Consider the following 88,088-nt stretch of genomic DNA (forward strand, 5'->3'; position numbering starts at 1 on the left):
AGATCATACGAACGACAGGGGGCACACGATCATGCCGAGCCCAGCAGGCCACCCACCAGAACCACTTCCCAGCGGGCATGAACAAAGTAACGGGGCTTCTGCGCTCCCCTCCGTCGCAGGACGACGTCGCATCCGCACGTCGCATCCGCACACTCACTGGGAAGGACACCCTCGTGAACGCCACAACCGGAGCGACCGCGCTCCCCCGCCCGCGCCTCATGCGGCACGTCGACAGCCTCGCGCTGAGCCTCGGCATGGCACTGGTGCGGTGGAGTCGTCGGCACCACCGCCGCCCCCTCACTGCCGCGGAAGTGACGGCGCTGCGACGCGAGCGCACGGAGCTTCGCGACCGCGAGCAGCACCGACGTCTGCAGGGTCTGCGGCGCTGAGGGTGAGTGGAGGGGCGTGCGGATGCCCGCAGAACGAAGCCGATCCACAGTGGCCCCCGGTGAGCGGTTAGGTTAGGGTAACCTTCGTTACTCCTGACGCTCCTGCCCCGACAACCCTGTGAAGGATCGCCGTGCCCGCCACCCGCACTCCCCTCCGCCTGACCGCCATCGCCTCGCTCGGGCTCGCCGCGCTGCTGCTCAGCGGCTGCTCGGCCGACGCCGGCGCCGCGGGCACCTCCGAGAGCACCGCCGCCTCCGCGAGCGAAGGCTTTCCCGTCACCGTCGACCACGCGTTCGGCAGCACCACCGTCCAGTCGGCGGAGCGTGTCGTCGCGACGAGCTGGACGAACCAGGACGTCGCGCTCGCGCTGGGCGTCACTCCCGTCGGCTTCACCCGCGCCTCTTACGGCGACGAGGACGGCGACGGCCTGCTGGCCTGGACCAAGAAGGCCCTCGACGCGGCCGGAGCCGAGACTCCGAGCCTCTTCGACGAGACCGACGGCGTGCCCTTCGAGTCGATCTCGGACCTCACCCCCGACGTGATCCTCTCGGCCTACTCCGGCATCACCCGGCAGGACTACGACACGCTCAGCCAGATCGCACCCACCGTCGCGTACCCGGGCCTGCCCTGGGCCACCACCTGGCAGGACTCGGCGAAGCTCGACGGAGCCGCGCTCGGGCTCGAGAAGGAGGCTGTCGCCAAGGTCGGCGAGGTCGAGAGCACGATCACCCAGACCCTCGCCTCCTACCCGCAACTCGCGGGCACGACCTTCATGTACGGCTGGTACGACCCGACCAACGCGAGCACCTTCACCTACTACACCCCGAACGACGCGCGAGTGAAGTTCGTCGAGGACCTCGGCCTCGACGTCGCCCCCAGCATCACCACGCTCTCGGGCGACTCCGAAGCGTTCAGCGGCACCGTCAGCGCCGAGAACGCCGACCAGCTCGACGCCGCCGTGCTCATCGTCTACGGCGACGACACAACCCTCGCCGCCCTGCAAGCCGACCCGCTGCTCTCCAAGATCCCGGCCGTCGCGCGCGGTTCGGTCTACGTGCTGAAGGACGGTTCCTCCGCCGCGATGGCCACCTCGTCGCCGAACCTGCTGAGCATCCCGTGGGTCCTCGACGAGTACACCGCGGGTCTGGCCGCGGCCGCCGACAAGGTGTCGTGAGCACCGGCTCCGCCTCTTCCCTCGGGCGCCCCGGACACGACAGTTCTCGCGGCCGGGGTGCTTCCGGGCGTGCCCGGCTCCGGATGCTCGCGCTGGCCGCGGCGCTCCTCGCCGTCGCGTCCGTGCTCTCCCTCGTCTACGGCTCCCGCGAAATCCCACTCGCCGAGATCTGGCCAGCGCCGACCGCCCCCGACTCCGCCTCGATCGTCGACGCGGCCGTGCAGGGCCGAGTGCCGCGGACGATCCTCGCCATTCTTGTCGGCGCCGCACTCGGGCTCGCGGGCGCCGTGATGCAGGGGCTGACCCGCAATCCGCTGGCCGACCCGGGCATTCTGGGCCTCAACTCCGGAGCCTCGCTCGCCGTGGTGCTTGGCATTGCGGGCGTCGGAGCGACGAACCTGCCGCAGTTCATCTGGCTCGCGTTCCTTGGCGCGGCAGCTGCGGGAGCCTTCGTCTACGCCGTGGCCTCGCTCGGGCGCGAGGGCGCGACTCCGCTCGCCCTCGCCCTGGCCGGAGCCGCCACCGCCGCGGCGCTCACCTCGCTCATCAGCGCCGTCCTCCTCACCCAGGACACGACGCTCAACCGCTTTCGGTTCTGGCAGGTCGGCGGAGTGGGCGGGGCCGAGACGGCGAGCATCATGCAGGTCCTCCCCTTTCTCGCGGTCGGCGCGGTGCTCGCGCTCTCGAGCGCCCGCGGACTCGACGCCCTGGCACTCGGCGACGATCTGGCGACGGGGCTCGGTCGCCGCGTGGGGCGCATCCGCCTGATCGGGGGCGTCGCCGCGGTGCTGCTCTGCGGAGCCGCGACCGCGATCGCCGGGCCGATCGGGTTCATCGGGCTGGTGGTGCCGCACCTCGCTCGCCGCGTCACCGGGCCCGCGCACGCCTGGCTGCTCCCCTCCTCCGCTCTGCTCGGCGCGCTGCTGCTGCTCGTTGCCGACGTGGTCGGGCGCGTCATTGCCCGGCCGAGTGACGTGGAGGTCGGGATCATTACGGCGCTGATCGGCGCGCCCGTGCTGATCGCGATCGTGCGGCGCTCGAAGGTTCGAGCGCTGTGAGCGTGGGCGTCGCGGCGGGAGTCGTCAGCGCGGGCATCGGGACGGGGCGCCGTCGCCGCCGACGCCGAACGCTGATCGGCTGCGGCGTGCTCGCCGCCCTGGCGCTCGCACTCGTCGTCGTGTCGCTCACGGTCGGCAGCACGGTGTATTCGGTGCCGCAGGTCGTCCGCGTGATCCTCGGCGAGACGGTTCCGGGCGCCTCCTTCACTGTCGGCACACTGCGGTTGCCGCGCACGATCACTGCCGTGCTGGTCGGCGCGGCGTTCGGGATGGGTGGGGTGATCTTCCAGACGATGCTGCGCAATGCTCTCGCCAGCCCCGACATCATCGGCGTCACGTCGGGGGCGAGCGCGGCGGCCGTCGTCGCCATCGCCTTCTTCGGGCTCTCGGGGGGCGCTGTCTCGGTGATCGCCGTCGCGGCCGGCCTTGCCACAGCGCTGCTCATCGCGGCTCTCGCCGAGGGCTCGGGAGTGATGGGGGCGCGACTCATTCTGATCGGCATCGGTGTCGCGGCGATGTTCCAAAGCGTCATCGCGTATGTGCAGACCCGCGCCGATTTTGAAGACGTGCAGGAGTCGCTGCGTTGGCTCACCGGCAGCCTCAATTCCGCCGCCTGGCCGGCCGTGCCTCCGCTCGCGCTGGCGATGCTCGTGCTGGTGCCGCTCGCGCTGCTGCTCGCGGGCCGACTCTCGGTGCTGCAACTAGGCGATGAATCGGCGACGGCACTCGGGCTCGACGTGCGCCGCAGCCGCCTGACGCTGCTCGCGGTCGGAGTGGGGCTCGTCGCCGTCGCGACCGCCGCCACGGGCCCGATTGCCTTCGTCGCCTTCGTCTCCGGGCCGATCGCGCGGCGTCTCCTGCCGAGCGCGCGCACCCTCCTCCTCCCCTCCGCCCTCGTCGGCGTGGTCGTCGTGCTCGCCGCCGACCTGCTCGCGCAGTACGTGGTGGGCGCGCTGTTCTCGGGCGCCCGCTTCCCGGTCGGAGTCGTCACCGGCGTGCTCGGCGCCCCCTTCTTGCTCTGGCTCCTCGCTCGCCGCACCCGCACCGGAGGCTCCCTGTGACCGCACCGCACACCCTCAGCGCCGACGCGGTGACCCTCGCGTACGACGAGCGCGTGGTCATCGACGGGCTCTCGCTCACCGTGCCCACCGGCGCGATCAGCGTCATCGTCGGTGCGAATGCGTGCGGCAAGTCGACGCTCCTGCGGGCGATGGCCCGGCTCATCACTCCGCGCTCCGGGAGCGTACTGCTCGACGGGCAGGCGATCCACCGGCTCCCGACGCGGCAGGTCGCGCAGCGGGTGGGGCTGCTGCCGCAGACGCCGATCGCACCGGAGGGGATCGCCGTCTCGGACCTCGTCGCGCGTGGCCGCTATCCGCACCGGGGGCTATTCAGGCGCGGCTCCGGCACCGATGACGATGCGATTGTTGTTGAGGAGGCGCTGCGCGACACAGGCACGCTCGAGCTCGCCGATCGCGCCGTGGACGAACTCTCGGGTGGGCAGCGGCAGCGGGTGTGGATCGCGATGGCGCTCGCACAGCGCACCGACGTGCTCCTGCTGGACGAGCCGACGACCTACCTCGACGTGTCACACCAGGTCGAGGTGCTGGATCTGCTCACCGACCTCAACCGCTCGCGGGGCACCACGATCGTGATCGTCCTGCACGACCTGAACCTGGCGGCTCGCTACGCCGACCATCTCTTCGCCATCCGCTCGGGCGCCCTGTTTGCCTCCGGAACCCCTGCCGAGGTAGTCACCGCGGACACCGTGCGTGCCGTCTTCGGGATGGAGTCGCGCGTGATCGAGGACCCGGTGTCTCGGACGCCGCTGGTGCTGCCGATCGGCCGGCACCACTCGGGGTGAGCCTCCCCCGCTGAGGGAACCCGGACAATGAAGACGCACAATGAAGAGTTGTGCACACGACGTGCACGCGCTGCGCAGGTCCTCGTGTCACGATCAACAACCGCACGGCATCGTGGGTTCAACTGATAGTGGCGACCCGTCCGGCACGGGCTGCTTGGGTTAGGTCTTAACTGGCCCAAACAACTACGGCGAGGATTTGCTCAAAATGACGCGAATCCCATCCCTTTGATGACCGTGAACCCATTTCGGGAGTCCAGTGCAGAGTTTGTCTAGTGGCGGTTGATATTTCATTGTTCGAGGACAACACTCACTGCACATAGCACCGCGTTATCCTGATGGTCTTGTTCTCACTTTATGTGTCAGAGTCCATCCTCGCCACACGACGCTCTGACTCTCCCAGGAGTTCGCAGGATTCAGTCATCTGACAATCGTGACCGAGGTGCTAGTTTCATCAACGTCGTCCATTGAGGGGATCCGAATGGCGGGTCCGATCGGCGAAAATATGGAGAAATAAAATGAGTAAAAACCTTGACGCTCTACTATCGTCCTACAGCACCTTCGTATCCCCCGAGGAATTCGCGGCTTCCGCTAGTTCGGAGGCGCCCGGCACCGTCTGGACCACCACGTTCCTGAGCCCGGCGACCCCGTCAGTCGCGACCACAGGTCTCTTCCTTTGTTGAGTCCTCGCCGGTGAAAAAGAGGCCGGGGGCATGAACAACATGCTCCCGGCCTCTTTCTAAATTTATCAGATCGAGGTGAGAAGAATGGTGGCACACTTGTGGCTGGATTCCGAGAAATCGACATCAATAGCGGCGGCCAGCATCACCTACACGGCCGGTTTCGACTCCGACCCAGAGCCCTTTGCGGGTTTTGTTCACCTGTGTGAACACCTTCTTGGCGAGAGGCTCCACATTCCCGGGCGACACGGAGGCCAGTATGACGCGGGCGCATCTGGCGTCTTCCTCTCTGCGAAGACCTACGCCGATTCGACACAGTTCACGGTGATGTCGACTCCCGACCGGATCGACGAATCCCTCGCTGCGATTCTGGACGTTCACGCCGCCGATCCATCCAACACGGCCCTCGAACATGCATTGAGGATCGTTGAGCTGGAGGCGGAGGAATCTCGATTTCGACGAGCGGGACAACGGGAGCAATGGGTAGAGGTGCGCCACGCTCGTTCTTCGAGTTGGTCCCGCCGCCACGACGGATTCGGATACGACCTCGACGCCATCCGAACGCTAGAACTGTGGGAGATCACGATGTTGATGAGGCAGCGCTTCACGCCGGATAACCGATTCGTCGCGAAGAGCGACGGGGAGTTCCGGCCTTGGCGACCACCGACCCCGTCTGTTCGTGGTGCGCCGATGCGCTGGCCATTTCCCATGGCGACGATGTTCAGTGCAGCGGGTTCAGCAGTGGTCGAGGTTGATGTGCCAGGTCTGTCCTGCGGGCTACCGAGCTACGTCGCTTGTCTCGTCGTCGCCGAATTGCTCCGGCGCACCCCGGAGCTGTCAGCTGTCGGTCGAAAGCATGACGTCGGAATCGGACATTTTGGCCCTTGGAATTCGAGAACGATCGACCAGCTTGTTCTCGCAATAGTAGGCATAGGTAACGAATCCGAGGCTATCGACACCCTCACCTTCGCGATTCACGCCGTCGCGGGTCGACTAACTGCCGCCGGCATTCGAGAGGCTCTCGAGCGTGTCCGGGCCGACTACCTCGAGCGCGTGGAGACGCCCGTGCAACGCGTCGCTCTAGCGGGCCAACTGCTCGCGGCAGGCATACTCGAAGAAGGGGACTCGTTGAGCGGCGTGATGAAGCGTGTTCCCGCTCGTGCTTTGTCGACGGACGAAGTATTGACCGTCCTGGATCGGATTGCAGGCGCGATCGAGCTGAACCTGACCGACGCACGGTCCGCCTCATGATCGCGGGAATCGCGGCGGGCGGATATGTGGCACTCGTGAAAACGACCGGTACCCTGCCAGAAGCCCGCATTTTCCTTCGCGCCGGACCGGCTGTCACGAATTTTCGACGCGAGTGGGGAGCCCTCCTTGAGGCTCGTATCGGTGCGGTCGCTCCCGCGGCGACTCTTCGTCAGCAGACCGACCATCTCGTGGTCGGTATCCGAGAGCGGAGTCCATCAGAATGTGTTCTGGCTCTGGGGGCGATTCTCGCGACCCTTGTCGAGGTGCGAGCGCTTCCCATCGGATGCCTGCTCGACCTTGAAGCGGCACCTGCGGCCGGGCCGTTCGAGTTTCTCGCCGATCAGATCTGGGCAGAGAGGCCCGACTGGGCGGAGACAGCGTTTCCTCAGTTCTCGGCGGAAGACATCGATGTAGCCTCACCGATTGGCCTCAACGACCAGATTGTCGTGCTGACAAGCGGCCTCGCCGCAGCCACCCTCACGGCGGTGCTCGAATCGATACCGGTCGAGGGCATGGCGGACCGACAGGTCCCGCCGCATCGTCAGGACACACGCCCGTCGTCGCATCGGACAATGGCCGGTGGCAACGCCCGACGGAGCGTCATGTTTGTGGCGTCCTGGACTCCCGCCCTCGGTGGGGAAACCGGCGTCGCTTACCTCGCGGCGAGCCAATATTTACTTGGCGGTGAGGGATCCCAGATATTCGATCAGCTTCGCGACCGTCATCGCCTTGTCTACTCGCTCTCGACTCAGCCATATCGTTCGCTTTCGGGCAATCTCAGCGTAGCGGATTTCTCGATCGAACTCGGCAGGGAGTCGGAAGCGCGAGACGTGGTCGCCTCTGTCTTGGCGGGAGCTTACGGGACCAACTATGCCGACGAAGCTACTGCTGCTCTGGCGGGATTCAGTCGCTGGGTGCATTTCGGTCAAGGGCGAGGCTTCCTGCTCGACATGCTGACTCAGGTGATCACCAACGTTGACCGTCCTGTGGATCTCCTCGAAGACCCCTCGACCATACTTCGGCCCTCGTCGTCGGCGATCAGCGAGGCCATCGAACACCTTCGCGATGCGCCGAATTACATCCTGAGCGTCACTCCCGAATCCGTCCATACCCCCGAGCCCGTCCATACCGTCGAAAGAGCCTCCTGATGAAGAAGATCCTCCTGGTGGTCAGCGGAGCCGCGTCTGCGATGTTCGCTCCGTTCCACATCAACTGGGCAACAGAGACAAGCCCTGGGATGGACGTGAAGGTTCTGCTCTCCCGGGCTGCTACGCGATTCGTGCAACCAGCGGCGCTCGCTTTGGTAAGTCGTTCGGAAGTCCTCCTGGATGACTGGGAAGAATGGGATGCGAGCAGATCGACCCACGTCGAGCTCTCTCGGTGGGCAGATGCGGTCGTCGTTTGCCCCGCGTCTTTCAATTACGTCAACAGCTATACCTCTGGGCTGGCCGATCGACCCTCCCTGCTGATCCTCCAAATGACACACGTACCGAAGGTGTTCGCGCCGTCGTTCCCTCCCGGGATCGAACCGGATCGCTGGCTAAATAAGCTAGCTCAGCTGCCGTCGACTCATTTCCTGAAGTTCGCCGATGCGCGGAGCGCGGGAACGGGACGGCACGAGGGCACCGCAAACCGCTCTTTTCTGGACGCGCTCCGCCTACTCAGCGACATCGAAGAAGAAAGGATCAGTGATGCGGCCTGATAATGTCTTCGCCAATCGGCGTAAGGTCACGCACATCATTCCCGTTGAGGACGCCTACGTCTGGATCCGCACGTTCTCTACGAACGCCGGTTTCCGGGCGGTGACGCCAGCCACGCAGGTCGTGAGCTTGCTGGGGCGGAGTTCTGTTTCCTTTGACGCGGGCACGCCGTTCCGCAACGGCTTTGCCTATGAGACCGCGGTAAACTCGCCGGTCGTCAAGTACGTCAACAAGCCGAACGATTGGCCCCCGGCCGGTATCGAAGTCATGGTAGACAGACTTGCGGATGGGCTCGCCTCCTTTCACGACGCGGCACGAGTGACTGGTATTACCGGGGTGACGTCGTCGATGGATACTGCTCGCTTCCTCGCAGGCCAGCCAAATTACCTCTGTAAGCAGAGTGCCGCATCCATTCACACGGCTCTCACGCGCCATCTGAGCGACATTGCCCTCGACAAATTAGCGGCGTGGTATGACGGCGCGCCTGGTCTCGTCGGACACGGCGAGTATTCCCTGGCAAATGTTCTCTCCTTCTCTGGTCGGCCCGATGAATTTACAGTGCTGACGGATCCCTACCTTCCACTCGTTCCCGAAGGATTCGACGTCGGCTGGTTCCTTGGCGATCTTTTCGAGACTTCGATGTCACCCGTTGGTGCGTTTGGCGCCCGGGCAGCCGCCTCCTTGGGCCGCCGGTTTATGGCGCGTTACGAACAATCGCGAGGTGGCGCCGTGCTCGATAACGGAGAGCTGTGGCGTTCTTTTGTGCTGCGACTACTGCACCACTACATTGAGTTTCGAGCGGGTCGGCCAGGGGCGAGCGACGAGGCGTACTACCTGGATGCGATCAGGCGGGAGTACGCCCGAGAGTCCGGTACCTTCTCCTCCGCCGTCTTCGCGTGCATCAGCGCATGAGCGCCGATTCTCTCCTCACACCCGCGATCGCACGCCAACTAGGCGTTGGTTCGTGGGCACGATCCGAGGCGCTCATCGCAGGACGCAATGAGAATTTTCTAGTTACGACGCCGTCCGGCGAATCTCTCTTCGTCAAGAGGCTCACGGATTCGATCGGCGAGACGGAACGTGTTGCTGCGCTATTAAGCGCGGATCGTCATCGATGTGCGGCCGGCTGGGCCTCTTTCACACCGCTCCTTCGCGCGGTCGATCCGGATCTCGGTATCGTCGTCTACGACGCTATTTCCGGCTTGGGGCTCGCCGCGCCCGGCGTCGCGCAAACCCTCGAGGGGGGTTCCTGGGCTGCCCTCGGGACCTTGTTGGCGCGCATCCATACGGCACGACTGGATGACGTACCGGCCGGCTCCGCGCTGGCCGATCAATTCGCGGTCTACTCGGGCTATGTCGATGCAATATCATTCGATGTCTTCTGGCATTTTACCGGTGCGGAGCTTGCTCTGTGGTCGGTCATTCAGTCGAGGTCAGATTCGCTGCTCCGTACTCGGGCAGAGATCAAGGAACCGCCCGAACGAGTGCCGACCCACGGTGACATCCGTCTCGATCAGTTCATCAAGACTGCGCAGGGTCCTCAACTCATCGACTGGGAGCGGTATTGCCGCGGTGATCCCGCGCAGGATCTCGGTATGCTTCTTGGTGACATCTTCGCGACGTTCCTCTACCAGGACTTCGATCAGAACACCGCGGCCCATTCAACCGAGTCCGAAGAGTTTGCTCAGCGATGGATCCATTCCGTCGGCGTTCGCGCCACGTCCGCCTACGCCCAGATCTGGCGAGCGTACGGACAAGTGGCCACGAACCTCGTCACGCCCGCATTCATTCAGCGGACTGGATGGATTCTCGCTTGGCATCTCATCGAACGCATCTCCAGTCGGGCGCAATATCAGTCGACACTTTCCGGTCGCGACAAGGGCGTCCTGGGAATCGCAATTTTTATTGCGTCAGCGCCCACTCAGGCCATGGCGGCGTTTGGGATCGAGGGAGACGACTCTGATGCTTGATCCGATTGCATGTTCGGTCCGAAGCTGGGCCATATCCCGCGCGCCACGAACGGCGGAGGAGTGGGCTAGCGACGTTTACCGAGAGTTTCACTCCGGCGCAACAACGCAACTCGTCTTCCCCGCCAAGGCCGAAATGCACGATGCGCGTTTCAGCCGGCTCGTCATGGAAGCAACGCCCGCCCCAGAGTCGTGGGTGAACTCGGTGTCGCCCGCACCGACGGGGACCGGTGCACTGGTCCAGCTCAACGGCCTGCGCATTTCTCTTGATGCACGTCGAGTTCGGACCATCCACGGCAGGGCGGAGTTGAGGCTTCCCCGCTTGCGACCCTTCGTGAGCCCGGGGTACATCTACTACGCGAACCCGGCGATCGCCGATCTTCGAGCCTTCTGGCGAGTGTATGTGAGCGTCGAACGGATCGGTGACGCGCTTAACTTTTGGTCGCGCGGGCTCCGCGCGGCGAAGCGACTGGTCGGTGATCGTTTCCATGCGAAGATCGCGTCGATGCCGATACTCTATCCGCGTCGTGATGCCATCGTTTTCTATCTCGAAGATCTAGACGAGGATGCTGTTGCGGCCTTTGGTCGGGTGTTATCAGGTGACCGGGCGCCGGTTTCGCGCTTCACTCGTCACATTGCGCCGGGGGTGGGTATCGCGCACGAGCCGAACGCGGCTCAGGCCGCCGGGAGCCCCGTGAGTTTTGGACAGCATCGCGCTTCGGTGCTGGCCCAGCTTCTGAGCGATGAGATTCTCTATGCCGCCGACTTCGATATTGTGGCGGCGGAAAACCTCGTGAGAAACGGCATAAATCCGAGAGCGATCTATCGAAACGTGGAGAGCATGGAAGGCGGATCATGAGAGGTCTGCGCTCGATGAAGAGAGGTGGCGTGGAGGCCGTGATGCGAGGTGAGGTCGGTATGAGGGAGCGTTCGCAGGCGATCGTGGCAGACGGGGCAGGCTGTTTCGTCGACGATCAGCCATTGCTTGCGCCGGTGGATATCGAGATTGCCTTCGGCGAGCGGGTCGCAGTCCGCGGGGTCAACGGTGCGGGCAAGACGACGCTGCTACGGATGCTGTCGGGGCGGATGCGGCCGACTGTGGGCGAGGTGTTGTTCGAGAACGCGCCAATCGACGATCGGCGGCCAGAGGTGCGGTCGGCGGTCGCGTCGTTGGTCGGCGTGCCGTCGTTCTACCCGGACCTCACGGTTCGGGAGCAGTTGCGGCTGATCGCGGCAACGTGGCGGATGGGGCGCGCTGAATCCGAGGAGCGGGTTGATGCTGTGCTTGAGGAGTTTGCGATCACAGCGTTGTCTCGCCGGTTCGCGCACGAGTTGTCGTCGGGCCAGACGCAGATGTTCTATTTGGCCTCGACATTCCTGCGTCCGTTCCGGGTGCTGCTATTAGACGAACCGGAGCAGCGATTGGACCCAGACAGGAAGGCGCAACTCGCTCGAGCGATGAAGCGCGTGTCAGAGGCAGGGGCCGCGATCGTGTTCGCAAGTCATGACAGCTGGCTGGTCGACACGGTAGCGGACCGAACGTGTCTGCTGGGGGTTGCGAATGTCGAGGCCGGAAGTGAATGACGCCGACGCGCTGCGCCTCGCGCGGTCGATCATCCGAACCCGGGCCGGACGCCCGAGCACCGGCGACACGGTGTACGGGATTTATGTCACCGTGTTCGTCGCGGGTGTCGTGGTGTTCCCGATCGTACGCGCGGCGATGATCGGTCTCGCCATGCCCCGCATCGTGGTCTTCGCCACCGAGAATCTGACGACGGAGCGGATCTCGATCGCACTCGCCGTCATCACCGGACTTGTATTCCTGCTCGGTCGGGTACGGGGGCCAGTGGTGCCGTCGGAGCCATATATCGAAACCATTGTCGTGAGCCCGCTGCCGCGGAGCCTCACCCTTCGTCGTCCGTATACGGCGGGGCGGATGACGTTGCTCGCGATCCTACTGCTGCTCGCAGTTGTCCTGGTCGGCGGTGCGGCGATCGCGGCACCCGCCGACCCGCTCGGCATTCTGCTGTTCTTCGTCGGCTTCGCTGCCTGGGCGTGGCTGCTGTCCCTGGCCTGGCTGGCCGGGCAGTGGTCGGGTCCTCGTCGTCGTGCCGTCGCCGTCGGCCTGGCTATCGCTATCGTCATCCAGGCAGGCATCGCGCTCCTGCCGGCCGCCGCGGGATCCGTCTCCTGGATCAGCCCCTGGGGATGGGCGGCATCCCTGTGGAGCGCGCTTGACGGTGTGACGATGGCGCATGGGATTGCCGTAGCCCTCCTGGTTCTCGCGCTCGGAAGTCAGTTGCTGCTACCTGCGATGCTGGACCAACTCGGCAGAGAAGATCTCGCGGACCAGGCCCGACGGTGGAACGCCGTGTTCTCGCTCGCGCTCACTGGTGACGTGAAGTCGGCGGCTAACCGACTCAAGGCGCCTCCTCGACTCGGGCGGCACTGGCACTGGCCGGCTCCGAGCGGCGCCGCCGGTGCGATCGTCCTGCGCGATCTGCTCGGAATCGCCCGCTTTCCCGCTCGTGGTTTCGTAGGGCTGGTGACCACCGTCGGATTGGGTGCGACCACCACACTCGGCCTCCGCGAGGGAGAGGGAGCGCAGCTAGTCACCGCGACGGCCGCACTTTCCCTGTATTTTGCGATCGGTGTCTGGTGCGAAGGGCTGCGCCTTTTCGGATCGACGGTTGGCGGCTCATCACCATATGGAATCTCTTCGACGATGCAAGCTGGCCTGCATCTGGTCGTTCCGATCCTGATCGGAGTCCCGCTGGCTTCGGCGGGGGCGGTCGTCGTCGCGAGCGGCACGGTCTTACCAGTCATCTGGACGACCCTTCTGGCGGTATTCGCCGTTGCGGTTCAGGCTTTCTCCGCGCTCAAGGGAGCACTTCCGGTCTCGTTGCTCACGCCCGTTCCATCACCGATTGGTGATCTCTCCGTCGTCAACGTGGCCGTGTGGCTGGCCGATGCCGTCACAGTTATGGCTCTTGTTGGCGGTGGTCTTTCCGTCGCCGTCACTGTCGCAAACAGGGCAATCGGCGCCTATTTTGCACTCGCTATTCTTTGTATTCTCATGACGTGGTGGGCATACGGGCGGCTTCGACGACTCGCTCGACCCTGAGTCTGACCAGGATTACCCCGCTTACCACCTGGAGGAGGTGCGCCGCGTGATCGCAAACGGTGTCGAGTGGGCCAGGTCTTTGCGTCCCGAGCGTCGGCTGCCGAGGATCGCCGACGCCGTCCTCGGGGCGATCAACGCGAAGCACTTGGGGGAGAGCAGCCACATCGACAAGCTTCGATCCACCCTGATTGTCGAGACCCGCACTCCGGACTCTCTCAACCCCGAGGGCGGGCAGACCGAAGAAGACGAAAGACCCTAGATCCAGTCGTCCGGCTGGGGTTCTAAGGTCTTCTTCCCGCTCCGTCGTAACGGTGGGCGATTGTGACGCTACGGGATCCGCGGTGACCCTGCAACCAATGGACGCCTTCACTCGGGGCGAAGCGGCGGCGGGCACGATGTCACAGTGGAGATTAAGGGCTGACGACGAAGGACCTCGTGACGCCGGAGGCGGTGCGCTCGTGGCCGAGGTCCGGCGCCAGCATCCCGGCGCCTCCCTAGCCGGATCGGGCCCGGTGCGAGTGCAGGCTGCCCGGCGCGTGAGGTGTGCTGCCGGAGCCGGATGTCAGGGCTCGGTGGCATGCTCGGTCCCAAGCGCGGCCGGCGGGCGGCGGCGCGGAGCGGAGCGGCAATGATCGGGTTGGATCTCACGGGGCGGACGGCCCTCGTCACGGGGTCGGGGCAGGGCATCGGGCTGGCGATCGCGACGACGCTCGCCGAGGCGGGGGCAGAGGTGATCGTCAACGCTCGCTCGGAGCGGTCGATCCGCCGGGCGATCGAGGCCGTCACGGCAGCGGTCCCGGAGGCGCGGGTGCGCGGAGTCGCGGCCGATGTGTCGACCGAGAGGGGCACGGCCGCCCTCCTCCGCTCGGCCGCCGAGGTGGACGTCCTCGTCAACAACCTCGGGATCTTTGGTTCCGCCGATCCGCTCGCCATCGACGACGACGAGTGGCGCCGCTACTTCGAGGTCAACGTGCTCACCGGCGTCCGCCTCACCCGCGCCTACCTGCCGGGGATGACCGAGCGCGGCTGGGGCCGCGTACTCTACATCGGCAGTGACTCGGCCGTCGTCACTCCCGCCGAGATGATCCACTACGGGGTGTCGAAGACGGCGCTTCTCGGCGTCTCGCGCGGCTTCGCCAAGGCGGCGGCCGGCTCGGGTGTGACAGTGAACAGCGTGCTCGCAGGCCCGACGCACACCGGCGGCGTGGAGGACTTCGTCTACGAACTGGTCGACCGCGAGCTGCCGTGGGAGGAGGCGCAGCGCGAGTTCATGCGCCTGCACCGGCCGCAGTCACTCCTCAAGCGCCTGATCGAGCCGGAGGAGATCGCCCACATGGTCGCGTACCTCGCCTCGCCGCTCGCGTCTGCCACCACGGGCGCCGCGGTGCGCGTCGACGGCGGATACATCGACTCGATAGTTCCGTGACCCGGCCGGAACAGCGCGATCAGCGGATCGACCAGCTCGGGCGGTTCCGTCCGTCGTACTGCACCAGGTTGCCGTCGTCCTGGAGCACCACGCGCTACGGTCCCACCGACGACGGCTGGTTCCCTGCGGTAGGGAAATGTGGTTCCGGCAAGCGGGCCGACACCGGCCATCAGCGCGGCGGCGCCACGGAGCCGCCCGCGCGCCAGGGGCCGCCGATGCGCTCCTGGAGAAGTGGCGCGGCGGGGTCCCCCAGACGGGCGAGCAGCGCTTCCACCCCGCGGCGGCCGAGCTCGCAGCCGGGCGCGACGAGCAGGTCGAGGGCCGGGTCGGCGAGGTCGGCGACGTCGGGGTCCGACGCGAGCAGCACGATCGAGAGGTCCGCGGGGACGCGCACACCGCGGTGCCGCAGCTCGTGCGCGAAGCCAATGGCCGCGCCCCCGTTGATGATGACGGCGGCCGTCACGGAGTCGGGGTCGAACGAGCGGGCCAACGCGCGGCCGCCGGCAGGCGACTCCTCGCAACGCAGCAGCACGCCCTCGATCCCGCGCGCCGCGCAGGCCAGCGCGAACGCCTCCTGCGTGCGGGCGTAAGGGCCGAAGTCAGCCGCTCTCTCCCGGTCGGGGCCGAGCACCAGGGCCACCCGCTCATGCCCAAGCCCCGCGAGCCGCCCGAGCGCGTCTTCGACCATCCCCTCGAAGTCGATATCGACCCAGTCGAGTGCCGACGGGTCGCGGGTGCGGCCGATCAGGGCGAAGGGCGTTCCGGAGTCGCGCAGGACTGGCACGCGCTCGTCCTCGCTGGTCACCTGCATCAGCACGACGCCGTCGATCAGCCCGTCGGCGCGCAGGTCGGCGAGCCGTTCGGATCCGCCAAGCGTCGGCCAGAGGACGATCGAGTGGCCCTGCTCAGCGGCGGCCTCCGCAGCCCCGAGGAGGAAGGAGGTCGCGGTGGTGAGCGGCCGGCTCGACACGAGCGGATAGACGACCGCGATGATCCCGGAGCGACGACGCGCAAGGGCGCGGGCCAGAGCATGCGGGCGGAAGCCGAGTTCGCGCATCGCCGCCTGCACTCGCTCGCGGGTCTCGGGCGAGACGGGTTTGGAGTCGTTCACGACGAACGAGACCGTGGCGATCGAGACTCCCGCACGGCGCGCGACATCCCTCATTGTGGCCACGCAGCCTCCTCCTGCTCAGTGCCGGCCCTCGGTTGACGCGGGGCGGACGTCTCCCGCATCCTAAGAGACGCAGGTGGTAAAGCGGTTAACCGCTCTCCCGCTCCGCGCCGTCTCCACCGTCGAAGAAGGACCCCGATGACCAGACCCTCCTCCCCCGCCCGCGTCCTCGTTTGGGGCGAGAACCGCCACGAACAGATCGAGGAGAAGGTCCGCGCGATCTATCCCGACGGCATGCACACGACCATCGCGGAGGGCATCCGCACCAACCTCGGCGAGCACGCCACCGTCTCGACCACCACGCTCGACGAACCCGAGCACGGCCTCACCGAGGAAGTCCTCGACGCCACCGACGTCCTCGTCTGGTGGGGCCACATGGCGCACGGCGACGTCACCGACGAGATCGTGGAGCGCGTGCAGCGCCACGTCCTCTCGGGCATGGGCCTCGTCGTCCTGCACTCCGGCCACTGGTCGAAGATCTTCGGGAAGCTCATGGGCACCACCTGCACGCTGCGCTGGCGCTCGGAGCAGGACCGCGAGCTGGTCTGGACCGTCGATCCGACGCATCCGATCGCACAGGGTGTGCCACATCCGTTCGTCATCCCGCAGCAGGAGATGTACGGCGAGTTCTTCGACGTGCCCGCCCCCGACGAACTCGTCTTCCTCTCGACCTTCTCGGGCGGCGAGGTGTTCCGCTCTGGGATGACGTGGAAGCGCGGTCACGGACGTATCTTCTTCTTCTCGCCCGGCGACCAGGACTATCCCGTGTACCACCAGGAGGAGGTGCGCCGGGTCATCGCGAACGGTGTCGAGTGGGCGCGCTCCTCGCGGCCCGACCGCCGCCTCCCGGTGCTCCGGCGCTACCGCACCGAGGATTTCCACAACGGCGAGGACTACGAGGGGGCGTTGGTCCGATGACGGTCCGCATCGTCCAGGTCGGCGCCGGCGCGATGGGGCGCGCGTGGATCCGCACGCTGCGCGACTCCCCCGACGTCGAGCTGGTCGGGCTCGTCGATCTCGACGTCGATCTCGCTGCGCGCGCCGCGGAGGAGGAGGGGGTCGCGCCAGTCGCAGTCGGCACCTCCGTCGCCGAGGTCGCCGCGCGCTGCGGCGCCGAGGCTGTGGTCAACGTGACCGTGCCGCGCGCGCATCTGCCGGTGAGCACGGAGGCACTGTTCGCCGGCCTGCCCGTCCTCTCGGAGAAGCCGATTGCGCCGACCATCGCCGAAGCGCTCGTACTCGCGGCGACGGCCGAAGCCTCCGGCCAGCTGCTGATGACGAGCCAGTCGCGCCGCTACTCCGCCGCGATCGCTGCGTTCCGCGAGCAGATCGCCGGACTCGGGCAGCTCGGCGGCGCCTCCGTGTACTTCGCGAAGGCGCCGCACTTTGGCGGTTTTCGCGAGGAGATGGCACACGTGCTGCTGGTGGACATGGCGATCCACGCGTTCGACGCGGCCCGGTACCTGCTCGACAGCGACCCCGTTGCGGTCTATTGCGAGGAGTACAACCCACTCTGGAGCTGGTATGCCGACGGAGCCGCGGCGAGCGCAGTCTTCGAGTTCGCCGACGGGGTGCGCTTCAGCTACTCCGGCAGCTGGTGCGCCGACGGGCTCGAGACGTCCTGGAATGGTGACTGGCGGGTGAACGGCGCCGGTGGCACGGCGCACTGGGACGGCGCCGGGGCCCCGGAGTGGCAGTCACGCGAGTCGGAGGCGGTGCAGGTCGCCTCGCTCACGCCGGTGCCGGAGGAGATCGCCGGCTCGCTCGCGGAGTTCGTGCGCGTGCTGAGCACGGGGGCGGTGCCCTCGGGCGAGGTGCACGCGAACGTGCGGAGCCTCGCGATGGTGGAGGCGGCGGTCCGCTCCTCCGAGACGCGGGCGCGAGTGCGGTTGGACGACGTGCTGGAGGAGGGTTATGCCCAGGCGCTGACCCTCGCGCGCGACCCTCGCGTTCAGGCGGCGCTCACCTCCTGGGGCTCAGCTTCGGCGGGCCTCACGCGCTGACGGCACCTCTCCTGCACCCCGGGGAGCCCTCAACCGTCCAGGGAGCCAGTTGGTCGTGGCGGTATCGACGGTCCAGGGCTCCCTCGATGGACGGGCTGCGCTAGGAGGGTGGAGTTAGCTGCCAGTGGGGCCGCACTCGCCGGGGACGGGCGGAGTGGGGGCGGTACCGGGGGCCGGGGGAGTTGGGGCGGCGGGCGCCGAGCCGTCGGTCGGGGCGGCGGGCGGTCTCGGGGCGTCAGCGGGAGGCGTCGGCCGGGTGCCGTCGGCGGGCGGGGTGGGAGCGGATCCGTCGGCGGGCGGCGCCGGAGGGGCAGGCGGCGTCGGCGGCGCGCCATCGGTGGGCGGGGCCGGAGCGTCCGCGGGCGGCGTCGGAGCGGACCCGTCCGCAGGCGGCGCGGGCGGCGCTGGCAGTGTGGCCGCGCCAGGTCCCGCAGGCCCGCACTGGCCGGGGCCTGGCGGGGTCGGTGCGCTGCCCTCGGCGGGAACGTCTGTAGCGGGAGCATCTGTAGCGGGAGCATCGCCGGAGGGGGCGCTCGGCGCCGTCGCGCCGACGGTCGGCGTGCCCAAGGGCGCGGCGAACGCAGCGGTCGAGCCCAACGCGACGATCCCGAAGGCGCCGATGGTGATGCCGAGGGTCAGGGCGCGCTTGGTCCAACGGCGCGGCCCGAAGCTCGAACCCTTCTCAAAGGGAGTGGTCGACTCGGTCATGGTGTCTCCTCGTTCCGGCCCGGTACCGACCCCGTTCGGGATCGGCTGCGACCGGTTCTCTTTTAGCCTTGAAGACGAATCTGAAGCCCGACTTAAGAACAGACCCTCCCCAGCCGACCGGGTGTGCACCCCGATCCGGTGCGCCTAGGGTCGACCCATGTCCCCCTCCGCACGCGTGCTCCTGATCGAGGACGACGACGCCATCCGCTCCTCCGTGGAGGCCGCCCTCCGCGGCGAGCGCTTCACCGTCCGCGGGCTCGCGAGCGGCGAGCACCTCGCCCGCGAACTGGCCGACTTCTCCCCCGACCTGGTGATTCTCGACTGGATGCTCCCCGGCCCCAGCGGCATCGTGCTCGCCGAGCGGATCCGTCGCAGCAGCGATGCCGCCGTCATCATGCTCACCGCGCGCGATGCCGTCGATGACCGCCTCCGCGGCTTCGACGAGGGCGTCGACGACTACGTGGTCAAGCCGTTCGTGCTCGCCGAGCTGGTCAAGCGTGTCACGGCTGTGCTGCGTCGGCGCGGGCGCGTCCCCTCCGTTGTCGAGATCGGCGACCTCGTTGTCGATCCGGAGTCAGGCAGCGCCCGCCGCGCAGGCGTCGCCCTCGATCTCACCGCGACCGAGTTCCGTCTGCTCGCCTTCCTCGCCGGCAACCGCGGCCGCACCCTCACCAAGACGCAGATCCTCACCCAGGTGTGGGGGTACGACCACGTCGACCCGAACCTCGTCGAAGTCCACCTCAGCTCGCTCCGAAAGAAGATGGAGGCGCACGGCGACCGGCTGGTGCATACGATTCGCGGGCTCGGCTACCGGGTGGAGGCATGAGCGCCGCCTCGACAGCCTTGCGGACCGGCTCTCTCCGCTTGCGCACCGTCCTCGCGGTGCTCGCCCTGCTCGCCGTGCTGCTGCTGGCTCTGTCGGCGACGGTGCAGGCTGCCCTCGGCGAACGCCTCCGCAGCCAGATCGAGGAGCGCCTACAAGACCGCGCCTCCGCCGCCGCCGCCCTCATCGGCACCATCAACGACGATGCCCTGGCCTCGCGACTCTCGGCCCAAGGCGTCTCGGTGCGGATCACGAGCCCCGACGGCGAGGACGTGGTTGCAGGCCCGAGCCCGGACGAGTTGCGCCGCGGTCCCGCAGCCAACCTGCTCGGCGCGCCACCCGCTCCGCCCGGCTCGCCCACCGACCTCGCCATCCCCCGCCCGAACGCTGCGACGGTGACCGTGGCCTCCCGCAGCATGACCGGCGACGACGAGCTGATGACCCTCGAGTCCACCCTCAGCGACGGCACCCGGCTCGAACTCACCAGCGAGGCCGGTTCGGTCGGCGGCACACTCGCGCAGCTGAACGGAATCCTCCTCGCGGGCTCCGCGGTGTTCCTCCTGCTCGCGGCGCTGGCGCTGATCGTGGTCGTGCGCGCGACCCTCCGCCCCCTCGAGCGGATGACCGACGTGGCCCGCGACATCGCGCACGGCGACCGTGGGCGGCGGCTCCGACCCTCCCACCCGCGCACTGAGCTGGGCCGCACAGCGACCGCTTTCGACGAGATGCTCGACGATCTGGAGCAGGCCGAGCGCAGCGCCCTCGCCGCCGAGGCCACCGCCGTCGCGGCAGAGCAGCGGATGCGCGCCTTCGTCTCGGACGCCGCGCACGAACTCCGCACGCCGGTCGCCGGCATCCAGGCCGCGGCGGACGCGCTGGTGCGGGCCGACGGTGGCGAGCAGGAGCGGGAGCGGCTCTCGGTGCACGTCGTGCGGGAGTCGCTGCGCGCAGGCCGGCTGATTCAGGACATGCTGCTGATGGCGCGGCTCGATGAGGGCCTGACCCTGGAGCCGCGGCCGCTGGATCCGGCGAGCTTCGCGGAGGCGGCGATCGAACGTCAGGAGCTGCGCCACCCTGGCCTCACGATCGAGCTGCACCGCCCTGCCGACGTGCCACTGGTGAGCGCCGACGCCGATCGGCTCGGCCAAGTGCTGGGGAATCTGCTCGACAACGGCGCCCGCTTCGCCCGCTCCCGGATCGACGTGTCCGTCGAGGCCGGAGCCGACTCCGTCTCGATCACGGTGGACGATGACGGCCCGGGCATCGCCGAAGGCGACCGCGAACGCGTGTTCGACCGGCTGGTCCGCCTTGATGACGCGCGCAATCGCGCCGACGGTGGCTCGGGGCTCGGCCTTCCGATCGCGCGCGGGCTGGCGCGGGCGCTGGGAGGGGACCTCGTGGCGCTGGCGGGGCCGGTAGGAGCGCGGTTCCGGGTGACGTTGCCGCGCCGAGTGAGCGGAGTCTCGTTTCGCTGAGGTACCGAGAGCTCGATCGCCACCCGGAAGAGACTTCCGTGACGTTGGCGCTCCCTCACTCAGACGCGTGAGTTCGGCTGGAGCCGTGTCGCCGCGGCGACCACCAACCCAGTTGGAGGGACAACCTTTGTCTCATTTCCAGTTACGTCATAAGATCGAAGGGACACGATGAGTGCCTCGCTCAGCGAAACCGTCACCCTGGGGGGTCTACATATGAAGTCACCCTGGGGGGTCTACATATGAAGAAGAGGTCCACAATTGCAGCATGTTTCGGGGGTCTTCTGTTGTGCGTTGGCGCAATTGCACCAACTTCCGCAGCAGCTTCGGCGGGAGAACAATGGGATGAGATGAGGGCGGGGTATACATCTCTTGGCACTCCCGAAGGAACTGTCGACACCCTCGTAGAGAAGCTGAACAGCGGGCAGCCCGTAGACGCTTTCCTCGGCGGCGCACCGGTCTCGACTTAAACATTCACGCAGATCGGAGATGGGCCGCTCGCCTCAGACGGGGAAGAAGTAACTGTCTCGACATTTCCAGATGGTTCGGCGAACACAGTAGCGGTTGAGGCCGCCACTGTCCGCGATTCTTCCACTGGCACGATAACTCCGATGGCGGAAATCGACGGATGCAGAGCCCAGACCGGATCTGGTTACTTCAACTCCTGCTCCATCACCGCCTCCTGGAGCGGAGGAGTCGTCCAGCTCGGCTTCGTCGCAAGCTACTCACTTATTCAAGGCGGTTACGACCAGATTATCGGAACAGGCATGACCTGGCAGAGATGCGCGGGCGTCCAGTGCACCAGCCCCACTTTCACCGTAAAAAAATGGTCCGAGGGCAGTAGTGGTCCGGCGGTAATCCGCGGCCAGAGCGACGTTTCCGCGCCATGGGGCAGCTGGAACGCTTGGGTTGCGCTGAACGTTGGCAGAGACCACGGATACGCAACTTCATCTTAGGAGAAAAATGTCGGACGTTACCGGCGAGATAGAACCAGACGCAGGACTCTTCGTCGCTAGCGCAGGCTGGTATGCAGCCTACACCCTTTTAACGACAATAGCCATTGTACTTATAATCCGATCCCAACGTGCTCGATCGGAAAAATTGCCGTGGCTCGCCCTTATCATTTTCGTGCCTTACTTTGGCGCACTCGCACTACTAGCATCGGTGATTATGAGAAAAATGAAAGAAAACTCGAAAAAACAGAGTTGACGCAACATATGTCATTATGTTCACCTGTCGCCCACGGCCCGCAAGATTTCGACGAGCTCCCCCACCTCCGCACTATCGATAGCGCTTTGCGGGGTTGTCGCAGAATCATGCTTACGTGATTCTGCACACTCGGGCGTCGTGGCCTTTTTCTAGGGCTTTGCCCCAGCGGCGACCGTGGAGGTGTGGTTTCCGTTGCCGTACGCGGCCACACCTGACGGCTACGTGTGGTCATCGTCATGCTTCTGCAAGAGGGGTGCTGGATCGGACACGGATACGCGGGTCCAGACGATGCGCACGAAGAAGGGACATGACAGCGCTGAGCACAACGACGATGAACCCGGCGACGCTGAGGGAGAACGCCACCATCAACGCGATGCCTAACGCTAGGGGCACGGGCTGGTTGGCGTCACGAAGATCGAACACTTGCCCCCACACGTCGATGGCAGAGACCGCGCCGGATACCCACACCACCGACGCACTGCCTGCCATCCAGGTCCACGCCCACCGATGGGTGCCACGACTGCTGAATACGGCTGCGATGACCGCGGTAGCAATGAAGGTCGCCGCGGCGAACACCAGCAAGGTGTACGAAGACGACTCCTGCTAGCAGGCCTGCCGCGGTCATTCCTGCCCCGATGTGGAGAGTCCTTTTTACCTGTTCATGTGACGTATCCATGTCTCCCACCCACATTTCACAAATGTCGATATAACTCTGGCCCACTCTGACTGTTCTTAGCGGGCAACGATCCGTTTTCGTCTCGTCCCGCAAGAGAGGGTTCAGCATCACTAAGATGCCGTATAGCCCGCGCGCACCACACGAGTGCCCGATTCATGTAACACTGGGGATATTACCCGCTCCTGAGACTTGACTGCTCACACGGTTCGAATATGCCTCCGCCCGGCTTGGCAAACACTCACCCGTCTCGTGAACGATCGTTTGGGAGCCGAGACCTACGCCGATGACGCCGACACGCCGCCTCAGGCCGGCCCGAAACGGGCGCCTGACAAATTTCTGATACTGGTCTCGCTCACATCAATCTGTATCGCGACTTCAGCGACCGTATAGCCGCCGTCACTTATGAGCGCGATCGCGTCGCGCCTGTATTCCTCGGTGAAGCTTCGGCAGGTGGAACCCCTGAAAGCAGTCTCCTATAGGTCGAGCAGCTCGGTGATGTGGCCCCACGGCAATAGTCCAACGGGTCGTTGGACAATCGCGTTCTCATCCGGCCACGCCGCCGCGAAGCGACGCATGTAGAAGATGTTCGCGCGCGAGAACCCCTTCATCGAAGGGAACTCCCCACGGACTTCTCGTTGGTGTAGTAGAACCGCGCCGCCAAACTCACGCACTTTCTTCACAAGCGAGCTAAATATTCGCATTTGCTGAGGAGCCTTCGTAGCTGTGTCGGGCCGGAATATGGTTTGCTTCTCGGCGTTGAAGACGGCGCCGAAGCGGCGGGCCGTGTCCGACGGGACGATGAAGCCGGCGTAACCTAACGCTGGACTGGTGTTGAACCGCGGGTGCGTGCAGCTCGACGTGACCCGCTCGACTGTCTACCGCGCCGTCGACCGGGCGGCAGTGACGGAAGCGCGTGCCGTCGGCGTCACCCTCCCGCTGCCCACCGCGGAGCCGAAGGGAAAGTGAAATGAGCGCGGGCGGCAATCGGCGCAAGAAGGAGCGGGCAATCGGTTCGACGTCGCCCTCCACGCCGTCGGTGGACTATCGGGCGACCCTCGCAGAGCTCATCGCGATATGGGACGCGCAAGCTGGCACACCGACCGTCCAGATCCGGCTTCTGCACAGCGGCCATGTGCCGGTTGCTGTTCGTGGTCTTGTTGCTCACGCTGTCGATTGCGGACGAGCGACGCTCACGCTCTACAACGCCAAGCAGCCTGCGCCGGCCGTTCCGGTCATCCGGACGCTGATGGATGACGCAATCACCGCGCATTGGCTTCTCACCAATCCGGAGGGGTGGAAGGGGCTGATGCTCGACGGGGCGAAGAACCGGAAGAAGGTCATGGAGGGGATCCTCAACCGAGACCCGAGCGACGACACCGTTGCCGACCTCCTCGCGAAGGCGTCGGCGCAAATGGATGAGTACTCCGCGCACGGATCGGGATGGCCGTTCGAGCAGCGCGCGAGGGCTGTCACCGGCTCCGACGAGATGTACCTCCTGTACCGACTTGCGTCACATCTCTCGCACGCTGGGGCCGGAGTGGTCGATCTGTCCACAGGAGAGCAACCCGACGCAGCGTTGCAGGTGGCGTTCATTCCGTACGCGTCGCACGGTTCTGCCGCGGGATGGTTGACGGTGGCGACAGCACTCCTTCTTCGAGCACCTCTCGCGTGGGATCATGTCGTCGTCGGGCGGCCCTTGGAGTCACAGCTGACACCGGTTGCCGAACGGCTCGGCGTGAGCAGCACCATCGTCCTCCCCGCGCCGCAGTGACAGCGCCTCGGGGCTGAGCATGCACCGAGGCCATTCATCCGATAAGCGGCGCCATGCCGGAGCGGGTGGCCGTCAGGAGTGCCCCGGAGAGGCATCCCGGAGGGCCATCCCGGAGAGGCGGAGCGTTCTTGACGGTCGGCCGGTGCAGGCAAGAGTGGAGCGTCGGATGGACGGCCGGACCGTATCCGACGTGGTCGTCGTTGGTACGGGGAGGCCCCCGCGAGCGGGGGCAGGATGCTCTAGCGGGGGCCTCGGTCGCGACGAGGGGCGTCGTCGCGCACGGTTACGCTACTTGGTCGGTCACGTTGCCCGGGCGTCGTGGCGCACGATCTTTGGCGTGCCGTCGTTCACCTCGATGGTCTTCTTCGGCACAGTGAAGCCGGTGGCGCGAGCGGACGTCGATAACGTCGTCGTCGCCATCTCCGGATATCCGGAGGCGTGCGCAGTGGCGAGTTCGCTTCAGTGAATCGTTGCCCAAAGAGAGAGCCGACCCGTTGCATTCCCGTCCCGCCGCTCGCGACCCGGCCGGATGAGCGAGTCGAGCGCGGTAAGCGTGTCTATGCCGCTAGACAGTTGCGTGTCTAGCGACATAGACTTACCATGTGGTGAACGGGACGCGGACGGCGATGCAGGTGTTGAAAGCGATCCGGACGAACGCGCGACAGCACGGTTGGTCCGTTGAGCAGTTGCCCAAGCGCGGTAAGGGGTCGCACACGATCTGGGTGGTCGTGGACGAGAACGGCAACCAGCTGGCTCGGGTGGCGTTGACCGGGTACTCCGGGCAGATGTCGCAGACGGTGACGCGGTCCAACGAAGCGGCGCTGGAAGAGATCTTCGGGAAGGGATGGCTAGACAAATGAACTATCACGTGACGGTGACCCGAGAGAAGCCGTTCTGGGTCGCGGAGGTTGAGGGGCTGCCGGGCGGTGCGACGGAGACGCGCGCCCTCGCTGATATCGACGGGGAGGTTCGGGACTTGATCTCCGGCCTCGCGGATGTCGACGAAGAAGAGATCTCGTTGACGTGGGACTACTCCCACGCGTTCCCCGAGGGCGTCGCGACTGCACTGACGGAGATGCTCCAGGCTCGTGAGGCTCTGGTGCAGACCCGCAGCGCGTACGAGCGGCTGCAGCACGACGCCGTCGTCGGGATCCGTGAGCAAGGGATCTCCGTTCGTGACGCGGCGGTCCTGGTGCAGCTCTCCCATCAGCGGGTCGCTCAGATCGCCTCCTGACACGGCCTGGGTCAGAGCTGCGGGTTTCGCGTCCCGTCGGGGAAGGGCGTCCACGAGGTGTGGTCGCGCAGCGGCAAGTATCACGTGGTCATCACGCAGACCCGGGACGTGTCGCCGGGGCTCGCGCGTAAGGCGTTGAACGCGATCGAGGCGGCAGCAGAAGACAAGCGATGAACATCACGGTCACCGCGCATCACTGGGAGCACGGCTGAGAGCTGTGGATCGATGGGGAGGCTGCGACCCAGGTGGCCACGCTCGACAAGGCCGTGCAGCAGGTACGCGACTATCTCGACACTGTCGATCCAAGCGTCGACCACGGCAAGTGGGACGTGACTGTCGTCCCGGAGATCGGTTCCCTCGGCGCTGAAATCATTGAGGCGCGACGAGCGACCGCGGAGGCTGTGCAGGCGTCCGTTGCCGCCGCCCGGGCGCATATCGCCGCCGCACACCGGCTGCGTGAAGCCGGGTACTCCGTCACCGACTCCTCGGCGATCCTCGGCGTCGCCCGGGGCCGCGTGGCGCAACTCACCGGCAGTTCGACGCGTTCGAGCGCCGTGATCGGGACATGAGGAGTGGAGGACCCACTCTCGGCACGAACGCCCCCATCGTCGTCACCGACACCGTGGCCGGTTCCTGGAGCGGCTTCCGCCCCGATAAGATCGACCAACTCAAGACCGCCGTGTTGACGGGCGTGAGATAACGTTCGAGCGGCCCTTCCCTGGCCCGAAGGCGTCGGGCCTGCCAAGGGCCGCGGTCGGTAGAATCGGAGCCGACCGAGCAGGGAGTCACCATGGGCATCAAGACCGAGCACGATACCGGCCGGAAGCTCGACGTCGAGCAGGAGATGGCGTTGATCGAGAAGGGCCAGCAGCTCGCCGGTCACTTCCCTGACGCGGAAGCTCTTGGCCGCGCTCGACGCCTCCTGGAGGGGACGCTGTCTTTGGAGGATGCACGCGCGGAGGTCGCCTCGAAGCACGGATTTCCGCTCCGCCAGCGCTGAGCTCCGGCGTCCTGCGAGTGAGTGGATGAGTGTCGACGACAAGTACACCTACCCAGATAGCGGCGGGGTGCTGATCAACGCTGCCGGGATCCGCGATCAGCGTCGGCTTGACGAGGCGATGAACGACGTCGTGTCGATCACGATGGCTGAGGTCCGCGCCGAGCGTGTCCCTGACCGGCCCGGCTACGAGTACCTGCGCAGCGTCCACGAGCGCATGTTTGGCGATCTGGTGCCTGACATAGCGGGACGCATCCGCGACGTCGATGTCCAGGCCACCGGGACCGGGATCCCGTACTGCCGCCCTGAGTACATCGTCGCGAACCTCTCGACGTTGTTTGGGAAGCTCGAGCGGGAGGACTTCCTCGCCGGACTGGACGCGGATGCGTTCGCGGATCGGCTGGCTGATCGGTGGGGGGAGCTGTCAGCGATCCACCCTTACCGCGACGGGAACACCAGATCGCAGAGCACCTAGGCGTCCGCGCTCGCTGAGCGTGCTGGGCACCCGATCGACTGGAAAAGCGTCGATGTCGACGAGCTCCGCACAACACGGCTGCAGGCCGTCGCTGGCAACGACCGCCCCCTCGCTGACTACCTCCGCGCGCACCTCGTCGAGTCTGAGCGCGACACCAGAGCCGGTAAGAGTGAATTCGACGGGTTCGAGCGCCGTGATCGGGACATGATGCGCGCCGCTGGCATGGACCCCGATGCCTGGCGCGGCGAACACTTCGGCGCACGTCCATCGCAGGCGGAGCAGTGGCTCTCTTTGCCGGAGCAGGCCCTCGGAAGCGACGGCCTGGAACGATGAGCGGCCCCGTGCCGGTCAGCGCGCACGAACGGTTCTACGTCGACTCCGGCGCTGCGCAGCCCCCAACCATCGACGTCAGAACTTCCGGACTGAGGCTCAGGGGACCGATACGGTCATAACGTGAAACAAAAGCGCTGGCAGAAGATAACAGAGTGGCCTTTGACAATGGCTGCGGTAATCTTCCTCATCGCGTACTCCTGGGAAGTCCTGGGCCGCCTCACCGGGACAGCCGCTGCACTAGCCGAGGCCGTAATCACCATCACGTGGGTGCTCTTCTTCCTGGACTACCTGATCACTGTGCTCCTCGCCGAACGACGAGGGCGCTGGTTTATTACGCACCTGTTCGACTTCATCGTGGTGGCGCTGCCCATACTCCGACCACTCCGACTCCTTCGCTTGGTGACCCTGGTGTCAATCCTGCAGCGCCGGGCGGGCGCCGCGTTCCGAGGCCGGGTCATTCTTTTCGCAGCATCAAGCACCGCGCTTCTCGTCTTCGTCGCTTCCTTGGCGATGCTCGACGCTGAGCGGGAGTCACCTGGGGCTCTCATCACGACTTTTCCCCAAGCCCTCTGGTGGGCGTTCGTCACGATCACCACGGTCGGGTATGGCGACCTCTACCCCGTCACCGGAACCGGAAGATTCATCGCAGCCGGCATCATGCTGGGTGGAATTGCGCTCATCGGTGTCGTCACCGCGACCCTCGCCACCTACATCGTGGAGCGAGTCACGCAACACGATGAGCACTCCGAATCGCGAACTCACGAACAAGTGCGAGCTCTTGCTGACGAGATCCGCCAGCTGCGCGCAGAGCTGCGCGAGCACGCTGAAACGACGCCTATCTGTGGGGAGACCGGAACAACGGTGCCAGACGAGGGGGCGCCCGGGTATCGGTAGGACTAATTGGAACCGGTCGGTGTCCCTTCGCGTCAGACTATGCACATGACAGCGCCAAACCGGTATGCACCCTCCCCCTTCATCGCAGCCGGTCTGCTCGCGACGTCGGTGCTCACCGTCCTTCACCTGATCGAGGTGTACGTCCTGACCGCTCACAGTCAGGATCGGGAAGGGACCGGGCAGGACCCAGCGGGAACGGTCGCCTTCTTTGCGCTCTACCTCATCCCGTCCGCCCTGGTCGAAGGAGTGCTTGTCGGTCTCGCCTCCTTCGCTGTCGCCCGGCTCCTCGGGCGTGTCGGCCGCGTCCCTCGGCGCTGGATCCCACCGCTGTCGGGGATCGCCGCGACAGTCACCGCCCTCGGTCTCATCGTCGTCCCACTCGTCGGATTGGCCACCGGCGGCCTCATCCAGGTGGGCGCAGGAATCGTCATCCTCGTCACCGGCGAGCCCGGGAGCGGGTCGGCGAACCTGATCGCAGCACTCGCCCTCGCCCTCCTCCTCTACGTCGGAGCTTTCACGGTCGGGGCCTCTCGGAGCAACGCCGTGACGAACTCCGACGCCCGGTAACGTGCGCACCCCTGGTCAGCGGGACGACAAGCCGGAGGCGCGTCGTCCGGCATCCTTCACCGGTGCCGCCGCCTGCCCATCCTCCAGACGATCGCGCCCGCGACGAGCACCGCGCCGAGGAGACCGAGAATGTGGAGGACCAGAGAGGCCGCCCCGTTCTCGGGGAGCAGGAAGCCGTACGGTACCCACCCATCGGTTGCCCCACGGAGAAGAACGACGTGCAGCAAGACGCTGACCCGGCGCGATGACGGTCAGCGTGCGAGACGTTCTCCGCATTGATGTCGAGACGCACGACGAGCTGCGCAGGATCGCATGACCCAGACGAAGCGAATCGGGATGACAGGCAGCGCTGCCGCACGACGATCCGCTCAGCCATTCGTCTCAGACCGTGCCGCCTCCAATTCGTTGCCCTCAACAACAAACCCGGCGCCGTACCCGACAGAATAGGCTCATGACCTCACGGAGCAACTGGGCAGGCACCTACGAATACCGCGCCGCCGACATCCTCGAGCCGGAGTCGATCGAGGAGGTGCAACGCCTCGTCCTCGAGAACGACCGCGTCCGCGCGCTCGGCAGCCGCCACTCCTTCAACTCGCTGCCCGACACCCCCGGAACCCTGCTGCACCTCGGCCGCCTCGCCTCCGACCCGGTGATCGACGCCGACGCGAACACCGTCACGGTCTCAGGCGCCACCCGCTACGGCGTCGTCGCCTCGCACCTGCACAGCAATGGCTACGCCCTGCACAACCTGGGCTCCCTCCCGCACATCTCGGTCGCCGGCGCGATCTCGACGGGCACCCACGGCTCGGGCGACCGCAACGCCAACCTCTCCTCCGCCGTTTCAGCCCTCGAACTCGTCACCGCCGACGGCTCCCTGCGCACCATCCGCCGCGGTGAGCCCGGCTTCGAGGGCGTGGTCGTCGGACTCGGCGCCTTCGGCATCGTCACCCGGGTAACCCTCGATATCCAGCCGACCTTCGACGTACGCCAGGACGCGTTCGTGGACCTGTCCTGGGAGCGCGTGCTCGATGACTTCGACGCGATCACCTCCTCCGCCTACAGCGTGAGCCTGATGACGCACTGGTCGAGCCCGACCGTCGAGCAGCTGTGGCTGAAGACCAAGGTCGCCGTCGGCTCCGTCGCCGAGGTCGACGCGACGCACCTGGGTGCTGTCGCCGCCTCCGCGAGCCTGTTCGCCGTGTCGGAGGGGGTCGATTCGAACCTCAACCCGTTCGGCGGCGTGGTCGGGCCGTGGTCCGAGCGCCTCCCGCACTTCCGCCTCGACCGCGAGCCGAGCGCGGGAGATGAGATCCAGAGCGAGTACATGGTGCCGCGGGCCAACATCCGCGAGGCCATCGTGGCGCTGCGTGCGATCGGCGAGCGGATCGACGACGTGCTGCTCATCACGGAGTTGCGCACGATGGCGGGCGACGACCAGTGGCTCTCGCCCGCGCAGGGCCGCGAGAGTGTCGGCGTGCACTTTACGTTTGCAAAGGACCGCGCCGGCGTCGACGCCGTACTGCCCGCGGTCGAGGGCGCGCTGCTCCCGCTCGGCGCTCGCCCGCACTGGGGCAAGCACTTCCTCGCCGGAGCCGGCGAGATCGCCCCGCTCTACCCGCACCTCGCCGACTGGCGCGCCCTCCGCTCCGAGTGGGACCCCTCGGGCCGCTTCGCGAGCGACTTCCTCCAAGCCCGCCTCCTCGGCTAAGCCTGCCCCCAACCCCGGTCCGTTGAGGGAACCAGTTAGTGGAGGCTCCCTGAACGGTCCGGGGTTCCCCCGGCGGGACGAGTCACGCGAGCGCGTCGCGGATCACGGCCATGCCGAGTTCCAGCTCGGCGAACGTGGTCGACAGGGGCGAGAGGCCCAGGCGGATGCCGTCTGGCCGGCGGAAGTCCGGCACGATCCCCTCGGCCTGCAATCGCGGAACGAGCGCCGCGAACGACTCGTGCGCGATGGTGACGTGGGAGCCTCGTTCGGCGGGGTCCCGCGGAGTCGCCACCCGCACTCCACGCGGCACCAACCACGCGTTGGCCAGCTCCAACGCGTACGCCGTCATCGCTTCGGACTTTGCGCGCACCGCAGGCATCCCCACCGACGCGATCAGCGCGATCATGTCCTGCATCGCGAGCATCCCGGTGATCGGCGGCGTGCCGCTGAGAAAGCGCCGGATTCCGTCCGCGGGCCGGTAGCCGGGACCCATCTCGAACATCTCGGCCGTCCCCATCCAGCCCTGGATCGGTTGCGCGAGCGAGCCCTGATGCCGGGAGGCGACATACGCCCACGCAGGCGCGCCCGGTCCCCCATTGAGGTATTTGATAGGAGCAGCCCACGGCGAGGTCCGCGCCCCACGCGTCGAGTTCGAGCGGCACCGAGCCCACCGAGTGGGAGGCGTCCCAGAGCACGAGCGCGCCCGCCGCGTGCGCCTGCTCGGTGAGCGCGGCGGCGTCGGCGAGGAACCCGGAGCGGTAGGCGACGTGGCTGAGCAGCACCAGCCCGCTGCGCTCACCGAGCACCGGAGCAAGGTCGTCACGGCCGACGCCGCGCTCGGGGTCGGCCGTGATCCAGCGCAGCCTGCTGCCGGTCTCGGCCGCGATGCCCTCGAGCACGTAGCGGTCGGTCGGGAAGTTGTCGGTGTCCACGACGATCTCGTCGCGCCCCTGCTCCGCCTGCCGGGCGACCGCGGCGCGGGCGAGCTTGTAGAGGAGGACCGTCGTGGAGTCGGCGACGATCGTCTGCCCGGGCGCCGCACCCAGGGCCGCCGCTCCGAGCGCGTCGCCAACGGTGAGGGGCAGGTCGAGCCAGCCCTCCTGCCAGCCGCGGATCAGGCGGCCGCCCCACTCCTCCTGAGCGAACCGCGCGAGCCGATCGACGCTCGCGCGGAGCGGTCGGCCGAGCGAGTTGCCGTCGAGGTAGGCGCGGACCTCTGGAGTGCGGACGAAGAGTTCGACGCAGTGCGCGAGGGAGTCCTGAGCGTCGAGCGGATGCATCTGCTCACCCTAGTTCGGGGCCGGCGCTGCCTCCCCGCCGCCACTGTCCAAAAGTTGTCGCACTCGGCGTCGAGTGCGACAACTTTTGGCCTCTCGCGGGGGCTGCCGGCCCGGGAGCCCGCGTTAGGGCAGAGGCGCCTCCAGCCAGCGGGTCGCGGCGCGGCCTCGCGTTCCGGGCCGGGCAGTCCACAGGCCGCCAGCGAACGGATGTTCCGCGCGCTGCTGTGCCGAAAGGTCGCGCGACGCCGACGTGACGACGGCCACATCCAGCTCATCCCCGGCGAAGGCAATGCTCGTGGCGTGCGGCGCGTCGATCCGAACGCCCTCCCCCTCCACCGCTCGGCCGGCGGCGTCGAAGACCTGCACGCGAGAGCCGCCCCAGATCGCGACCCAGACCCGACCGTCGGCGTCGACCGTTAGCCCGTCGGCGAAGACACCCTCCTCCAGCTCAATGAACGGCTCGCGCGCGCCGTGCACTCCACCCGCGTAGGAGCGGCGGTGGATCACGCCCGACTCAGTGTCCGCCGAGTACAGGACGGAACCGTCGGGCGACCAGCCGAGCCCATTCGAGAGCTGCAGGTCGTCGTCAAGCACGGTGACAGCCCCGTCGCGCTCGAGGCGCAGCAGGACGTCGTCACCGGCCGGCTCCCCCAGCGTCAGCGAGCCGATGACGAGGCGGCCCTGCGGATCGACGGCGCCGTCGTTGAAGCGGTGCCCCTCGGGCAGCAGCTCGGAGCCGCGGCTGAGCGAGCCGTCGACCTCGACGATCGCGAGCCGACGGGTCAGCGCCACCAGCACTCGTCCGTCGCCGAGCGGCAACGCGCAACCGACCTGCTCACCAACGTCCGTCCGCGAGACCGCGCCGATCCCCTCCGCGGTGAGGGGCGCCGACAGGACAGCACCCGCCTCGATATCGACCCAGGTGAGGCGGCCAGTATCCGGGTCCCAGACGGGGCCTTCGCTGAGGACGTAGGACGGAGTGGCAGCGGGCGTCGCGTCGATCATGCCTCCACGGTAGGCGGCTCCGACGCGGACGGTGTGCGTAACCGAGGTTGAGAGCGCCCGGCAGCCCCTCTCAGGCCCGAATCCGGCCCGCCAGCCTCGGTTACGAACACTCGACCGACGCGACCCGGGCGAGCGCCGACGTGACGGGCGTGGCACGTGACGACTCACCACGGAATTCACCCAGGATTTCGAGGACTCCGCGTTCACGATTGGCGTGCCTGGCACTATCCGGCCAGAACGCCGAAGCACTGGCTTTCAGTAAACTCGACGACAATTTCGGATGGAAGCACGCAGCTCATTCTGAACATCGTGATCTACCTGGTCGCGAGCAGCCTCGCCTGCCGAGAGCAACCAACCACATCTCCCGAGGCACTCGCGTGACCCCTCTCGACGGCCTCCCCACGACTGACATCGCGGGCCACACAACTTATCGGGCACGATTTCGCCGTCGACCCCACACCGAGATCAGGGCCAGAAGGTGAAGCGCCGGCCAGATGGCAAACATTTCCGCAAATCCCGGCACTCGCGCGAGATCTACTTTTTCACTGACAACAGCATCCAGCCACGTGTACGCGATCACTGAGACGACCCACGAGAGCATCGGCATCCAGGGTGAAAGTCGCGCGAGCAGTCGATGATCCCGGCGGCGAAGCGCCAACTGAACCAGCACAAGCATAATTCCGGCTATGAGGACATAGAAAAAATATCCGAAAGCGAGCACGCCTCCAATAAAAGGCGCAAGGATGAAGGCGACAATGACAGTCAGGGCACCGAGTCCGCAAAAGCGAAGATAGGCCTTCACCACTGCTCCTTCTGCCGATTCAGCTCATTATACTAATGTCGGTCATATTATGTTGGAAGATTGCCCATTGAGCAGTCGCCCCTACAAGGTATGGAGGCTTCCCCAAACCACCCGGGTTGTCATTGACGATGTGTCCGTGCACACTGCGAGTATACGTCCCCTCGCCCGGCTTCTTGAAGAAGGCGAACGTAATTCGCGAACCAATGCCGTCCACATGGCCCTCTGCCGCGTCGAACATGAAGGAGTAGGTTGGCTCATCAGGGAATGGCCCGGTCCGCTCCTGGTTGAAGGTGCAGTGCAAATTCATTGTTGCCAAATATAGAGGAAGGTCACCACCAGGCGCGGGAAAGTCCCTCGGCGCGCCGGGCACGGGGAAGTAGCAATTGAAGCACCCGTGCAGGACCTTCTTCGCCACTCCAGGTGTCGTTGTACCGATTCCATAGTCTCTCGTGTAGTTCCACGCAGGATCTGCGACCAGGGGGAACTGGACTCTGGATGGTTCGTCGATGATCTGTCGAATGCTGTCATCAGCGATCTCGAAGTGGGTCGCGAGATCCGCTCCCGACGAGTCCCTCGCCCACGGCTTCTCGACGAAGATGGTCTGGCCGTCTTCAAGGAAGAGATACACGCTCCCGTCCTCGTTCAGCAGATGGCTCTTCACATGGAAGGAGACATCCATGTCGTCGAGTTCTTCCACTCCCGCCGCCGAGAAGAAAATCTGAGCACCAGTTGCGGTGGGCCGTATGGCCGTCGAAAAGGCCTCATCTGGCGAGGAATAGGTGATATAGCCGTTCCGGTCGGTTTGTTTCTGCGTCGCGGTGGCACTCAGCGCCACATCGACGGAAGCGTCATACTCCGAAGACGTGACCACTATATTGCCGCCGGGCGCATCATCGACCGCTGAAGAGCCGGCCCCTTGACTCAGGGTCACATTCTCGGACGAAGGGAGCACAAGATCGCCCGCCAACGATTGAATGAGATCGACCGGATCGTTGGGAGCCGCGTTTGCTTGCGCAGAAGCCACTGGCGCTACACACCCAATAGTAATTACTAGCGCCGTGATGGCCAGTATTCGTTGTATCCGCATAGTTCTCCCGTAATCGAACGACGTTATGTGGCCGATTTTGGCACCTCGACCGAATGCGCACTCGGTCTTGTCGTCAAAAGCCGTTCGGCGGGCACGCCAGCGCAGTGGACCTGCCCGCGCAGCGCCCACGGCGTCATCCCACGTGTACGCCCGGGCGGCGGTCGCGGCGGGGCTCTGCGCGGCGCAAGACCTCGCGAGTGACGGGTGCAACCTCGCCGGTGCCGGTGATCAAAAACCGGAACATATTCGCCATCGGCCCGCCCTCGGTCCACTCGAAGTAGACGTCGGGGATAACGCCCGTCAGGTCACGGATCTCGAGAAGTACCGTCGCAATGGTGTTCGGGATATTCCCGCTGGTCACCGTGAGCACCCGGAAACCGTGGCAAATGCGACCCTGCACGACCAGATCCTCCTCGAAGTCGGAGGAGTCGGTGGTGTGCACCTCGAGGAACAGCACAGGCCCGCGCAGAGGCAGATTGCTGTCGCGCTGCTCCTCGGCGAGCTTGTCGCGGTACTCCGCCTCGGAGCCGTCATCGGGCTCATTCGCGAGGAGACGGATCACGCCGTAGTCGTCAGCATCGGTGGTGAGAAAGTCGAGCGCCGCGGCGTCGAAGGTCACCGAGGTGGCGCGCAGCTGGAACGAGCGGTGCACGCGCGAGGTGAGCGAGACAGCAAGGATGCCGACGATGAAGACCGCCGCGATCCGCACGCCATCGGGCCGCTCGACGACGTTGACGACCGTCGTGTAGACGAACACCAGCGCGATGGTCGCGAAGCCGATCGCACGCTTGCGCTGCTTCTTGCGCTTAGCCGAGAGGAACACCGCGACCGAGGCGGAGGTGATAAGCACCAACACACCGGTCGCATAGGCACCGCCCTGCGCGTCGACATCGGCCTGGAAGACGATGGTGATGACGAAGGCCACGAGGGTGAAGACGAGGACCAGCGGGCGAACGGCTCCGGCCCACTGCGGAGCCATCCCGTAGCGCGGCAGGTAGCGCGGCACGATGTTGAGCAGGCCCGCGAGAGCAGAGGCGCCCGCGAACCAGAGGATGCAGATCGTCGCGACGTCGTAGACGGTGCCGAAGCCCTCGCCGAGGTACTGATGCGCGAGGTAGGCGAGCGCGCGGCCGTTGGCCTCGCCTCCCGGCTGGAACTGCGCCTGCGGGATCAACAGCGTCGTCACGAAGCTCGACGTGATGAGGAACGCCGACATGGTCACGGCGGCGGTAATCAGCAGGCGCTTCGCCCCGCGGATGCGGCCGACGGGCGCGTCGTCGGTGTCGCCCGCGTCGCCGCGGATCTGCGGCATGACCGCAACTCCCGTCTCGAAGCCCGAGAGCCCGAGCGCCAACTTCGGAAACACGATCAGCGCAATACCCACCATGATCAGCGGATTGCCGTGCTGGGTCGTCAGCGCCGACCACCAGTCGCCGATCACGACCGGGTTCTCGGCGACGTGCGCGATGGCAACAGCGATCACGATCGCGTTGAGGAGGAGGAACACGGCAACGAGCACCACCGCGATCGAGATCGCCTCGCGGAAACCACGGAGGAACACGACGCCCAGCAGTGCAATGAGGCCCAGCGTGAGCGGCACCTCCGCACCGTGGAACCAGGCCGGAGCGAACGGGTTCTCGACGGCGTGCGCTGTCGCGTCGGCCGCAGACAGGGTGATCGTGATCATGAAATCGGTGGCCGCGAAGCCCAGCAGCACGAGGACGAAGAGCTTGCCGCCCCACCACGGCAGCAAACGCTCGAGCATCGCGATCGAGCCCTCCCCGCGGAAGCTCTCGCGCGCAACTCGCCTATAGACGGGCAAGGCGCCAAGGAGGGTCAGCACCACCAGCACGATCGTCGCGAGCGGCGAGACGAGGCCCGCGGCGAGCGCCGCGATCGCCGGCTGGTAGCCGAGGGTGGAGAAGTAGTCGACGCCCGTCAGGCACATCACGCGCCACCACGAGTGGGTCTTGGCCGTGGCCGCATGCGGCCCGGGGTGGGCTCCGGAGCCGTCGCGCAGCCCTTCAAGGAGCCAGGCTTTCAGCCCTTCCGCGCGCGCGGCGGAGAGGGGGGCGGGCTCAAGAGCGTCAGGGTCGCCGCGCAGGACGGAAGAGGTCACTGGACGTTTCTACTCGCCGTGACGGTCAGTCCAGCCGTGAAGGAGCGGATCCTCACGCTTTCCTCACGGGTATTTGCCTGTGGAGGGACGATCGACCGGCATCGAGCGGCGCCGTTCCGACTTCGAGAAGCGTGTGGCCGCGCGCCGACGTCCGGCGTAACAAACGAAGGAAGGATCGTCCCGCGGCAGCGTATTTCCGCGGATTCACGGCGCCCGGACTGGATCCATCCTTCGTTGGTGACGCGACACACCTGAGCTCGCCGGCTTCGGTCCCCCGACGACCGAGAGTCCTACCCTCGGCACATGGCTCAGCTGCACCGCGCGACGATCACTCCCGGCAAGCTCGAGATCGTAGAGGCATGGGCGCCGACCCAGCCGTGGTGCGCGGTCGGAGGCTTCAGCCAGCTCGGCGCTTACCGCTTCGACGATCCCGCAGGCAGGGTCGGTAGTGAGACCCTTCTTGTCCAGGCGCCCGGTCAACCGCCCCTCCAAGTGCCGCTGACCTATCGCGACACTCCACTCCCGGGCGGAGAGGAGTGGCTCCTCGCGACGGCCGAGCATTCCGTTCTCGGGCGGCGATGGGTCTACGACGGGATGCACGACCCGGTCGCCGTGGCGGCGTTCGTCGCGGCGATCCACTCCGGCGCAGGGGAGGCCGAGCAGTACGTCGAGGAGGACGGGCAGCGCGTCCGATGTCCGCCGACGGTGATGGTGCGGGGCAGCGGAACGAGTGCCGGATCGGTTCATCCGCCCGCCTCAATGAGCACCCGGAGCGACTCCCGCACGACCACGACCGAGACGGACGACGGGACGCTCGTCCTCGCGCGGGTCCTCGATGCTCCCTTCCTCCTGGGCGAGCGGATCCTGGTCGGCGCCTGGCGGGACGCCACTCCTCTCACCCTCGCGACCCTCCTTTGATCCCCCACGCGAGATGCACCTTCAGTACGCGGCACGAATACGAGCTCAAGTGGCATCGGGGCGGGCGGCGGTCAGCGGAGGGTGGCGAGGACCGCCTCCAGCGCGTCGACCGCGAAGTCGATCTCGGCGGCGGTAACGACCAGCGGCGGCGCCAGGCGGATGGTCGAGCCGTGCGTGTCCTTCGCGAGGATGCCGCGTGCCATCAGCGCGTCGCAGACCGCGCGGCCCGAGGCGAGCTCGGGGTCGATGTCGATGCCCGCCCAGAGCCCGGCTCCGCGGACGGCGACGACTCCACGGCCGATCAGCGTCTGGAGTCGAGCGCGCAGCTGGGCGCCGCGCTCGCGGGCGAGCGCCTGATACTCGCCGGTGGCGAGCAGCTCGACCACCGCGAGTCCGACGGCCGCAGCGAGCGGATTGCCGCCGAACGTCGACCCGTGCTCGCCCGGCCGCAGGACCCCGAGCACGTTGGAGTTCGCGACGACAGCCGACACCGGCACGATGCCTCCGCCGAGCGCCTTGCCGAGCAGGTAGATATCGGGCACCACGCCGACCAGGTCGCACGCGAAGGTCGCGCCGGTGCGGCCCAGGCCTGACTGGATCTCGTCGGCGATGAAGAGGACGTTGCGACGGCTCGTGATTTCGCGCACGGCCGGGAGGTAGTCGGCGGGCGGGACGACGATGCCCGCCTCGCCCTGGATCGGCTCGATCAGCACGGCCACCGTGTCGTCGTCGATCGCGGCCTCGAGAGCCTCGGCGTCGCCGAAGGGGACCGTGCGGAAGCCGGGCGTGAACGGAGCGAAGCCGTCTCTCGCCTGGTCGTCGTCGCTGAACGAGATGATCGTCGTGGTGCGGCCGTGGAAGTTGCCCGCCGCAACGACGATGTTCGCGCATCCCGGCATGACGCCCTTAACGCGGTATCCCCAGGCGCGGGCGACCTTGATGCCCGACTCGACCGCCTCCGCGCCGGTGTTCATCGGCAGGACCATGTCCTTGCCCGCGAGCTCGGCCAGCGCCGTGACGAACGGGCCGAGGCGGTCGTTGTGGAATGCGCGGCTGGTGAGGGTGACGCGGCCGAGCTGCGCGCGCGCCGCTTCCAGCAGCGCCGGGTGGGAGTGGCCGAAGTTCACCGCGGAGTAGGCGGCGAGGCAGTCGAGGTAGCGGCGACCCTCGACGTCGGTGATCCAGGCGCCTTCGCCCGTGGCGGCGACGACCGGCAGCGGGTGGTAGTTGTGGGCGGCGTGCTCCTCCTCCGCGGCGATGAAGGCTGCGGTCGCGGTGATGCTCATGTCGTTCCTCCTGTGGGGACGGTCGACTCTCCAAAAGTTGTCGCACTCGGCGCCGAACGCGACAACTTTTGGACAGTGGAGGGTGGGGTCAGCGCTAGATAGCGGCGGGTGGAATCAGCGCCGCAGCTCGAGCGTGCAGCACTTCACGCCGCCGCCGCCGAGCAGCAGCTCGGACAGGTCGACGCCGATCGGGTTGTAGCCACGCTCGCGCAGCTGGCGCTCGAAGCCGGTCGCGCGCGAGGCGATGACCACGTTCAGGCCGTCCGAGAAGGAATTGAGGCCGAGCACCGACGCGTCCTCCTCCGCCACCAGAATCGCGTCGGGGTACAGCTCGCGGAGGGTGCGGTTACCGTCCTCGTTGAATGCACTGGGCAGGTAGGCGATGGTCTCGTCGTCGAGGACCGCGATCGCGGTGTCGAGGTGGTAGAAGGACGGATTCACCAGCTCGAGCGTGACGACTTCGCGGCCGAAGATGCGGGCGACTTCGGCGTGCGAGTCGGAGGCGGAGCGGAAGCCGGTGCCGGCGAGGATCCGCTCGCCGACGAGCAGGAAGTCGCCCTCGCCCTCATTGACCTCCTCGGGGACTCGGACGTCGAAGCCGGCCGAGCGGAACCAGTCCATGTAGGCCGGGCCCTCAGGCTGGCGTTCGGGGTAGGTAAAGGCGGCGCCGTAGGCGATTCCATCGATCACGAATCCGCCGTTGGCGGCGTACACCATGTCCGGCAGGCCTGCCTCGGGCTCGATCAGCTCGATCGCGAAACCGAGGTCGACATACGTGTCGTAGAGCGTGTGCCACTGCCGGAGGGCAAGCGCGGTGTCGGTGGGGACCTGCGGATCCATCCACGGATTGATGCGGTAGACGACGGTGAAGTACTCGGGCGGGCACATCAGGATCGATGTGGCGACGGGCGTGCGGATCGGCGCCTGGGGGCGCACAGCGGTATCGGTCATTCGAGTCCTCCTGCGAAAGGATGCGGATGAGCGGACCGGGTCCAGTGGCTCCGTGCCCCGGCTGGGTGCGAGCACGCTCCCGCCCAGTCTGACACGCGACAATCCCGCAATCCCTACAGTGGGACGCACGAATCCTGCGCACGCACCCCTCCCCGCGCACATCCACGGCGTCCTGCCCGCCCAGCGGGGAACCCCGGACCGTAGTGGAAACCAGCCGGATAGGGCTCCCTTGATGGTTGGAGGGTCCCCCAGCGACACCCAGGCAGCATTCGGCGACAGTTACCCCAAAAAGGGGGACTACGGGCATCCGCCAGCCAGTGGGACGATCCTCGCAGCCCGACGTCCGTCGGTCTTCTCCCCGCGACGAAGCTGGAAACGCACTCATGCGCACGAAGACCCTCAGCGTCGGGCTCCTGCTCGCTCTCCTCCTCTCCTTTTTCGTCGCAACTCCGACACAGGCCGCGGGCGCTCCAGCCGCGCCGACAAATGTGGTCGCATCAGACAACAGCTGCACGGACGCGGTCACGGTCTCGTGGACACCGCCTGCGTCAGCGCCCGCCGGCTACCGGATCCATGTCTACGCAATCGCGTCCAACTACTGGGACGAAGAGGGCACCGAGGAGCGGTACACCGTGAGCCTCGTCGAGGTCACTGGGAAGACCAGCGTCACACTCGACCTCGGTCGTTCCTACGACCCGTATTTCTTCGAGGTCTCGAGCGTGACGAATTTCAGCGCGCCCTTCACCGGCGGCAGCGAAGGCATACGGCTTGCACCGTCCTCTTCTCAGAGCAGCCCAGCCGAAACCGCTTTCACCCATTTCTGGGATGTCCCGGCGCCGGGCAATCTCACCGTCGCGGTCGACACAGAAACGTCTCTCGCATCCGCCCGCTGGAGTCGACCCTCCGTCGACGCCAAGCTCTGCACCTTCGAGAGCTATCACTTCACGCTCGATGACCTCTCCTCGTCGGATGACGATAACGACTACGAGAACTTCGACGGCACCATTTCACAGGCCGACACCTCTTACGAGATGGAACTCGAACCGTTCCACCGCTATGAGTTCTGCATCTGGGCTTCTTCGCAAAGGGAGCGGTCCTACTCGGAATACATCAGCTACGCGGATTCTCCAGCTGCCTGCGTCAGCATCAGCACTAGCACCACCACACCGGGCGCTCCGAGCAACGTGTCCGCCTTCTCCTCAGGCAGCTCGATCACGGTTTCGTGGGATAACCCTTGGAGTGACGGCGGCACTGACATCACCGGCTACCGAGTCGGACGCAGCGGCACCGATGCTTCCGGCAGCGGTCCCTGGTCCACGGTCGTTGCCGCCGACAGGCGGTCGCAGACCTTCACCAACCTGCGCCCGAACACCCCGTACACGTTCACCGTGCAGTCGATCAACGCGGTCGGCAGCGGTGAAGTCAGCTCCGTCACTCAAGTCGCGAACCCGTACTCGCCGCCATCCGCACCCACCGCGGTCTCCGGATCCACCAACGACGCCGCCAGGACCGCGACGATCTCGTGGGCCCCGCCGACCTCGGCCGGCAATCCAGTGATCAGCGGCTATCGAGTCTCGCGCAACGGCGTCGACAACGCCGGCTCCGGGCCTTGGTCGACCACGGTCGGCTCCTCCACCCGCTCCTTTACCTTCACGAATCTCGCAGCCAACGGCACATACACGCTCACCGTCTCCGCAGTGAACGCCGGAGGCGAGAGCCCGACCGCAGCGACCGTCGTCGCCCTGCGCGGCGCCGCCCTCACTGCCGCGACGCCGACCATCGCCGGCACACCCGCCGTCGGATCAAGCCTCACGGCGAACGCTGGGACCTGGGGGCCCTCCCCAGTCACGCTCACCTACCAGTGGCACGCGGCAGGCACCGCGATCAGCGGGGCGACCGCCAGCACCTACCGGCCACTCGCGGCCGATGTCGGCAAGGTCATTACTGTCGCCGTCACCGGAGCAAAGTCGGGCTACGTCTCGACCACCCGCGTCTCCTCCGGCACGGCAGCGGTGATCGGAGGCACGCTCGCGGCCGTAACCCCGACAGTGTCCGGGACGGCGAAGGTCGGCTCCGTCCTCAGCGCTGCGCCGGGCACGTGGGGGCCGTCTCCGGTCATTCTGGCGTACCAGTGGAACGCTAACGGAGCGGCTTTGTCTGGAGCGACTTCGTCGACCTACAGGCCCTCCGCCGCCACCAGCGGGAAGCGAATCACGGTGACAGTCACCGGATCGAAGTCGGGCTACATCTCCGCGAACCGAACCTCAACCGCCACCAGCGTCGTCGCCGCCGGCGCCCTCAGCACTGCCACGCCCACCATCACGGGAACAGCCCGCGTCGGCTCTGCGCTCAGCGCGGTTCCGGGCGCTTGGGGACCTTCGCCCGTCACGTTCTCCTATCAGTGGAAGGCGAACGGCACCGCGCTGAGCGGCGCCACCTCCTCTACCTACAGACCGACGGGGGCGACGCTCGGGAAGCGGATCACGGTGACGGTCACCGGATCGAAGTCCGGATATACCGATGCTTCGACGTCATCGGCGACGACGAGCGCCGTCGTTGCCGGGACGCTCACGGCGGCGACTCCGACCGTCAGCGGCACTGCCAAGGTCGGCTCGACCCTCACCGCGAAGCCCGGCACCTGGGGTCCGTCGCCCGTCGCTCTGTCCTACCAGTGGAAGGCGAACGGCGTCACCGTCTCGGGCGCGACGGCGGCGACCTATAAGCCGACGACCGCCACGGTGGGCACAAAGATCACGGTCACCGTCACCGGCAAGAAGACCGGCTACACGACCACGACGCGCACCTCCGCCGCCACCGCCGCGGTGGTGAAGTAGCGGGGACTGTCGAGGGGGGAGCCCTCCGTTAACGGTTCGGGGTTCCCCCGATGGGGGCGAGCCGTGTGAAGATGCAGGGCAACCGCCTGCTGAGCAGGGACGGCCCAGCCACGCACCCCACGGAGAACCATGAGTGTCACCACCCTCCTCATCGGGATCGAGACCGGGGGCACCAAGGTGGTCGCCGCGGTGGCAGCGCGCGACGACCCCGAGCGAATCCTCGCCACGACCACGCTGCCCACTCGCGGACCCGCCGAAACCCTCGCGGACCTCGCCGCATTCGTGAACGGCCACGGAGTCGAGGGGAGCGTCGCCGCCGTGGGCGTCGCCTCCTTCGGGCCGCTCGATATCACTCCGAGCTCCCCCGGCTACGGCCGACTGACGTCGACACCGAAGCTCGGCTGGGAGGGCACGGACGTCCTCGGCCCGATCCGGGACGCCGCTCCCGGCGCTCGCACGGGACTGGTCACCGACGTCAATGGCGCTGCCCTCGGCGAGGCGCGGTGGGGTGCGGGAGTGGGGGTGGGCCATTTCGCCTACCTCACTGTCGGCACCGGAGTCGGCGGAGGCATCATCTCCGGCGGTCGCCTCCTCGCCGGCAGCGGCTGGCCCGAAGTCGCCCACCTGCTGCCCCGCCGCCACCCCGAGGACCGCTTCGAGGGCACCTGCCCGTTCCACGGCGACTGCGTCGAGGGCCTGGTGGCGGGCCCCGCGATCGCCGCCAGGTGGGGAATCGACGGATCGAGCCTTGGGGCGGAAGCGGCCGCGGCGAACCTCCGCTTCAGCTCCTACTACCTCGCGCAGCTCGTCATGACGCTGGCGTACGTCACCGGCGTACGCCTGGCCGTCGTGGGCGGCGGAGTATCGAAGACGCCGGGCCTCATCGACGCGGTCCAGGCGGAGGTGAGACGTCTGATGGGCGCTCCGGGAGCGACGGGGGCGGGAGGCGACCCGGTCCGTGTCGTCCGCCCGGCGCTGGGGGATGAGTCGGGTGTGCGCGGCGCGCTGTCGCTGGCGGACTCCCTCCTCGGCGACACGCAGCGCTGACCGTCGCGACACGCAGGGCCACGCCGCTCAGCCGGCGTCATTGCTCGTCCGATCTGCAAGTACCCGTCCGATCTGCAAGTACCCGTCCGATCTGCAGGTACCCGTGCGATCTGCAGGTACCCGTCCGATCTACAGGCTTTCCCGCACTAAACCCCCGTCCCCACGGCATGGACTCACTCACGGAACGCCGAATCCCCTGCAAATCGCACGGCACCAAGAAAGCCACCCGAACCCGAGCCGGTCAACGCCGCGTGTGCGCGCTGCGGCCCAGGCTCACGAAGGAGCCCCTCGGCGAGCGCGTCCAGCCGGTCCCGGGCCTCGCCGTTCAGGGCGAGCATCCGTCGCGCCGCATCGGCGAGCTGATCCGGAGTCGCGGAGTTCGGGTCAAGTACCGCCGCGACACCCGCGTCCTCGAGGGCGGCGGCACCCGCGAACTGGTCGGTCGAGAACGGCAAGACGACGAGCGGGACGCCCGCGTTCATGGCCTCCGTGACGCTGTTATTACCGCCGTGGCTCACCGCGAGATCGGCACGACGCAGCAGGGTGACCTGGGGCAGGAAGCCGCGCACGAGCCAGCCGTCGGGGATCCGGCCGAGCGCCGACGGGGCCGTCGCGCCGACCGCGAGTGCCACGCGGACCGGTCGTCCCTCGGCCTCCACCTCGGCGAGCGCGGCGACGACGCGCGCGAGCACATCCTCGCGCACCGAGAGGAAGCTGCCGAAGCTCACGTAGACGAGCGGGTCGCTCGACGCGGCGAGCCACGCCTGCACTTCAGCATCGTCTGGCTCCTCTCGGACCGCCGAGCCGAGGAACGCATACGGAGGTAGCTGCGCGCTGCGGGCGGGGTCGTGCAGCTCCCCTGGGTAGTTCAGCAGCAGCACGTCGCCGGTTTCCGCAAAGGCATCGGCGCTGGGGGGCGCGGATGGGTCGAGCGCGGCGAGCGCGGCGTTCCACTCGGCGGTGAAGGAGTCGCGCACCTCTTCGCAGAGAGCGCGCAACGCGTCGAGGTCGTCCGGTTCCGGCGCGAACGCGTCGGGCCACACGGGCGGGAAGCCGTAGACCTCGCCGGGCACCGTCAGCGCACTCGGGTGCCCGAGCACGACATCGCCGTACGGCACACGGAGCGCGCGCAGCGCGACGCGCGCCGTGAAGGCCAGGTGGTCGACCACGATCGTGTCCGGCTGCACCTCGTCGAGGATCTCGCGCAGTCGAGCGGAGACACCGGCCGGGTCCCAGAGCAGGTCGGTCAGCCGCTCACGCGCCTGGTAGGTGAGCGTGGGAACCATGCCGAGTCGCGTGGCGTCGAAGAAGCCGCGGAGCGAGGCTCCCTCGTCTGGCGCCTGGTCCTGGGCGCGGATCGTGCCCGGGTTCGACCCGCGCCCGAGTCGCAGCCGGACGTGCTCGAACCCGAAGCTGGCCACGATCGACCGGGTCGCCTCGCCCGTCGCGACGACCACGCGCTCATCCGCCTGTTGCCAAGCGGTGCCGAGCGTCGCCAGCGGGAGCAGGTGCGAGGCGTAGTCGGGACTGACGATCAGCAGGGTCACGAGGCTCCCAGGACGGAGCGAGAGCGGACGGGATGCTCCTGGTCCGCCGTCGCCTGCGTGTAGACCTCTGCCAGCGCGCGCGCCATTGCCTGCACCGTGTAGCGGTCGGCGACCATTGCCCGGCCGCGGGCCGCGGCGCGTTCGCTGAACGGTCCTGCCGCCACGTCGAGCGCGGCGGCGGCTGCTCCAGCGAGCGCCGCGGGGTCTGACGTCTCGACGAGGAATCCGGTCTCCCCCTCCTCGACGTAGGTCGCTGGTCCGCCGGTCGCGGGCGCGACGACGACCAAGCCTGCGGCAAGCGCTTCAAGCAGTGCGATGCCGAACTCCTCCTTCATGCTCGCGCAGACATACGCCCCGCCCGGCGCCGCCAGCCCTGGCCGACCGTGCCGGACCGCTCCCAGCCACCGCGAGACCGTGCCGTTCGGGCGGTGCCCGGCCACAAGGAGCCCGTCGCCCGCGACGGCGGCGATCCGATCGAGTTGCTCGCGCTCGTCCGGGCTCGGGTCGATCACGTCCCCGCCGACGAGGAGGAGGTTCGCCCGGGCGCGGAGCGCGAGATCGGCCGCCCACGCCTCCGCCAGTGTTGCCATCCCCTTGACCCGGTGCAACCGGCCGACGCTGAGCAGCAGCGGCAGGCTGCGGCGCGCCTCAGGGAGCGCGGCGAGCAGCCGATCGAGCAGCGCGAGGTCGTCGCCCTCGTCGGGGGCGACCGACTCGCCGGCCGCCGAAGCACGCGCAGCCTCCTCTCCGCGCTCGACCAGGCGCACGTCGATCCCCTCGGAGACGGTCGAGTGCCGCTCGGGATGTGCCGTGATGTCGATGCCGAGCAAATCCTGCATCGTCTCGGCGAGCTTCTCGCGCGGGAAGAGCACGGTGTGGGCGGCGTCGGCGGCAAGGCGCTGCACGAGGCGCACCCGGAACCAGAAGTGCTCGCTCACATCCCGCTCACCGAAGTCGGCGCGGGTCAACGCTCCGGAGGCGTCCAGCCCGGAGATCAGCGCGTGCGGATCCGGGGCGAGAGTGAACACGACGGGGATGTCGAGCTCGCGCGCGACCGCGGCGGCCGCCAGCGATCCGACGTCCGCCACCCGCAGGTGCAGCACGTCGACCCTCCCCGCCGCTCGAAGGATGCGGCGGATGCCGCGTTGGGCGGCGATTCGGCGGTTCCAGGCCTGGGGCATGGCCACGGCGGGACCTACGAACGGCACGGGAGCGAAGGCGTGTCCGGAGGAGGAGAGTTCACCGAGAGCGCGCTCAGCGTCGGCCGGGGTCCCCCGCGAGAGGGTGAGCACGCGTTCGATCCCGTCCTGCTCGACGAGCGCGTCGCCGAGCCGCACGAGCAGCGTCGCGATACCACCGTTGTCGCCCGCTCCCACACGGGTGAGCGTGCCGTCGATGTCGGCGTGTACGAAGAGTTGCGCGATCGTCGCCCCGGCGGTCGTGGCAGGAGCGGGGGCCAGATCCACGAGCGCCAGGCGGGCGAGTGGCCCGATCGGGGCGTCCTCCTCCGCCAGCCGGGTCAACAGCAGCTCTGCGTCATCGGATCGACGCTCGCCGAGGGCCTCGGTCGCCGCGGTTCGCGCGCTCAGACTCTCGCTGCGATCGGCGGCGATGTGCAGGAGTGTCCGCTCGGCGATCGCGCCGGGAACCAGCCCCAGGGTCTCCACGTAGCGGCCGCGTGCCTGGGCGTCACTTTCGCCGATTAGCGCGCTCTCCAGCGCCACGGCCAGCAGGTCGGGGGTCGAGGAGGCCCAGAGGAGGAGCGTGCGCTGAGCAAGCATGCCCGCGAAGTCGCCGTCACGGACCATCCGCAGCAGCGGACCTATCGCGGCGGGGCGCGGGAGTCGTCCGCCGAACGCCCAGGCGGCGTGCTCGCGGAGGAACGGGCGCTCGTGCTCGAGCAGCAGCAGCAGCGAGAGGTCCGCCTCCTCGTCGAACACCTGCGCGAGCGAGTGCACGGCGGCGATGGCCGTCAGCTGGTCGGAGGGGTCCACTGCGGCCCGGGTGAGCAGGCGCACGGCGCGGCCCCCGCCATCGCTCACCGCCGCGACGGTGAGTTCATCCGCCGCCCTGATCGCCTCAAGCAGGGTGGGTGCGCTGCGGACGGCGTCAAGAACGGTCTGCGTGGCCATGGTTCACCTGGTCTGTCGGAGTGGATCGTGCAGGGGCGCGCGGCCCCCGGGCGTTTCCGGGAGCGGCGGACCGGTATCGAGCATGCCGCGCCGTCGGCTGGGATTTCGCCACTTGCGTCGGAACTCCCGCCGCGATAGGCCCGACTGTCAAGGGGGTACTGCTGACGCCGATAGCGCCAAACGCCGTGGCCGACCTGCACGGGTGCTGAGAGCCGGCGCCCGGTCATTGCACGACGACGAGATCGAGATATATCGTGTATTTCATCCACTCGCGTTATATCGCGTTACGATCACGCGCCCCATCCGGTGCAGGAGGAGGAGTTCATGTCGCTCGAGAAATGGCTCGTGCAGGCGGGCGAATCGAAAGTCATCGACCTCGACATCGTCCGCTCGGTCTCGATTGCCCTGGTTGGCGGTCAGATCGACGTCATCGCCCACGACGAACCCACGGCTCGCGTCGAAGTGGCAGAGGTGAGCGGACGCGCTCTCAAGGTCTCGATGGACGGCGACCGTCTCGAGATCGACCACATTCAGCTGCGCTGGGACACCATCGTCGATGTCGTGAAGGGACTTGGCCGCCGTGGCGATCGCGCCGACATCAGCCTCCTCGTCCCCCGCGGTGTCGCCTTGAAGTTCGACACCGTCTCTGCCGACGGCCTGGTGTCCGGCCTGCACAGCGACGCGCGCATCTCGACGGTCGGCGGCGACATCGTCATCGACGGCCTGCATGGCGACATCGAGGTGAACACCGTCCACGGCGAGCTCTCGGTCCGCAACCACACCGGCCGCGTGAGCGCGCGCACCATCTCGGGCGACGTGGCCGCAGCCGGCGCACTCACCCGTTTCTCGGTCGATGGCGTATCGGGAGACGTCTTCGTCGATGCGGACGGCACTCCCGACCACATCCAGTCCAATACCGTCAGCGGAGACCTCACGGTCCGCGTCGACGAGGGCCTCGGCGCCCGGTACCGGATCAACACGGTCTCGGGGAACTTGCAGCTCGACGGCTCGATCGTGAAGGGCACCTTCGGGCGCGGCTTTACCTCGACCACCGGCTCCCTCGACTCGACGTGGGTCGATGTCGCCGCCAACTCCGTCTCGGGCGACGTCACTGTCGTTCGCCGCGCACCCGCCTCCGCCACGGCCTCTGTCGATGAAGGGAGCGGCTGGGGCTCCCCCGGCTCCGCTCCCTCCGATGAGCAGCGCCCAACCGACGGAGGTGTGCTGTGAGTCCCGTCTTCGGTCACGGTCGTCTCCGCCTCTACCTGCTCAGCCTCCTCGCCGAGGAGCCGCGCCACGGCTACGAACTGATCCAGGCCCTCAGCGAGCGCTTCGGCGGAACCTATGCCCCCAGTGCGGGCACCGTGTATCCGCGCCTGGCGAAGCTCGAGGAGGAGGGCCTCGTCACGAAAGAGGCCGACGGCCGCAAGACCGTCTACTCCATCACCGATGCCGGTCGTGCCGAGCTCGCGAATCGCGCGACCGACCTCGGCGACATCGAGGAGGAACTCACCGACTCCGTCCGTCGCCTGGCCGACGAGGTCCGCCTTGGAGTAGCGGAGGCAATGAAGAGCCTCCGCGCAGATCTCGCCAGCGCCGCCCGCGACGCCCGTGGCTCGAGCGGACGACGCGCCGAGCACGCTGACGAGTCACCATCGTCCCCGACGCAGGACACGAAGGACGTTCCGGGCACGCAGGACACGCATGACACGCATGAGCACGTCACGACCGACGCGCGCACCGCGTCGCGCCTCGCCCTTCGCGACGCCGAAGTGCTGCTCACCGAGTTCCGCGACGAAGTGCGGGCCGAGTTGCGCACGGCCGCTGCCACGGGAGCCGTCACCTCCGCCAGCGTCGACGCCCTCCACACGGCGCTCGCCCAGGCTCGCGCGGCGGTCCGCTCGACCCTGAGCTGACTCCCGCCCACCACCCACCCGCCCAGGGAAGCTTGAACCGTCGAGGGAGCCAGCGCTCGCTGGCCCCCCTCGACGGTTCGAAGTTCCCCCCGGCAGTGGAGTTACCGGCCGGCCTCGTGGATGTCGCGCGCCTTGGTGACGCGCGCGGGGTCGACCGGATTCATGCCGAGCACGATCTTGCCGCGCGAATGACGCTTCTCCAGGTCCTCGAATGCGTCCTGCACCTGATCGAACGGGTAGAAGCCCGAGACCAGCACGCGCAGCTTCTGGTCGCGCACGAGCCCCACCAGCTCGCCAAGGATCTCGGTATCGCGCCGGGCGGTTTCGGCGTCGGGCCAGACGGCCCGCAGTTCGATCTCCTTGCGGTCGTCGCTGGAGTGGAAGCGCCCATCGACGATGCCGAGCTCGTCGGCCAGCTCGGGATTCGTGCCGCCGAAGTTGTCGAGAAACACGCTGACTCCGTCTGGGGCCGCCGCGCGGATACGCTCCGCGATCCCGTCGCCGTAGACGATCGGCTTCACACCAATCTGGCGTAGGTAGTCGAAATTGCGCTCGCCGCAGGTGCCGATCACGGTGGCGCCGCGGAGCTTGGCGAGCTGGATCTCGAGGCTGCCCACTCCGCCAGCCGCCGCCGAGACGACGACGGTATCGCCGGCCCGCACTCGCGTGGCCTCCAGCGCGCGACAGGCCGTAACTCCGGCGAGGAACAGCGCTCCGCCGACCTCCCAGCTCACCGCAGCAGGCTTGGCAACCAGATTCTCCCGCGGCACGACGACGTGCGTGGCGTGCGAGCCGACGAGCGCGTGGCCGACCACATCGCTGCGCAGCTTGAGGTCGCTAACCCCCTCGCCAAGGCCGATAACGACGCCCGAGAAGTCGGTGCCCTGGCGCATCGGGAACGCGGCGGAGTGGTCGGAGTCGAACTCCCCCTGCCGAATGAACGCCTCCATGTGGTTGACCCCGGCGGCGAGAATCTCGACGAGCACCTCCCCGCGGCCTGGGCTGGGGCGCTCCACCTCGGCGATGTCAAGGACCTCCGCACCGCCGAAACGGGAGTATTGGACGACACGGCTGGAGGTGTGACTGAGGCGGGACATGCCTCATCATCGTCCCGCGCCGCCGAAAATCCCTACCCCCGAAGAGGGGAGTTCAGTGAGGAGGCGTCGTTCGGGCAGTACAGCTGTGTGCGCGGACCGGAGCGGTCGATGACATGCTCCGACATCGGATGTCCACAGAGCGGGCAGGCCTGGCCGGCGGGCGCTTCCTGCTCAGGCTGATCGTAGGGGCCCAGCGGCGGCGGGCCGATCCAGGGGAAAAGACGCGCGTTGAAGCGCTGATAGAGGGAGCCGCTCTTCTTTCGCGTCATATCCTTAGTGTACTAAGTATTGGCGGTGCACTCAGCATCAGCCCAGGTACTCAGCAGCATCAGCCCACAGGAGAGGAGCGCACCGTGGATCCCGCCACGCCCGCCGACCCCGACCTGCTCGCCCTGCACAACCAGGTGTGCTTCTCGCTCGCGGTCGCGGCACGCACCGTCATCGGCCTGTACCGCCCCGTGCTCGAGCCGCTCGGCCTCACGCATCCGCAGTACCTCGTGATGCTCGCGCTCTGGGAGCGCAGCCCGCGCTCGCTGACCGACCTCAGCACCGCCCTACGCCTCGAGCCGGCGACCCTCAGCCCTCTGGTCAAGCGCCTGGAAGCGGGTGGTCACGTGACCCGCGCTCGGAGCGCCGGAGACGAGCGCCGCCTCGACGTCGCCCTCACCGCCTCGGGAGCCGCACTGCGCGAACAGGCGCTGCAGGTTCCGCCACAGATTCTCGAGCGCCTCGATCTCCCGGTCGACGAACTGACGGCACTGCGCGAGAGTCTCATCCGCTTGATCCCCGCCGCCACGCAGCCGCCCACCGAACGCGGGGTCTGAGCGCGCCGCGGACCCGCCGGGAAAACTCCCGGTCACAGCGCGGGATCAGCCTCCGCTCGGCGCGCTCTCGGCCGTCTTGACTGCCCCACTGCACGGAGTAGTGTCGTCGCTCGTGACACACGAGGGTCCCCCGACTGGCGCCGACGGATCGCCGCCCGACGCGACCGAGCTGCGCACCGCCAAGCACTTCTTCATCGGGGAGCCGCTGCCCAGCGACAAGCTCGAGGGTCAGCTCCTGCAGAAGCGGCTTGCGCTCCCCATCTTCGCGAGCGACCCGCTCTCCTCCGTGGCCTATGCGCCGCAGGAGCTGCTGATGATCCTGCTGCTCGGTGGCCTCTCCTTCCTCACCTTCGCACCCTGGGTCGCGGCCTGCGTCGTCATCCTGCTCGTCGTGGTGGTGCTCAGCTACCGGCAGCTAATTCGGGCCTACCCCTCGGGAGGCGGCGACTACGAGGTCGCGCGCACCAACATCGGCGAGACGGCCGGCCTTACGGTCGCCTCCGCGCTGCTGGTCGACTACGTACTGACGGTTGCGGTCTCGGTCGCGTCGGGCGTCGACAACATCATCTCGGCGGTGCCCGAGCTGGCTCCGCTGCGCGTCGAGCTGGCGATTCTTTTCGTCGTGCTGCTCGCGGCGGTCAACCTCCGCGGCGTCTCAGAGTCGAGCCGCGCGTTCGCCGTGCCGACCTACCTCTTCGTCGCGAGCGTTTTCGTCATGGTTGTCGTCGGCCTGGTCCGCACGGCGATCGGCGATACCCCGGTCGCGGAGTCGGCCGGCTTCACCGTGCAGGGCGAGCAACTCACGCAAGCGGCCGTCGTGCTCCTCCTGTTGCGCTCCTTCGCCAGCGGCTGCGCGGCGCTCACCGGAGTCGAAGCCATCTCCAACGGCGTCCCCGCCTTCCGCGCACCCAAGGTCAAGAACGCGCAGCGCACCCTCGTCGCGATGGGCGCGATCGCGATCACCCTCTTCATCGGACTCACCGCGCTCGCCCTGCTCTCGAACGTGCACTACGCCGAGAATGCCTGCCACCTCGTCGGCTTTGCCGACTGCGCCACCACTCCGCAACGCTCCGTCATCGCTCAAGTCGCCGCCGCCACCTTCGGCAACGACACAATCCTCTTCTTCATCATCCAGGCGGCGACCGCCGCAGTCCTCCTCCTGGCCGCGAACACCGCGTTCAATGGGTTCCCGCTGCTGGGTTCGGTGTTGGCTCGCGACGGCTATGCACCCAAGTCGCTGAATACCCGCGGCGACCGTTTGATCTACTCCAACGGCGTGATCGTCCTGGCGCTCGTCGCCGCGATCATCCTGCTCGTCTACCAGGCCTCGCTGACGAACCTGGTGCAGCTGTACATCATCGGCGTCTTCGTCTCCTTCACCCTCGGGCAGTCGGGCATGGTGAAGCACTGGATGCGGATGATCCGCAACGGCGAGGGCTCGCGCACCGTCTACACGAGCCTGGGCATCAACCTGTTCGGAGCGACACTGACGTTCGCCGTGCTCGTAGTCGTCACGATCACCAAGTTCGCCCACGGCGCCTGGCTCGTCTACCTGGTGATGCCAGTCCTGGGCGTCCTGATGGCTGGCGTGTACCGCTACTACCGCGACGTCGAGAAGGAGATCGAGGTCGACCCCACCACGACCTTCGGCGCTAACGGCGACCACGCGATCGTGCTCGTGGGCCGGATGAACAAGCCCACCCTCAAGGCGCTCGACTACGCCATCGCGGCGCGGCACGAGACTCTGGAGGCGGTGCACTCCTCCATCGACGACGCCCAGACCGCGCAACTCAAGGCCGACTGGGAGCGGATGGACATCCAGGTGCCGCTGCGCTGCGTCGCCTCGCCGTACCGCGACATCTCCTATCCGCTGATCAAGTACATCAAGGCGCATCGACTCGAGCACGGCTCCGAAATCACCACGGTGTATATGCCGCAGTACATCGTCGGGCACTGGTGGGAGGCGTTCCTGCACAATCACAAGTCGCGCCGGATCCGCCAAAAGTTGCTGCTGTTGCACGGCGTGACCGTGGCGCTGGTGCCGTGGCTGCTCGACTCCTCCGAGCTGATCTACGGACGCCGCTCGCGCCCGATTCCGGGGCAGACCCGCCGCGGCGAGCCCGTGCGGCCGGTGACGCGTCGGCCGATCCCGCCCGCGTCGTCCCTCCCGCAGGGTGCTGCCGGCGAGGGCGCTCCGCGCATCGGCGTGCAGCGGCCGTCGTCGGCCGCCCGCGCTCGCTCCAAGCGCCGCTGAACGGCACGCTCCCGCGAGAAGCCAAAAGTTGTCGCACTCGGCGCCGAGTGCGACAACTTTTGGCTTCTCGGCAGCACACGGCACGGGGGGCAGGAGGCGCGCAGGCCCCGGAACGGGTAGAGGGCCCGCGGCATCCGCCGCGAGCCCCCGATTTCCCCTTGTGCCTTCCCCCGAAGGCGGCCCGCCCCAACGGGCCGTGTCCGACGCTATCGGCGGGCTATGCACCGGCACATCCTCCTCGCGACGGATGCGTATCCTCCCCCGAGTGGGGAGATGGCGCTCAGGCCCCACCGCGGCGACTCACGCCGAGAGCGGACGAACCGTCAGCCTCCACAGTGCGGCGACAACGACGACCGCGGCTCCCGCACCCGACAGGCTGAGGACCACGGCACGCGCGAGGACGACCCGGCACGCACTGCCGAACGGATCGACGTCGGCCCCCGCGAGCATGATCCCCGCTGGAACGACCGCAGCAGCGAGCACCACCGCCCCCGCCGCGATCCTCGCCGACTGACGCCCATCCGGCTCGAGCGGCCGGGGCCGGCGACCGACGTACCAGGCCGTTGCACCAATGCCGAGGCCGAGCAGTCCGATCATGCCGCTACCGCACTCCACCCACTTGTAGCCAACGAACGGCCCGAGCTGTTGCCGCAGCATCGGCACGGCCGAGACGAAGAGGCCGCCCCGATGGGTGAATCCGTCCCACAGCACGTGACTCGCTGCCCCGATCACGACGCCCACGGCAGCGAGCACGGCCAGCCGCATCCGGGCGAACATGCCGCTCGGCGGCGGACACCACGGATGGAACCGGGAGCGGACGCGGGCGGGCGCGAGGTCGCGCCAGGCCGGAGCGACGAATGAACTCCAGAGAACGAGGGCGAGCAGGCCCAGCAGAAGATCAACGGTGACGATGCCCAGGAGCGAGTGCGTCGACTCCTGAGCGGCCCCCAGGGGGAGAGAGAGCCCGACGTCCGGCACCATCGCGCCGATGGCGACTGCGGCGGCCGGAATCCGCTTGTTCGAGAACGCGAGCGCGACGACGGCATGGCTCGGCGTGAAGGGCATGACAGGCACGCTAGCTGGACCGCATCCTCACCCATCGCCCGGGCGCGTAGCGTCGGTCGCCCCTCACCGGCCTCAGTCGTCCGGCCCACTCGCCCTCGACCGTGCCGGGGACGGTGCCCGCCGTGACGAGGAGCACGATCCCCAGCCCGAAGAACCAGGCCGACTTCCCGGCAACGAGCAGACCGCCGATCAGGAGGAGCCCTCTCGTGGCCCACTCTGGCCCCCGCGCCGCTTCCGCAGCGGAAGTCCAGCCCGCCCCCTCGCCATCCCACGCTCGCATCACTCCTCGACGCTAGACCGAGCATCTGCCACACCGCTTCCACCGCAGGGGGGAGTCGGCCGCGCCATCTTCTCCGTCACCCAGAGCCAGCCGCGCCGCCTCCCCCGCCAAGGGGAGACCCACTCGGGGGACTTAGAGCGTGGCGACCGTAGAATCGCACGAAAGTCCGGCCCTCCGGGCCTAGCGGCGACGGAACGGAGCGGGTGTGCGGAAGGCGTTCGCGGTCCTCCGCATGGCCCTCGCCGGCCTCGGCGCGGTCGGGCTTGTCGGTGACTTCTTCTACACGCTCGGCTTTCGGGCGTTCCAGATCGACAACTTTTTTGCGTACTTCACGACCCAGTCGAACATGGCCGGAGTCATCGTGCTCGGCCTCTCGGGGTTGCTCTCTGTGGCGCGCGAGCGGGAGCCGCGGTGGCTCAGCGCCGCTCGGGCACTGGTGCTGACCTACATGGTCGTCTCGGGAATCGTCTTCGCGCTTATCGCGGCCGAATCGAATGCGCGCGGTATCCGCGTGGATGTGCCCTGGTCGAGCGCACTGCTGCACTTCATCATTCCCAGCCTTGCGCTCCTCGATTGGATCCTTGCGCCAGGTCGACATCCCGTCTCCTGGCGCGCAGCCCTCACTGTGCTGGGCTTCCCGATCGTCTGGGGTGTCATCACCCTGGTGCGGGGCGCCCTGATCGGCTGGTACCCGTACTTCTTCCTCGACCCAGCCCAGGTCGACGGGCCGGTGATGTTCGTGCTGTACGACGTGATCGTGCTGACTCTGATCTCGGGCATGGCGGTGTTCGTCCTCGCACTCGGGCGCGTGCGTCCGCTCCGGGCCGCGCCCTCGCCGGACTGGAACGGCCCGCTGGCGAGCCTGCGCGAACTGGTCAGCCGGGGACGACGGCGAACGGCTCCAGCGCCGCCCGCGCGAGGGTAAGCAGCTCGTCGTCGCTCAGCTCCTGCACTGAGAGCGCCTGGTCCGCGCCGACCAGCCCGACGAGCACCGGCGCGCCCGTGGACGGCTCGAGGTTCAGCCACTCGGTGATGCCCGCCTCAGAGCCGACGAGCGACCAGCGGGCGGGAGCGGCGGTGTCCCAGAACGGCGCATCGAAGCGCAGCCAGAGCGTGTCGACGACTCCGGAGCCCAGAGCGGCGATCGCGGCGCGGTGCGCAAAGGGCAACGGCGGATCGAATGCGATGGCGTCCGTCTTCAGCACGCCGATCGGCACGGTCACCAGGACACGGTCCGCCGTGAAGGACTCTCCCGTGCCCAGTCGGATGCTCGCTCCGGTCTCCGTGTAGCCGATCCCGCTCACCGCGACGCGCAGCGAGACCTCGACGTCAGTCAGCAGCGCGTCGATCAGCGGCGCGAGTCCGTCGGTGAGCAGTGCGGCGGAAGCCTCGCCCGCATCGGCCGCAGCGGCGGAGACATCGCCCAGGCCGTACCAGGACGAGAGCTCGTCGGTCGCGGCGCCGGTGCGCAGAGCGGCGCCTCCAGCGAGGAAGGCGGCGACGCGTGCGCCGTCGCCGAAGTCGGCGTCAGCGGGGTCGGGGGCGCCGGAGCCGACGAACGACTCGGCGAGGGACAGGTCCTCGGGCTGCTCCGCTCCCCACGCCAGCGCGCGGGCAAGAGCCTCAGCCCCGGTGGACCCGGTATCGAGGACACCACCGTCTGCGTCGGTCGCGCGGGGGCTCGTCAGGTCGACCGCCGTTGTGACGACTCCCGCATCGGCGACGCTCTCGCGCAGGGCCGCGCCGGCGCCGGTGAGCGCCCAGGCTCCGCCCTCGACGGCAATCGGCCAGCCGTCGGGTCTCGACGTGGCAATTCGGCCACCGGTGCGCTCGCGCGCCTCCACGACGGTCACATCAAAGCCGGCGTCGAGCAGGCGCCGGGCGGCGACGGCTCCGGCGAGCCCAGCGCCGACGACCGCGATCCGCTCGCCTGAATCGGCGACGGCGGTGATCTCGGCCGCCGCGCGCACTCCAGAATTCCACGCTCCCTGGAGCGTGCCGGGGGCGCCGGCGTCGGTCGCCTCCCCCGCGAAGAAGAGGCGGTCGAATACAGCCGCGCCGAGGTCGCTGCGATGCTCGGGAGTCGCCCCGACGGGGAGGTAGGAAACGGAGCCGAGCGCGTAGGGGTCGGAGCCCCAATCGGTGCGAACGAAGGCGGCAGCCGGTGGGACGGCGGTGGTGCTCACGGTAGGCACGGGCGCCTTCGTCACCGATCGTGAGGGTGCCGGACGCGACGGCGTGCATCCGGAAAGCGCGACAAGACCGGCTCCCGAAACGGCTCCCGAGAGGAAGAGGCGGCGTCCGATCGTCATCCCGGCCATCCTACGTTCCTGCCCCTCTCAAAGGGGACGCCACTGGTCACCGTCCGGCAGCACCTCCTCGGGGAGTCGCACGTCGCGGTCCGCGTCCTGCGCCGCCCTCGTCCCCTGCTTCGGCACGGAAGGCAAGGCCGCGCGGGCGGCACACAGCGAGTGGTAGGACTGGGACATGAGCAACGACATCCGCGAACTTCCCGAGGGCGAGACGTATCTCGCCCTCTTCCAGGGTGGCCCCTTCGATGGCCAGACCGACACCCGTGTCAGCACCGATGGGGGGTACGAAAAGGAGGTCGACGTCTACGCTGCCGTCGACGGCCAGGAGACACACCTCGTCTACACCGCCGTCGCCGCGAAGGAGGTCGGCGAGTCGGTGCACGTGACCTACACCATTGATTCCAGCGACTCCGACCCGATCGAGGACCCAGAGGACCGCGGCGGCGGATTCCAGTAACCGCCGACGTGTCGGATGCCGCCCCCGCCCCGCACTCTGCGAGGCCGGGGGCGGCATCCGCGTCTGGGGACGCGCCACTCGGTGGCCATCCATCCTCTGGCGCATAGGCTGATGCTTCCTCACGTCGCGGTGGATCCCCCACCGCCGCTGCCCCCTGGAGCCACTGCCTTGCCCGATCCCGTTACCCGCCCGTCACTCCTGCGCGCTGCCGCAGCCCGAGAATGGCTCCGCCACCGCGGAGGCGAGGCTGATGACGACCCCTCGTTCACGCTGGTCGGCCACGAGGCCGTCGCCGAAGACGTCCGCCTCTGGCGGATCTGGCACACGTCCGGCTGTGTCCGACTCACGCCAGGCGCGTGGAGCGACTCCGCCGTGCTGCTCCTGCTTCCGCTCGAGGGCGCGTTGACCGTCACACTCGGAGGGGAACGGGCGATCGTCGGCCACGGATCCTTCGCCGCCCTGCCTGCCGACTCCACCGCAGAGATCAACACCGGTGGGTCGACGGCACGACTCTCCCTCTTGATCCGGTCGTCGGCGCCGCCGAGCGGCCTGGTCGTGTCCTCTTCGTCCGCTCTTCCCGTCTTAGTGGCCGCGGCGAACGCGATTCTCGAGGCTCCGCCCGTCCTCTCCGACCCGACCGTTCCCGGCCTGCGAACGGCCCTGCAGGGGCTGGCCGCCGCCGTGCTCGCTGAGTAAATACCGACAGTGCGGCGGCACTGTCAAGCCTCCTCGCCCGACCCATCCGGTCGGTCGTCGTCCTCGAACATCGAGTGACGCCGATCGGCGGCGTCGGAAGGAGCACGGACGCATGACCGAGATCACCGCCCACCACGGCCTCGTTAAGGACACGAACCTGCACGTCGACGACACCGGCGGCTCGGGTCGCCCGGTCGTCCTCATTCACGGTTGGCCGCTCTCCGGCGAGTCCTGGAAGGAGCAGGTTCCGGCGCTCGCCGAGGCCGGCTACCGTGTCATCACCTACGACCGGCGCGGATTCGGCCGCAGCGACAAGCCACTCACCGGCTACACCTACGAGACTCTCACCGAGGACCTGCACACCCTGCTCACCGAGTTGGACCTCCAGGACGTCACCCTCGTCGGCTTCTCGATGGGCGGCGGAGAAGTGGCGCGCTACTTCTCGAAGTACGGCGCCGAGCGCCTGCACAGCGTCGTCTTCGCCTCCGCCGTTCCGCCCTACCTCATGAAGACCGGCGACAACCCGGACGGTCCACTCGAGAAGTCGCAGGCCGCCGCGATGACGGCCGGACTCACCAAGAGCCAGGACGACTTCTACGACCAGTTCACCACCGAGTTCTTCTCGGTCAACGGCGAGCTCAAGGTCACCGAAGCGCAGCGCCAGGAGGCGCTCACTCTCGCCAAGCAGTCGTCCAAGGTCGCCGCACTCGCGTGCCTGACCGCGTTCGCCAGCACCGATTTCCGCGACGATCTGACCCGCGTGTCGGTCCCGTCGCTCGTCATCCACGGCGACGGCGACGCCACCGTCCCCTTCGAGGGCTCGGGAGCGCGCACCCACGTAGCCGTTCCGTCCTCCGAGCTGTACGTGGTCAGCGGAGCGCCCCACGGCGTGAACGTCAGCCACGCTGGGGAGTGGAACCGCGTCGTCCTGGAGTTCCTCGCGAAGTAGACGCTCGTGCTGACGCGCTCCGCTCCGCTGGTGTGCCCTGTCGGGTGTTCGTTACCGAGGTCGGATGCGCCCGGGGGGACCTGTTTCGGATGTCCCGATGGGTCTCCGCCTCGGTAACGAACGCTTAGGACAGTCGCGCGATGACTGACCGAGCGATCCGCCGGCCCGAACGGTTAGCTCCAATCGTCGACGCTGTCGGTCCGTAGCCGGCAAAGAAGATCCGGGGGTCGGTGAGGGAGGCGCCGTCTTCGACCGCGATCCCGCCCTCCCGCTCGCGCAGGCCAAGCGGGGCAAGGTGCCGAAGCTCGGGCCGGAAGCCGGTCGCCCAGATAATCGCGTCGACCCGGGTGAAGGAGCCGTCCGGCCAGCGCACGCCGTCCTCCTCGATCGCCGAGAACATGCCGCGCTCGCGCAGCACTCCGCGCTCGATCCCGGCCACGACGCGGCGGGTGCGCTGCACACCCGTCCCACCGACGATGCTCGGGAGGGGCATCCCCGCGCGAGCGGCTCGGTCCTGCTCCGCGACCGCCTCCACTGCGGACTCGAGCGCGAGCTGCTCTCCGTCGTGATAGGTCACCGGACGACGCGTCGCCCACGTCAGCGAACGTGCCACCCGCTCGAGTTCGAGCAAGAAGCCGATCGCCGAGGTGCCACCGCCCACGACGAGCACCTGCTGTCCCGCGAAGTCCGCCGCGCGCACGTACTCGGTGGTGTCCACCTGAGCCCCGCGGAACCGGTTCCGCCCGGCGTAATACGGGACGAACGGCGATCCCCACGTGCCCGTCGCATTGACGAGCACTCGCGCCCGCTCGGTCGCCCGCTCGGATTCGATGACGAGCGGAGAGCCTGTGTCGCGGAATGACGCACTCGTGACGCGCCGAACAGCCTCCGGTCGCCGGACCTCGAGGCCGAACTCCTCCTCGTAGCGGCCGTAGTACTCGCGGACGACGTCGCGCGCCGGACGCCGACGATCCGCGGAGGCAAACGACAGGCCGGTGCGCTCCATGCCAGGGAGGTCGTGCACGCGGTGAGCCGAGCCGAGTCGGAGCGCTTCCCAGCGGAATTGCCAGGCGCCTCCCGGCTCCGGTCCGCGATCGAGGATCACCAGGTCGCGCCCGGGAACAAGACCCAGGCGCCGCAGGTAGTAGGCGACCGAGAGCCCCGCTTGGCCAGCGCCGATCACCACGACGGACCGCGCCTCGAGCACACTGTTCACACTGCTCCTGACACGGTCGGGGACGGACGAACGGCCGCCCGGCAGATCGTGACCCGGGGTGGCGTGTCCCCCGTCTGCTAAACTACCGCGTAGATTTGAACTTTCCCTGTCTGCTCTTTTCCCCAGCCGGCTCACCATCCGTCTGGCCTGTCATCGTGAGGGGGTCACCCATGGGGCGCGGCCGTCAAAAGGCGAAGAACACCAAGATCGCCCGTGAGCTGAAATCGTTCAGCCCAGCGGTCGATTACAGCGCGCTTGAGCGCGAGCTCAGCCACCCGGACGAGCCGGATTACTCGAAATGGATCGACGCTGACGACGAGAGCGACGACGCCGACCTCGTCGAGGAGCCGCACCAAAAGCGTGCCTGACCCGTTGCCGGGCTCTCTCGCTCAGAGTGGGCCCGAATTGCAGGACAGCGTCATCGAACAGATTTCGTCGCGGATCGCCTACGAGACGCCATGGATTCGCGTTCGCGAGGACGACGTGCGTTGGCCGAGTGGCAGCCGTGGCGTTTACTCCGTTGTCGAGCGCGACGACTACTCCCTCGTGCTTCCCCGCGAACGCGGCGGGTTTTGGCTCGTTGAGCAGTTCCGCTACGCGATCGGACGTCGCGCGTGGGAGTTCCCGGCAGGGGGCTGGCCGCACGGTTCCCCTGGCGGCGATCCCGAGGCTCTCGCCCGGGCCGAGCTGCGCGAAGAGACGGGACTGCGGGCCGGTCGGCTGACGCACCTCGGCCGACTCGCCGAGGCCTACGGCTTCGTCTCGCAGTGGGTCGACGTCTTCCTCGCGGAGGAGCTGGAGCACGGCGAGCACGAACGCGAGGACACGGAGCAGGACATGCGGCAGCAGTGGTTCTCCGATTGCGACGTCGCGGCGATGGTCCGCTCTGGCGCGATCGCCGAGACCGCAGCCGTTGCCGCGCTGGCGCTGTTCTGGCTGGAGCACGGTCCGACCGGCTGAGCACGTTCTCCCGAGATTCGCACCGGCGCGAAGAATGTCGGGTGTGCCTGCGACACTGATTAGATGAGTTCTCCCTCGCTCACCCGGCTACCGGTCTGGCAGTCGGAGCGTCGCGGGAGCGACCTCGACGAGGCCCGCGAGTTCTTCGCCGGCTCCTACAACGGCACGGGGTTCCGCGCCGAACGCACGGCGGTGCCGTTCGGCTACCGCTACACGTCCACAGGTCCGGGCCCGGTGAGCCTGCACTCCGCGTCGTTCCTCGGTGCGGTGCGCGGCACCGTTGATCCGGGCGGCGTGTACGTGGCCCTCTGGCTCAACGAGGGCCGCGCCGCACTCGACCTCGGCCGGAACGAGCGCCGTCTAGTGGCGGGCCGGCCCGCGATGTTCCCCTCCGGCCGGCCCTTCGGCTTCGAGGCCCTCGAGTACCGGGACGCACTCGTGCACTTCGAGGCCGCGCATCTCGAGCGCGTCGCCGCAGAACTCCACGGCACCGAGCCGGGCCCCTTGAGCTTCGCGGCCCTCGCTCACGACGCGGCCACCTGGTGGGGCGCGATCCGTGTCCTCCGCGACACCCTCGCTGCGACCAGAGCGCCGTCGACGCTCCAGCGCGACTCCGCCGCCCGTGTCGCCTCCCTGGCCGTGCTGCACTGCTTCTCCCACCGCATTGCTCCGCTGCCCGCCGTGCCTCCCTCGGTCAGTGCGCGACGCCTGCGCCGCGCTGTCGAGTTCGTCCAGGCCAACGCCGACCTGCCGCTGGGAGTGGCCGACATTGCGGAGGCGGCGGGGCTCACCATCCGCGGCGTGCAGCTGGCGTTCCAACGCGCGTTCTCCGAGACGCCGCGCCACTATTTGCGCGGTGTGCGCCTCGACCGCGCGCGAGACGAGCTGGTTGCCGGTGCGCCGGGTGGGCTCGTTGTCGGCGATGTCGCAGCCCGCTGGGGCTTCGTCAGCGGCGGCCGCTTCGCCCAGCACTACGCGGCCCGGTTCGGCGAACTTCCGAGCGAGACGCTGCGCCGCTGATCCAGCGACCTGGAGCCCTACCCTGAGCGCTGGCTCGCGGGATCGGCGCGTCCTGTGGACCCACAGCGGGTCCTGCGAGCCACAGCTACTCGGGAGAGCCGGAGGTCCGCCTGGTCAGCCCGCGTAGGAGCCGACAAGGCGGACCGCGCCGCCATCGACGCCCTTCGCGCCCTGCTCGAACCCGTCGAGCGCCCGCGTCGCGGTCGAGACCCGGCCCGCGACCCACGACGGGACGCCCGAGCGCTCGAGGCTCGCAACGACATCCCTGGCGGAGTCGGCAGCGACCACGGCGACCATGCCGATGCCAAGGTTCCAGGTGCCCTCCGTGCTCTCCAGCGTCGCGCCCGAGAGTCCAGCGAGCGCGCGGAACACATCCGGCGGGCTCCAGCTCGAGCGCTCCATCTCGACCCAGGAACCCCGGGGGAGCACGCGGGCGACGTTCGCCGCGATCCCGCCTCCGGTGACGTGGCTGATCGCGTGCACGGTCGAGCCGAGTTCCGCGTCGTCGAGGATGTCGAGCAGTGGGCGGGTGTAGAGCCGGGTCGGCTCGAGCAGCACCTCACCGACGACGCCGCCCAGCTCGTTGGAACGCTCGGTGAAGGCGATCCCGCGCCCGGCGAGGATGTGGCGCACCAGCGAGAACCCGTTCGAGTGCAGTCCCGAGGAGGCCATCGCCACCACGAGATCGCCGTCCCGCACACGGTCGGCGCCGCGCACCTGATCCGCTTCGACCGCGCCCACCGCGGCGCCCGCCACGTCGTAATCGTCGGGCCCGAGCAGGCCCGGATGCTCGGCCGTCTCGCCGCCGACGAGCGCCGTGCCGGTGGCGGAGCAGGCGCGGGCGATGCCGGCGACGATGTCGGCGATGCGCGACGGGATGACCTTGCCGCAGGCGATGTAGTCGGTCATGAAGAGCGGACGTGCGCCGACCACCACGATGTCGTCGACGACCATGCCAACGAGGTCCTGCCCGATCGTGTCGTGCTTGTCGATCGCCTGCGCAAGCGCCACCTTGGTGCCGACGCCGTCGGTCGAGGTCGCCAGCAGCGGTGCGCGGAAATCGCGGAGGAAAGAGACGTCGTAGAGGCCGGCAAAGCCGCCAACTCCGCCGAGGACCCGGCTGTCGTGCGTGGCCGACACCGCCGACTTCATCAACTCGACGGCACGATCCCCCGCCGCCGTGTCGACCCCTGCGCGCGCATAACTGCTCATCTCTTCACTCACCCCACGACCCTACCGACTCCCCCCTCCCCCTCCTCCCCCTCCCCGCTCCCCCGCTCCCCCGCGAAATGTCGCGAGATGCCCCCGCCCGGACGAGACCGCCCGCCGCAGCACGGCGTCTCGTCCGTTCTCCGACATCTCGCGAGCCGCGCTACCCGGGTGCGGCAGCATCGACGTCATGACCTTCGAGCGCGTGGGGCCGGCAGACGTGGATGAGGTGCGCGGCTTCCTCCGCGCGGCCGACCTGACGCTCGCGGGGCTCGACTCCCCGACCGTGCGCCTCTGGCTTGAGCGGAACGGCGACGGCCACGTCGTCGGCAGCACGGGCTGGGAGTCGAGCGCCGACGGCCGTCACGCGCTGATCCGGAGTGTCGCCGTCGCACGCCGCGGCACCGGAGTGGGGACTCGCCTCGCCCGGCATGCCCTTGCCGACGCCGCCGCGAGCGGTGCCCGCCGCGCCTGGCTCTTCTCCCGCCGCTCCGGCCCCTTCTGGCAGTCGCTCGGATTCACGCCCGCCGACCGCGACGAACTCGCCGCCGCGCTCGCCGACACTCACCAGGTGCGCCTCTTCGCCGAGACCGGGCAGCTGGCTCGCGAGATCGCCTGGTCCCTCCCGCTCGCCCCGGGAACGGCGGCCGGCCGGGCGATTGAGTCCCCGTGACGCGCCTCGCGGCCAACCCGGGGACCAGCGGACCCGGCCCAAGGCACCCACGCGCCAGGCCAGATTCGCCGAGAGTGAACCATTAGGGGATGCGCTCCCCTCATGTCAGGATGGACCGTCAACCCCCCTGCTATCCCCTTGGGAGCCCCTCCGGCATGTGCGGAATCGTTGGAATCGTCTCCTCCGGGCCGGTCAACCAGTCCATCTACGACAGCCTCTCGCTCCTGCAGCACCGCGGCCAGGACTCGACCGGCATCGCGACGGCCGACGGCAGCACTCTGCACATCAGGAAGGCGGCGGGGCAGGTCCGCGAGGCATTCCGCACCCGCGACATGCGCTCGCTACTCGGCACGATGGGCCTCGGTCACGTCCGCTACGCGACGAAGGGCAATGCCGAGCGCGAGGAGGAGGCGCAGCCGTTCTACGTGAACGCGCCGTACGGCATCATCCTCGTGCACAACGGCAACCTCACGAATACCCGCGAACTCACCGAGGAACTCTTCCGGGTCGACCGTCGCCACCTCAACACCACCTCCGACACGGAGCTGCTGGTGAACGTGCTCGCGAACGAACTCCAGGCCTCAATGTCAGGCCGCGACCTCGACGCCGACGAGGTGTTCGACGCCGTCGCCCGCGTGCACCAGCGAGTCGAGGGCTCCTACGCGACGATCGCATTGATCGCAGGTGTCGGGCTGCTCGCCTTCCGTGACCCGTTCGGCATCCGCCCGCTCATCGTCGGTCGCCGCAGCAACACTGGCGCGCCGGATGACTGGGTGGTCGCCTCCGAGTCGCTCGTGCTCGAGGCACAGGGCTTCGAGATCGTGCGCGATGTCGCTCCGGGCGAGGCCGTGTTCATCACCGCCGACGGGCAGATGGCCAGCCGTCAGTGCGCGAAGGACCCTCGTCTCATCCCGTGCTCGTTCGAGTACGTCTACCTCGCCCGCCCCGACTCCGTGATGTCCGGGATCTCGGTCTACGAAGCGCGGCTGCGCCTGGGCGACCGTCTCGCCGGCACCGTCGCCCAGTACACCCCGAGCGGAGCTATCGACGTCGTCATGCCGATCCCCGACTCCTCTCGCCCCGCCGCAATGCAGGTGGCGAAAAAGCTCGGGATCGAATATCGCGAAGGCTTCTATAAGAACCGCTACGTCGGGCGGACATTCATCATGCCGGGGCAGGCGGTCCGCAAGAAGTCGGTACGGCAGAAGCTCAACGCGATGTCGAGCGAGTTCGCGGGCAAGAACGTCCTGATCGTTGACGACTCGATCGTGCGCGGCACGACCTCGAAAGAGATCGTCGAGATGGCGCGCGCGGCTGGAGCGAACACCGTAACCTTCGCCTCCGCCGCTCCTCCCGTGCGCTACCCGCACGTCTATGGGATCAACATGCCCTCGCGCCAGGAGTTGGTGGCACACAATCGCCCGATCCCCGAGATCGCGGAGGCCATCGGCGCCGACCACCTGATTTACCAGGAGGTCGCCGATATGAAAGCGGCGATCCTCGAGGGCTCCACGGTCACCGACCTCGAGACGAGCTGCTTCACCGGCGAGTACATCACCGGCAGCGTCACTCCGGAGTACCTCGACTGGGTGGAACGCACGCAGCTGAGCTGAGATCTGAGCTGAAATCGCCCCTCAGCGGCGCGACCCGATCTGAGCCGGGCGGGTCAACACCTGCTCGGGAGTGTCGCAGGACGCGTCCGCGAGGAGCTCATCGTCAGTGGTTCCTGTCACTATCGGCGTGCGGCGCGAGGCGAGCGATGCAGGAAGGGTCGCAACTTTGCCGCACATTGCGGCTTACGCAAAACTCGCCTGAGCGTCACAATACCCCAGGTCAGGTGAGCCGCCCAACGTTTTCTGGACCATGTGAATAGTTGGTTATGCGGCGGGATTCGAAGAATGCGGACGCTTTTCCCAGGAAACGGTTCTCCTCCTCGAGTTCACGTACCCTGCGCTCGAGTTCTGTGATTCTTGTACGGTCGGCGACGGTCAGCTCTTCCTCCCCTTCGGTATTCGCGCGGCGGTACGCCGCTACCCGATTCGCGAGGGTTTGCGGAGCGAGTGCGAGTTCACGGACAACGTCCGCGACAGCACGCGACTTATCAATCACTTCGCGCACGGCCTCCGCGCGGAACTCCGGAGAATACTTACTACGGGAACTGGACATCCCGATAATCCTTTCGGTCAACGCGTTAATACTATCACTTCCGCGGTGGTCCAAAAAAGAATGGGGCAGCTCACGGATCGCTTTCTCTTTCGTTGGATAGTGGGTCCGGTTGCATCGTTCGTTCTTGAGGGTGCCGTTGAAGGATTCGGCCCACGCAGTGTCCCAGCAGACGCTGGTTCGACCCATCGATTGTCGGATGTTGAGCTTTTTCGCGACCTGTCCGAATTCGGCCGAGGCGGAGACGGATCCGCGATCGCTGTGGAAGATGGTGTCGCTGAGCCTGTCGGGTTGATTGCGGGCAGCCATGTCGAGTGCTTCGGTGACTAGTTCGGTTCGCATGTGGTCAGCGAGCGCAGATCCGACGACTTTCTTCGAAGAGCAGTCAAGAACGGTCGCGAGGTATACCCAGAGGCTTATTCAGACCACACGATCCGCGGCTTGGAAACCCGCGCTGATCAGGGGTTTCGTAGCGACCTGGCAGGGCTCTGAATAAGCCTCCCAGCCTTCCCAGGTGCGACGAGAGGTGATGTCGCCGACCCACTTGGAACCGGGTCACTCTGCCGTGAAGTCACGCTTCATGAGGTCGGGGATGTCTGCCGGGTCACCGGGGATCGTCGTCGTGGGTCGCCAGGGCTTGGGCTGACAGGGCTCCAGGCCTGCGGCGCGCATGAGCCGGCGGACGGTCTCGTGGGCGACTGGCCGCCCCAACGCGCGAGCTGTGCGGCGATGCGACGGTAGCCGTAGGTGCCGTCTGACGCGTCGAACGCTGTCCGGATGAGAGAGGTGATCTCCCTCTGCCACTTCGCTGTTCTCGAGGTTTTCCGGTCGCGCCATTCGTCGTAACCGGACCTGTTCACGCCGATCAGTCGACACATCTCGCGGGTCGATATCGTGGGGGTGAGGTCGCGTTCTTCGCGACGAATCAGTTCCAACTTGGTAGTCAGCGGGACTTCTTCGCGAAGAACGCGGACGCTTTTCCCAGGAAACGATTCTCCTCTTCCAGTTCACGTACCCGACGTTCAAGCTCTTTGATCCGCGCGCGGTCTTGTACCGTCAACTCTTCTTCGCTCTCGCTACCCGCGCAGCGATGTGCTGACACCCAATTCGTGAGAGTCTGCGGGACGAGTCCGAGCTCCCGGGCAACATCGGCGACAGGTCGCGACTTATCAATGACTTCGCGCACGGCCTCCGCGCGGAACTCCGGGGAGTACTTCCCACGGGAACTGGACATCCCGATAATCCTTTCGATCAACGCGGTAATCCTACCAATTCCGCGGTGGTCCAGAAAGAATGGAGCACCTCATGGCGTCGGTGCGCTCAGGAGTCATCTCAACTTCATCGGCGCCCATGCGTGGTTTCTCCCGTCAACGGCTCATCTACTACTAGTAGTGGTATTTCCTGATCGCCCAGATAAGTTCGAAGCTTTCGGCGTGCTGCGAACAACCGCGACTTGACGGTCCCAACCGGGACATCCAGCACTGACGCGGCCGAAGTCATCGTCAGCTCCTCAATGAGACACAGGTCGACGACCACGCGCTCTGATTGGCTCAGACGACGGATCGATTGAGTGAGCTGGTTGGTGCGCTCTCGGAGGTCGAGTCTTTCGTCGAGCTCGGGCACCGGATCGGATTGCGGCGCCTCCGGCACCTTGGCCAGCAGGCGACGGTAGCGCCGCGCGGCACGATCGTTGTTCAAGGTCACGTTGGTCGTCACAGCAAGCAACCAAGGAAGTAACGAACCGTCGACAATCCGGACCTTCGCTCGCAGGCACCACGCTTCAAAGAAGACCATCGCCACGACGTCCTCCGCGTCGTGAACGTTCCGCACCCGGGCGTACGCCTTCCGGAAGACGCGGGCACGATGCCGGCCAAAGATCGCCGCAAAAGCACGTTCAGCGCCAGCAACCGCTTCGAGCCAAAGTGCTGCATCCGACTCGTCAGCATCCAAGACCGCTCCTCCCGAACGGCCAAGCCTACCCGACCCACGGGGCAGCCTCCCGGCAGGGCACGCTCGCTCGACACGCCCGGGCTGTGCCGAAGTCGAACCGCTAACTAGCCGCCGGACATACCGCATTGAGACCGTCGGAGGCGGGACCGACGGCGAGCGAAGGGGCACCAGATCTCCGTCGTGCCAGAACGACCAGGCAGATACCGCCCGACTGACTCATGAAACGACTGGGCACGACCACGCTGCAGCGAGTCAGAATCGTAATGAAGCAACCACCACGGCGAGGACCTACCCAAGAAATAAGAAATGGAAATAATGAAGTCACTTCGAAATGTTGAATTATCTCGCCGCGCTTTGGTTAGTGGAGTTGGCATAACGACCACGACGCTGTGGGGCCTAAGCCCGCGAGTCGCGAGCGCAGCCGAGACGCTCGACATAGAAGCCGCCGTCTCGACGTTTGCGCCGGCGGCCATGTCACTTACGACGGCAAAGTACTACTCGGATGATTGGGGCACGGAATCCACCGCCGCACTTCCCACGCGTGTTGCATTCGATCCTCGAACTGGCCCTCTCCAGTTCTCGATGACCTGGGACAGTCGCCTATTCTCCGTTCGACAGCCGGCCTATTGTGTCGGCGGTAACGAAACAGAACAGGTGCAATACGACGTTTCAGGTGACGGGAGGGCGAGCCTTGAGGTGCCTGAGGGAACATCCGAGCTCGTATTTCGGATCGAGACTATCGACCTGTACCCGAACGACAACCTGAGCGATGTGAAGCAGTCTGCGATCGCCCTGCAAGACCTCGATGAATTGAGGACCGAGAGCTGGGCTGATGAGCTGCAGCGTGTCGAGTGCTCTCCCTGGGGAGTCGAGGCGTCGGTGAGCTGGATCTGCTACCGCGGTGCGATCGTTCCAGCGCTCACGTCGGTCGTCAGTGTGGGCCCTTCGGACGCACCCGCGGGTTCCACAATCAAGCTGAACCACGCTGATGTGGTCAACGCGCCGCAGCTTGTTCAACCACTCGACAAAACGTTCGAACCAGGAAGAGATGCGGCCGCAACTAAAGCGCGGCCGGACGTCTTGGAAGATTCCTCGGCCACCTCCATCGAATCGACTTCGAGCAGTGGAATCCGCGAGGTCATCATCACCCTATCGGAACCTCTCGCCGCGGGTGATCGCCTCGACTTTGCAAACGCAGTCGAAGTATCGGACTCCGAGCCGACGGCCTACAGCACCTTCGTGCCTCGAATGGCGGTTCTCCCCGCGGAGTCAACAGCGGGTATGCGTATGACCGGGAAGCTGGCGTCTATCCCGCTGACCGGCGCAGGCATGCAAGAGAGCATTTACCTCGCGGCGCCGACCGCGTAGATTACTGGACACGGCGGCCAGAACTAAGAGAGAGAAACAACTATGGGTGATCCCTGGGTTCAGCAGACACAGCAATGGTACATGGATACCTACGGGTATCGACCCGGCTTCCTTCCCATTTTAGTAAACGGGCAGACCGGCTGGGACACGATGTTCGCCCTGACGAGAGCACTGCAGTTCGAGCTAGGTATATCTCCCCTGTCAGACAATTTCGGTGATGGAACTCTCGCAGCTCTTACTGCATACGGCTCAGTCACAGCGACTAACCCGTCTCCGGCGGCACCTGCCTCGAACATCGTAAAGATTGCCCAGGGCGCGTTGTATTGCAAAGGATACAACGCGGACAATGGTAGCCTGTCGGGCCGCTATAACGTAACGACGCAAGAAGCTACAAAAGCGCTTCGTGACGATCTCGGTCTTAGTTCGACCTCCGCTGAACTACCGCCGAAGCTATTCAAATTCCTGCTCACAATGGAAGCGGCAACGCTCCTCTCAGGTGGAAGCTCGGTCATCCGCGACGGTCAACGGGCTATGAACGGGCGGTACCTTGCCCGTAAAGACTATTACCTTGTAGCGGCCGACGGAATATTCCTCCGAGACACGCATCGTGCCGTCATGTATGCAATCCAGTACGAAATCGGCATGCCAGACGGGACTGCGAATGGACTGTTCGGTCCGGGCACAAAGTCAGGCCTCACGACAAACGCGAATCTGGTCGCGGGAACCGTAGACTCAAGCAAAATATTCGTGCGCTTGTTCCACTTGATGCTCAAAGTAAACGGGTACGCAACGACCTGGAGCGGAAGCTACACCTCAACGACTGCCGGCTTCGTAAACACGTTCCAGGCGTTTGCCGGCCTACCCGTAACTGGCACAGGCAACCTACAGACGTGGGGAGCGTTACTGGTCAGCACCGGGGATCCGGATCGGCCCGGTACTGCGGCTGATTGCATCACCACACTTTCGGCGGAGAAGATCTCGCTGCTTCGCAACCGCGGCTACATATACTTTGGCCGTTACTTAACGAACACGCCGGACCAGGATCCGGACAAGTGTCTGAAGGTCGGCGAGGCGGCCAGGATTATCGCCGCGGGAGGCAAACTGTTTCCGATCTTCCAGACCGGTGGAGCGGAGCCATCGCATTTCACCGCTGCGCGCGGGAAGGAAGTCGCGGAAGAGGCCGCGGCCGCTGCGATCGCGTACCAGATTCCGGCAAACACGGTGATCTATTTTACAGTTGACTATGACGCATACGACTGGGAGGTGACGGATAAAATCATCCCCTATTTTCAGGCGGTAAACGCGAATCTGAGCGCGCTTGGCCGCTCGTTCCGTGTCGGTGTGTACGGACCGAGGAACGTATGCAAACGAGTAAGTGCGGCCGGTTACGCGGTCTTGAGCTTTGTTTCAGACCTGTCCACCGGATACAGCGGGAACATCGGCCAAACACTCCCGACGAACTGGGCATTTGACCAGGTCCAGACGTGCACCGAAGCGTCCGGCCAGAACTCGATCGAGATCGATAAGAACATCGCGTCGTCTCGCGCCGCCGGTGTCACAGCACTCGCGGCCGCCACGAATCTTGGAGCTGATCCTCTCATTCCCGCGGCACAGAAGGATTCTTTCGAAGCCGCGTGGTTTGCAAATTCGCAGACGTGGGCCGACGACGATCTCAAGCGAACTATTCAGTTGCCGAATCGCCAGAGCGTGAAGGACGCGGTATTCCGGCACGACGCCTTTATCAAAGGACTCGCGCAGACGTACAGCGTGTACAAAGCACTGATCCTCACGCCAATGATCTGGGAGGGATTGGCGTGGACGCCGGCCGATGCAGCAGCGGACAACTTGGTGGTGCAGTACTACGCGTGGAAGGCCGGTGGTCCAGCGCCAGCAATCATGCATGACGATTCTTCGACCGAACTATGCCAGATCTTTGCTCGGACGGCTATCAAGTCCCGTAATTGGGCGGTGTCTGCGGGCATTCTTACTGACCGTGTCTATGATGCGAACAAGTGGCAAGACGTTTGGGAGATGTGGCAGAAGCTCGGCGATGAGCAGTTCAATATCCGTACGGCAATGTTCGTCATGATGTACGAGGCCAACACGCGCACGCTGGTTGCTGCGACCGCAATGCGCACGCTTTCGCCAAGCCAGGTGATGGCCGCATTGGTTGGCTACAACGGAGACTTGGTTTATGGCCGAAGGAGGATGTACTTGTACTACCTGATTCAGCGCTGGCACCAGAGCTTCCGTTGATGGCCGCTCCAGTGCGAAGTCAAGTTAATGCTGTGCGGGCGGTCGGCCTATCTGCAGCCGGGGCGGTGTTCTGCGGGGCTGTCCTGGTGCTCTTTTATGCAATCCTCGCGCTCCGCATCACCCTGCCCGCGGGCACAAGCGAACTAGGTGTGCCTGGCATTCTCGCCGCATCGGGTCTATTTGGCGTAGCCTTGGGTGGGTTTTTCTGGACAGCTGCAACGCTGCGAAGGCATGGCGTAACCCGCACCTACTGGTCGTTCCCGGTGCTGGCCGTCGCCGGGGCCGGGTTGAATATCGCGGAGGTCACGCTGTTGAATGGTCCGTATGGTCAGTGGCTTTCTGGAGCCCCGTGGCCGGTCGTCATCTGCCTATGGTCTGGGCCGTCGATTCCTGCGGGGCTGGCTCTTCTGGCGACGTATCTTGTGCTGCGCTCTCGACGCTCAAACGGATAGGAGTTGCAGTGCGGATTCAAGTAGGGAGATGGCTGAGTGGCTGTGACGCGCCTCGAGGAAGCCGGGTACTATGAGGCTCACACACAACTCGCCCGAGCGCCACAAAACCCCTGGTCAGGGACACCCTCGTTGAGCGCGTGAAACTATTTTGCATAAGCCTCTATGAGGTCTATTCAAAACGTTTCCTGTAGAATTCGAGGCTGATTATGGTGGTGATGGTTTCTGCGAAGGTTTCGTAGGGGCGGCGGCAGTCGTTGTGAAGGATTCTCCAGGTCTTCAAGTTTGATGGCGGACGAGCTGTCGGCTTGGGCGGGCGGTCGTAGCCCGATGTTCCTTCGCATGGACCAGGCGACGCTACCGAGCCTCGCCGCAGTCTCGGCCTAGGCAAACAGTTCGAATTTCACTCCGGTCGCCGTAAGCCAGTTCCTCAGCGTCGGGGACTTCCAGCTTGTGGCGTACGCTCACGCGCATGGTCACACAGTGGTGACCCACGAGAAGGCGGCGCCGAACGCAACCCGGAAGATCAAGATCCCGGATGCCTGTGCCGCTATGGCCGTCCCGTGCATCGACCCCTTCACGATGCTTCGAGTCGAAAGCGTCCGTTTCGTTCTGCCCGGGGCATCGACAGCTTGAGCTTCCCCGTACAGAGGTTTTGCAACGTGACCGACTTTCCGGGGACGATGACCACCCCAAGATCGCGGACGCGATCGGCGCCGACCACCTGATCTACCAGGAGGTCACCGATATGAAGGCGGCGATTCTTGAGGGCTCCGCACAGGCGAGGGCTGGGCACAGGCACAGGCTGGACGCAACCGCTGCCGGGGATGGACGGGCCGCTCCATGATCGGAAGGCGCGACGTCCGCGCATCCAGACGAGGAGTTCCCGTGTCTTACCGCATCTTGCCGTTCCTGCTTACGTACATCGCCCGACGCGTCTCGAAGACGCAGAAAGCACAGCGCGCGGCCGGTGGACGCTCCGGCTCGAGCACCCGTCGCCGCGCATCGCGCCGGGGGCGCTGAGGCACCACGCGGCGGACCGGGTGGGGTCAGTCACGCTCGGGCGGAGTCGCCGCGTCACCCTCGTCGGTGATCAAAGCCGCCGACTCCTCCCGCTCGATGATCCGCTCCGCCGTCGTGCGCACCACGCGCCGACCGACGACCCGATCGAGCAGCACGACGACGAGCCCCGCGAGCGCGCCGAACAGAGTGACGAAGAGCAGCAGGCTGAACCCGAAGACCTGAGCCTGCGAGAACCCCTCGGTCTCGGGGAGCGCAAAGGTCAGCACAAAGGCGACGATTGCGCCGAGCCCGACACCGAGCGCCAGGATGCGCCACACGCGCGGGGAGCGCCGGACGTCGACCTCCTCGCGGGAGACCTCAGGGCGCGGCGACGAGTCGAGCGGTTCGGTCATTCCTCCATTGTCCCCCGCCAGGGCACGCGCACCGAACTCCCTGAGCCGGCCCACGGACGCTCAGAGCGCATGGACGAGTCGTGCAGCCTGCGCGCGCAGCTCTCGGACGACGGTGCGGACCGAGAGCCGTTCCGCCCGGTCCGGTCGCATCAGCGCAACGATGTGCCGCACCGAGTTCACCCCGCGCAGCGGCTTCACGACGACACCCACGCCTCCCGCGGTGTAGCGCGGCAGCACCGCGATGCCCAGGCCGGCCGCGACGAACGCCTCCGTGACGCGCGTCGAGGCGAAGCGCTGTTCCACCCTGACTGCCTCTCCCGACGCGGTCTCGATGTCCTGCATGACACGTTCGAAGGGGAAGCCATCCGGGACACCGATCCAGGTCTCGCCGACCAGGTCGGCCGCCGAGACTGTCGCGCGGTCGGCGAGGCGATGACCGACCGGCAGCCCGATGTCGAGCGGCTCGACCATCAGCTCGGCCATCGCCAGCCCGCGGCCGGCCCATGCGCTCCGGCCCGTAGGTGAGTGCGCGAGGACGATGTCGAAGTCGGCGGTCAGATCGGCGAACTCGTCGGTGCCGGGATCGGCGTCCTCGCACTGCACGACGAGTCCCTCGACGCTGCGCAGCGCGACGAGGGCGTTCGGAAGGAGCATCTGGCCGGCGGTCGGGAACGTCGCGATCGTCACCTCGCCGATCGGGTTGTTCTTGAACGTCTGCCAGACCGCGTCCGCCCGCTCGAGCGCGATGGCGATTTCGGTGGCACTGCGGGCTAGCTCCCGGCCCGCCGCGGTGAGCACGACTCCCCGTCCCGACCGCTCGATCAGCGGCACGCCCGCCTCGCGCTCGAGCACCTTGAGCTGCTGCGAGACCGCGGAGGGGGTGCGGTGGGTGGCCTCCGCGACCGCCGTGATCGAGCGGCGCATCGACAGTTCTCTCAGCAGTTCTAATCGGCGCACGTCCATGTAGGAACGCTACACGTCAACGCAAGAACAGTTCGATTGTCCTAAGGAACGCGCGGGCTGATAGTGGACGTTGTACCCAGCATCCCGGTGGATGGTTCACATACCGCCGCAACGAAAGGCAGAACACTCATGAGCATCGCACTCCTCGTCGTTATCAGTGGCCTCGCCGCATGGGGCACAGTCTCGACGGTGCTCGTCGCCCGCCGCGACGGCTACCGTCAGGTCCCCGCGCAGCGCTGAGCCCGCGCTCCGCGATAGCACCTCATCACGTTTCGACGCCGTCTCCCTTGAGGGAGGCGGCGTTCTCGCGTTTCGCAGCCCGCGCACGACGAAGGGCCTCCGACCGGAGTCGAAGGCCCTTCGTCTCTACCGGCGCTACTTCGAGGCGGTTCGGCGACGCAGGCGCGCCACCGTCATACCCAGCCCGAGCAGGAGTGCCGCGATCCCGGCAGTGAACGCGGGCGTCGCATCGACCCCGGTCTCGGCGAGGTGGTGCGTCGATCCGCCAGAGGCCACCGGCACTGCCGGGACGGTGGTCACGGGGTTCGTCGGGGCGACGGTCTCGACCGGCGCCGGAGTGGGCGACGCAGGGGCACCCTCCGCGACTGTGAGAGTAGAGAGAACCGAGACGCCAGTCGTCGGGAGCGAGAACCGCAGTTCGTGCTCGCCGGCGGTAAGCCCGACCGTCGAGAGGCTCACGGAGGCGCGGCCCTGCTCGTCCGTAGTCGAGACGACAGCGTGGTCGATCGCGGCGCTGGCGACCTGCGCTCCGTCGATCAGCACCTGCACCTCGTCGTCGCGGACGGCGGAGTTGTTGACATCGAGCGAGGACAGGGCATAGGAGAGCGTGTCATCGCCCTCGGCGCTCGTCTCGGTCACACCGATCGAGCGCGTGGCAGGGGCCGGTGAAACCGGCGAGAACGCGGCCATGTACTCGGTGAAAGCGTTCAGGTCGACGCGGCCGGAGTCGGCCTTATCGGTCCCGTTCGCCAGCTCGGTGAAGCTGTCGCCGCCGGCCGCGAGGAATGAATTGGCGACGACCTTGAAGGTCTGGTCGTCGGTGATCCGCTCGCCCTCGAAAAAGACGCCGGTGATGTGAGAACCGACCTCGGCGGCCGGATCGTAGGTGTAGGACAGGCCGGCCGAAATACCCAGGTGCAGCTCCGGACGCGTCTTACCCGGCTGCCACTGCTGCTCCAGCACCGTCGTGATCTGGGCGCCGGTCAGGGTCTGGGTGACGAGCGTGTTGGCGAAGGGCTGGACGACCGCCGCCTCCTTGTACGTGACGGTGCCGTCGGGGTCGTTCGCGCCGCTCGACGCGAAGAGGATGTCCTGGCGCATGCCGCCCGGGTTCATGAAAGCGATTTGCGTGCCGAGGTCGGCCTGCGTGGCCCAGAGCTGCGCGTCGGCGACCAGGTTGCCGATGGTCGACTCGGCTCCGCGATTCTCGGAGCCGTCGGACTGCACACCGCGACGCACGTCGGCGGTGACGGAGCCGATCGGAACCGCACCCTTGACCTCCGCCACCGCGACAGCGTCCGCGACGAGCGCGGCGACATCGCGCCCGATCGGAGTCGAGTCGGCGGCGTAGCGGGGCTGATACACGGTCGAGACGACGCCCGTCTTCGGGTCGGTCACCTCGACCGGCGCCAGCGTGTCGATGAGCTCGGAGGTCACCGAGACGAGATCCCTACTGGCCGGGTCGACGGTAATGGCGAGGTGCCCGAGGTGGTTGCCATACTGGCCGGCCTGCAAGACCGGGAGCGTCTTGCCGCTCGGGAGGGTGACGTCTTTGCTGTACGCCTGGTGAGTGTGGGCCGAGACGATGCCGGCGACCTGGTCGCCGATCCCGTCCACAATTGCGCCGAAGGTGCTGCCCGCGTCGGCGAAGTCAGCGTCCGCGGTCTCTGCGCCCTCGTGCACGACGGCAACGACGACGTCGGCCTCCAGGTTTTTCTGCGCCGTTGGCACGGAGGAGTCGGCAGAGTCGTCGATGCCGTCCTGCAGGCGGGCCGCCTCGGCGTTCACCGAGTCGACAACCGGAGCGACGTCGAGGGTTGCGATGCCGGCGGGGCTGACGAGGTCCGGCAGGCTCGCCGTGGTCGCACCGACGAAGCCGACCGTCACGCCGTCGAAGTCCTGGACGAACGAGGGGGCGTAGGCGTGCTCGCCCGTGCCCTTCTCGAGGAGGTTCGAGGAGAAGTACTCAAAGTCGGCGCGCGGGATGATCCGGCCGTCGAGGTCTTCGCGGGTCTTATCGAACTCGTGGTTGCCCACGGCCGAGGCCGAGACGCCCATCAGGTTCAGCGCGTCGATGGTCGGGTCGTCGTTCTGCACCAGCGAGGTGAAGGTCGAGGCGCCGACGTTGTCGCCCGCAGACACGAGCATCGAGCCGGTGGGGTTCCCCGCCGACAGGGTGGCGTACGCGGAGGCGAGCGACGCGGCGCCGGGCACACTGCCCTCGACGCTCGAACCGGCCGAGGCTTCGAGGCGACCGTGGAAGTCGTTCATCGTGTACACGTCGATGACGCGCTCGTCGGCCGCCGAGGCGGGGGCTGCTCCGAGCAGTGCCGCAGCGGCGACAACGCCGACGATCGCAGCGGAGAGGGAGCGGGAGTGGCCGGGGCGGCCGAAGGCAGAGCTTCGCATCTGGTGGAGTTCTCCAAGCATCGAGCGGACAATCCGAAGCGGATTCGCGCCGCGTGAGGGGGATATTCCCAGCCAACCTGACGGCGTACTCCAGGTCAAACCCTCCGGCCTCGGATCGACACCGCGTTTACGAGAAGTTAACTCGGCGTCGGCCCCGTGGTTCGGAGGATCGGCAGGAACGGCGAGAGGTCAGCGCGGACGCCCGATGCGTGGATCCGCCCGCTCGCGAGGCCGTCGTTCCAGGAGAGGGCGCCGGTGGCAAGTGGAAGCCAGGTCGCCGCGTCCATCTCGATCACGTTCGGCGGCGTGCCGCGGGTGTGGCCCGGTCCTTCGACGCACTGCGCGGCCCCGAACGGGGGGACGCGCACCTCGACGCTGCGCCCGGGGACGGTCGTCTCGATGATCTGCAGCAAGAACCGCACGGCAACCGCCGTCGTGTTCCGGTCCGCTCCGCCGGCGAGCGCCGCCCGCACCGCCGCTTGCCCACCCATCTCATCGATCCTGCCCTTAGCCACACCCCATCCTCCCCCGCTCCCGCCCTTCGTCCACTCCCGCGAAGGGCGGCAGGGCGGGCCTATCCTGTGAGGGTGAAGATCCTTGTTCTCGGTTCCGGTGCCCGCGAGCACGCCATCATCACCGCTCTACTCGCCGAGCAGGCGCAGCACGAGATCATCGCCGCCCCGGGCAATGCGGGCATCGCGCGCGACGTCGAGGTGATCCACTTTGACACGAATAGCCCGCGCCTCGTCAGCGAGTTCGCAGTGGAGCAGGGCGTCGAGCTGGTCGTGATCGGCCCGGAGGCGCCGCTGGTCGCCGGTGTGGCCGACGCGCTCCGCCGCCGCCGCATCCCCACCTTCGGACCCGACCGCGGCGCCGCGGCTCTCGAAGGCTCGAAGACTTTCGCCAAACGCGTGATGGACATGGCCCGCGTCCCCACCGGCCGGGCTACCCGCGTCTCGACCCTCGTGGACGCGACGCGCGCCATTGACGAGTACGGACTCCCGTCGGTCGTCAAAGCAGATGGGCTCGCCGCAGGGAAGGGCGTCCTGGTGACCGAGTCGCGCAGCGCCGCGATCGCCCACGCCGAGTTCTGGCTTCAGTCGGGCGACGTCCTGATCGAAGAGTTCCTGGCCGGCCAGGAGGTCTCGCTGTTCCTCCTCTCCGACGGTCACGACGTGGTCCCCCTCTCCCCCGCGCAGGACTTCAAACGCCTCGGCGACGGCGACGAGGGTCCCAACACCGGCGGCATGGGCGCCTACTCACCGCTCCCGTGGCTCGCAGACCGGTGGAGCAGCGAGCGCGCCTTCATTGACGAGGTCATCGACACGGTCGCCATTCCGACGATTCGACAGCTGGAACGCGAGCGAACCCCCTTCATCGGGCTCCTCTACTGCGGTCTCATCGTCACGGATGCGGGGCTGCGCGTGATCGAATTCAATGCCCGCTTCGGCGACCCCGAGACGCAGGTCGTCCTCCCCCGTCTCTCCTCGCCGTTGTCCGCGCTACTCCATGCGGCCGCCACTGGCTCGCTCGCCTCCGTTCCCTGGCCCGCGTTTTCTGACGACGTGGCCGTCACCGTCGTGCTGGCCAGCGAGGGCTACCCCGAGAACGCCGTCACCGGGCGCACGATCACCGGGCTGGACGCGGCGGCCGCGGTCCCCGGAGTCACGCTCGCCCACGCCGCTACCCAAATCGTCGATGGTCGCTTCGTCGCCACCGGCGGCCGGGTGCTGAATGTCGTGGCCCGAGGAGCCGACTTCACCGAGGCGCGCGAGCGGGCCTACCGAGCACTCGACCTGATCCACCTCGACGGCGGGACGTATCGGCGCGACATCGCTCTGCGCGTCGCGCGGCACTAGTCGTCCGTCTCGCTCCCTGCACGGCATGGCGCCGGCGTGACCAGGGTCAGCGGGAGGCGACGACGGCGCGGAGGGCCTCGGCGAGGTGAGGGTGAGCGAAGGAGAATCCGGACTCCTCGAGGCGGGCGGGAACGACCCAGCGGCTCTTGAGCAGGAGTTCGGTCTCGGTCCGGAGCAGGAAGGTCGCGGGCTCGAGCACGAAGCGCGGCGCGGGCAGGCCGATTCTGCGCCCGACCGCGGCGCGAAGCAGGCGAGAGAGTTCGATGTTGTCGCTGGGATTCGGCGACGCGAGGTTCACTGGTCCCGTCAAGCGTGATTCCTCCAGGAACAGGAACAGGATCGAGCGGTAGACGTCCTCGACGTGGATCCAGCTGAAGTGCTGCCGTCCGAGCGTGCGCCGGTACTCGTGGTGCACCCCCGCCTCCCGCCGCTCGCGCGTCGATGGCCACGGCCCGTCGAACTGTGGACCGCCCAGACCGATCCGCGCCAGCCGCAGCAGGATCGCCGTCGCCGGCCCCTCGCCGAGCACGATCGTCATCCGCAGCGCGAGACGCCGCAGGCCGGGCGTCTCCCCGGAAAAGAATTCCGCCTCCCACGCCCGTGCTACCTCGACCGAGAAGCCCTCGCCGAGCACGCCTTCGTCCTCGGTGTTCGCCCGCTCCTCCTCGTGCCGGTAGATCGTCGCGGTGCTGGCGTTCATCCACACGAGCGGAGGCGTCGCCGCGGCCGCGACTGCACGGTGCAGCTCGGCGGTCGTCTCCACCCGGGAGCGGAGGATTTCGGCGCGGTTCGCCCGTGTGTATCGGCAGTCGACGCTCTTGCCTGCGAGGTTGACGAGCAGGCGCGCACCGTCGAGCACGCGGGTGATTCCGGCCGTGTGACCCCACTGCCCGTCCGGGCCGGAGCGGCCGATCCGCTTGACGTTCCAGCCGTCGGCGGTGAAACGCCGGGCGAGATCCGTCCCGAGGAAACCGCTCGCCCCGGCGAGGACGACGACGGGCTGGTGTCTAGCGCTCATCGGCCCATCGTGGCACTGCGCGCGGCCGTCCGTGAATTCTGACAACCGGATGACACCCCAGCCACGGTCCACTGTCGAGCACTCGAGCTCGGTCACCGCACGCCCGCCGTCAACCCCCTACGCGCTCCTGCGTGCACCGGCTTGCATGGAGCCATCACACGAGGGAGAGCCATGACTCCGGAATTACCCGAGCAGACGCCGCCCGGCACCGAGGCCGAGCTGACGCCGCAGGCCGACCACGGCGAGACGAGCTACATCGGCACTGGCCGCCTGAGCGGCAAAGTCGCCCTCATCACCGGAGCCGACAGTGGGATCGGCAAGGCGGTCGCCATCGCGTTCGCCCGCGAGGGCGCCGACGTGGCGATCTCGTACCTCGACGAGCATGAGGACGCCCAGGACACCGCGAAGTGGGTCCGCCAGGCGGGCCGCGAGGCGCTGCTGCTGCCCGGCGATCTCCAAGACCCGGCGCACTGCCGCTCCGTCGTGACCGAGACGGTGGAGCGCTTCGGGCATCTCGAGGTGCTGGTCAGCAATGCCGCGTTCCAGATGAGCCGCGAGAGCGTCACCGATATTCCCGACGAGGAGTGGGACCGCACGATCGCGACGAATGTCAGCGCGTATTTCCACCTGGTGAAGTCAGCTCTGCCGCACCTCACGGTGGGCGCGTCGATCATCGCAACGAGTTCGGTGCAGTCGGACCAGCCGTCGTACCAGTTGCTGCCCTATGCGGCGACGAAAGCGGCGATGCTCAGCATGACCGCCTCCCTCGCCCAAGCACTGGGCGAGAAGGGAATCCGGGCCAACTCCGTCGCCCCCGGCCCGATCTGGACGCCGCTCATTCCCTCCACCATGCCCGAGGAGGCTGTCGCTGAGTTCGGCGAGCAGGTCCCGCTCGGTCGACCCGGCCAGCCAGCCGAGGTCGCGCCCGCCTACGTCCTCCTCGCCTCCGATGACGCGAGCTATATCAGCGGGGCGACGATCGCGGTCACCGGCGGAAAGCCGATCCTCTGATCGCGGTCCAGGGCGTCGCTCACTCGCGCGTTCCTGCGATAGGTTCGCGCAGGTGAGCGTGCATATCCGCAGTATCGAGACAGCGGTGCCGGGCACCGTCCTGCGCCAGCCGGAGGCCCGCGACCTCTTCCGCAAGCAGCCCGGGATCAGCCGACTCGGCTCCCGCCTGATCGGAGCCGCGTTCGACGCGTCCGGAATCGACACCCGAGGCACCGTGGTCGACGAACTCGATGGCGTCGAGCGGGAGGGGGACAGCGTCTTCTACGACGCGGCCCAGGGTCGGGTCCTCGATCCGGGCACCGCTGCGCGCAATGCTCTCTACACCCAGAGCGCTCCCGAACTCTTCATCCAGGCGGCTGACCGCGCGCTCACGGCAGCGTCGGTGAGCGCGGAGGACGTCACCCACGTCGTGACCGTCTCCTGCACCGGCTTCTACGCGCCCGGCCCCGACTACCAGCTCGTGCGTCGGCTCGGCCTCGCTCCCTCGACGCAGCGCTTCCACCTCGGCTTCATGGGCTGCTACGGCGCGTTCCCCGGGCTCCGGGCGGCTCGACAGTTCTGCGAAGCGGATCCGGAGGCGGTGGTCCTCGTCGTCGCGGTCGAACTCTGCACCATCCACCTGACCAGTTCGAACGATCCCGAGCAGATTGTCGCCACGTCCGTCTTCGGCGACGGCGGCGCCGCGGCAGTCGTCACTGCGCGCCCGCCCGCTCCCGGCACGCCGGTGTTGGAGCTCGACGCACTGGCGACGACGCTGACCGATGAGGGCGAAACCGAGATGGCGTGGACCATCGGCGACCACGGTTTCTCGATGCGACTGAGCACGTACGTGCCGTCGATCATCGGCGCGAACATCGAGGCGGCGGTCGCTCCGCTTCTCGCGAGCGCCGCGGTCGGGATGGACGACGTGGCGCGCTGGGCAATCCATCCCGGCGGTCGGAGCATCCTCGACAAAGTGCAGACCTCGCTCGGCCTCGACGACGAGCAGATGCATCCCTCCCGCGAAGTGCTGCGGACGCACGGCAACATGTCGAGCGCGACAGTCCTGTTCATCCTGCGGCGGCTCCTGCACGGCGAGGCAGCCGACGGCGAGCGGATCGGCGCGATGGCTTTCGGTCCGGGCCTCACCGTCGAACTCGCTTTGCTGACCAAGTGGGGCGAGGAGTGACGATGCGCGCTCCCCTCGTTCCGGACCTGCGCCGCCGGGAGGTCTCGGCGCAGGAGCTGATGGACGATCCGGACTGCGACCGGGCCCTGCTCGACGCGACCTACGCGCGCTTCGGCACCGTCAACCGGCTCGTGGCCGGCTGGCGGGGCCTGTACCGCTCGCGCGTGCGGCCGCTGCTGCTGCGCAGTGACGCGCCGTTCCGCCTCCTCGACATCGGGTCGGGAGGCGGCGATGTCGCGCGCGCGCTCGCGGGCTGGGCGCGCGAGGACGGCCTGCGCCTGAGCATCACCGCCGTCGATCCGGACGAGCGCGCCTCGGCCTTCGCCACCTCGACACCCGCCCCGGCCGGAGTCGAGTTCCGCCTCGCGAGCAGCACCGACCTCGTCGCCGAAGGCGCGCGATTCGACCTCGTCACCTCCAACCACGTCCTGCACCATCTGAGCCCCCAAGCCCTCGCCGCGCTCCTCCGGGACAGCGAACGCCTCGCTCCGCGCGCGCTGCACAACGACATCGAGCGCTCACGCCTCGCGTACACGGCCTACCTCCTCGCGACGCGCCCCCTCGCGGCGGGCTCGTTCCTGCACTACGACGGCTCGCTCTCGGTTCGGCGCAGCTTCACCGCTGCGGAGCTGCGAGCGGTCGCACCCGAGGGCTGGCGGGTGGAGCGCGCGGTCCCCTACCGGCTGCTGCTCACCCGGGGCGAAGTCTGAGCGGAGCAACATCCGCCGGCCGCGGCGCCCGCCCGCAGAAACCCGGCGCTCACTCGGTCGCGTCGCCTGCGCGCTCTGCCGCCGACTCGCTCACCCAGCCGGAGACGAGCGCGGCCAGCTCCCGAGCGCCACTCTCGGAGAGGTGGATTCCGTCGCTCAGCGCGACGAAACCCTCGGCGACGGCGCACTGCGTAAAACTCCACCGCAGGATCCGACGTCGGACGGCGGCGCGCATCATCATCCGAGAGCCGCAGAACGACGGCCCCGCGGCGCTCGCATACCTCTGCCGCAATGCCACCAAGCGCTCGTGGAGGGGGAGAACGGTCACACCCGCGTCGCCGCAGACTGCCCGAATCACTGCGTTCACGGCACTGACCGCCCGGGCAGCGTCGTCTGAGCCGTGCTCTCCCACCGGAGGGAGCGAGCCCACAGCGACCGCGGCGGTCGACTCGTGCCGCAGTCGGCGAACCAGCTCGGTGAGGTCCCTCCGGAAAGCCTGCTCGAAGACAGCCCGGCCGGTCCGCTTCACGAACCGCCCGCGTCGGCGTGCGTTCGAGAGTTGCCGGAGGATGTCATTCGTGCCGAGGAGGACCACGACGTGGGTCGCCTCCCCGAGCGCGCGGCGCGGCAGGCGTCGGAGCGCGGAGCTGACGCGGTCGCCGTCCACACCCGCGTTGGTGGTCGCGGAACCGGGAGGCAGCGCCGCGCCGACCAGCGGCAGCCACGGCGAGCTGGACCTCCCGCGCGTGATGCTGTCACCCACGGCGACAAGCCTGACGGCGTCCCCCCGCGCAGCGGTCATGAGAGCCCCGCAGCCCGGTCGATGCGGTCGGCGAGCGCGGCGCCCGCGGTGCGAGCGAAGCTTGCCGTGAGGTGGTCGTCGTCGCGGTAGACGACGACCCCGCCAATGACGGAGTGGCAGGTCGCGGCGTCGCAGAAGAGATCCGTCGTGTCGATCAGCGGGAGACCGAGTCTCGCGGCGATCCGCTGGGACTCGTGGTCGTCGAGGGGCGCGTCCTTCCCGCGGGAGACGGAGCAGGGGTCACTCCGCGCGCCGGCGGAGACGGTCGACGCTAGACAGCGCGGGACATCCGACCCCGGATTGGGCACGTCGCGGAGAATCAGCACCCGGCGGGCGGCGTCCTTCCACGACGAGATCGACGCGACGGCCGAGTCGACGACGTCCTCCGACGCGTCCGGGACGCCGGTCCGCTCCTGCACGTAGGCGGCGGCGTGGGAGCCGTAGACCACCGTGTCGAGGTCGTCGCGATGCCGCAACTGGTCACCGACCCAGGCCGACCACGCACTGCACGCCGACGAGACGACGGCCTGGGATGCGCGACCGCTGACATCTGACAGCAAGCAGCCGCCGTGGAAGTACACCTCGACATTCCAGTGGCGTGCGTCCGCACCCTCGAGCAGACCGTCAGCCCACATGGCCGCGTGGGAGTCGCCGACGAGCGCGATCGTCTTCGTCGCCCCCGGTGTCCTCCAGACGCAGTGCTTGTTCAGGACGTCGGTCCCGATGAGGTGGTGCGCGCATCCTCCGAGAAACGGAGGAGTGCCCTCGACCACGCCGACGTCGGCCGCCGACACGGCCGGTTCCAGGTCGCGCGGAAGCTCGAAGCGGTCGGAGCACGACTGCCCACTCATCGCACGCGCTCCCGCGCAGGGGTCGTCGGCGGCGAGCCGCGCGGAGACGTCGGTGCGGAGGGAGGCGAGCTCGGCCTGCGAGCGCGCCAACTGCACGGCGCTCGCCAGGACACCAACGAGGGCGAGGACGGCGACCATCCGGAGCGACCGGTCGATCGGCGAGCGGAACTTACCCAGCGGGCCGCGGGGCGGGAAGCGGTTCATCGTGCACCCGCCCGGAACCGGTTCTCGACCAGCCGATGCGTCAGCTCTGCAAGCATCACGGCGATGGCCAGGACAACGAGCAGGGACGCCGCGGAGAGCGGACGGGACTGCCCGGCGCCCGCAACGATCGCCGGCGCGAAGATGAGGACCGGCCAGTGCCAGAGGTAAATCGCGTATGACCGGGTCGCGACGTAGTCGATGATCGGATGCCCGCACGCGCGAGCGAGCCGGGAGCCCGCGGCGGGAGTCCCCGCCGCGATGACGAGCATCGCTCCTGCGACGGGAATGGCCGCGATCCAGCCGGGGAAGGCCAGAGCGGGAGTCACAAACACCAGGGCCGCACCGAGCAGCGCGGCGCCGACCAGCGCCAGAGGGAGTCGCGCGCGCGCCGGCGGCTGTGGGAGGAAGCAGAGGACCGCCCCGCCGAGGAACTCCCAGGCACGCACACCCGTGTTGAAGTACGCGGCTCCGGGAGCCGTGGCCGTCAGCCAGATCGACAGGAGGAAGGAGCCGGCGGCCAGCACGAGCACCGCGGCCCTGACCCGTCGGCGATCAATCCGCAGTACGCGAGCGGCGGCGGCCACTCCCACGAGTGCCGCGGGCCAGAGCGCGTAGAACTGCTCCTCCGTCGACAGCGACCAGAAGTGTTCTAGCGCCGTGGGCGCGGCCCCGGCCGAAAGGTAGTCCACCGCCTGAAAGACCAGGGCCCAGTTCTGAACGAGAAAGATCGAGGACAACTGTTGCACGGCGGTTCCGTCGCGGTCGATCACGGGCAGGATGATCGGGGCGAGCAGCGCGACCGTGGCGATGACCGTCAGCGCGGCCGGAAGCAGCCTGGCCGCCCGACGCAGCCAGAAGCGACGGAGCCGGATGCGGCCCGTCTCGTCGAGCTCGCGGACGAGGTGCGACGTAATCAGGAAGCCCGAGATCACGAAGAAGACGTCCACCCCGACGAAGCCGCCCGGTAGCGCAGTAGGCCAGTAGTGGTAGACGACGACGCTCGCGATGGCGAGCAACCGCAGCGCCGCGATTTCGGACCGGTGACCGCGCGGTGCGGCGATCGATCGGGGCGAGCCCAGGGGTGCGAGCCGCCCGGGAGCGGCGGCGCGGGTCGGATGTCCGGGGGTGAGCGCCCCGCTGGCAGGCAACCCGGGAGCCGGGAGCCGTGGGGTGACGAGCGCGTGAGAAGTCATGGCTTCATCGCACCAGAACGCGGCGCGGCCGTCAGTGCAGCACGGTGGACATTCGAGGTAGTGCCCGGTCTACCGAACCGGTCGTGGTTCTGTCAGCGGGGAGGCTCGACATCGCGGTCGGAGGAGTCGGAGCGCCAGGAGCGGGCGGCCTGCCAGCCGGCGATAGCCAGGATGAGGACGCCGCAGAGCAGAGTCAGCAGATTCGGCACGGAGAAGCCGGTGCTCGCAACGGAATTGATTCCCGCGCCGAGCACGAACACACCGCCCAGAAGGTAGAAGATGACCCTCGTCTTCACCGCTCCACCGCTTCCGTCGACCTGCACAGGACAAACCGATTCTAGTGCGTCACCGCAAAATCGACTGCTTCGGGCGGACCGTCATGGAGAGAGGCTGGCTCCCGTCACCAGCAGCCCTCCGATGAGCAGGAGTATCGCTTTACATCCCTGAGTCATCGTCGTCTCTCTTTCTCGTTGTGATGTCCAGGCACTTGATGGGCGAAGAGCGGCCGTCTCGTCCCAAAAGGCCTTGCAGGGGCCGGTGGTGGCCGAATTCGCCGATCCGATCGCTTTAAGCACTCCCGCCCACGACCTCGACGCTAGGCCTGCAAGCGCGCCCGCGACCTGAATTTGACAATTAACCATGTCATCCCGCTCCTGCGCCGTCAGGTTCGCTGAGTCCGGAGCATAAATATTCTTGCCATCGAACTGATCAACGAGGCTTATGCAAAATTCAGGGCAAGTGCCGCAAATACGCAGGTCGGTGGGATCTTCGTTGAGCATTCAAGAGTATTTTACATAGGCCTCTGTTCCGTTCGCGATCGGGTTCTCCGAGATGCTAGGTCCTTCGCGGTCTGCGCCATTGGTGTTTTACTTCGTGCCTGGGTGGCGACGTCGTGGCGGACCTTATCCTGCGATGGCTGGGGCACTAGTTCGGGTGTCCTCTCCGGCAGCGATCGGCGGTTGCCGTGCCTCTGGAGTCAATTGAATTTTCTGGTGGAACGCCGGGATGACGGGGAATCTGCCTGCGGCCGCCGCAGCAAGCTGTGTGCATGTAGGCGGAGCCACCGAGAGCAGCACCGCTCTGAGTCCTTGGCCGAGGTGTGGGGATGCACAGTGACGATTGCCGGGGTTCCTGTTCGTGTGTTGGCGGCGTGCTACGGTCTCGGCCAATATCACGAAGGGGAGCGTTTCATGGCTCAGATTAGTGTGACGCCGGAAGAGTTGAAGCAGCAGGCTCAGGTGTATACCCGCTCGAAGGAAGAGATCGAGCAGGCTCTTCAGAAGGTGAATCAGATGAATTCGATCATTGGTGAGGAGTGGAAGGGTCAGGCGTTCCAGGCGTATCTCGCGCAGTACAACCAGCTGTCTGAGAGCGTGAAGAAGTTCGAGGAGCTGTTGGTGAACATCAACGAGCAGTTGAATAAGTATGCGGACACTATCGCTGAGCGTGAT

General features: G+C 67.2%; 88 protein-coding genes and 3 pseudogenes. 57 read left to right on the forward strand and 34 right to left on the reverse strand.

Features of this window, described 5'->3' with window-relative positions; genetic code table 11:
• Positions 1 to 77: 77 nt before the first annotated feature.
• The 15 genes from B0H03_RS12315 (at position 78) to B0H03_RS12385 (ending at position 14,631) form a co-directional block, all read left to right on the forward strand.
• A complete protein-coding gene (locus tag B0H03_RS12315) occupies positions 78 to 389 on the forward strand; it encodes a hypothetical protein (RefSeq protein WP_104266074.1) in 312 nt (103 codons plus the stop codon).
• 131 nt (positions 390 to 520) lie between these two features.
• The gene (locus B0H03_RS12320; protein WP_104266073.1) at positions 521 to 1,564 is read left to right on the forward strand and encodes an iron-siderophore ABC transporter substrate-binding protein; all 1,044 of its coding nucleotides are present in this window, start codon (positions 521 to 523) and stop codon (positions 1,562 to 1,564) included.
• 83 nt (positions 1,565 to 1,647) lie between these two features.
• Positions 1,648 to 2,622, forward strand: coding sequence for a FecCD family ABC transporter permease (locus B0H03_RS12325; protein ID WP_104266072.1), 975 nt, complete (start codon positions 1,648 to 1,650; stop codon positions 2,620 to 2,622).
• Positions 2,619 to 3,683 carry a FecCD family ABC transporter permease gene (locus B0H03_RS12330; RefSeq protein WP_104266071.1) on the forward strand — a complete coding sequence of 355 codons (1,065 nt, stop codon included), beginning with the start codon at positions 2,619 to 2,621 and terminating at the stop codon, positions 3,681 to 3,683. The genes B0H03_RS12325 and B0H03_RS12330 overlap by 4 nt, the downstream gene beginning before the upstream one ends.
• A complete protein-coding gene (locus tag B0H03_RS12335; RefSeq protein ID WP_104266070.1) occupies positions 3,680 to 4,486 on the forward strand; it encodes an ABC transporter ATP-binding protein in 807 nt (268 codons plus the stop codon). The genes B0H03_RS12330 and B0H03_RS12335 overlap by 4 nt, the downstream gene beginning before the upstream one ends.
• A gap of 764 nt (positions 4,487 to 5,250) precedes the next feature.
• Positions 5,251 to 6,414, forward strand: a complete 1,164-nt coding sequence (locus tag B0H03_RS12340; RefSeq protein WP_104266069.1) for a hypothetical protein — start codon at positions 5,251 to 5,253, stop codon at positions 6,412 to 6,414.
• A 263-nt stretch (positions 6,415 to 6,677) separates the two neighbouring features.
• Positions 6,678 to 7,562 (forward strand): hypothetical protein, encoded by an 885-nt coding sequence (locus B0H03_RS12345; RefSeq protein WP_127844054.1) that lies wholly within the window; start codon positions 6,678 to 6,680, stop codon positions 7,560 to 7,562.
• Complete coding sequence (locus B0H03_RS12350; RefSeq protein ID WP_104266067.1) at positions 7,562 to 8,116, forward strand: flavoprotein; 555 nt, start codon at positions 7,562 to 7,564, stop codon at positions 8,114 to 8,116. The genes B0H03_RS12345 and B0H03_RS12350 overlap by 1 nt, the downstream gene beginning before the upstream one ends.
• Positions 8,106 to 9,026 (forward strand): hypothetical protein, encoded by a 921-nt coding sequence (locus B0H03_RS12355; protein ID WP_104266066.1) that lies wholly within the window; start codon positions 8,106 to 8,108, stop codon positions 9,024 to 9,026. The genes B0H03_RS12350 and B0H03_RS12355 overlap by 11 nt, the downstream gene beginning before the upstream one ends.
• On the forward strand, positions 9,023 to 10,084 hold the full coding sequence (locus tag B0H03_RS12360) for a phosphotransferase (protein ID WP_127844052.1): 1,062 nt from the start codon (positions 9,023 to 9,025) through the stop codon (positions 10,082 to 10,084). Before B0H03_RS12355 ends, B0H03_RS12360 begins: the two co-directional genes overlap by 4 nt.
• A complete protein-coding gene (locus B0H03_RS16265) occupies positions 10,077 to 10,940 on the forward strand; it encodes a T3SS effector HopA1 family protein (RefSeq protein ID WP_127844051.1) in 864 nt (287 codons plus the stop codon). Before B0H03_RS12360 ends, B0H03_RS16265 begins: the two co-directional genes overlap by 8 nt.
• 59 nt (positions 10,941 to 10,999) lie before the next feature.
• Positions 11,000 to 11,665, forward strand: a complete 666-nt coding sequence (locus B0H03_RS12370) for an ABC transporter ATP-binding protein (RefSeq protein WP_160487363.1) — start codon at positions 11,000 to 11,002, stop codon at positions 11,663 to 11,665.
• Positions 11,658 to 13,205 (forward strand): hypothetical protein, encoded by a 1,548-nt coding sequence (locus B0H03_RS12375; protein WP_104266062.1) that lies wholly within the window; start codon positions 11,658 to 11,660, stop codon positions 13,203 to 13,205. The genes B0H03_RS12370 and B0H03_RS12375 overlap by 8 nt, the downstream gene beginning before the upstream one ends.
• A gap of 46 nt (positions 13,206 to 13,251) precedes the next feature.
• Positions 13,252 to 13,464 (forward strand): hypothetical protein, encoded by a 213-nt coding sequence (locus tag B0H03_RS17125; protein ID WP_337189975.1) that lies wholly within the window; start codon positions 13,252 to 13,254, stop codon positions 13,462 to 13,464.
• A 372-nt stretch (positions 13,465 to 13,836) separates the two neighbouring features.
• Positions 13,837 to 14,631: an SDR family NAD(P)-dependent oxidoreductase gene (locus B0H03_RS12385; protein WP_104266075.1), complete on the forward strand. Its 795-nt coding sequence runs from the start codon at positions 13,837 to 13,839 to the stop codon at positions 14,629 to 14,631.
• Positions 14,632 to 14,800: 169 nt separating this feature from the next.
• Here the strand turns inward: B0H03_RS12385 and B0H03_RS12390 are convergent, their stop codons facing one another.
• The gene (locus B0H03_RS12390; protein ID WP_104266061.1) at positions 14,801 to 15,796 is read right to left on the reverse strand and encodes a LacI family DNA-binding transcriptional regulator; all 996 of its coding nucleotides are present in this window, start codon (positions 15,794 to 15,796) and stop codon (positions 14,801 to 14,803) included.
• 144 nt (positions 15,797 to 15,940) lie between these two features.
• On the opposite strand from B0H03_RS12390, the gene B0H03_RS12395 reads away from it, so the two are divergent.
• Entirely contained in the window at positions 15,941 to 16,720 is a 780-nt protein-coding gene (locus B0H03_RS12395) for a ThuA domain-containing protein (RefSeq protein WP_104266060.1), read from the forward strand.
• Positions 16,717 to 17,805, forward strand: coding sequence for a Gfo/Idh/MocA family protein (locus B0H03_RS12400; protein ID WP_104266059.1), 1,089 nt, complete (start codon positions 16,717 to 16,719; stop codon positions 17,803 to 17,805). The genes B0H03_RS12395 and B0H03_RS12400 overlap by 4 nt, the downstream gene beginning before the upstream one ends.
• A 114-nt stretch (positions 17,806 to 17,919) precedes the next feature.
• On the opposite strand, the gene B0H03_RS12405 is transcribed toward B0H03_RS12400, so the two are convergent.
• The gene (locus B0H03_RS12405; RefSeq protein WP_109714888.1) at positions 17,920 to 18,513 is read right to left on the reverse strand and encodes a hypothetical protein; all 594 of its coding nucleotides are present in this window, start codon (positions 18,511 to 18,513) and stop codon (positions 17,920 to 17,922) included.
• Positions 18,514 to 18,670: 157 nt separating this feature from the next.
• Here B0H03_RS12405 and B0H03_RS12410 point away from each other — a divergent pair, with 157 nt between their 5' ends.
• The 4 genes from B0H03_RS12410 (at position 18,671) to B0H03_RS16925 (ending at position 22,624) form a co-directional block, all read left to right on the forward strand.
• Positions 18,671 to 19,339 (forward strand): response regulator transcription factor, encoded by a 669-nt coding sequence (locus B0H03_RS12410; protein ID WP_104266055.1) that lies wholly within the window; start codon positions 18,671 to 18,673, stop codon positions 19,337 to 19,339.
• Positions 19,336 to 20,811 (forward strand): sensor histidine kinase, encoded by a 1,476-nt coding sequence (locus B0H03_RS12415; RefSeq protein WP_104266054.1) that lies wholly within the window; start codon positions 19,336 to 19,338, stop codon positions 20,809 to 20,811. Before B0H03_RS12410 ends, B0H03_RS12415 begins: the two co-directional genes overlap by 4 nt.
• Positions 20,812 to 21,771: 960 nt before the next feature.
• Positions 21,772 to 22,017 carry a PLD nuclease N-terminal domain-containing protein gene (locus B0H03_RS17490; RefSeq protein WP_104266053.1) on the forward strand — a complete coding sequence of 82 codons (246 nt, stop codon included), beginning with the start codon at positions 21,772 to 21,774 and terminating at the stop codon, positions 22,015 to 22,017.
• Positions 22,018 to 22,324: 307 nt separating this feature from the next.
• Positions 22,325 to 22,624: a hypothetical protein gene (locus B0H03_RS16925; protein WP_127844048.1), complete on the forward strand. Its 300-nt coding sequence runs from the start codon at positions 22,325 to 22,327 to the stop codon at positions 22,622 to 22,624.
• A gap of 371 nt (positions 22,625 to 22,995) precedes the next feature.
• Here B0H03_RS16925 and B0H03_RS17495 read toward each other — a convergent pair.
• Positions 22,996 to 23,127: pseudogene (locus B0H03_RS17495) on the reverse strand (transposase); the annotation flags it as partial.
• Between the two features lie 39 nt (positions 23,128 to 23,166).
• The gene (locus B0H03_RS17500; protein WP_237399563.1) at positions 23,167 to 23,301 is read right to left on the reverse strand and encodes a DUF1016 N-terminal domain-containing protein; all 135 of its coding nucleotides are present in this window, start codon (positions 23,299 to 23,301) and stop codon (positions 23,167 to 23,169) included.
• Between the two features lie 220 nt (positions 23,302 to 23,521).
• Between B0H03_RS17500 and B0H03_RS16665 the strand changes: the two genes are divergently transcribed.
• The 12 genes from B0H03_RS16665 to B0H03_RS12485 all read left to right on the forward strand — a co-directional run bounded on the left by B0H03_RS16665 (position 23,522) and on the right by B0H03_RS12485 (position 30,672).
• Complete coding sequence (locus tag B0H03_RS16665) at positions 23,522 to 23,659, forward strand: hypothetical protein (protein ID WP_160487362.1); 138 nt, start codon at positions 23,522 to 23,524, stop codon at positions 23,657 to 23,659.
• Between the two features lies 1 nt (position 23,660).
• Positions 23,661 to 24,464: a DUF5677 domain-containing protein gene (locus tag B0H03_RS12440; protein ID WP_104266051.1), complete on the forward strand. Its 804-nt coding sequence runs from the start codon at positions 23,661 to 23,663 to the stop codon at positions 24,462 to 24,464.
• 337 nt (positions 24,465 to 24,801) lie between these two features.
• Positions 24,802 to 24,930 carry a hypothetical protein gene (locus B0H03_RS17275; protein WP_258062078.1) on the forward strand — a complete coding sequence of 43 codons (129 nt, stop codon included), beginning with the start codon at positions 24,802 to 24,804 and terminating at the stop codon, positions 24,928 to 24,930.
• A gap of 136 nt (positions 24,931 to 25,066) precedes the next feature.
• A complete protein-coding gene (locus B0H03_RS12445) occupies positions 25,067 to 25,324 on the forward strand; it encodes a hypothetical protein (RefSeq protein WP_104266050.1) in 258 nt (85 codons plus the stop codon).
• Positions 25,325 to 25,332: 8 nt separating this feature from the next.
• Complete coding sequence (locus tag B0H03_RS12450; RefSeq protein WP_127844047.1) at positions 25,333 to 25,698, forward strand: hypothetical protein; 366 nt, start codon at positions 25,333 to 25,335, stop codon at positions 25,696 to 25,698.
• Between the two features lie 245 nt (positions 25,699 to 25,943).
• A complete protein-coding gene (locus tag B0H03_RS12460) occupies positions 25,944 to 26,267 on the forward strand; it encodes an antitoxin HicB (RefSeq protein WP_202130160.1) in 324 nt (107 codons plus the stop codon).
• On the forward strand, positions 26,264 to 26,398 hold the full coding sequence (locus tag B0H03_RS17280) for a thioredoxin domain-containing protein (protein WP_258062077.1): 135 nt from the start codon (positions 26,264 to 26,266) through the stop codon (positions 26,396 to 26,398). The genes B0H03_RS12460 and B0H03_RS17280 overlap by 4 nt, the downstream gene beginning before the upstream one ends.
• 90 nt (positions 26,399 to 26,488) lie before the next feature.
• Positions 26,489 to 26,698 carry a hypothetical protein gene (locus B0H03_RS12465; protein WP_104266047.1) on the forward strand — a complete coding sequence of 70 codons (210 nt, stop codon included), beginning with the start codon at positions 26,489 to 26,491 and terminating at the stop codon, positions 26,696 to 26,698.
• A 25-nt stretch (positions 26,699 to 26,723) separates the two neighbouring features.
• A complete protein-coding gene (locus tag B0H03_RS17130; RefSeq protein WP_237399562.1) occupies positions 26,724 to 27,170 on the forward strand; it encodes a Fic/DOC family protein in 447 nt (148 codons plus the stop codon).
• A gap of 453 nt (positions 27,171 to 27,623) precedes the next feature.
• The gene (locus tag B0H03_RS12475) at positions 27,624 to 28,397 is read left to right on the forward strand and encodes an ion channel (protein ID WP_206612072.1); all 774 of its coding nucleotides are present in this window, start codon (positions 27,624 to 27,626) and stop codon (positions 28,395 to 28,397) included.
• Positions 28,398 to 28,442: 45 nt separating this feature from the next.
• Positions 28,443 to 28,964: a hypothetical protein gene (locus B0H03_RS12480; protein WP_109714890.1), complete on the forward strand. Its 522-nt coding sequence runs from the start codon at positions 28,443 to 28,445 to the stop codon at positions 28,962 to 28,964.
• Between the two features lie 451 nt (positions 28,965 to 29,415).
• On the forward strand, positions 29,416 to 30,672 hold the full coding sequence (locus B0H03_RS12485; protein WP_104266044.1) for a D-arabinono-1,4-lactone oxidase: 1,257 nt from the start codon (positions 29,416 to 29,418) through the stop codon (positions 30,670 to 30,672).
• Between the two features lie 82 nt (positions 30,673 to 30,754).
• Here the strand turns inward: B0H03_RS12485 and B0H03_RS12490 are convergent.
• The 5 genes and pseudogenes from B0H03_RS12490 to B0H03_RS12510 all read right to left on the reverse strand — a co-directional run bounded on the left by B0H03_RS12490 (position 30,755) and on the right by B0H03_RS12510 (position 36,794).
• Positions 30,755 to 31,952 (reverse strand): annotated as a pseudogene (locus B0H03_RS12490) (kynureninase).
• 123 nt (positions 31,953 to 32,075) lie between these two features.
• The gene (locus tag B0H03_RS12495) at positions 32,076 to 32,957 is read right to left on the reverse strand and encodes an SMP-30/gluconolactonase/LRE family protein (RefSeq protein WP_104266043.1); all 882 of its coding nucleotides are present in this window, start codon (positions 32,955 to 32,957) and stop codon (positions 32,076 to 32,078) included.
• A 427-nt stretch (positions 32,958 to 33,384) separates the two neighbouring features.
• On the reverse strand, positions 33,385 to 33,759 hold the full coding sequence (locus tag B0H03_RS12500; RefSeq protein WP_104354032.1) for a hypothetical protein: 375 nt from the start codon (positions 33,757 to 33,759) through the stop codon (positions 33,385 to 33,387).
• Between the two features lie 19 nt (positions 33,760 to 33,778).
• The gene (locus tag B0H03_RS12505) at positions 33,779 to 34,783 is read right to left on the reverse strand and encodes a hypothetical protein (protein ID WP_127844046.1); all 1,005 of its coding nucleotides are present in this window, start codon (positions 34,781 to 34,783) and stop codon (positions 33,779 to 33,781) included.
• 196 nt (positions 34,784 to 34,979) lie between these two features.
• Positions 34,980 to 36,794, reverse strand: coding sequence for an amino acid permease (locus B0H03_RS12510; RefSeq protein WP_237399570.1), 1,815 nt, complete (start codon positions 36,792 to 36,794; stop codon positions 34,980 to 34,982).
• A gap of 474 nt (positions 36,795 to 37,268) precedes the next feature.
• Here B0H03_RS12510 and B0H03_RS12515 point away from each other — a divergent pair, with 474 nt between their 5' ends.
• Positions 37,269 to 37,883 carry a maltokinase N-terminal cap-like domain-containing protein gene (locus tag B0H03_RS12515; RefSeq protein WP_104266040.1) on the forward strand — a complete coding sequence of 205 codons (615 nt, stop codon included), beginning with the start codon at positions 37,269 to 37,271 and terminating at the stop codon, positions 37,881 to 37,883.
• A gap of 71 nt (positions 37,884 to 37,954) precedes the next feature.
• Here the strand turns inward: B0H03_RS12515 and rocD are convergent, their stop codons facing one another.
• Positions 37,955 to 39,169, reverse strand: a complete 1,215-nt coding sequence (gene rocD, locus B0H03_RS12520; protein ID WP_104266039.1) for an ornithine--oxo-acid transaminase — start codon at positions 39,167 to 39,169, stop codon at positions 37,955 to 37,957.
• A gap of 114 nt (positions 39,170 to 39,283) precedes the next feature.
• Complete coding sequence (ddaH, locus tag B0H03_RS12525; RefSeq protein ID WP_104266038.1) at positions 39,284 to 40,120, reverse strand: dimethylargininase; 837 nt, start codon at positions 40,118 to 40,120, stop codon at positions 39,284 to 39,286.
• A 383-nt stretch (positions 40,121 to 40,503) separates the two neighbouring features.
• On the opposite strand from ddaH, the gene B0H03_RS12530 reads away from it, so the two are divergent.
• Together B0H03_RS12530 and B0H03_RS12535 are read left to right on the forward strand one after the other, a co-directional pair.
• On the forward strand, positions 40,504 to 42,954 hold the full coding sequence (locus B0H03_RS12530; protein ID WP_104266037.1) for a fibronectin type III domain-containing protein: 2,451 nt from the start codon (positions 40,504 to 40,506) through the stop codon (positions 42,952 to 42,954).
• Positions 42,955 to 43,083: 129 nt separating this feature from the next.
• The gene (locus tag B0H03_RS12535) at positions 43,084 to 44,001 is read left to right on the forward strand and encodes an ROK family protein (RefSeq protein WP_104266036.1); all 918 of its coding nucleotides are present in this window, start codon (positions 43,084 to 43,086) and stop codon (positions 43,999 to 44,001) included.
• A 173-nt stretch (positions 44,002 to 44,174) separates the two neighbouring features.
• Here B0H03_RS12535 and B0H03_RS12540 read toward each other — a convergent pair whose 3' ends face one another.
• Complete coding sequence (locus B0H03_RS12540) at positions 44,175 to 45,548, reverse strand: nucleotide disphospho-sugar-binding domain-containing protein (RefSeq protein WP_104266035.1); 1,374 nt, start codon at positions 45,546 to 45,548, stop codon at positions 44,175 to 44,177.
• On the reverse strand, positions 45,545 to 47,680 hold the full coding sequence (locus B0H03_RS12545; RefSeq protein WP_104354031.1) for a glycosyltransferase: 2,136 nt from the start codon (positions 47,678 to 47,680) through the stop codon (positions 45,545 to 45,547). Before B0H03_RS12545 ends, B0H03_RS12540 begins: the two co-directional genes overlap by 4 nt.
• Positions 47,681 to 48,004: 324 nt before the next feature.
• Here B0H03_RS12545 and B0H03_RS12550 point away from each other — a divergent pair, with 324 nt between their 5' ends.
• A complete protein-coding gene (locus B0H03_RS12550; protein ID WP_237399561.1) occupies positions 48,005 to 48,910 on the forward strand; it encodes a DUF4097 family beta strand repeat-containing protein in 906 nt (301 codons plus the stop codon).
• A complete protein-coding gene (locus tag B0H03_RS12555; RefSeq protein ID WP_104266033.1) occupies positions 48,907 to 49,596 on the forward strand; it encodes a PadR family transcriptional regulator in 690 nt (229 codons plus the stop codon). The genes B0H03_RS12550 and B0H03_RS12555 overlap by 4 nt, the downstream gene beginning before the upstream one ends.
• 101 nt (positions 49,597 to 49,697) lie before the next feature.
• Here B0H03_RS12555 and B0H03_RS12560 read toward each other — a convergent pair whose 3' ends face one another.
• Positions 49,698 to 50,693 (reverse strand): NADP-dependent oxidoreductase, encoded by a 996-nt coding sequence (locus tag B0H03_RS12560; RefSeq protein ID WP_104266032.1) that lies wholly within the window; start codon positions 50,691 to 50,693, stop codon positions 49,698 to 49,700.
• A 32-nt stretch (positions 50,694 to 50,725) separates the two neighbouring features.
• The gene (locus tag B0H03_RS12565; protein WP_104266031.1) at positions 50,726 to 50,962 is read right to left on the reverse strand and encodes a hypothetical protein; all 237 of its coding nucleotides are present in this window, start codon (positions 50,960 to 50,962) and stop codon (positions 50,726 to 50,728) included.
• 84 nt (positions 50,963 to 51,046) lie between these two features.
• On the opposite strand from B0H03_RS12565, the gene B0H03_RS12570 reads away from it, so the two are divergent.
• Together B0H03_RS12570 and B0H03_RS12575 are read left to right on the forward strand one after the other, a co-directional pair.
• Positions 51,047 to 51,517 carry a MarR family winged helix-turn-helix transcriptional regulator gene (locus B0H03_RS12570; protein WP_104266030.1) on the forward strand — a complete coding sequence of 157 codons (471 nt, stop codon included), beginning with the start codon at positions 51,047 to 51,049 and terminating at the stop codon, positions 51,515 to 51,517.
• A gap of 112 nt (positions 51,518 to 51,629) precedes the next feature.
• Positions 51,630 to 53,771 carry an APC family permease gene (locus B0H03_RS12575; RefSeq protein ID WP_419956914.1) on the forward strand — a complete coding sequence of 714 codons (2,142 nt, stop codon included), beginning with the start codon at positions 51,630 to 51,632 and terminating at the stop codon, positions 53,769 to 53,771.
• A 300-nt stretch (positions 53,772 to 54,071) separates the two neighbouring features.
• On the opposite strand, the gene B0H03_RS12580 is transcribed toward B0H03_RS12575, so the two are convergent.
• Positions 54,072 to 54,836: a DUF4184 family protein gene (locus B0H03_RS12580; RefSeq protein ID WP_104266029.1), complete on the reverse strand. Its 765-nt coding sequence runs from the start codon at positions 54,834 to 54,836 to the stop codon at positions 54,072 to 54,074.
• Positions 54,837 to 54,846: 10 nt separating this feature from the next.
• A complete protein-coding gene (locus B0H03_RS12585; RefSeq protein ID WP_104266028.1) occupies positions 54,847 to 55,116 on the reverse strand; it encodes a hypothetical protein in 270 nt (89 codons plus the stop codon).
• A gap of 205 nt (positions 55,117 to 55,321) precedes the next feature.
• Here B0H03_RS12585 and B0H03_RS12590 point away from each other — a divergent pair, with 205 nt between their 5' ends.
• On the forward strand, positions 55,322 to 56,041 hold the full coding sequence (locus tag B0H03_RS12590) for a Pr6Pr family membrane protein (protein WP_104266027.1): 720 nt from the start codon (positions 55,322 to 55,324) through the stop codon (positions 56,039 to 56,041).
• On the opposite strand, the gene B0H03_RS12595 is transcribed toward B0H03_RS12590, so the two are convergent.
• On the reverse strand, positions 55,992 to 57,428 hold the full coding sequence (locus B0H03_RS12595; protein ID WP_160487361.1) for an NAD(P)/FAD-dependent oxidoreductase: 1,437 nt from the start codon (positions 57,426 to 57,428) through the stop codon (positions 55,992 to 55,994). The two genes, B0H03_RS12590 and B0H03_RS12595, sit on opposite strands and share 50 nt — an antisense overlap.
• Positions 57,429 to 57,603: 175 nt before the next feature.
• On the opposite strand from B0H03_RS12595, the gene B0H03_RS12600 reads away from it, so the two are divergent.
• From B0H03_RS12600 to B0H03_RS12610, 3 genes are all read left to right on the forward strand, one after another.
• Entirely contained in the window at positions 57,604 to 57,885 is a 282-nt protein-coding gene (locus tag B0H03_RS12600; protein WP_104266025.1) for an oligoribonuclease, read from the forward strand.
• 168 nt (positions 57,886 to 58,053) lie between these two features.
• Positions 58,054 to 58,581, forward strand: a complete 528-nt coding sequence (locus tag B0H03_RS12605) for an AraC-like ligand-binding domain-containing protein (protein WP_104266024.1) — start codon at positions 58,054 to 58,056, stop codon at positions 58,579 to 58,581.
• Between the two features lie 112 nt (positions 58,582 to 58,693).
• Positions 58,694 to 59,530 (forward strand): alpha/beta fold hydrolase, encoded by an 837-nt coding sequence (locus tag B0H03_RS12610; protein ID WP_104266023.1) that lies wholly within the window; start codon positions 58,694 to 58,696, stop codon positions 59,528 to 59,530.
• Between the two features lie 124 nt (positions 59,531 to 59,654).
• On the opposite strand, the gene B0H03_RS12615 is transcribed toward B0H03_RS12610, so the two are convergent.
• The gene (locus B0H03_RS12615; RefSeq protein ID WP_241560465.1) at positions 59,655 to 60,746 is read right to left on the reverse strand and encodes an FAD-dependent oxidoreductase; all 1,092 of its coding nucleotides are present in this window, start codon (positions 60,744 to 60,746) and stop codon (positions 59,655 to 59,657) included.
• Between the two features lie 170 nt (positions 60,747 to 60,916).
• Here B0H03_RS12615 and B0H03_RS12620 point away from each other — a divergent pair, with 170 nt between their 5' ends.
• From B0H03_RS12620 to B0H03_RS12630, 3 genes are all read left to right on the forward strand, one after another.
• Positions 60,917 to 61,114 carry a DUF3073 domain-containing protein gene (locus B0H03_RS12620; protein ID WP_104266021.1) on the forward strand — a complete coding sequence of 66 codons (198 nt, stop codon included), beginning with the start codon at positions 60,917 to 60,919 and terminating at the stop codon, positions 61,112 to 61,114.
• Positions 61,107 to 61,706, forward strand: a complete 600-nt coding sequence (locus B0H03_RS12625; RefSeq protein WP_202130159.1) for an NUDIX domain-containing protein — start codon at positions 61,107 to 61,109, stop codon at positions 61,704 to 61,706. Before B0H03_RS12620 ends, B0H03_RS12625 begins: the two co-directional genes overlap by 8 nt.
• A 63-nt stretch (positions 61,707 to 61,769) precedes the next feature.
• On the forward strand, positions 61,770 to 62,726 hold the full coding sequence (locus tag B0H03_RS12630; RefSeq protein ID WP_104266020.1) for an AraC family transcriptional regulator: 957 nt from the start codon (positions 61,770 to 61,772) through the stop codon (positions 62,724 to 62,726).
• A gap of 114 nt (positions 62,727 to 62,840) precedes the next feature.
• On the opposite strand, the gene purM is transcribed toward B0H03_RS12630, so the two are convergent.
• The gene (gene purM, locus B0H03_RS12635) at positions 62,841 to 63,938 is read right to left on the reverse strand and encodes a phosphoribosylformylglycinamidine cyclo-ligase (RefSeq protein ID WP_104266019.1); all 1,098 of its coding nucleotides are present in this window, start codon (positions 63,936 to 63,938) and stop codon (positions 62,841 to 62,843) included.
• A gap of 187 nt (positions 63,939 to 64,125) precedes the next feature.
• Between purM and B0H03_RS12640 the strand changes: the two genes are divergently transcribed.
• Positions 64,126 to 64,608: a GNAT family N-acetyltransferase gene (locus B0H03_RS12640; protein WP_104266017.1), complete on the forward strand. Its 483-nt coding sequence runs from the start codon at positions 64,126 to 64,128 to the stop codon at positions 64,606 to 64,608.
• Between the two features lie 155 nt (positions 64,609 to 64,763).
• The gene (gene purF / locus B0H03_RS12645; RefSeq protein WP_104266016.1) at positions 64,764 to 66,221 is read left to right on the forward strand and encodes an amidophosphoribosyltransferase; all 1,458 of its coding nucleotides are present in this window, start codon (positions 64,764 to 64,766) and stop codon (positions 66,219 to 66,221) included.
• Between the two features lie 220 nt (positions 66,222 to 66,441).
• On the opposite strand, the gene B0H03_RS12650 is transcribed toward purF, so the two are convergent.
• The 4 genes from B0H03_RS12650 to B0H03_RS12665 all read right to left on the reverse strand — a co-directional run bounded on the left by B0H03_RS12650 (position 66,442) and on the right by B0H03_RS12665 (position 68,721).
• On the reverse strand, positions 66,442 to 67,191 hold the full coding sequence (locus B0H03_RS12650) for a DDE-type integrase/transposase/recombinase (RefSeq protein WP_241560516.1): 750 nt from the start codon (positions 67,189 to 67,191) through the stop codon (positions 66,442 to 66,444).
• A gap of 158 nt (positions 67,192 to 67,349) precedes the next feature.
• Positions 67,350 to 67,649, reverse strand: a complete 300-nt coding sequence (locus B0H03_RS17505; RefSeq protein ID WP_104266014.1) for an IS3 family transposase — start codon at positions 67,647 to 67,649, stop codon at positions 67,350 to 67,352.
• Positions 67,650 to 67,714: 65 nt separating this feature from the next.
• The gene (locus B0H03_RS12660; RefSeq protein WP_104266013.1) at positions 67,715 to 68,005 is read right to left on the reverse strand and encodes a transposase; all 291 of its coding nucleotides are present in this window, start codon (positions 68,003 to 68,005) and stop codon (positions 67,715 to 67,717) included.
• A 104-nt stretch (positions 68,006 to 68,109) separates the two neighbouring features.
• On the reverse strand, positions 68,110 to 68,721 hold the full coding sequence (locus B0H03_RS12665; RefSeq protein ID WP_160487359.1) for an RNA polymerase sigma factor: 612 nt from the start codon (positions 68,719 to 68,721) through the stop codon (positions 68,110 to 68,112).
• Positions 68,722 to 69,036: 315 nt separating this feature from the next.
• Between B0H03_RS12665 and B0H03_RS12670 the strand changes: the two genes are divergently transcribed.
• The 3 genes and pseudogenes from B0H03_RS12670 to B0H03_RS17510 form a co-directional block, all read left to right on the forward strand.
• Positions 69,037 to 70,089 carry a hypothetical protein gene (locus B0H03_RS12670; RefSeq protein ID WP_133248944.1) on the forward strand — a complete coding sequence of 351 codons (1,053 nt, stop codon included), beginning with the start codon at positions 69,037 to 69,039 and terminating at the stop codon, positions 70,087 to 70,089.
• 42 nt (positions 70,090 to 70,131) lie between these two features.
• On the forward strand, positions 70,132 to 72,345 hold the full coding sequence (locus tag B0H03_RS12675) for a glycoside hydrolase domain-containing protein (RefSeq protein ID WP_104266010.1): 2,214 nt from the start codon (positions 70,132 to 70,134) through the stop codon (positions 72,343 to 72,345).
• An 854-nt stretch (positions 72,346 to 73,199) separates the two neighbouring features.
• Positions 73,200 to 73,430: pseudogene (locus tag B0H03_RS17510) on the forward strand (DUF4411 family protein); the annotation flags it as partial.
• 413 nt (positions 73,431 to 73,843) lie between these two features.
• Here B0H03_RS17510 and B0H03_RS12690 read toward each other — a convergent pair.
• The 4 genes from B0H03_RS12690 to B0H03_RS12705 form a co-directional block, all read right to left on the reverse strand.
• Positions 73,844 to 74,209 carry a hypothetical protein gene (locus B0H03_RS12690; protein ID WP_104266008.1) on the reverse strand — a complete coding sequence of 122 codons (366 nt, stop codon included), beginning with the start codon at positions 74,207 to 74,209 and terminating at the stop codon, positions 73,844 to 73,846.
• Between the two features lie 60 nt (positions 74,210 to 74,269).
• Positions 74,270 to 75,172 (reverse strand): LysR family transcriptional regulator, encoded by a 903-nt coding sequence (locus tag B0H03_RS12695; protein WP_104266007.1) that lies wholly within the window; start codon positions 75,170 to 75,172, stop codon positions 74,270 to 74,272.
• Between the two features lie 375 nt (positions 75,173 to 75,547).
• Positions 75,548 to 77,821, reverse strand: coding sequence for a bifunctional metallophosphatase/5'-nucleotidase (locus tag B0H03_RS12700; RefSeq protein WP_104266006.1), 2,274 nt, complete (start codon positions 77,819 to 77,821; stop codon positions 75,548 to 75,550).
• Between the two features lie 137 nt (positions 77,822 to 77,958).
• Positions 77,959 to 78,336: a sterol carrier family protein gene (locus B0H03_RS12705; RefSeq protein WP_104266005.1), complete on the reverse strand. Its 378-nt coding sequence runs from the start codon at positions 78,334 to 78,336 to the stop codon at positions 77,959 to 77,961.
• A gap of 72 nt (positions 78,337 to 78,408) precedes the next feature.
• Between B0H03_RS12705 and purD the strand changes: the two genes are divergently transcribed.
• Positions 78,409 to 79,680 (forward strand): phosphoribosylamine--glycine ligase, encoded by a 1,272-nt coding sequence (gene purD, locus B0H03_RS12710; protein ID WP_104266004.1) that lies wholly within the window; start codon positions 78,409 to 78,411, stop codon positions 79,678 to 79,680.
• Between the two features lie 46 nt (positions 79,681 to 79,726).
• On the opposite strand, the gene B0H03_RS12715 is transcribed toward purD, so the two are convergent.
• The gene (locus tag B0H03_RS12715; protein WP_104266018.1) at positions 79,727 to 80,698 is read right to left on the reverse strand and encodes an epimerase; all 972 of its coding nucleotides are present in this window, start codon (positions 80,696 to 80,698) and stop codon (positions 79,727 to 79,729) included.
• A gap of 171 nt (positions 80,699 to 80,869) precedes the next feature.
• Here B0H03_RS12715 and B0H03_RS12720 point away from each other — a divergent pair, with 171 nt between their 5' ends.
• From B0H03_RS12720 to B0H03_RS12730, 3 genes are read left to right on the forward strand one after another with little or no spacing between them, the layout of a single operon-like run.
• Positions 80,870 to 81,709 carry a glucose 1-dehydrogenase gene (locus tag B0H03_RS12720; protein WP_104354400.1) on the forward strand — a complete coding sequence of 280 codons (840 nt, stop codon included), beginning with the start codon at positions 80,870 to 80,872 and terminating at the stop codon, positions 81,707 to 81,709.
• Positions 81,710 to 81,761: 52 nt separating this feature from the next.
• A complete protein-coding gene (locus B0H03_RS12725; protein ID WP_104266002.1) occupies positions 81,762 to 82,877 on the forward strand; it encodes a type III polyketide synthase in 1,116 nt (371 codons plus the stop codon).
• Between the two features lie 2 nt (positions 82,878 to 82,879).
• Positions 82,880 to 83,587, forward strand: a complete 708-nt coding sequence (locus B0H03_RS12730) for a class I SAM-dependent methyltransferase (RefSeq protein ID WP_104266001.1) — start codon at positions 82,880 to 82,882, stop codon at positions 83,585 to 83,587.
• 49 nt (positions 83,588 to 83,636) lie between these two features.
• Here B0H03_RS12730 and B0H03_RS12735 read toward each other — a convergent pair whose 3' ends face one another.
• From B0H03_RS12735 to B0H03_RS16275, 5 genes are all read right to left on the reverse strand, one after another.
• Complete coding sequence (locus B0H03_RS12735; RefSeq protein ID WP_160487358.1) at positions 83,637 to 84,350, reverse strand: SGNH/GDSL hydrolase family protein; 714 nt, start codon at positions 84,348 to 84,350, stop codon at positions 83,637 to 83,639.
• A 35-nt stretch (positions 84,351 to 84,385) separates the two neighbouring features.
• Positions 84,386 to 85,444 (reverse strand): SGNH hydrolase domain-containing protein, encoded by a 1,059-nt coding sequence (locus B0H03_RS12740; RefSeq protein ID WP_104265999.1) that lies wholly within the window; start codon positions 85,442 to 85,444, stop codon positions 84,386 to 84,388.
• Positions 85,441 to 86,637: an acyltransferase family protein gene (locus B0H03_RS12745; RefSeq protein ID WP_104265998.1), complete on the reverse strand. Its 1,197-nt coding sequence runs from the start codon at positions 86,635 to 86,637 to the stop codon at positions 85,441 to 85,443. Before B0H03_RS12745 ends, B0H03_RS12740 begins: the two co-directional genes overlap by 4 nt.
• 92 nt (positions 86,638 to 86,729) lie before the next feature.
• On the reverse strand, positions 86,730 to 86,960 hold the full coding sequence (locus tag B0H03_RS12750) for a hypothetical protein (RefSeq protein WP_104265997.1): 231 nt from the start codon (positions 86,958 to 86,960) through the stop codon (positions 86,730 to 86,732).
• Positions 86,961 to 87,014: 54 nt separating this feature from the next.
• The gene (locus B0H03_RS16275; RefSeq protein ID WP_127844042.1) at positions 87,015 to 87,416 is read right to left on the reverse strand and encodes a hypothetical protein; all 402 of its coding nucleotides are present in this window, start codon (positions 87,414 to 87,416) and stop codon (positions 87,015 to 87,017) included.
• 411 nt (positions 87,417 to 87,827) lie between these two features.
• Here B0H03_RS16275 and B0H03_RS12755 point away from each other — a divergent pair.
• Positions 87,828 to 88,088, forward strand: a 261-nt coding sequence (locus B0H03_RS12755; RefSeq protein ID WP_109714896.1) for a WXG100 family type VII secretion target, incomplete at its 3' end; no start/stop codon positions are given.

Origin of the sequence: Rathayibacter iranicus NCPPB 2253 = VKM Ac-1602 (assembly GCF_003149025.1) — a bacterium.
GTDB classification, from domain to species: Bacteria; Actinomycetota; Actinomycetes; order Actinomycetales; family Microbacteriaceae; genus Rathayibacter; species Rathayibacter iranicus.

Coding starts and splice junctions, on each gene's coding strand:
- B0H03_RS12315 (WP_104266074.1), top strand. CDS start 78: ATGAACAAAGTAACGGGGCTTCTGCGCTCCCCTCCGTCGCAGGACGAC.
- B0H03_RS12325 (WP_104266072.1), top strand. CDS start 1,648: ATGCTCGCGCTGGCCGCGGCGCTCCTCGCCGTCGCGTCCGTGCTCTCC.
- B0H03_RS12340 (WP_104266069.1), top strand. CDS start 5,251: ATGGTGGCACACTTGTGGCTGGATTCCGAGAAATCGACATCAATAGCG.
- B0H03_RS12350 (WP_104266067.1), top strand. CDS start 7,562: ATGAAGAAGATCCTCCTGGTGGTCAGCGGAGCCGCGTCTGCGATGTTC.
- B0H03_RS12355 (WP_104266066.1), top strand. CDS start 8,106: ATGCGGCCTGATAATGTCTTCGCCAATCGGCGTAAGGTCACGCACATC.
- B0H03_RS12360 (WP_127844052.1), top strand. CDS start 9,023: ATGAGCGCCGATTCTCTCCTCACACCCGCGATCGCACGCCAACTAGGC.
- B0H03_RS16265 (WP_127844051.1), top strand. CDS start 10,077: ATGCTTGATCCGATTGCATGTTCGGTCCGAAGCTGGGCCATATCCCGC.
- B0H03_RS12370 (WP_160487363.1), top strand. CDS start 11,000: ATGAGGGAGCGTTCGCAGGCGATCGTGGCAGACGGGGCAGGCTGTTTC.
- B0H03_RS12390 (WP_104266061.1), bottom strand. CDS start 15,796: ATGAGGGATGTCGCGCGCCGTGCGGGAGTCTCGATCGCCACGGTCTCG.
- B0H03_RS12395 (WP_104266060.1), top strand. CDS start 15,941: ATGACCAGACCCTCCTCCCCCGCCCGCGTCCTCGTTTGGGGCGAGAAC.
- B0H03_RS12400 (WP_104266059.1), top strand. CDS start 16,717: ATGACGGTCCGCATCGTCCAGGTCGGCGCCGGCGCGATGGGGCGCGCG.
- B0H03_RS12405 (WP_109714888.1), bottom strand. CDS start 18,513: ATGACCGAGTCGACCACTCCCTTTGAGAAGGGTTCGAGCTTCGGGCCG.
- B0H03_RS12410 (WP_104266055.1), top strand. CDS start 18,671: ATGTCCCCCTCCGCACGCGTGCTCCTGATCGAGGACGACGACGCCATC.
- B0H03_RS12415 (WP_104266054.1), top strand. CDS start 19,336: ATGAGCGCCGCCTCGACAGCCTTGCGGACCGGCTCTCTCCGCTTGCGC.
- B0H03_RS17490 (WP_104266053.1), top strand. CDS start 21,772: ATGTCGGACGTTACCGGCGAGATAGAACCAGACGCAGGACTCTTCGTC.
- B0H03_RS16925 (WP_127844048.1), top strand. CDS start 22,325: ATGACAGCGCTGAGCACAACGACGATGAACCCGGCGACGCTGAGGGAG.
- B0H03_RS17500 (WP_237399563.1), bottom strand. CDS start 23,301: ATGAAGGGGTTCTCGCGCGCGAACATCTTCTACATGCGTCGCTTCGCG.
- B0H03_RS12440 (WP_104266051.1), top strand. CDS start 23,661: ATGAGCGCGGGCGGCAATCGGCGCAAGAAGGAGCGGGCAATCGGTTCG.
- B0H03_RS17280 (WP_258062077.1), top strand. CDS start 26,264: ATGAGGAGTGGAGGACCCACTCTCGGCACGAACGCCCCCATCGTCGTC.
- B0H03_RS12465 (WP_104266047.1), top strand. CDS start 26,489: ATGGGCATCAAGACCGAGCACGATACCGGCCGGAAGCTCGACGTCGAG.
- B0H03_RS17130 (WP_237399562.1), top strand. CDS start 26,724: ATGAGTGTCGACGACAAGTACACCTACCCAGATAGCGGCGGGGTGCTG.
- B0H03_RS12480 (WP_109714890.1), top strand. CDS start 28,443: ATGACAGCGCCAAACCGGTATGCACCCTCCCCCTTCATCGCAGCCGGT.
- B0H03_RS12485 (WP_104266044.1), top strand. CDS start 29,416: ATGACCTCACGGAGCAACTGGGCAGGCACCTACGAATACCGCGCCGCC.
- B0H03_RS12495 (WP_104266043.1), bottom strand. CDS start 32,957: ATGATCGACGCGACGCCCGCTGCCACTCCGTCCTACGTCCTCAGCGAA.
- B0H03_RS12510 (WP_237399570.1), bottom strand. CDS start 36,794: ATGTGCCTGACGGGCGTCGACTACTTCTCCACCCTCGGCTACCAGCCG.
- B0H03_RS12515 (WP_104266040.1), top strand. CDS start 37,269: ATGGCTCAGCTGCACCGCGCGACGATCACTCCCGGCAAGCTCGAGATC.
- rocD (WP_104266039.1), bottom strand. CDS start 39,169: ATGAGCATCACCGCGACCGCAGCCTTCATCGCCGCGGAGGAGGAGCAC.
- ddaH (WP_104266038.1), bottom strand. CDS start 40,120: ATGACCGATACCGCTGTGCGCCCCCAGGCGCCGATCCGCACGCCCGTC.
- B0H03_RS12530 (WP_104266037.1), top strand. CDS start 40,504: ATGCGCACGAAGACCCTCAGCGTCGGGCTCCTGCTCGCTCTCCTCCTC.
- B0H03_RS12535 (WP_104266036.1), top strand. CDS start 43,084: ATGAGTGTCACCACCCTCCTCATCGGGATCGAGACCGGGGGCACCAAG.
- B0H03_RS12545 (WP_104354031.1), bottom strand. CDS start 47,680: ATGGCCACGCAGACCGTTCTTGACGCCGTCCGCAGCGCACCCACCCTG.
- B0H03_RS12550 (WP_237399561.1), top strand. CDS start 48,005: ATGTCGCTCGAGAAATGGCTCGTGCAGGCGGGCGAATCGAAAGTCATC.
- B0H03_RS12560 (WP_104266032.1), bottom strand. CDS start 50,693: ATGTCCCGCCTCAGTCACACCTCCAGCCGTGTCGTCCAATACTCCCGT.
- B0H03_RS12565 (WP_104266031.1), bottom strand. CDS start 50,962: ATGACGCGAAAGAAGAGCGGCTCCCTCTATCAGCGCTTCAACGCGCGT.
- B0H03_RS12580 (WP_104266029.1), bottom strand. CDS start 54,836: ATGCCCTTCACGCCGAGCCATGCCGTCGTCGCGCTCGCGTTCTCGAAC.
- B0H03_RS12585 (WP_104266028.1), bottom strand. CDS start 55,116: ATGCGAGCGTGGGATGGCGAGGGGGCGGGCTGGACTTCCGCTGCGGAA.
- B0H03_RS12595 (WP_160487361.1), bottom strand. CDS start 57,428: ATGACGATCGGACGCCGCCTCTTCCTCTCGGGAGCCGTTTCGGGAGCC.
- B0H03_RS12600 (WP_104266025.1), top strand. CDS start 57,604: ATGAGCAACGACATCCGCGAACTTCCCGAGGGCGAGACGTATCTCGCC.
- B0H03_RS12610 (WP_104266023.1), top strand. CDS start 58,694: ATGACCGAGATCACCGCCCACCACGGCCTCGTTAAGGACACGAACCTG.
- B0H03_RS12620 (WP_104266021.1), top strand. CDS start 60,917: ATGGGGCGCGGCCGTCAAAAGGCGAAGAACACCAAGATCGCCCGTGAG.
- B0H03_RS12630 (WP_104266020.1), top strand. CDS start 61,770: ATGAGTTCTCCCTCGCTCACCCGGCTACCGGTCTGGCAGTCGGAGCGT.
- purM (WP_104266019.1), bottom strand. CDS start 63,938: ATGAGCAGTTATGCGCGCGCAGGGGTCGACACGGCGGCGGGGGATCGT.
- B0H03_RS12640 (WP_104266017.1), top strand. CDS start 64,126: ATGACCTTCGAGCGCGTGGGGCCGGCAGACGTGGATGAGGTGCGCGGC.
- purF (WP_104266016.1), top strand. CDS start 64,764: ATGTGCGGAATCGTTGGAATCGTCTCCTCCGGGCCGGTCAACCAGTCC.
- B0H03_RS17505 (WP_104266014.1), bottom strand. CDS start 67,649: ATGTGTCGACTGATCGGCGTGAACAGGTCCGGTTACGACGAATGGCGC.
- B0H03_RS12660 (WP_104266013.1), bottom strand. CDS start 68,005: ATGTCCAGTTCCCGTGGGAAGTACTCCCCGGAGTTCCGCGCGGAGGCC.
- B0H03_RS12670 (WP_133248944.1), top strand. CDS start 69,037: ATGAAGTCACTTCGAAATGTTGAATTATCTCGCCGCGCTTTGGTTAGT.
- B0H03_RS12675 (WP_104266010.1), top strand. CDS start 70,132: ATGGGTGATCCCTGGGTTCAGCAGACACAGCAATGGTACATGGATACC.
- B0H03_RS12690 (WP_104266008.1), bottom strand. CDS start 74,209: ATGACCGAACCGCTCGACTCGTCGCCGCGCCCTGAGGTCTCCCGCGAG.
- B0H03_RS12695 (WP_104266007.1), bottom strand. CDS start 75,172: ATGGACGTGCGCCGATTAGAACTGCTGAGAGAACTGTCGATGCGCCGC.
- B0H03_RS12700 (WP_104266006.1), bottom strand. CDS start 77,821: ATGCGAAGCTCTGCCTTCGGCCGCCCCGGCCACTCCCGCTCCCTCTCC.
- B0H03_RS12715 (WP_104266018.1), bottom strand. CDS start 80,698: ATGAGCGCTAGACACCAGCCCGTCGTCGTCCTCGCCGGGGCGAGCGGT.
- B0H03_RS12720 (WP_104354400.1), top strand. CDS start 80,870: ATGACTCCGGAATTACCCGAGCAGACGCCGCCCGGCACCGAGGCCGAG.
- B0H03_RS12730 (WP_104266001.1), top strand. CDS start 82,880: ATGCGCGCTCCCCTCGTTCCGGACCTGCGCCGCCGGGAGGTCTCGGCG.
- B0H03_RS12740 (WP_104265999.1), bottom strand. CDS start 85,444: ATGAACCGCTTCCCGCCCCGCGGCCCGCTGGGTAAGTTCCGCTCGCCG.
- B0H03_RS12745 (WP_104265998.1), bottom strand. CDS start 86,637: ATGACTTCTCACGCGCTCGTCACCCCACGGCTCCCGGCTCCCGGGTTG.
- B0H03_RS16275 (WP_127844042.1), bottom strand. CDS start 87,416: ATGCTCAACGAAGATCCCACCGACCTGCGTATTTGCGGCACTTGCCCT.